General features: G+C 42.5%; 100 protein-coding genes, 3 tRNA genes and 1 pseudogene. 67 read left to right on the forward strand and 37 right to left on the reverse strand.

Translation table 11 applies throughout. The annotated features are described in order from the left end of the window. Positions 1–22 precede the first annotated feature (22 nt). On the reverse strand, positions 23–340 hold the full coding sequence (locus NKMY2_RS04095) for a hypothetical protein (RefSeq protein ID WP_042684956.1): 318 nt from the start codon (positions 338–340) through the stop codon (positions 23–25). Positions 341–350: 10 nt separating this feature from the next. Continuing rightward, positions 351–1,541: an RNA-guided endonuclease InsQ/TnpB family protein gene (locus NKMY2_RS04100; protein WP_320408952.1), complete on the reverse strand. Its 1,191-nt coding sequence runs from the start codon at positions 1,539–1,541 to the stop codon at positions 351–353. Between the two features lie 126 nt (positions 1,542–1,667). Between NKMY2_RS04100 and NKMY2_RS04105 the strand changes: the two genes are divergently transcribed. Next, positions 1,668–2,372: a YkgJ family cysteine cluster protein gene (locus NKMY2_RS04105; protein WP_042684958.1), complete on the forward strand. Its 705-nt coding sequence runs from the start codon at positions 1,668–1,670 to the stop codon at positions 2,370–2,372. On the opposite strand, the gene NKMY2_RS04110 is transcribed toward NKMY2_RS04105, so the two are convergent. Beyond that, positions 2,369–3,379, reverse strand: coding sequence for an NAD(P)/FAD-dependent oxidoreductase (locus NKMY2_RS04110; RefSeq protein ID WP_042684962.1), 1,011 nt, complete (start codon positions 3,377–3,379; stop codon positions 2,369–2,371). The two genes, NKMY2_RS04105 and NKMY2_RS04110, sit on opposite strands and share 4 nt — an antisense overlap. A 116-nt stretch (positions 3,380–3,495) precedes the next feature. Here NKMY2_RS04110 and NKMY2_RS04115 point away from each other — a divergent pair, with 116 nt between their 5' ends. The 3 genes from NKMY2_RS04115 (at position 3,496) to NKMY2_RS04125 (ending at position 4,861) form a co-directional block, all read left to right on the forward strand. Next, complete coding sequence (locus NKMY2_RS04115) at positions 3,496–3,774, forward strand: hypothetical protein (protein WP_042684965.1); 279 nt, start codon at positions 3,496–3,498, stop codon at positions 3,772–3,774. 108 nt (positions 3,775–3,882) lie between these two features. After that, positions 3,883–4,530 carry a hypothetical protein gene (locus NKMY2_RS04120; RefSeq protein WP_042684966.1) on the forward strand — a complete coding sequence of 216 codons (648 nt, stop codon included), beginning with the start codon at positions 3,883–3,885 and terminating at the stop codon, positions 4,528–4,530. A gap of 46 nt (positions 4,531–4,576) precedes the next feature. Beyond that, on the forward strand, positions 4,577–4,861 hold the full coding sequence (locus NKMY2_RS04125) for a hypothetical protein (RefSeq protein WP_042684968.1): 285 nt from the start codon (positions 4,577–4,579) through the stop codon (positions 4,859–4,861). Positions 4,862–4,883: 22 nt separating this feature from the next. On the opposite strand, the gene leuS is transcribed toward NKMY2_RS04125, so the two are convergent. Together leuS and alaS are read right to left on the reverse strand one after the other, a co-directional pair. After that, entirely contained in the window at positions 4,884–7,757 is a 2,874-nt protein-coding gene (gene leuS, locus NKMY2_RS04130) for a leucine--tRNA ligase (RefSeq protein ID WP_042684974.1), read from the reverse strand. After that, positions 7,754–10,459 carry an alanine--tRNA ligase gene (gene alaS / locus NKMY2_RS04135; RefSeq protein WP_042684976.1) on the reverse strand — a complete coding sequence of 902 codons (2,706 nt, stop codon included), beginning with the start codon at positions 10,457–10,459 and terminating at the stop codon, positions 7,754–7,756. The genes leuS and alaS overlap by 4 nt, the downstream gene beginning before the upstream one ends. A 78-nt stretch (positions 10,460–10,537) precedes the next feature. Between alaS and NKMY2_RS04140 the strand changes: the two genes are divergently transcribed. From NKMY2_RS04140 to NKMY2_RS04150, 3 genes are read left to right on the forward strand one after another with little or no spacing between them, the layout of a single operon-like run. Next, positions 10,538–11,047: a hypothetical protein gene (locus NKMY2_RS04140; RefSeq protein WP_042684978.1), complete on the forward strand. Its 510-nt coding sequence runs from the start codon at positions 10,538–10,540 to the stop codon at positions 11,045–11,047. A 43-nt stretch (positions 11,048–11,090) separates the two neighbouring features. Next, positions 11,091–11,393: a 50S ribosomal protein P1 gene (rpl12p, locus tag NKMY2_RS04145; RefSeq protein ID WP_042684980.1), complete on the forward strand. Its 303-nt coding sequence runs from the start codon at positions 11,091–11,093 to the stop codon at positions 11,391–11,393. Between the two features lie 55 nt (positions 11,394–11,448). Next, positions 11,449–12,078, forward strand: a complete 630-nt coding sequence (locus NKMY2_RS04150) for a trimeric intracellular cation channel family protein (RefSeq protein WP_042684983.1) — start codon at positions 11,449–11,451, stop codon at positions 12,076–12,078. A 4-nt stretch (positions 12,079–12,082) separates the two neighbouring features. On the opposite strand, the gene NKMY2_RS04155 is transcribed toward NKMY2_RS04150, so the two are convergent. Further along, a complete protein-coding gene (locus NKMY2_RS04155; protein WP_042684985.1) occupies positions 12,083–12,949 on the reverse strand; it encodes a 50S ribosomal protein L10 in 867 nt (288 codons plus the stop codon). A gap of 1 nt (position 12,950) precedes the next feature. After that, a complete protein-coding gene (locus NKMY2_RS04160; RefSeq protein ID WP_042685202.1) occupies positions 12,951–13,604 on the reverse strand; it encodes a 50S ribosomal protein L1 in 654 nt (217 codons plus the stop codon). A gap of 164 nt (positions 13,605–13,768) precedes the next feature. Here NKMY2_RS04160 and NKMY2_RS04165 point away from each other — a divergent pair, with 164 nt between their 5' ends. Beyond that, a complete protein-coding gene (locus tag NKMY2_RS04165) occupies positions 13,769–14,227 on the forward strand; it encodes an Lrp/AsnC family transcriptional regulator (protein WP_042684988.1) in 459 nt (152 codons plus the stop codon). 1 nt (position 14,228) lies between these two features. Here the strand turns inward: NKMY2_RS04165 and NKMY2_RS04170 are convergent, their stop codons facing one another. Genes NKMY2_RS04170 through NKMY2_RS04180 form a run of 3 tightly spaced genes read right to left on the reverse strand, consistent with a single transcriptional unit; the run spans position 14,229 to position 15,380 of the window. Next, entirely contained in the window at positions 14,229–14,711 is a 483-nt protein-coding gene (locus NKMY2_RS04170; RefSeq protein WP_042684990.1) for a 50S ribosomal protein L11, read from the reverse strand. A gap of 36 nt (positions 14,712–14,747) precedes the next feature. Further along, positions 14,748–15,203, reverse strand: coding sequence for a transcription elongation factor Spt5 (locus NKMY2_RS04175; RefSeq protein WP_042685205.1), 456 nt, complete (start codon positions 15,201–15,203; stop codon positions 14,748–14,750). A 6-nt stretch (positions 15,204–15,209) separates the two neighbouring features. Beyond that, the gene (locus NKMY2_RS04180; RefSeq protein ID WP_042684992.1) at positions 15,210–15,380 is read right to left on the reverse strand and encodes a protein translocase SEC61 complex subunit gamma; all 171 of its coding nucleotides are present in this window, start codon (positions 15,378–15,380) and stop codon (positions 15,210–15,212) included. A gap of 39 nt (positions 15,381–15,419) precedes the next feature. Here NKMY2_RS04180 and NKMY2_RS04185 point away from each other — a divergent pair, with 39 nt between their 5' ends. Together NKMY2_RS04185 and NKMY2_RS04190 are read left to right on the forward strand one after the other, a co-directional pair. Then, entirely contained in the window at positions 15,420–16,193 is a 774-nt protein-coding gene (locus NKMY2_RS04185; protein WP_042684995.1) for a D-aminoacyl-tRNA deacylase, read from the forward strand. Positions 16,194–16,198: 5 nt separating this feature from the next. Beyond that, positions 16,199–16,492, forward strand: a complete 294-nt coding sequence (locus tag NKMY2_RS04190; protein WP_102007755.1) for an MGMT family protein — start codon at positions 16,199–16,201, stop codon at positions 16,490–16,492. On the opposite strand, the gene NKMY2_RS04195 is transcribed toward NKMY2_RS04190, so the two are convergent. Continuing rightward, a complete protein-coding gene (locus NKMY2_RS04195; RefSeq protein ID WP_042684998.1) occupies positions 16,489–16,944 on the reverse strand; it encodes a 50S ribosomal protein L19e in 456 nt (151 codons plus the stop codon). The genes NKMY2_RS04190 and NKMY2_RS04195 overlap by 4 nt on opposite strands. Next, on the reverse strand, positions 16,928–17,332 hold the full coding sequence (locus NKMY2_RS04200) for a 50S ribosomal protein L32e (protein ID WP_042685207.1): 405 nt from the start codon (positions 17,330–17,332) through the stop codon (positions 16,928–16,930). The genes NKMY2_RS04195 and NKMY2_RS04200 overlap by 17 nt, the downstream gene beginning before the upstream one ends. Before the next feature lie 143 nt (positions 17,333–17,475). Here NKMY2_RS04200 and pckA point away from each other — a divergent pair, with 143 nt between their 5' ends. Continuing rightward, positions 17,476–19,077 (forward strand): phosphoenolpyruvate carboxykinase (ATP), encoded by a 1,602-nt coding sequence (pckA, locus tag NKMY2_RS04205; RefSeq protein WP_076613384.1) that lies wholly within the window; start codon positions 17,476–17,478, stop codon positions 19,075–19,077. Here the strand turns inward: pckA and NKMY2_RS04210 are convergent, their stop codons facing one another. Then, on the reverse strand, positions 19,078–21,060 hold the full coding sequence (locus NKMY2_RS04210; RefSeq protein WP_238549765.1) for a S8 family serine peptidase: 1,983 nt from the start codon (positions 21,058–21,060) through the stop codon (positions 19,078–19,080). A 154-nt stretch (positions 21,061–21,214) separates the two neighbouring features. Between NKMY2_RS04210 and NKMY2_RS04215 the strand changes: the two genes are divergently transcribed. Beyond that, complete coding sequence (locus NKMY2_RS04215) at positions 21,215–21,835, forward strand: superoxide dismutase (protein ID WP_042685003.1); 621 nt, start codon at positions 21,215–21,217, stop codon at positions 21,833–21,835. Between the two features lie 19 nt (positions 21,836–21,854). Here NKMY2_RS04215 and NKMY2_RS04220 read toward each other — a convergent pair whose 3' ends face one another. Further along, positions 21,855–22,247: a cupin domain-containing protein gene (locus NKMY2_RS04220; RefSeq protein ID WP_042685006.1), complete on the reverse strand. Its 393-nt coding sequence runs from the start codon at positions 22,245–22,247 to the stop codon at positions 21,855–21,857. Positions 22,248–22,306: 59 nt separating this feature from the next. On the opposite strand from NKMY2_RS04220, the gene pfdA reads away from it, so the two are divergent. From pfdA to NKMY2_RS04305, 17 genes are all read left to right on the forward strand, one after another. After that, positions 22,307–22,729, forward strand: coding sequence for a prefoldin subunit alpha (pfdA, locus tag NKMY2_RS04225; protein WP_042685009.1), 423 nt, complete (start codon positions 22,307–22,309; stop codon positions 22,727–22,729). 6 nt (positions 22,730–22,735) lie between these two features. Then, complete coding sequence (gene ftsY / locus NKMY2_RS04230; protein WP_042685012.1) at positions 22,736–24,097, forward strand: signal recognition particle-docking protein FtsY; 1,362 nt, start codon at positions 22,736–22,738, stop codon at positions 24,095–24,097. Beyond that, complete coding sequence (gene argF / locus NKMY2_RS04235; RefSeq protein WP_042685015.1) at positions 24,094–24,999, forward strand: ornithine carbamoyltransferase; 906 nt, start codon at positions 24,094–24,096, stop codon at positions 24,997–24,999. The genes ftsY and argF overlap by 4 nt, the downstream gene beginning before the upstream one ends. 39 nt (positions 25,000–25,038) lie before the next feature. Beyond that, positions 25,039–25,521, forward strand: coding sequence for a 50S ribosomal protein L18 (locus NKMY2_RS04240; protein WP_042685018.1), 483 nt, complete (start codon positions 25,039–25,041; stop codon positions 25,519–25,521). Between the two features lie 2 nt (positions 25,522–25,523). Next, complete coding sequence (locus NKMY2_RS04245; RefSeq protein ID WP_052347508.1) at positions 25,524–26,237, forward strand: 30S ribosomal protein S5; 714 nt, start codon at positions 25,524–25,526, stop codon at positions 26,235–26,237. 5 nt (positions 26,238–26,242) lie between these two features. Further along, positions 26,243–26,710 (forward strand): 50S ribosomal protein L30, encoded by a 468-nt coding sequence (locus NKMY2_RS04250; RefSeq protein ID WP_042685213.1) that lies wholly within the window; start codon positions 26,243–26,245, stop codon positions 26,708–26,710. After that, positions 26,711–27,133 (forward strand): uL15 family ribosomal protein, encoded by a 423-nt coding sequence (locus NKMY2_RS04255; protein WP_042685021.1) that lies wholly within the window; start codon positions 26,711–26,713, stop codon positions 27,131–27,133. Continuing rightward, positions 27,126–28,553, forward strand: a complete 1,428-nt coding sequence (secY, locus tag NKMY2_RS04260) for a preprotein translocase subunit SecY (RefSeq protein ID WP_042685023.1) — start codon at positions 27,126–27,128, stop codon at positions 28,551–28,553. The genes NKMY2_RS04255 and secY overlap by 8 nt, the downstream gene beginning before the upstream one ends. Continuing rightward, entirely contained in the window at positions 28,540–29,118 is a 579-nt protein-coding gene (locus tag NKMY2_RS04265; RefSeq protein ID WP_042685025.1) for an adenylate kinase, read from the forward strand. Before secY ends, NKMY2_RS04265 begins: the two co-directional genes overlap by 14 nt. Before the next feature lie 2 nt (positions 29,119–29,120). Then, positions 29,121–29,738, forward strand: a complete 618-nt coding sequence (locus NKMY2_RS04270) for an EMC3/TMCO1 family protein (RefSeq protein WP_042685026.1) — start codon at positions 29,121–29,123, stop codon at positions 29,736–29,738. 1 nt (position 29,739) lies between these two features. After that, a complete protein-coding gene (locus NKMY2_RS04275; protein ID WP_042685029.1) occupies positions 29,740–30,300 on the forward strand; it encodes a cytidylate kinase family protein in 561 nt (186 codons plus the stop codon). Next, positions 30,297–31,295, forward strand: a complete 999-nt coding sequence (locus NKMY2_RS04280; protein WP_042685032.1) for an RNA-guided pseudouridylation complex pseudouridine synthase subunit Cbf5 — start codon at positions 30,297–30,299, stop codon at positions 31,293–31,295. The genes NKMY2_RS04275 and NKMY2_RS04280 overlap by 4 nt, the downstream gene beginning before the upstream one ends. Before the next feature lies 1 nt (position 31,296). Then, the gene (locus NKMY2_RS04285) at positions 31,297–31,740 is read left to right on the forward strand and encodes a hypothetical protein (RefSeq protein WP_052347509.1); all 444 of its coding nucleotides are present in this window, start codon (positions 31,297–31,299) and stop codon (positions 31,738–31,740) included. Positions 31,741–31,805: 65 nt separating this feature from the next. Further along, a complete protein-coding gene (locus NKMY2_RS04290; protein WP_042685035.1) occupies positions 31,806–32,897 on the forward strand; it encodes an inositol-3-phosphate synthase in 1,092 nt (363 codons plus the stop codon). A gap of 84 nt (positions 32,898–32,981) precedes the next feature. Then, a tRNA-Ser gene (locus tag NKMY2_RS04295) sits at positions 32,982–33,081 on the forward strand. 41 nt (positions 33,082–33,122) lie between these two features. Beyond that, positions 33,123–34,427: an NAD(P)/FAD-dependent oxidoreductase gene (locus tag NKMY2_RS04300; RefSeq protein WP_238549766.1), complete on the forward strand. Its 1,305-nt coding sequence runs from the start codon at positions 33,123–33,125 to the stop codon at positions 34,425–34,427. Between the two features lie 44 nt (positions 34,428–34,471). Then, positions 34,472–34,735, forward strand: coding sequence for a hypothetical protein (locus tag NKMY2_RS04305; protein WP_042685041.1), 264 nt, complete (start codon positions 34,472–34,474; stop codon positions 34,733–34,735). On the opposite strand, the gene NKMY2_RS04310 is transcribed toward NKMY2_RS04305, so the two are convergent. Continuing rightward, positions 34,718–35,698, reverse strand: coding sequence for a 2-hydroxyacid dehydrogenase (locus NKMY2_RS04310; protein ID WP_320408953.1), 981 nt, complete (start codon positions 35,696–35,698; stop codon positions 34,718–34,720). The two genes, NKMY2_RS04305 and NKMY2_RS04310, sit on opposite strands and share 18 nt — an antisense overlap. 236 nt (positions 35,699–35,934) lie before the next feature. On the opposite strand from NKMY2_RS04310, the gene NKMY2_RS04315 reads away from it, so the two are divergent. The 4 genes and pseudogenes from NKMY2_RS04315 (at position 35,935) to NKMY2_RS04325 (ending at position 40,389) form a co-directional block, all read left to right on the forward strand. Continuing rightward, on the forward strand, positions 35,935–37,845 hold the full coding sequence (locus tag NKMY2_RS04315) for a 2-oxoacid:ferredoxin oxidoreductase subunit alpha (RefSeq protein ID WP_102007756.1): 1,911 nt from the start codon (positions 35,935–35,937) through the stop codon (positions 37,843–37,845). Beyond that, a pseudogene (locus NKMY2_RS10955) lies at positions 37,835–38,977 on the forward strand (LAGLIDADG family homing endonuclease); the annotation flags it as partial. The gene NKMY2_RS04315 and the pseudogene NKMY2_RS10955, both read left to right, overlap by 11 nt. After that, complete coding sequence (locus NKMY2_RS10960) at positions 38,978–39,895, forward strand: thiamine pyrophosphate-dependent enzyme (RefSeq protein ID WP_042685221.1); 918 nt, start codon at positions 38,978–38,980, stop codon at positions 39,893–39,895. A gap of 59 nt (positions 39,896–39,954) precedes the next feature. After that, entirely contained in the window at positions 39,955–40,389 is a 435-nt protein-coding gene (locus NKMY2_RS04325; protein ID WP_042685045.1) for a hypothetical protein, read from the forward strand. Here NKMY2_RS04325 and NKMY2_RS04330 read toward each other — a convergent pair. The 3 genes from NKMY2_RS04330 to NKMY2_RS04340 all read right to left on the reverse strand — a co-directional run bounded on the left by NKMY2_RS04330 (position 40,382) and on the right by NKMY2_RS04340 (position 42,367). Continuing rightward, positions 40,382–40,918: a hypothetical protein gene (locus NKMY2_RS04330; RefSeq protein ID WP_042685049.1), complete on the reverse strand. Its 537-nt coding sequence runs from the start codon at positions 40,916–40,918 to the stop codon at positions 40,382–40,384. The two genes, NKMY2_RS04325 and NKMY2_RS04330, sit on opposite strands and share 8 nt — an antisense overlap. Positions 40,919–40,978: 60 nt before the next feature. Continuing rightward, positions 40,979–41,536 carry a hypothetical protein gene (locus tag NKMY2_RS04335; protein ID WP_042685051.1) on the reverse strand — a complete coding sequence of 186 codons (558 nt, stop codon included), beginning with the start codon at positions 41,534–41,536 and terminating at the stop codon, positions 40,979–40,981. 63 nt (positions 41,537–41,599) lie between these two features. Continuing rightward, the gene (locus NKMY2_RS04340) at positions 41,600–42,367 is read right to left on the reverse strand and encodes a coenzyme F420-0:L-glutamate ligase (protein ID WP_042685054.1); all 768 of its coding nucleotides are present in this window, start codon (positions 42,365–42,367) and stop codon (positions 41,600–41,602) included. A gap of 76 nt (positions 42,368–42,443) precedes the next feature. Between NKMY2_RS04340 and NKMY2_RS04345 the strand changes: the two genes are divergently transcribed. Genes NKMY2_RS04345 through leuD form a run of 4 tightly spaced genes read left to right on the forward strand, consistent with a single transcriptional unit; the run spans position 42,444 to position 46,230 of the window. Then, positions 42,444–43,715, forward strand: a complete 1,272-nt coding sequence (locus NKMY2_RS04345; protein WP_042685056.1) for a 3-isopropylmalate dehydratase large subunit — start codon at positions 42,444–42,446, stop codon at positions 43,713–43,715. Next, a complete protein-coding gene (locus NKMY2_RS04350) occupies positions 43,715–44,197 on the forward strand; it encodes a LeuD/DmdB family oxidoreductase small subunit (RefSeq protein ID WP_042685059.1) in 483 nt (160 codons plus the stop codon). The genes NKMY2_RS04345 and NKMY2_RS04350 overlap by 1 nt, the downstream gene beginning before the upstream one ends. Positions 44,198–44,249: 52 nt before the next feature. After that, the gene (gene leuC, locus NKMY2_RS04355; protein ID WP_042685062.1) at positions 44,250–45,656 is read left to right on the forward strand and encodes a 3-isopropylmalate dehydratase large subunit; all 1,407 of its coding nucleotides are present in this window, start codon (positions 44,250–44,252) and stop codon (positions 45,654–45,656) included. Position 45,657: 1 nt separating this feature from the next. Beyond that, entirely contained in the window at positions 45,658–46,230 is a 573-nt protein-coding gene (leuD, locus tag NKMY2_RS04360; protein WP_042685065.1) for a 3-isopropylmalate dehydratase small subunit, read from the forward strand. Here leuD and NKMY2_RS04365 read toward each other — a convergent pair. The 5 genes from NKMY2_RS04365 to NKMY2_RS04385 are packed head-to-tail and all read right to left on the reverse strand — an operon-like array spanning position 46,218 to position 48,849. After that, positions 46,218–46,943, reverse strand: coding sequence for a nucleotidyltransferase family protein (locus NKMY2_RS04365; RefSeq protein ID WP_042685069.1), 726 nt, complete (start codon positions 46,941–46,943; stop codon positions 46,218–46,220). The genes leuD and NKMY2_RS04365 overlap by 13 nt on opposite strands. Next, entirely contained in the window at positions 46,944–47,390 is a 447-nt protein-coding gene (locus NKMY2_RS04370; protein WP_042685072.1) for a 30S ribosomal protein S9, read from the reverse strand. Then, a complete protein-coding gene (locus NKMY2_RS04375; RefSeq protein WP_042685075.1) occupies positions 47,387–47,833 on the reverse strand; it encodes a 50S ribosomal protein L13 in 447 nt (148 codons plus the stop codon). The genes NKMY2_RS04370 and NKMY2_RS04375 overlap by 4 nt, the downstream gene beginning before the upstream one ends. Further along, positions 47,826–48,173: a 50S ribosomal protein L18e gene (locus tag NKMY2_RS04380; RefSeq protein WP_076613386.1), complete on the reverse strand. Its 348-nt coding sequence runs from the start codon at positions 48,171–48,173 to the stop codon at positions 47,826–47,828. The genes NKMY2_RS04375 and NKMY2_RS04380 overlap by 8 nt, the downstream gene beginning before the upstream one ends. A gap of 37 nt (positions 48,174–48,210) precedes the next feature. Continuing rightward, entirely contained in the window at positions 48,211–48,849 is a 639-nt protein-coding gene (locus tag NKMY2_RS04385; protein ID WP_042685078.1) for a DNA-directed RNA polymerase subunit D, read from the reverse strand. A gap of 83 nt (positions 48,850–48,932) precedes the next feature. Between NKMY2_RS04385 and NKMY2_RS04390 the strand changes: the two genes are divergently transcribed. Genes NKMY2_RS04390 through NKMY2_RS04430 form a run of 9 tightly spaced genes read left to right on the forward strand, consistent with a single transcriptional unit; the run spans position 48,933 to position 54,186 of the window. Continuing rightward, complete coding sequence (locus NKMY2_RS04390; protein ID WP_042685081.1) at positions 48,933–49,619, forward strand: ribosome assembly factor SBDS; 687 nt, start codon at positions 48,933–48,935, stop codon at positions 49,617–49,619. Next, positions 49,619–50,299: an exosome complex RNA-binding protein Rrp4 gene (gene rrp4, locus NKMY2_RS04395; protein WP_042685083.1), complete on the forward strand. Its 681-nt coding sequence runs from the start codon at positions 49,619–49,621 to the stop codon at positions 50,297–50,299. Before NKMY2_RS04390 ends, rrp4 begins: the two co-directional genes overlap by 1 nt. 2 nt (positions 50,300–50,301) lie before the next feature. Beyond that, positions 50,302–51,036 carry an exosome complex exonuclease Rrp41 gene (gene rrp41, locus NKMY2_RS04400; protein ID WP_042685085.1) on the forward strand — a complete coding sequence of 245 codons (735 nt, stop codon included), beginning with the start codon at positions 50,302–50,304 and terminating at the stop codon, positions 51,034–51,036. After that, a complete protein-coding gene (gene rrp42, locus NKMY2_RS04405; RefSeq protein WP_042685090.1) occupies positions 51,033–51,851 on the forward strand; it encodes an exosome complex protein Rrp42 in 819 nt (272 codons plus the stop codon). The genes rrp41 and rrp42 overlap by 4 nt, the downstream gene beginning before the upstream one ends. Beyond that, on the forward strand, positions 51,845–52,057 hold the full coding sequence (locus NKMY2_RS04410; protein WP_042685092.1) for an eL43 family ribosomal protein: 213 nt from the start codon (positions 51,845–51,847) through the stop codon (positions 52,055–52,057). The genes rrp42 and NKMY2_RS04410 overlap by 7 nt, the downstream gene beginning before the upstream one ends. Next, positions 52,044–52,289 carry a KEOPS complex subunit Pcc1 gene (locus tag NKMY2_RS04415; protein ID WP_042685094.1) on the forward strand — a complete coding sequence of 82 codons (246 nt, stop codon included), beginning with the start codon at positions 52,044–52,046 and terminating at the stop codon, positions 52,287–52,289. Before NKMY2_RS04410 ends, NKMY2_RS04415 begins: the two co-directional genes overlap by 14 nt. Positions 52,290–52,311: 22 nt before the next feature. Beyond that, a complete protein-coding gene (locus tag NKMY2_RS04420) occupies positions 52,312–52,680 on the forward strand; it encodes a prefoldin subunit beta (protein WP_042685096.1) in 369 nt (122 codons plus the stop codon). A 33-nt stretch (positions 52,681–52,713) separates the two neighbouring features. Continuing rightward, on the forward strand, positions 52,714–53,394 hold the full coding sequence (locus NKMY2_RS04425) for an ERCC4 domain-containing protein (RefSeq protein ID WP_042685097.1): 681 nt from the start codon (positions 52,714–52,716) through the stop codon (positions 53,392–53,394). A 12-nt stretch (positions 53,395–53,406) separates the two neighbouring features. Then, complete coding sequence (locus NKMY2_RS04430) at positions 53,407–54,186, forward strand: sulfurtransferase (RefSeq protein ID WP_238549768.1); 780 nt, start codon at positions 53,407–53,409, stop codon at positions 54,184–54,186. Here the strand turns inward: NKMY2_RS04430 and NKMY2_RS04435 are convergent. Together NKMY2_RS04435 and NKMY2_RS04440 are read right to left on the reverse strand one after the other, a co-directional pair. Beyond that, entirely contained in the window at positions 54,163–54,651 is a 489-nt protein-coding gene (locus NKMY2_RS04435; RefSeq protein ID WP_042685099.1) for an NOB1 family endonuclease, read from the reverse strand. The genes NKMY2_RS04430 and NKMY2_RS04435 overlap by 24 nt on opposite strands. Next, a complete protein-coding gene (locus NKMY2_RS04440; protein WP_042685101.1) occupies positions 54,641–55,456 on the reverse strand; it encodes an NAD(+)/NADH kinase in 816 nt (271 codons plus the stop codon). Before NKMY2_RS04440 ends, NKMY2_RS04435 begins: the two co-directional genes overlap by 11 nt. A 91-nt stretch (positions 55,457–55,547) precedes the next feature. Between NKMY2_RS04440 and NKMY2_RS04445 the strand changes: the two genes are divergently transcribed. From NKMY2_RS04445 to NKMY2_RS04460, 4 genes are read left to right on the forward strand one after another with little or no spacing between them, the layout of a single operon-like run. Continuing rightward, positions 55,548–56,393 (forward strand): sulfurtransferase, encoded by an 846-nt coding sequence (locus NKMY2_RS04445; RefSeq protein WP_042685229.1) that lies wholly within the window; start codon positions 55,548–55,550, stop codon positions 56,391–56,393. A 1-nt stretch (position 56,394) separates the two neighbouring features. Next, positions 56,395–56,706 carry a hypothetical protein gene (locus tag NKMY2_RS04450; RefSeq protein WP_042685103.1) on the forward strand — a complete coding sequence of 104 codons (312 nt, stop codon included), beginning with the start codon at positions 56,395–56,397 and terminating at the stop codon, positions 56,704–56,706. Positions 56,707–56,742: 36 nt separating this feature from the next. Continuing rightward, positions 56,743–57,702 carry a 4Fe-4S dicluster domain-containing protein gene (locus NKMY2_RS04455; protein ID WP_042685112.1) on the forward strand — a complete coding sequence of 320 codons (960 nt, stop codon included), beginning with the start codon at positions 56,743–56,745 and terminating at the stop codon, positions 57,700–57,702. A 40-nt stretch (positions 57,703–57,742) separates the two neighbouring features. Next, the gene (locus NKMY2_RS04460) at positions 57,743–59,758 is read left to right on the forward strand and encodes a cellulose synthase family protein (RefSeq protein ID WP_042685115.1); all 2,016 of its coding nucleotides are present in this window, start codon (positions 57,743–57,745) and stop codon (positions 59,756–59,758) included. Here NKMY2_RS04460 and NKMY2_RS04465 read toward each other — a convergent pair whose 3' ends face one another. Then, positions 59,759–61,126, reverse strand: a complete 1,368-nt coding sequence (locus tag NKMY2_RS04465; RefSeq protein WP_042685120.1) for a methyl-accepting chemotaxis protein — start codon at positions 61,124–61,126, stop codon at positions 59,759–59,761. Positions 61,127–61,437: 311 nt separating this feature from the next. Here NKMY2_RS04465 and NKMY2_RS04470 point away from each other — a divergent pair, with 311 nt between their 5' ends. The 6 genes from NKMY2_RS04470 to NKMY2_RS10205 all read left to right on the forward strand — a co-directional run bounded on the left by NKMY2_RS04470 (position 61,438) and on the right by NKMY2_RS10205 (position 68,432). Next, positions 61,438–62,937: a coiled-coil domain-containing protein gene (locus NKMY2_RS04470; RefSeq protein WP_102007754.1), complete on the forward strand. Its 1,500-nt coding sequence runs from the start codon at positions 61,438–61,440 to the stop codon at positions 62,935–62,937. Between the two features lie 237 nt (positions 62,938–63,174). After that, entirely contained in the window at positions 63,175–63,711 is a 537-nt protein-coding gene (locus NKMY2_RS04475; RefSeq protein WP_042685124.1) for a hypothetical protein, read from the forward strand. Beyond that, complete coding sequence (locus tag NKMY2_RS04480; protein WP_042685127.1) at positions 63,708–65,312, forward strand: P-loop NTPase family protein; 1,605 nt, start codon at positions 63,708–63,710, stop codon at positions 65,310–65,312. The genes NKMY2_RS04475 and NKMY2_RS04480 overlap by 4 nt, the downstream gene beginning before the upstream one ends. A 42-nt stretch (positions 65,313–65,354) precedes the next feature. After that, positions 65,355–66,650: a cation:proton antiporter gene (locus tag NKMY2_RS04485; RefSeq protein WP_042685131.1), complete on the forward strand. Its 1,296-nt coding sequence runs from the start codon at positions 65,355–65,357 to the stop codon at positions 66,648–66,650. Positions 66,651–66,652: 2 nt separating this feature from the next. After that, a complete protein-coding gene (locus NKMY2_RS04490) occupies positions 66,653–67,081 on the forward strand; it encodes a hypothetical protein (protein WP_042685133.1) in 429 nt (142 codons plus the stop codon). A 232-nt stretch (positions 67,082–67,313) separates the two neighbouring features. Next, positions 67,314–68,432: a sensor histidine kinase gene (locus NKMY2_RS10205; protein ID WP_052347510.1), complete on the forward strand. Its 1,119-nt coding sequence runs from the start codon at positions 67,314–67,316 to the stop codon at positions 68,430–68,432. Positions 68,433–68,476: 44 nt separating this feature from the next. On the opposite strand, the gene NKMY2_RS04500 is transcribed toward NKMY2_RS10205, so the two are convergent. Next, positions 68,477–68,550: transfer RNA gene (locus tag NKMY2_RS04500), tRNA-Gly, on the reverse strand. A gap of 121 nt (positions 68,551–68,671) precedes the next feature. Here NKMY2_RS04500 and NKMY2_RS04505 point away from each other — a divergent pair. Then, positions 68,672–68,938: a hypothetical protein gene (locus NKMY2_RS04505; RefSeq protein ID WP_042685136.1), complete on the forward strand. Its 267-nt coding sequence runs from the start codon at positions 68,672–68,674 to the stop codon at positions 68,936–68,938. Here the strand turns inward: NKMY2_RS04505 and NKMY2_RS04510 are convergent. Continuing rightward, a complete protein-coding gene (locus NKMY2_RS04510) occupies positions 68,935–69,435 on the reverse strand; it encodes a 50S ribosomal protein L16 (protein ID WP_042685139.1) in 501 nt (166 codons plus the stop codon). The two genes, NKMY2_RS04505 and NKMY2_RS04510, sit on opposite strands and share 4 nt — an antisense overlap. Before the next feature lie 95 nt (positions 69,436–69,530). Between NKMY2_RS04510 and endA the strand changes: the two genes are divergently transcribed. After that, positions 69,531–70,106: a tRNA-intron lyase gene (endA, locus tag NKMY2_RS04515; protein ID WP_042685142.1), complete on the forward strand. Its 576-nt coding sequence runs from the start codon at positions 69,531–69,533 to the stop codon at positions 70,104–70,106. Here the strand turns inward: endA and NKMY2_RS04520 are convergent. From NKMY2_RS04520 to NKMY2_RS04535, 4 genes are all read right to left on the reverse strand, one after another. Continuing rightward, positions 70,099–70,758 carry a phospholipase D-like domain-containing protein gene (locus NKMY2_RS04520; RefSeq protein WP_042685146.1) on the reverse strand — a complete coding sequence of 220 codons (660 nt, stop codon included), beginning with the start codon at positions 70,756–70,758 and terminating at the stop codon, positions 70,099–70,101. The genes endA and NKMY2_RS04520 overlap by 8 nt on opposite strands. Before the next feature lie 69 nt (positions 70,759–70,827). Beyond that, complete coding sequence (locus tag NKMY2_RS04525) at positions 70,828–71,715, reverse strand: VOC family protein (RefSeq protein ID WP_420887346.1); 888 nt, start codon at positions 71,713–71,715, stop codon at positions 70,828–70,830. Positions 71,716–71,764: 49 nt separating this feature from the next. Further along, on the reverse strand, positions 71,765–73,171 hold the full coding sequence (locus NKMY2_RS04530) for an MFS transporter (protein ID WP_081781868.1): 1,407 nt from the start codon (positions 73,169–73,171) through the stop codon (positions 71,765–71,767). A 78-nt stretch (positions 73,172–73,249) separates the two neighbouring features. Then, positions 73,250–73,954, reverse strand: a complete 705-nt coding sequence (locus NKMY2_RS04535) for a pirin family protein (protein ID WP_042685153.1) — start codon at positions 73,952–73,954, stop codon at positions 73,250–73,252. 141 nt (positions 73,955–74,095) lie between these two features. Between NKMY2_RS04535 and NKMY2_RS04540 the strand changes: the two genes are divergently transcribed. Beyond that, the gene (locus NKMY2_RS04540; protein WP_081781869.1) at positions 74,096–75,496 is read left to right on the forward strand and encodes a serpin family protein; all 1,401 of its coding nucleotides are present in this window, start codon (positions 74,096–74,098) and stop codon (positions 75,494–75,496) included. A gap of 5 nt (positions 75,497–75,501) precedes the next feature. Here NKMY2_RS04540 and NKMY2_RS04545 read toward each other — a convergent pair. Next, a tRNA-Glu gene (locus tag NKMY2_RS04545) sits at positions 75,502–75,577 on the reverse strand. A gap of 136 nt (positions 75,578–75,713) precedes the next feature. Between NKMY2_RS04545 and NKMY2_RS04550 the strand changes: the two genes are divergently transcribed. Then, entirely contained in the window at positions 75,714–76,595 is an 882-nt protein-coding gene (locus tag NKMY2_RS04550) for a hypothetical protein (RefSeq protein ID WP_042685156.1), read from the forward strand. A 243-nt stretch (positions 76,596–76,838) separates the two neighbouring features. Here the strand turns inward: NKMY2_RS04550 and NKMY2_RS04555 are convergent, their stop codons facing one another. Then, entirely contained in the window at positions 76,839–76,991 is a 153-nt protein-coding gene (locus NKMY2_RS04555) for a hypothetical protein (RefSeq protein ID WP_177316510.1), read from the reverse strand. Positions 76,992–77,094: 103 nt separating this feature from the next. On the opposite strand from NKMY2_RS04555, the gene NKMY2_RS04560 reads away from it, so the two are divergent. Both NKMY2_RS04560 and NKMY2_RS04565 read left to right on the forward strand, forming a co-directional pair. Then, complete coding sequence (locus tag NKMY2_RS04560) at positions 77,095–78,558, forward strand: hypothetical protein (RefSeq protein WP_042685161.1); 1,464 nt, start codon at positions 77,095–77,097, stop codon at positions 78,556–78,558. A gap of 12 nt (positions 78,559–78,570) precedes the next feature. After that, positions 78,571–79,233, forward strand: coding sequence for a hypothetical protein (locus NKMY2_RS04565; protein ID WP_042685164.1), 663 nt, complete (start codon positions 78,571–78,573; stop codon positions 79,231–79,233). Here NKMY2_RS04565 and NKMY2_RS04570 read toward each other — a convergent pair. After that, positions 79,206–79,700 carry a hypothetical protein gene (locus NKMY2_RS04570; protein WP_042685165.1) on the reverse strand — a complete coding sequence of 165 codons (495 nt, stop codon included), beginning with the start codon at positions 79,698–79,700 and terminating at the stop codon, positions 79,206–79,208. The two genes, NKMY2_RS04565 and NKMY2_RS04570, sit on opposite strands and share 28 nt — an antisense overlap. 78 nt (positions 79,701–79,778) lie before the next feature. Between NKMY2_RS04570 and NKMY2_RS04575 the strand changes: the two genes are divergently transcribed. Next, entirely contained in the window at positions 79,779–80,423 is a 645-nt protein-coding gene (locus NKMY2_RS04575) for a hypothetical protein (RefSeq protein ID WP_042685237.1), read from the forward strand. Here NKMY2_RS04575 and NKMY2_RS04580 read toward each other — a convergent pair whose 3' ends face one another. Together NKMY2_RS04580 and NKMY2_RS04585 are read right to left on the reverse strand one after the other, a co-directional pair. Then, on the reverse strand, positions 80,424–80,972 hold the full coding sequence (locus NKMY2_RS04580) for a YbhB/YbcL family Raf kinase inhibitor-like protein (RefSeq protein ID WP_052347513.1): 549 nt from the start codon (positions 80,970–80,972) through the stop codon (positions 80,424–80,426). A 34-nt stretch (positions 80,973–81,006) separates the two neighbouring features. Then, positions 81,007–81,318 (reverse strand): nitroreductase/quinone reductase family protein, encoded by a 312-nt coding sequence (locus NKMY2_RS04585; RefSeq protein ID WP_042685244.1) that lies wholly within the window; start codon positions 81,316–81,318, stop codon positions 81,007–81,009. An 88-nt stretch (positions 81,319–81,406) separates the two neighbouring features. Here NKMY2_RS04585 and NKMY2_RS04590 point away from each other — a divergent pair, with 88 nt between their 5' ends. The 4 genes from NKMY2_RS04590 to NKMY2_RS04610 form a co-directional block, all read left to right on the forward strand. Further along, the gene (locus NKMY2_RS04590; RefSeq protein WP_042685166.1) at positions 81,407–81,859 is read left to right on the forward strand and encodes a PRC-barrel domain-containing protein; all 453 of its coding nucleotides are present in this window, start codon (positions 81,407–81,409) and stop codon (positions 81,857–81,859) included. A 238-nt stretch (positions 81,860–82,097) separates the two neighbouring features. Then, a complete protein-coding gene (locus NKMY2_RS04595) occupies positions 82,098–83,102 on the forward strand; it encodes a daunorubicin resistance protein DrrA family ABC transporter ATP-binding protein (RefSeq protein ID WP_042685169.1) in 1,005 nt (334 codons plus the stop codon). After that, entirely contained in the window at positions 83,099–83,875 is a 777-nt protein-coding gene (locus NKMY2_RS04600) for an ABC transporter permease (RefSeq protein WP_042685172.1), read from the forward strand. The genes NKMY2_RS04595 and NKMY2_RS04600 overlap by 4 nt, the downstream gene beginning before the upstream one ends. A 75-nt stretch (positions 83,876–83,950) precedes the next feature. After that, positions 83,951–86,979 (forward strand): HYR domain-containing protein (locus NKMY2_RS04610; protein WP_157832446.1); only part of this gene is annotated, 3,029 nt, incomplete at its 3' end.

Raw genomic sequence — 86,979 nt, forward strand, 5'->3', positions numbered from 1 at the left:
ATATGTGTTGGATATAAAATTATTATTTCGTTCGTACTTCTTTAATTGCAGTTGCATAGTCACATTCTGCCTTTAATCTCATGTATGGGATTAGTCTGTAGTGTATGGAATAAAGATCCTTTTCTTTAAACAGGAGGTTTTTTTGCAAAAGTGAGACTAATCCCCTTGACGTAACGGTGAGTGTGATTCCAAACCTTGCACAAACCTCATCGCGTTTTTTTTGATATTCTGATAAGGTAAATGCAACATTGTTTAGTTCAAGTATTAGGGGCCACACAATCTCTTTCCAGACCAGTCTCCTGTTTTCGGTTCCAGATGCGTACTTGCCCTTTTCGCTCAACCTTAGTGAACTACCGCCGGATGAATCCGATAGTGTTTTTCTGTTTCCTTGACACTCTTAGTATCTCCACAGACGTAACTTCCCGCAGTTCCTGCGGTATGTTCAAACAATTAGAATTCAAATCGGCTCCACAAATTTCTAAACCCTTTTTCAAAATATTAATACTTGCATTATGATCTCTGTCAAGCATCAAACCACAGATATTGCATTTGTGGATTCTAACTGCAAGTGATTTTGGTACTGCATTACCGCATCTTGAACAGTCCACAGTTGTATTTTTCGCCGTAACCTCAATTAACATACATTTGTAGTCAAGCATATTTGTGAATGTGCCCCAACCGGAATCGAGTATTTTTCGCACCAGAAAGTGATTTTTTACCATGTTTAGTTTTTGTAATCTTTCCACAAACACTACATCGTATTTTTTTGCATATTTTGTTGATAGTTTGTGCAAAAAGTCCTTACGTCTATTTCTAATTCTCTCGTGAATTATCTGATAGAATTTTATTGCTTTTTTTCTATTCTGTGATCCAATCTTGCGCCTCGCTATCTTTCGTTGAATTCTTGCAAGCGGTTTGAGCATTTTTTTAAGATTTAATGGGTTTGGTGTTACAAATCCATCAGAGTCATACACAAAATTTTTGATCCCGACATCAATTCCCACTGATTCTGAAAGATGAATTTCTGGTAGTACTACATCAACGTCGCAAGTAACACATGTATGCCATTTCCCTGACTTTGATTTTGAAACAATAACCTGTTTAATGTGGCCGTTAATTTCTCTATGTTTTCTGATTTCAATGTATCCTATTTTTGATAACCACAGAAGATTCACGCTTCCATGTTTTTCAAATTTGTATCCTGATTGGTTGTAAGTAAAAGTACGATATTGATCATATTTGACAAATCCTATCTTGCCTACTTTGTATCCTTTTTTATTTAATTCAATTATTGATTTTTGAGCTGCGTCCAACTTAGTGGATATCATCTGTAGCATTTTAGCATGGTAATTGTAAAGCCACGATTCCTGCTGTTTTAACTCAGTCAGCATGTAGTTTAAGTCGTTTCTTGATACAAATCCATTTTGTACATGTTCTACAAATTTGTTGTATACCCATCTACATACGTCTAAGTTATTTTGCAATCTCTTTTGTTGTTGTGGATTTGGATACAAGCGGAATTTGTAATTTCTTACACTCAATATTCTCTTGTTTGAGTATGTGATTCTACATCTAAAACCGTTATGATCGAAAATGATCTAACTTGATGTGCGATCTACTCCCATGCATCTTTAAAATAGGTGAATAATTTACTTATAATTGCATAGTTGTTTCAAAAAGAAATTGAAGAATCTCTGCAGCTTTTAGAAAAGAATTGGCAAATTGATCCTGTACTCAAGGACTTTGTGCTTGGAAAGCGCACAGATGTTTCTGATTACCCAATAAAAGTAAAGGATGTGATATTTCACATTCCGTATCTATTAAATGAAAAAAAATTCATTTTGTGGAAATGCTTTTGGCCTGACTGCCACAACTGCTGTGACCGACAGGGAAGACTGCCTCTTACATCAGATGACTTGGTTACTATTGGCAAGGGACTAAAGTACCAAAAAACATCTGACTTTATCAAAAAAGAAACACTAATCGCGACATGGCAGGAGGCGGGACCGACATCAACTAATACCATAATGACGTCGATTAACCTAAAACGAAAATCAGATGAAACCGAGGCAGACGATGGAACTCATATCTCGTGCAGGTTTCTCAATAAGGAAGGTGGATGTTCTATGCATCCTGATAGGCCTGGCGTGTGCTATTTGTATCCGTTTTCAACGTGGCTTGAAAATGACAATGGGAGGGCACGCGTGCACTCGACGTTTCAGTTTACTGGTGACTGTCCCGGGTTTTATCTTTCTGAGACACTTGATCCGATGAAAGAAGTACTGAAAGAATACTCGATAACAATTTATGATTACAACATGAAATATACCCGTACCACCCGGGAAGGATTTAGTCTGGCTAATTTCGTCTAGGCCTTTGCCACTTTCATTAAATCTCGCATGTGGATTTCCATTCCAAAACGAGCTTCGTTCTTTTTCATGTATCTGAAAATAGACAACATGTCTCCCAGTTGTTTCAGTAAACTAAAGTCCTTACTTAGCTTACTTCGTACAAAATTAAACACCTTTCCGTAAATCTTGAAATGCTCCATTACCTCTTTTTCATATTTTTCGTTGTTCCCAAGATTCCTAACAAAAATATCTGCACATTCCATGCTTGGAATTATTCCCTCGCCTAGAAGGGGGTAGACTGTTCCAATTGATTCGCCGACTCCAACTACCTTGCCCTTGTAAAACGGCTTGCATAGATTTGGGGTAGCAAGCCTGATTGGCCTTCCGACTGTCTTGATGACTTTGCCCCCGTATTCTTTAAGGAATTTGTCGGTTTCTTCAATGTGTTTTTTCATGTAGTCTCCTGCACCAATGTGGGCAAGCTTGTCGCCAAGCGGGAAATACCAAAAGTAGCCAGTCATATTGGCAAACGGTTTTATGAAAAAGTCGTCATATGGGACTTTGCCCTCATATTCAACTTTGTATTCGTACGTTGGTAAGAAAAAGTCCTTTTCAAGTTTTGGTAGATACACCCTGTGAAATCCGGTGCAATCAACTATTATATCAAATTCAGCTTCCAAGTCCTCAAGCTTCGGACTTACGCCGTAATTGACCTTGCAGCCTTTGGTGAAATCCTTGATCAGTCTAATTTTGTCATAAGTGCAAAGGCCGTGCAAACCAATGTTGAATTTTTCTTTATTGTTCATCTCGACGTACATGTTTTTTCCGTCATGAATAACATACTTGTTAAAATCTACTCCTGATTTTGCGCACAGCTCTTCCATTCTCGGTCTACATGTGCCCCAAGCGCAAATGGAATCGTGCCTTTCCTCCGGCATTCTCTCAAATCCGACTACCTCGTGATCATGCTTTAGCCTTGAAAGTAGGTAGCTCCCGGCAACACCAATCCCGCATACTGCGATTTTCAATTCAGCTGATGTCGATTCTGACCTAATAAATACAATATCCGTCTTTCTTATCCGGTGCCTAGACGTTTCATTATAATTCCCATACCTTAAAACGCGCAAAATTATCAAAAAAACCATTGACCAGTCAAAAACCAATCAGCCTTAACCAGCAAATGATTCTGGCTGTCATGCCGTCAATCATTTCTCAAATTATCGCGTTCTATAGAATAAAAAAACTCGTAATGGGAATAATAATAGAGACTGGGGTCATTGGGCTAATTGTTGGAATGAGCAACGTGCTACCATATCCCCACTGGCTCATACTTGCATTGGCTGTCGAATGCCTAGTTCCATTGATGTATGTAAGAAAGTGGACCATCCAGTATAATCAAGCCGTTAAATCAAAACGCGAATAACTTCATAACCATACAGAAAATTGGCTAATCGAAATCAATGATAGTAAATTAGATCGTAGGTCAAATTTATCACTCAATTGGAAAGTTATTGAAAAAATCACAAACACATTGTTGATCAAAGCAGTAAACATTCTAAAGTCAAGCAAACGTGAGGGGCGACACGAATCAGTAATAATAAAAAAACTAGTTGTATTTTTTGAGAATTTGGGATATCAGGCAGTCCCTCATGCTAGATTCAATATTGCTTGGGGAAACATTCTTTCCGACGTTGATTTACTGCTTTTAAAAGATGATGAAATAATCGCTGTCGAGGTAAAGTCGTCAAAGGATAATCTCAAGCGTGCAAGAAAGCAAATTGAAAACATAAAAGATTATGTCGATTACGCGTATGTGGCAACTGATTACATCCCAAGAAAGTTCTCACTACGTAATGCTGGTCTGATATATGTAAACGGAAACGTGGTGATTCTAAAAAGATCCAAACTGCTAAGTGACGACCCAAGACTTTACAGTCTTGACTCGTTGCCAAAAAAATGCCTGTGCAGGTGGGCAAAAACGCAAAATCAAAGATATTCTCAGAAATCAAAATTGGATCTTGCAAGCCAAATCATAAATGACTCTGACAAAGTAAAATCCAAAGTAAAGGAAATCGTCACCTGCGGACTGAACTGTGATCATGGATGTCCAATCTGGGGTTTTGAAAAAAAATACACATGCTGTGTTACACAGCAAGTATTGTGGCCTCAAAAAAGATAACATAGCTAAACAATCCTTAAGAGCGATGATGCTGTAATTTATCGGAATGGATTTTTTTCATAGAAAGAAAAAATGCGAGCAGTGTGATGAGAAATTTACAACAGATGGTGATCTGATGCATCATGCAAGACATATTCATCATCAAACAATTGTGAATTGCACTGAATGTGGAAAAGAGTTCGTTCATGAAAAAGACCGACTGCACCATGCAAGAAAGGAACACGACGAAAAGATGAAGAAAAGATCAAACAAAGAGTCGTTTCCTGATAAAAATGACTCGCTCCAAGATAGGGTAGACGAGCAAACCAAACACTTTAGCGACAAGCTTTGAATGTTTAGATCTGTTTTTGATCCTATTCTATTAGGATGGCCGGCTTGAATGGCCTTGCAGTCTTAGATTTGTTTTTTGGGTCGTACTTTGCAGGATCTGATTCAGAAAACACCTGCATTTCTACGTTAAAGTCGGCCCTGATCAATCCTGACAGTTCACTTGCAATCAATTTCTTTTCATCAAAATCCAAAATCTCTAGTTTTATTTTTCTCAGATCAGTCGATTCTGATAAAATATCTTTTATTGTCCTCTGCACAAAGTCTGGGTTTTTCTTTATCTCTTCTGTTTCTTTGTTTGCGATCAAATCCTTCATTATTATGCCCATGTTGGTCTGACCACTCATGATTTTATCCAAGACGAAATGATACGCCTTTGCCTTGAGCGAATCTGCCGTATAGATGGTGATCTTTTGTGGCGCAATTTTTGTTACCTTGAGAATATTTGCAATATCTCCTATGATTGATTTTAGCAGTTCCTCTGACTGTATTGCGTAGCCGTCGATTTTTTCTGATACCTGAGGCCAGCTTGACGTTGAAACCATTCCTGAGTGGCCAAGTCTTTCCCACATCTCTTCTGCAATATGCGGTGCAAACGGGGATAGCAATGCCACTCTGATGGAATTTATCTCGTGTAAAATTCCGGAAATGTTTGTTCTTTGTTTTGCATTTACCCTTTTCATGTACCACTGCAGGTCTGATTCAAACGAGAACAATATGTTGTGAAGTGCTTCTCGCAGCCGCATCTTTTCAATTGACGATGTGAGATCCGATACTGCGCTATGCAGCTTGCTTTTTATCCACTTGTCTTCTGGCTCTAATTCGTTCTGCTTTCCTGGTTTCAGCTTTGTACATTCTTCTAGCAACGACTCTAGTTTGTGCTTTATTCCTGACACTGACTCTAAATTAAAGTCCGCATCCTGGAGAAGTTCTGCTGATATTATTATTGCCAGCCTGATTGGGTCTGCGCCATAATCTCGAATCGCCTTTCGCAACGGGATGATGTTTCCCATGGACTTTGACATCTTCTTTCCGTCCATTAGGACCGAGCCGTTTACCACAATTTCCTTCGGCCAGTTTTCTTCTGGGAAAATGGCCACATGGTTCAGTATGAAAAATGTCAAATGATTCGGCACCAAATCGCGCCCTGAATGTCTCGAGTCTACTGGATAAAAATAAGAAAACTCTTTTCTGATCTGCTCGACTTTTTCTTTTGGGATTTTTGTCTTTTCTGATGCTATGTCTGAGCTGCCCTGTCCCAAAAACACGTAATCGAAAAACTCCTGCCCTAGGCTTTCTGGTCTTATCTCGTTGTTATTGACAAATTTTACAATGACATAGTATGCCATGTAGATGACAGAATCTGAAAGGCTCTCTACTATCCAGTCCTTGTCCCACGGGAGTTTTGTTCCAAGGCCGTGCTGTCTTGCACAAGCCCTTTCCCGCAGCCACCCGATCACATAATTGAACTCAGGCCTTATTTCCTGGGGAAGGACGCTCATTTCATCAAGGCATTTTGTTGCCTTTTCCTTCCAGGCCTTATCTGAGTAATTCAAAAACCACTGGTTGTTTAGAATTTTCACAACGCACTCTGCACCGCACCTGCATCTGACAGGGGCGTTTGTCAGTTCCAGTAAAATGTCTGCAAACTTTTCCTTGATCAGCCATTCCTTCACGACATCCTTTGCGTCTGCTACCTTTTTTCCTGCAAACTGGCCTGTGTTTTGCTTTAGCCTTCCACCATAGAATTCCTTTCCATAGATTTCCTTTGTTGCCTCTTCTAACCTGGAATCTGTTTGGTCTTTTATCCCAAGCCTGTCAATTGCTTCCTTTGCTGGAATGTTTCCATATCCGTCCGTCTCTATGATTGAAATTGCCTCGATTTTTTGAATTTCTTCTGCAAGGGATGCGTCTTTATTGGAATTTTTCAAGTCCTGCAAGGCCTGATAGTCAAATGGTGCATGGGCTGGAACCGACATCACTATGCCGGTGCCGGTGTGGGATTCAACAAAACTAGCTGGTAGCATCACTGCAGAATCATTTCTGTGGGGAATCTGGACCTTCTTTCCGCAAAGCTCGGAGCCTTTTATCTCTCCCTCATATGTCACCTTCTTGTCCAAATATTCTAATTTGTGTGCGCACTCTGCACTAACTATCCAGTTCTCTCCATCTACTTTGATCTTTTTGTAAACTATGTCTGGATTCACCCAGAGGTTTGTTACGCCAAAGAGCGTTTCCGGTCTGAGCGTTGCAGTTGGTATGATGTAATCATCCTGGCGGAATTTTATCAAAATGTATTCTGTAAAGTCTGGCTCCACGTCTCCAAGTGTGTCGTGTTGTGATACTGGATTTTGATCCTTTGGACACCATCCGACAGGGTGAGATCCCTGGATGATTAGGTTCTTTTTTCTAAGTGTGTTGATTTGCCATTCGATAAATTTCTGATATGCCGGATCAATTGTGGTAAATTCCCGTCTCCAGTCAATAGAGTATCCCATCTCGATCATTCCAGATTTTATCTCCTCGTGGAAATAGTCGGCAATTTTTACCGGCTCTACAAATTCTTTTATCTTGTCTTCGGGTACATGATACAATTCCCTAAAGTTTTGTATCAGTTCCTTGTCCCCGTCTTGAACTCTTTTTGCCATTCCTAAGATGGGCGTTCCAGTATAATGGAATCCCATTGGGAAAAGTACGTTGTAGCCCTTCATGCGCAAAAACCTCGCATGAACATCTGCAAGCGTATACGTTCTTCCATGACCTATGTGCTGGGGTGAATTTGGATATGGGTATGCCACTGTGATGAACTTTTTTTCTTTGGAGTTTGGATCGGTCTCAAAGTCTTTTGACTCTTGCCACTTTTTCCTCCACTTTTCCTCTATTCCATTCCAGTCTATCATAAGCCCACTGTCTTTTTTATCAATAATTCTGCGTATCCGAGTGCGTCAGCAAGCCTTGATGTGTCCTTTCCTCCGCCCTGCCCAAATCTCGCATCTCCTCCACCGGAACCGCCGAGTTTTGCAGAAATCTCCTTTACCAAATCTCCTGCCTTGAACGTCTTTGATGCGTCTGCTCCAGCAAAAACAATAATTCTGATTCCACCTCCTTTTATGATCAAAGCGCAGTAAATTGCAGACGGGTTTTGCGTTATCATGTCTTCGCCTACTGCGATGTGGAACTCTTCGTCCAACTCTTCATCGATCACCGAATAGAATTTCAAGGCGCCAAAGGTCTTGGAATTATCAGCTGCCTGTTTTGCCACCGTGCCGCTGGTCCTCTTGATTAGCTGCTTTAGCTTCTTTTTTGCAGACTCTGAATCACTCATTGCGTGCTCAAATGACTTGACTAGTTTTTCTTTGTTTGAGCCAAGTGATTTTATTATTATGGATAGGTCGCTTTCCTGTTTTTGCACGTATCTTATTGCTGCCTCGCCTGAAACAAATTCTAGTCTTACCACGCCGTCCTGGATTCTTTCTGACTTTGTAATCTTGATCAGCCCAAGGTCTCCAGTTCTTTTTACATGCGTGCCACCACACGCCTCAACATCAAAGTCCTCGATTCTTACTATTCTTACTGATTTTACGGGAACCACTCCCCCTTGGTATATCCTAAAGCCAAACGTCTGCTCTGCCTGACCTCTGTCATATTCTTTGATTGTGACTGGAAGGTTTTTTTGAACTATGGAGTTTGCGACGTTTTCAATTTTCTTGATCTCCTCCTCGTTTAGACTGGAGTGGTGTGTAATGTCCAGCCTGCCGTAATCCTTTTCTTTGAATGCAGAGTGCTGCCATACCCAAGAGCCCAAAACGTTTCTTGCAGATGAATTGAGTACATGGGTGCTTGTGTGGTGTTTTGTTATGTTTACTCTTCTTGAGATGTCAATTTCGCAGTTGACCATTACGCCCTCATTTGGAACTGTCTTCATTTCATGCAGTACGATGCGGCCGTGTTTTGTAACGTCTAATACGTCTGCGCCGTTTATCTTTCCGTGATCAGGCTCCTGTCCGCCTCCCCTTGCGTAAAACGAGGTCCTGTCCAATATGACAAACTTGTTTTTTATTACCTTGAGTACCTTGGCGTCAAATTTCATCGGATCGTCTTTGTAGAACAGTAATTCCGTATCTGGGATTCCTTTTAGATCAAATTCCTCGCCCGTTTTCTTTTTTTCCGATTGGTGGAGATCCGATAGTTTGGTGTAAAAACTGTCTGGAATTTCGGCAATTATCTTGTGTTCCTTTAGATAGTCAGGTGTAACCCCGTCTGACTCGTATAGCCTGATCATGTCGTCTACGTCTAGGCTCTTGTTTTTGAGGCTCTCGGCAATCTTTACCATTCTTGACTTGGAGTCATGGTATCTTTCCACCTCGATTCCGATTATTGTCTTAACCTCGTCTCGGTACTCCTCAAGCTCAGGATATGTTGCCTTGAGGTAGTCGATGTGGCTGTCGATTAGATCATTCAAGTCCAAACTTAGGCCGAGTCTGTCAATTGTGGCCATGATTCTCCTTAGGATTATTCTCAGATTGTATCCTCCTCCAACATTGCTTGGAAGGGCGCCATCAGATATTGCAAAAATCAAAGTCCTTAGGTGGTCTGCTATCGTGTAAATCCCCTCAAGCGGGGTAATGATTCTGTTTAGATTATCGTCTGTAAGGTTTGTTGCCTTTATCGCCGCCTTTCTTACCTGTGACAGGTCTGGATATTTTTCAAGACTTTTTGCTATTTCGGTAAAGTATTTTGTTAGAATGTTTGCGTCTGCATCAATTCCTACTTTTTGAATTAGCTTTTGCGTTATTGGCCCAAAACAACAATCATAGGCAGTCGGCGTTCCCATTGTAATCCATGCAAACCTCTCAAGGCCTGCACCCATGTCTATGATTCTCTGATCAAGTGTTGTGTGATGTCCTAGATCTCCTTGGAATTCCGTAAATACAGCATTTCCTAATTCTAGTCCTCTTACGTAGAACTCTAGTGATGAGCCAAAGGATCCTCCTCCTGCCCAAACGTCCTCGACAAAAACAATCTCTTCTTTGTTTATTCCAAAAGATTCTGTCAGCAGTCTAAAGTCCAAATCAACGCATTCGTCCTTCCAGTAACCATTTCCGTTTGGAATGCTGTGCTGTCCTATCATGCAGAAACTAGAAAAGTGTCTTCCTGTGACTCCTACATTTTCCAAGTCTTTGAACCGAAGACATGTCTGTGGAACGACTAGCGGATTTGCAGGGAACTCAAAGACAACCTTTGAGCCCATCACTCTTTGAAAATCAACAATCGATGCAATAGTAAAGTAAAGATCATCACGCCACCTGCACACTACTGGATATCTTGATACTGAGGTGTGTCCGTTTTTTACAAAAAAGGATTCTACCTGCTTCCATGCCTCTGTGTAGTCAAATCTCTTTTTCGTGGGGGGATTGCCAATGAACGAATAGGTGTCATCCGAATGATCCGGGCAAGTCTTTCTCTGCGACTCTAAAGTCCAAAAAAATCTCTTGCAAACTGAGCACGATTTGCGCTCAAATCCCTGCTCGGCAAATAATTTTACCTTGTAGTATCTATCCGGCTCGCTTGAAAACTTTGCAAGGATCTCTTCCTTGTCCATCTTCTGAGATTCAAACTGACCAATATTAAGGACTGTCGATTACGATAAATTAAATACGCTACCTGGAGACATTGAATCATGTTTGGTCGCAAAAGAGGAATCAAGGAAGGCGATTATGCTTTTTCATCAAAACAAGATGGCGACTACAAGAACATAATTTTTGGAATAGTGACGGGAGTTGATGGCTCTAAAATTGGCATCAGCGGATTAATCGTAAATCCAATTGGCCTAAAAAACAAAGTATCGCAGGGAAAGGCAGGACCGCGTTCTGAAGAGATTCTAAAATCCCCTACTCCTGAGAACTGTATCTTTGCATTCATCTACAGAACCGAGCATGAAAACTTTAACGACGTAATCGATCTGGATTCTGGCAGAATAACTCCGATCTCTGAAAAGGCATATTCTGTTTTGGATGGGTGGATAAGAGAGTCACTGCCTGAGTTGATCAACAATGTTCTGTCGTTGCCAGACGGCGCAGAAAAAGATGAGGCAAAGCGCACCCTCAAACGAAGAATGGAAACTCTGTACGACAAGAACCTAAAGCAGAACCTTTACTCTGTTTGCCGAAGTCTTAAGATCCTGGTATAATCCTACATAGTTTTATATTATCCCCAAAGAAAATCACGATACAATGGAATACGTCTACGCTGCATTAATTCTGCACAAACTGAAAAAGGAAATTAATGAAGCTAACATTACTAGTATAATCAAAGCCACTGGCGAATCAGCAAATGATGCCCAGGTAAAAGCACTAGTGTCTGCACTCGCCGATGTTAACATCGAAGAGGCAATCAAGGCAGCACCAGTAGCAGTTGCAGCAGCACCAGCCGCAGCAGCAGCACCAGCAGGTGGCGGAGATGCAAAGAAAGATGAGGCAGCAGCAGGAAAGTCTGAAGAACAAGCAATGGAAGGCCTCGCTTCACTGTTCGGCTAAATCTTCAAAATTTTCATTTTTACCTTTAATTATGATTGGGTATAACCAATTCTAGTTGCCAGACATATCGTTTGCCTTTCTGATTTACGTTTTTGATCTCTTTGGGACTATGGCATTTGCAGTGACAGGTGCATTCAAGGCAATAGAGCACAAGTCCGACATTGTCGGAATAATAATTCTCTCCGTCATCACCGGCGTTGCGGGAGGAACCATCCGTGATATCATAATTGGCAAGTTTCCTCCAAACTCCATTTCAGATCCGTCATACGTGATTGTGTCTGTCGCATCTGCCGTTGCCCTGTTTTTCCTTTATCCGCATTTGAAAAAGCACTGGAACGTATTTTTGAAATTTGACGCAATAGGACTGGGTGTTTTTTCCATAACTGGTGCGACCTTTGCGTACAGTATTTTTGGGCTGAACTTTCTTGCGATGGCATTTGCAGGCATTCTTAGTGCAGTTGGAGGGGGTATACTCAGAGACGTTTTTGTGAACGAGGTTCCAATTATTTTTGTAAAGGAGCTATATGCCGCTGCAAGCTTTGTAGGGGTTGTGGTCTTTTTCTTGCTTCTAGTTGGTGGCACACCACTGTATATTGCGTCTATAACTGGAATCGTAATTATCACGTCTCTACGACTTGTCGCAATGAAATACAACTGGAATTTGCCGCGGGCTAGGGAGAAATAATTTTTTATGCTGGAGTGTAGCCTTTTGCCTTTGAGGCAACTGACTGTGCTTGGGCATTTGCCTTTTGCAAGACTGCGTCTTTTGTATCGTCTGTAATGTAGCCTGCCTCGATTGCGACAGAGCGGGCGCCTTGGCCTAGCTTTGCCAAAATGAGCTTTATGTTGTCTTGCGTGATGTATGCTGCCTCGATTGATAGCGATAATGCTTCTTGGTGTGCTCTTGCAAACATCTCTCTGTATTTGTCAAGGTCAATTACCAATTCTGATCGTTTGTATGCCTGTCCCTCCTCAAGTGCTGCCTCTAGGGCGATTCCTGCCTCGATTGTCTTTATGTCTAGTTTTTGTAGTAGCGTAGCTAGCTTGTCTGGTACTGCTCCGCCCTTTTTGACCGGAGTGACATCCTTTGTAATCCAAATTGTTCCCTGGTCAATCTTTGTTGGAACTCCCGCCTCTTTGAACTCTGTCAGCATTGGGCCTGGTGCGATTCCGGTGTTCTTTGCTGGAACTGTAACGTCGATGCTTGCAATGTCTCCGCCACGTGCAAACATCATTACTTTGTTCTTGCCGAGAAGAACATTTAGCTTAAACGGTGACATGTTTGTAAACATCAAAACGCATTGACCTGTAAGCGATTCTATCATTTTTGCAATTCCTGGAACGTCAAGTGTGGCCAGCGCTTTTCTTGCAACTTGGTCCTTTATGCTGACTATCTTTACATCACTGAGGAATTTTTTTCTTAATGGTAAAAGCTGAGACGATCTTACTTTTTCCATTCTGACTAGTGCCGTGACTCTGTATTTTTTTGGGAGTTCTTGCAGCTCTTGGTACATCTGCATTTTCTTTTTAGGATATTGTGTTCTGTTTTCTCTCATGTTATTTCATCTGCTGTGCTTGTTTGATTGGTTTTCCCATTGATGTTTTGATTACTATTTTTCTAATGTTTCTCTCCCCGTTTGGTAATTTCTTTTCAATTGCACTTAGTATTGCGTGTGCGTTTGCAGCCAAATCTGCATCGTCCATTGATTCATCTCCAATCTTACATGATAATGATAGGGAGTTTTTCACCTTGACTCTGATTGATGATCTAAATCTGTCCAGGAATGATTCGATTGGAGCGTTAAATGGAACTGGAACTGGCATCTTTCCTCTTGGACCTAAGAGCTGACCCAAAACTTTACCGACTGTTGTCATAAGCTGGGTGTCTGCCAGAAAGAAGTCATAATTGTTGATAAATTTACGAGCCTCACGTTTGTTTGCAGCAAGTGCGTTAATTTCGTCGCCGCTGATAACCCTGTCTGCATTTGCACTCTTTGCCTTTAATCCCATGTCTCCGCCTGCCATTATGCAGACTGTAGTTGGACTGCTGAGTTTTTTTGGCAACTGGATTGTCTCATTCATTGCAAATCCTTTCTTAACATCAATATCCTTTAGAATCACATACATTTCGACAGACTGTCTGAACTTACGTTCTTTGTCTACTGTCTTTGCTTCCTTTATCATCTTGGCTAGTTCAGACTCGTTGATCAACATGGTTTTCCGCGAAAGCCTATTTAAAATCGTTTGTCGCTTGCAAGCCAAAACTTGAGAAAAATTGTAAAATTTTCGAAATTGACCATACTGCTTTGTATTATATGCAAATTCTAATAATAAAAATTACATTTATTAACATCGAATCGACAATTTTGTAAACATTGCATAAACTAGATGATTTGGATATGAAGCTCCTCTACGAATTGACCAAGGATGGAAGTATTTCAGTTCCAAACCTTTCAAAAAAGATGGGAATCAATGCATCTGTCTTGTATAGCAGAATCAAAAGACTAACCAAAAAGAAGATCATCAAAAGATTCACTGTCCTAGTTGATGAAGCGCAACTTGGCATTGCCGTGAAGGCGACAATAGGAATCAACAGGGATCCGAAACTAAAGGACGCAATTCACAAGCAATTGTTCCAAACTGCAGAAATCGTCTCGATCTCAGAAGTGACTGGAAGGTTTGACATCATGGTTGGAGTTCACGCAGAAAGCCTTGAACAACTACACACAATTGTCATTGAAAAAATTGGTAAAATAGAGGGAATTCAAAGCACGGAAACTTTCGTTGAACTGCAAAAGACTGACAAAGAGCCTTCCTACCTGATTTCTAAATGACTTAGCCTAATTGGCTGTCCCATTTTCCTGCATTTATCTCTGCAGTGAATTCTTTTGGAGTCTTGCCCTCGATTTTAATTCCTAGTGGGAGACAGGTTCCGACAACTTCTTTTGCGACTGATTTTAGGGAGCTTGCGTATGATTTTTCAAGTTTTGCCTTTGCCACCTTGACGATGGACTCTACTTTGATATCTCCAACCCAAGTCGAGCCAGAAGTCCCTGAGCCTTTTTGAATTCCTGCCTCCTTTAGCAGTAATGCCGCAGCAGACGGAATTCCGACAATTACTTCCCATTTCTTTGTCTTGGTGTTGACGTTAACTGTTACTGGAACCTTCATTCCCTCAAAATCTTTAGTTTTATCGTTTATTGCCTGGATGATCTCCATGATGTTTACTCCAAGTGGGCCTAGTGCTGGACCTAATGGCGGGCCTGCAGAAGCTTGTCCGCCAGTTACTAGTGCAGAAACAGATTGAGTATCAGACATATTTTCATCTTTTTTTGAGTGAAGATTTAATCCTTCCTAAGCCGTGGATATCTTGAGATAGTTGCTATCGACTGTGACTGGCAATTGGTATGGTGCATCTAATAGAATGACTGTTGCTTCCTGCTTTTCATTGTCTACCCTTGTTACTGTTGCCTTCATTCCCTTGAATGGCCCTCCAATAATTTCGACAACGTTGTCTATTGCTAGCTGTGCCGCACTTGTCCTAGTTACCAAATAACCTTCGATATCTTTGAATTCTAACTCCCCCCTGAGCTGGCCGCGGATGTGCCTGATTCCCTGTAGGGCATCAAAAGCAGCGTTTGCGTCTTTTGCCTCAATTACGACATAGCCCTTTAGATTATCAACTAGTAAAACTGAAAGAACGTTAATCTTGTTTGTCTTTATCTTGTTCTGTAGCAAGTTCATTACTACTTTTTCCTGACCTCCTGTGGTTCTGACTGCAAAAAGATGCGATTTAATTTCTTGTGACAATTCCATCTATCCGAATCTAAACACAGCAAAAACAAACTGAATTATAAATCCAATCGTCCCAATGGCAGCTATTCCTAAAAGAACCAGTCTCAAATGTTGCATATAGTCCTCTTTGTCTGACTTTTTGGCAAGTTTCATCGTGTTTGCCATGTTCTTGAAGGTACTTACTAGATCCATCGCTGGAAGTTAATAAAGTGGCCTTATATCTTTTAGGTCGTGGAACTGCTAGTTGCGTACGAACAAGACCCGGCTGGCCATAACATGGCAAAATTCATCTCAAAACGGATGAAAAAAGATGGTGACATTTACCGGGGAAAAAATTTTGATCTAGTAATTATTCCAACCCCTGCTATTTCTGCAGACTGGCTTGAGGAAAAATATCATTATGATGGATTCGTATTTCTGTCAAAACATGCAGCGCAGTCTGGAGAACTTGCCCTGACGTGCCACAGCACCGGAAACTTTGACGCGGCACAGTTTGGCGGAAATAACAGGCAAGTCGCAGTTCCGCACCCACACCTGCAAAAATCCTACCTGCAAACGTTATGGAAAAATAAAGATGCTTTTTCTGAATTTCAAATCACAATAGAGGCCACCCATCATGGGCCTACCGCTTTGAACAAGCCTGCGATATTTATCGAGATTGGAACCACCGAAAAACAGTGGACAGATGAGTCCCTTTGCAACTCTGTCGCAAACCTGGTGCTGCAAACCCTGTCTGGGCCAATTGCGACTAATCCTGTGGCAATATGTTTTGGCGGCACCCACTACCCTGAAAAATTCACAAAAGAGCTCATCGAAGGAAAGCATGCCCTGGGGACCGTGATTCCAAAGCACGCACTTGAATTTCTAGACGAGTCTCTCTTTTCTCATATTTTAGATCGAAACAGAGCAAAAACCGCACTGCTAGATTGGGGAGGGTTAGGATCACACAAACAAAAGGTAATCGATTTAATCCGGGATGCCGATATGGAAATGATAAAACTTTGAATGATCTGGAACGTAGGGTTTATCGAAAGTTGCTCATGGTGCCAAAAGGGAAAGTTACTACGTATGGTGATCTTGCAAAGGCAATCCATCTGCCAAATGGTCAGCGAGTAATCGGCAGAATTATGAACAAAAACCCATTTCCAGTAATCATTCCATGTCACCGTGTTGTCAAGTCTGATGGAAAAATTGGCGGCTATTTCTACGGCGAAGATGTAAAGACCAACATGCTCTCAAAAGAAGGAATCTCAGTTAAGAGTGGAAAAATTCAAAATTGGGAAAAAACTGTTTTCCGATTCTAATCTTTGCGTCTTGCCTTTATTTCCTCAATTAGGCCTCTTAGGTGAGCAGTATCTTTTACTGTGTTTCCGCCTACCTTTCTGTAGAGTTCCCAGAATTCCGGATTTGTGATATCTTTTCTGTCTTTTGCTACCTTGAGTCTATATCGTAATGCGCGTGTTCTTTTTACATAGACTTCTTTCTTTCCGACACGAGCTCCCTTCCTTCCTTTCTTTGAACCAGTGGTAGCTCCCCTTTTGGACTTTTGTGATTTCTTGAACTTTGATCTTCCACGAGATGTTCCCTTTGCTGGTTTGATTGTAATTGTGCCTGCAGTTATGAGACTTCTAATGTTCTCACGAGTGATGGCATCTGCAATATCGTCTGATCTCTCAGTATCAAATTTAATTCTGTCAAGGCCTACTCCAACGACTCGAGATACGAGGCGCTTTTTAGCTCTAAGATTTACTACCACTAGTCCTCACCCTCGCATTGAAAACCTTGAATTTCTTTTCCATTGCTTTTTTAACTATTTCCAATCTCTTCTTTGTTCCAACACCGTGGCCAATTCTTACGCCGTCTGTCTTTGGGTTTAGTTTCTCTAAATCAGCAACATTGTGAACTAAATTATCTGTAAATCCTGATGGGTGCAAACCCTTTGCTATTTTTGGACCGCCATATCCTACCTTGACTAATCCTGGTCGACCTCTGAACTTTTGTTTTCTCTGGTGGTTGTCTATTCCCTTTGGTTTTCTCCAAGCTAGTCCGACTCTTACATATCTCCAACTTTCTTGTCTCACAAAGTCTGGCCTGTGCTCTGCAATTGTTTTTCTTAATGCCAGTTCTTCTTTATTGATGGTCAACATACGGACTCTTAGATTTTACAATAAATAGGTTACTTGTGCAAATTTTCGCATAAAAAGTAAGAGATAATAATGAATCTGCAACCGGATCGAATATTTGACGTTCATGCCTGCGTTTCTTGAAATTGGGTTGATAAACAAACATGACTGATCCTAAATCGACCATTACTACCAAATTTGTCTCTCAGATAGACGCATTTGGTATAAAACCGTCAAAAATTCACCGAAACCTCTCGCCTGAAAATCTAGTCGAAATGGCCGTGCAAAAAAACGAAGGCATACTTACCACCACTGGCTCGCTTGCAGTAAAGACTGGCAAATACACGGGAAGGTCACCTGACGACCGCTATATTGTAGATGACGACGAAACCCACGACACTATTGACTGGGGGAAAGTTAACCATCCAATACCGCTTGATAGATTTGATAAGATTTTCAACAAGATGAAAAAGTTTGTCGAGGGAAAGGAGCTCTTTGTATTTGATGGATTTGTAGGCGCGGACACTGAAAATCGCCTTGCCATTCGCGTAATCAATGATCACTCTTGGCAGAGTCTTTTTGCAAGGCAATTGTTTGTAAGGCCGTCTGCGGCGGAGCTTGAAAACCACGAACCTGAATTTACAGTTCTATGCATAAATGACTTTGAGGCTATACCCGAAGTGGACGGAACTGGATCAAATGTTTTCATACTGATCAATCTGACAAAAAAACTTGTTTTGATTGGCTCTACAAGCTATGCCGGTGAGATGAAAAAATCCATGTTCTCTGTCATGAATTACCTTCTCCCAAAACGAGGGATTTTTCCAATGCACTGTTCTGCAAACATTGGCAAAAGCGGAGACACTGCACTGTTCTTTGGTCTTTCTGGGACTGGCAAGACCTCGCTTTCTGCAGATCCAAACCGAATGCTAATTGGCGATGATGAGCACGGTTGGTCAGATAATGGTGTTTTTAATTTTGAAGGCGGTTGTTATGCAAAATGCATCAACCTAAACCAAGAAGCAGAACCGCAAATCTGGAACGCGATAAGATCCGGCGCCGTATTAGAAAACGTGGTAATTGACAAACAAACACTCAAGCCGAACTTTGATGATGGCTCACTTACAGAAAACACCAGGGCCGCATATCCGCTTGAGTATATTCCGACGGCAGTCTTTCCAAGTGTTGGCGGACATCCAAAGGTAATCGTGTTTTTGACAGCGGACGCGCTTGGGGTGTTGCCTCCGCTCTCAAAGCTAACAAAGGAAGGCGCCATGTATCATTTTATGTCTGGTTATACAAGCAAGTTGGCAGGAACAGAAAGGGGGATAAAAGAACCAAAAGCTACATTCTCAGAGTGCTTTGGCGCTCCATTCATGCCTAGGCCTGCAGAAGTTTATGCCAAACTATTGGGAGAAAAGATAAGCAATCACAAGACTGTGGTCTATCTGATTAACACCGGGTGGTCAGGCGGACCATACGGAGTTGGCAAGAGAATCAGCATCAAGTACAGTAGGGCGATGGTCACGGCAGCTCTTACTGGGGCACTTGATATCGTAAAATACAGACACGATCCTCTCTTTAATGTGGATGTTCCTACCGAATGTCCCGGCGTTCCGTCCGAAGTCTTGGATCCAAAAACCACGTGGCAAGACAAAGACGCATACGAACTTTCTGCAAAAAAACTGGCTCAGATGTTTGCAGACAACTTTAACAAGTTCAAAAATGTGGCCCCAGAAATAATAAACGCAGGGACAAAACCGTAATTACTTCTTTTTAATTATTATTCCGACTGCTGCAATTATTGCCATGATCCCAAATATGATTAGTATCTGTCTTTGGGGTATTCCGATTGCACTAAAGTCGATCTGATCTTTTGCAGACGACTCTACAAGTATGGTGTTGTACACGTTGACCGTATTGTTTCCGTCTTTGACGTTTGCCTCAATCCAATATTGCCCTATTTCGTGGATTAAAACAGGATCGCTTTTTGTTGGCGTTATGGATGCAGTGCTTACTAGATTAGAATCATCGTTATACACTGAGATTTTTGCATAAGACCAAGTGTCATTTGAATAAACTCTAAAGTTTAATTTTCCGTTATCGTTAACTGCATCAACTGAACTTGTCGATACTCTTACCAACACTGGAATGTGATGTTTTGTCGTTCCGTCATCTAGCGTGATCATTCCTTGATACTCACTTGGAATCTCCCTTACAAGATTGGAGGTGATGTAAAGATGGTTGCCGTCAAGGAAATGTTCAAAATTCACCGCATCTCCGTTCAATTTGAAATCCACGTTTACTTTTGGGGATTCATGGTTGATTGTTTTTAGCTGCAACGTGGCAGTCTGTGTTTTGATGTGTGGCGACAAATCAAAGATGACCTGGTATGGCGTTATGATTAGATTTGCATTAAACGCCTTTGTTATATTCAGTCTGCCGACTCCGCTTATTTCAAGTGGAAACGGCGTTTCATAGGTATCTGATATTGGATCTGCCGTAGTTGAAATTATGGAGTTGATCTCATGCGGGGTCAATTCTGGGTTTTTTTGCAATAAAATGGCAACCGCGCCTGAAACGTGGGGGGCTGCAAAACTCGTCCCGCTTGTCAGATTATAATTGCCGTTAATCGAGGTCGCATTCACAAAAACCCCTGGCGCTACCAAGTTTGGCTTTATGTAAAAGGGAGAAACAGGACCACGCGAGCTAAAAAATGAAACAAAGTCTGGATGATAAAATGCGTTGAGCGTACCTATTGTCTTGTTCTGTATTCTGTTTTTCAAAGACAACCCATCTTCTCTTGACATGGATACTGCAGGAATTGTTGACTCGTAATCTGGGCCTGTAAGCTTGTGGTTTAATTCCCCGAGAAATATTCCCTGCTCGTTGTTGTATACTATTATGGCTTTTGCACCCGCACTTGAGGCGTTTTTTTCCTTGTCTGAAAAATAGACAAGCTCATCTTTTTTATCGCTGCCTCTTTCAACTAGCAGGATCTTTCCCCTTGCATCAACCCCGATGAGGTCTTCGGCTCTTCCGTATTTGCCAAAGACGATTTCAGCTACAACTGGTTCACTTGTCGGTTTAATCCCGGCCATTGGCAAAACCTGTAAACGTTCGCCGTTGATTTGGAGTGTTGCGACAAGACTGGATGTGATGTTGTTGTATGTGGCGCCGACCGTAATTGTGTTGGGATCCTTCCCCGGGCTGCCTATGGTGCTTGGGTCAGGCCCATTGTTTCCAGCTGCTGTCACTATCACGATTCCTTTTTTTACTGCATAATTGATCGCCTCGTCAATTCTTTCATTTGTTCTGTTGACTCCAAGACTGATGTTGATCACGTTTGCACCGTCTGCTACTGCCCGATGTATTGCCTTTATGATGAGATCTGATGACACTCCCTCACCAGTATCTGAAACCCGATAAGCCAGAATCTTTGCAGACGGTGCGATTCCTTTTAGACTTCCATTTGCGGCAATTATGCCGGCAACCTCAGTTCCGTGCCCGTTTGTGTCGTTTGGGGAATCGTCGTTTTCGATAAAGTCGTATCCGCCTACTACCTTGCCAGACGGACCAAACCCAAAAAGATCAGGATGACTGTAATCCACACCCGTGTCGATTACTGCGACCTTTATCCCATTTCCATTGAAACCAAGATCGTGGGGATAGTCTGCACCGACGTATTTGCCGCTCTTGTCGAGAAGAATTTCTAATGTTATGTCTGACTGTATTTTTTGGGAGCTCAAAATAACGCCAAACAAAATGACAAATGCGAAAAAAATTATCTTTTGACGTTTCACGGTTTATCCTTTTCCTCAGAGAATAAAATTCATGCTTGGATTTTATTTCTGATGGTAGGCAAGACAAATCATTAAATTATGAACACCTGGTTAATACGTCATGGGAAAATTCACACTTCCTGAAGTACCATATGCCTATGATGCGTTAGAACCACACATCGATGCAAAAACAATGGAAATCCATCACACAAAACATCATCAAGCTTACACCAATGGCCTAAACGATGCCTGGGACAAGCTTGGTTCTGATTTGCAACAAAAGGATCTCCTAGACGTTCTTGCAAACATAAACCAAGTGCCAGAAGCAGTACGTGGCGCAATCAACTTCCACGGTGGAGGATATGACAATCATAAGCTGTTTTGGAATAACATGAAACCAAATGGCGGCGGCAAACCTGGCGGATCAGTTGCAGATGCAATCAACAAAACATTTGCCAGTTTTGATTCCTTCAAGGAACAATTTTCGACAAAAACCACGGGAGTTCAAGGAAGCGGTTGGGGCTGGCTCGTATTCAATCCAAAATCAAACAGTGTTGAATACAAATCAATGCCAAACCAAACGAGTCCGAGAACCGAAGGACTGGTTCCATTGCTTGGTCTTGATGTTTGGGAACACGCATACTATCTCAAATATCAAAACAAAAGAGCAGACTATGTTACAGCATGGTGGAACGTCGTAAATTGGGATGAAGTAGAAAAGCGTTATTCCAAAGCTAAATAATTCTATCTTCTTTTTTTGTTCATTCTTCCATCCAGATGTTGTCGATCTTTTTCCTAGTTCCTATTGCGAATGCTATGCCCTCCCAAGGATTTGAGAATTTGTTGTAAAATCGGTGTGGGACTTTGGGCGGGATGAAAATCATTGTGTTTGGGAGAATCGTTTTTGTTTTTTGTCCAACTGTTACAACACATTTTCCGCTAAGAGAATAAACTAGTACGTACTCGTTTTTGTGAATGTGCATCTGATGCACGTCCCCCGATTCGATTCGTGCCTCAAGTCCAACTATTCGGCTCCCCCTGATTTTCTCATTTAGAATTAACTTGATCTTCAGTCTGTCTGTAGGATGATCCTTGTATGGGTGAACCCATTTTGTTTTTGACTTGACAAATAATCCATTTTTCTTTGAAATCATTTGTATCGGAGTTCATCCAATAAATGCATTTATAGGCATCTGAACTGATTTTTTTGTAAATGAGCGAAGAACAAGCCCAGCAGCTTCTTTACCAAATGCAAATGCTTGAGTCCTATACTGCGAGCATGGATCAAAAAGAAGAAGCAATTATGACTTTTCTGCGTGAAGCCGTATCCTCAGTTGAATCCGTTAGGGGAATTAACCAAAAGCAAGAGTTCGAATCACTAATTCCTGTGGGACTTGGCACATATGTCAAGGCCAACGTTTCTGGAACATCAAAGGTATTGATAGATGTTGGTGCGGGGATAATGGTGGAAAAGGAACACGATTCTGCCATAAACTATCTTGAATCAAGAATAAAGGAGCTCCAGGTGGCACTAAACGAGACTGCGTCACAAAAACATCAGGTCTTGATGAGACTAGAGCAACTAAAACAGGAAATGAATCGATTAATACAATCTGCAAATCCCCCCAAACAGTGAGACTTCATGTTTGATAAATTACGTAGTGCCTTTTCATCTGTCACTAAAAGCCTTGGTGAAAAGGAACTAAAAGAAAATGATATCGATGATCTCTTATTCCAATTAGAAATCGCGCTAATGGAATCCGACGTTGCAACCGAAGTAATAGATGCAATCAAATCTGATCTTAAAAAAAAGTTAATCGGAACATCTGTTGATAGAAAAGAAATTGAATCCTTTGTCAAAAACAGTCTAATTCAGAGCATTTCTGATCTTTTCGACGCGGCAGGCACTGTTGATATAATGTCTAGGATCAACACAAAGAAAAATTCTGGCGAGCCATGCGTTATTCTGTTTGTTGGAATTAATGGGACTGGAAAAACAACCACTCTTGCAAAACTAGGACATCTTTTAAAGGAAAATAAATTTTCAATAGTTATTGCAGCTGCAGATACGTTTCGAGCAGGTGCAATAGAACAACTGACAGAACATGCAAACCGGTTGAACCTTAAGATAATTGCGCAAAATTATGGCTCTGATCCTGCGGCAGTTGCACGAGACGCAGTACTGTATGCCAAATCGCACAAAATTGACTGTGTTTTGATTGACACTGCAGGAAGAATGCAGACAAGCAAAAACCTCATGGATCAAATTGAAAAAATTACCAAGGTGGTAAAACCAGATCTGAAAATCTTTGTAGGTGACTCGTTGGCTGGAAACGACACTGTCAACCAGGCAAGGGAGTTTTATCAGCACGTGCAGTTTGATGGTGCGATACTGACAAAAAGCGATGCCGATGCTCGTGGAGGGGCGGCGTTATCTGTAGTTAAAATCACATCAAAGCCAATCTTGTATGTGGGCGTAGGTCAGGAATATTCGGACCTAAAACCCTTTGATAAGCAGGTATTCCTTGAGGCAGTCTTTGGCAGTGGAGATGACTACAAACCAGAACCAAAACCAGAACCAAAACCAGAACCAAAACCAGAACCAAAACCAGAACCAAAACCAGAACCAAAACCAGAACCAAAACCAGAACCAAAACCAGAACCAAAACCAGAACCAAAACCAGAACCAAAACCAGAACCAAAACCAGAACCAAAACCAGAACCAAAAAAAGTCTCAGATCCATTCGAAGGAATCAAGGATCAAGACATCTCCACGTATGCTGACTTGTATGATGTCCCGCCACCAGAAAATGACGAAGATGCGTTTACCATGGCCAAAAACATTAGAAACTGGATAGCCAACGGTCGTCCAAAGCCAGGCCAGCCGCCAAAGAAAGAGTCGGAATCAAAATTATCAGAAGTTGAAGAGCCCAAAGAAAAACAAAAAGAAGATAAAAAAGAAGAGGAACCAAAAAAGAAGCGGCGTTTTGGTTGGTTCAAATGATAAAATCTAAAGATGTGTTGACACTGGATGAGGTTGATAAGAAAGAGCTAGTGCAGATACTGGACCTTGCGATAAAACTAAAAAAAGATCTCAAAAAAGGAATTTCAAAACCGCTATTAAAAAATAAAACACTTGCAATGATATTTCAAAAACCGTCAACTCGAACACGCATAAGTTTTGAGGCAGGGATGTTCCAGCTTGGAGGCCATGCTCTAAATCTTTCCTCACAGGAATTACAGCTATCTCGTGGAGAGACAGTCGAGGACACTGCAAAAACAATCTCTAGGTATGCAGATGTAATCATGGCACGCGTCTACGAACATTCTACAGTTGAGGCACTGGCAAAAAATTCCAAAGTTCCGGTAATCAACGGTCTATCCAACTCATTTCACCCATGCCAAATTCTGGCAGATCTGATGACTATCAAAGAAAAGAAAGGAAAACTCAAGGGACTAAAACTTGCTTGGATTGGCGATGGCAACAATGTGTGTAACTCAATGATTTATGGCTGCGCCAAGGCGGAAATTTCCATATCTATTGCAACCCCAAAAGGATTTGAACCAAGTCCCAAAGTAATCCAAAACTGCAAAAAATTAATCGATATCGAACTAACTCAGGATCCGCAAAAGGCAGTATTGAACTCTGACGTTGTGGTTACAGACACGTTTGTATCAATTCATGACGATCCGAAACGACTCAAAAAATTCTACCCAAAGTATCAGGTCAACTCTTCGCTTATGGCAAAAGCTAACGAAAGCGCCATTTTCATGCACTGTCTTCCAGCAAAAAGGGGTCAAGAGGTAACTGCCTCTGTAATAGATGGATCACAATCAGTTGTCTGGGATGAGGCAGAAAACAGGCTCCATTCCCAAAAAGCATTACTTGCATCTCTTTCTATCTAACGTTTATAAGAGTAGTTCAAAAATTTCATCAATATCGCAATGGCTTATTCCACCATACTACGACGATTACGTGATGAGAAGACCAACTATAAGAAGCGTAAGCTAATGCTTATGGGCAGGCGTGATTTTGTCACAATTCAGATTTCTAACGAAAATACTCTAGTTCAAATTCATAAACCAGAAATGAAAGGAGATCTGGTAATCGCATCTGCTCACTCTAGATTCTTAATACAAAAAGGCTGGAAGGGATCAAGAAAAAACGTCCCAGCAGCATATCTTACAGGTTATCTTGCAGGCAAAAAGGCACTCTCAAAGGGAGCCAAAGACGCAATCATGTATAGCGGAACAAGAAAGTATACCCAAAGAATGTCCGCTGCTCTAAAAGGAGTCATTGATGCTGGTTTGACAATACCTGCCGGCGAAGAATCCCTCCCAAGTGCCGACAGAATAAATGGAGAGCACCTTAAAGTAAAAAACGATGTTGCAAAAATCAAATCCACAATTGATAGTGAGGTCAAGTAGACATGAGTGAAACACAAACTCCAAAATCAGACGCACCTTCTAGTGCGCCAAGATCAGATTCTCGCGGATACGGACAAAGGGGAGACAGACCAAGAGGAGACAGACGTGGTGGATTCAAAAAAGAAGAAGAGGTTTGGGTGCCTCGCACAGAGCTTGGCAAAAAAGTTGCCACTGGCCTCATTACAACAATGGATGAAATTTATGCTAACGGACTTAGAATACAAGAAGCAGGAATAATCAAAAAACTACTGCCTGACCTGAAAACCGAAGTCATCGACGTCGGCATGGTACAAAAAATGACACCAAACGGCCAAGCAACAAAATTCAAGGCACTTGTTGCGGCAGGAAACGAAAACGGCTATCTTGGAATTGGCCAAGGAAAATCAAAACAAATGAGAATTGCAATTGAAAAAGCAACAACTAACGCTTACCTCAACGTCAGTCCTGTAAAACTTGGCTGTGGAAGCTGGGAATGCAGATGCGACAAACCTCACTCCGTCCCATTCAAAGTACGTGGAAAGGGTGGCAGCGTTGTTGTCGAAATTGTACCTGCGCCAAGAGGATTAGGTTTGGTTGCAGGTGGAAAAATTAGAAATCTTCTCAAACTTGCAGGCCTTAAAGATGCATGGACCACAGCAAAGGGCTCAACTGCCACAATGGGTTCTACATCAAAAGCAATACTGGAATGTCTACGACAGACATTTAGTCAGGGTTGATAAAAATGGCAAAAGCATACCTCGTAGTCAGAATGAGCGGACAAATTAACGTCCCACACTGGGCAAAAACAACACTGCAACTCTTAAAACTAGACAAGAAATTTAGAGCGACAATAATTCCAGCCAAGGACAACACGCTTGGAATGCTAGACAAAGTCAAACACTATGTATCGTACCAAGAAGCAAATCTTGACATCACGAAAGAACTTCTAAATAAAAAGGGCAGAAAGGAAGGATACAAAAAAATCACAAACGCAGACTTGGAAAAATCTGGATTTAAAACAATAGATGATCTTGCAGCCTCACTAAACGAAGGTAAAATCTCATTAAACAAAGTAAAACCACTCAAACCCTGGTTTGCACTTGCTCCACCAAGAAGCGGCTTTAAACGAAGCACACGAAAAACATATGGTGAAGGCGGCATACTTGGAAAAAACAAAGACCTCATCGAGCTTGTCAAGAGAATGATTTAGATGGCAACAAGACTACGAAAGACAAGAAAGTTCAGAGGCTCCAGAACTCATGGCTGGGGACAAATAGGACAGCACAGAGCAAGTGGTCACAAAGGTGGACTTGGCAAATCAGGACTGCACAAGCACCTGTACAGCACTTTACTGAAATTTGATCCTGATCACTTTGGTCACGATTCCACTCATCCACCTCACCCAAACATAATAAAAAAATGGGCTAGTGTAAGAGACCTAGACGATATATTTGCAAAACATGGAAAGCTGGAAGGCAACAGAAAGCTAATAGATCTTACCAGTCTGGGATACGACAAACTTCTTGGTGGAGGACAGGTAAAGAATGCCTACTTAGTCAAGGTAGAACAATACACCGCCTCTGCGGAAGACAAGATCAAAAAAGTCGGGGGAGAGGTGTTAGTCGTTGAGTGAAGGAACAATCACTGCACTAGTCAAGAAAATAGTGCTAAAATCTGAACCCTATCTAGTACAAGTACCAAAACCAAAAAAGAAACTTTCGCTACAGACTAGACTGATTTGGACAGGAATCGCTTTACTAATTTACCAGGTAATGGGCCAAACTCCACTTTTTGGTGCGACTACCCCGCAATTTGACTTTCTGGCATTTGCCAGAGTAATTTTTGCATCTCAGCAAGGAACCCTGATTGAGCTTGGAATAGGACCGATAGTCACCGCAGGACTCTTGATGCAGTTGCTAAAAGGATCAGAAATTCTGAAATTTGACTTTAAGAATCCTGAAGAGAGGGGAGCCTTCCAGACAGCGACAAAGATAGTCACTTACATCGTAATCATAGTTGAATCAGTAGTATATGCCATGGCAGTTTATGGCCCAGGAGTCACGCCAGACGTACTTTATGTGATAACAGGGCAACTAATTGCCGCATCTATACTGATAATGTTCCTTGACGAGCTTGTCCAAAAAGGATGGGGTCTTGGCAGCGGAATCAGTGTTTTCATCATGGCAGGAGTTGCACAACAAATAGTGTGGAGTCTCTTTAGCCCAATCCCAGCAGGAGACGGAAGCATGGTTGGGCTCATACCGTACATTGGGCAGTCCATCACCAGTGCCAATCTGTCAGATATAATGTTCAGAAGCAATAATCTGCCAAGCCTGCTTAGCATGTCAATGACTGCCGGCATATTGCTGATCCTAGTTTACACTCAGGGAATGAAAGTGGAAATACCTATTGTCTCTACAAAATACCGAGGATTCTCCGCTACATATCCGATCAAACTCATGTATGTTTCAAACATTCCAGTTATTCTTGCATCTGCACTAACTGCAAACGCGGTGTTTATGGGCCAGATGTTGTGGGCTAACTTTAATCCACGAAACAATAATGCACTTTTTAACATACTTGGACAATTTGATCCTACCAGTCCCTCTACACCGATAGGCGGAATCATCTACTATATCACGCCTCCAAGAGGATTCACGATTGCAGCCCTTGACCCTATACGAGCTCTAGTTTACGTTTTGTTTATGATTGGAATTGTAATCGTGTTTGGAAGACTGTGGGTAGAGCTTGGTGGATTATCTCCAAAGAGCGCAGCAAAGAACCTGCTTGACGCCGATGTCCAAGTTCCAGGATTTAGAAGATCAAATCAACCAGTTGAGGCACTTCTTAACAAATACATCCCATCTGTAACCATAATCGGTTCGGCAATACTTGGCGCGCTAGCTGGCGTATCTGATGTTCTTGGAGTGATTGGTGGTGGAGTAGGCATATTGCTGATGGTTGATATCTTGATTAACTATTACCAACAATTGATTCGAGAACAAGTCGAAGTTGTCATGCCTCGTCTGGGTGCGTTACTTGGGCGAAAGTAAAAAAGTCATAATGGTTGGAATTGCAGGTGTTGGAAAAACAACACTCGTGGCAAAAATTGTTGAACTCTTAAACAGCCGCAAGAAAAGTGTCAGCGTTCACAGCTTTGGAACCGTCATGTTTGAAGAAGCGAAAAAAATGGGAATTAATGACAGGGACGAGCTAAGAAAATTATCTGTATCAAAGCAAAGAGAACTTCAAACAAAGGCAGCTCAAATAATTGCGGAATTTAACGATAATGTGGTAATTATTGATACCCACGCATTCATCTCAACTAAAGAGGGATTTTACCCTGGCCTGCCGTACCACGTCCTTGAGGAGCTAGAACCTGCAAACTTTATCTCAGTTTCCGCAAGGCCTGAGGAAATCTATAATCGAAGAATGAAAGATACCACAAGAAACAGGGACATTGTCTCAATAGATAGCATAAAAAAGGAGCTGGCAGTCCAAGATGCAATGCTTTCAAGCTGCGCAGTGTTGACTGGCTCCCCAATGAAATCAATCCTAAATACGGAAGGTAACATCGAGGAGGCAGCCGAAGAGGTAATAAACGCAATAGGATTTTGAACATGGAACCAATCATAATATTACATTTTTTACAGTCAATACTCCTTCAAGGCGATTTGCTTGGTATACAAAGCGGACCGCTTGGCAGCGCAGACCCAATAGTAAAGGGAATGATTCCAGCAATGTTTGGAATCACTGGAATTGCAATTCTTCTAAATTTGTTTAATGCCGTAGTGAGAAAAAAACTCGTTGATCAGCAAAAGCTGCAACGAATCATGAGGGAAACAAAGGCATGGCAAAAAGAGCGCATGGCCGCATTTAGATCAAAGGATGTGGAAAAACAGGCAGAGCTAAACAAGAAATCCTCCTACATGAGCAAGCTCAACCAAGAAATGATGCAAATGAACATGAGGCCAATGATGATTACGTTTGTACCGCTGATTCTGGTTTTCTATTTCGTACTTCCTCCCCTGTTTTCATATACTGTGGCAGTGTCGCCAATTTCGCTAAATGTGATTCCTTATCACTTTTTTGAGCTTACGTGTACTGCTGACAAAATTGATGGAAAAATATGCAACAACGTAAACGATGTTTATTTCTGGGCTTGGTACTTTTTGGCATCAATTACATTTAGCGGTATAGTAATGAAACTGACCAAAACTTCAATGGATTTATCGTAACTTGATAAAATCAATCGTCATTTCTGGGCCTCCAGCTATTGGCAAAACCACAGTTTCAAAAGGACTCGCAAAAGAATTTGGCCTGCAAAGCCTAAGTGGCGGCGACGTTCTAAAGGACTTTGCACAAGAACAAGGGTTTCAAACAGGCGGTGACGACTGGTGGGATACAAAAGACGGAATGAAATTCCTAAACCAAAGAAAGGACAATTATGAATTTGACCGAAAGGTGGACGAAAAATTAAAGGATATTTTTCTCAAAGGAAACGTGGTAATAACGAGCTATACGCTGCCATGGCTTGTCAAAGACGGAGTAAAAATCTGGCTTGCAGGCTCTCAGGAAAACAGTGCAAAACGCATGCAAATTAGGGATAATATGCCGCTTTTAGAAGCGTTGGGCATTGTCAAAAAAAGATATGAAGAAAATAAGAATTTGTACAAAAAATTATACGGCTTTGACTTTGGAGATGATTTATCCGTATTTGACATCATAATTGATACTGACGGGCTTGATGCAAGCAAGGTTCTGACAACTGCGATAGAAAAGGTGCACAAAATATTTTGAAACTACCTCAACTGCAAAATCTAGTCGTGCTTGACGATGATATAACAAATGATCAATACGGCGTATACTTTAACAAAAGAACAATCAACGACCTTCTAAACTACGGTCTTATTCTGCTTGACAAGCCACCGGGACCGACAAGCCATGAGACTGTGGCATGGGCAAAAAGAATCCTAAAACTTCCAAAGATTGGTCACAGTGGGACGTTGGATCCTCAGGTTTCAGGCATCCTGCCGCTTGGTCTTGGAGAAGCAACAAAGGCATTGGGCGTCTTGTTGCTTGGACCAAAAGAATACTATGGGCTGGGGAGATTGCACTCTCTTCCAAGCAAAGAAAAACTAGACGCCGTACTAAATCAATTTCACGGGGAAATTTTCCAAAAGCCACCTCAACGTTCTGCTGTCTTGCGCAAAACTCGAACAAGAACTATCTATGAACTTGAACTGGTGGAACAAAAAGAGCGACTCTTGCTGCTGCGAGTACTGTGTGAGGCTGGAACTTACATTCGTAAGCTATTCTATGATATTGGTGAAATCCTGGGACCTGGCGCAACCATGGTTGAGCTTCGCCGTTCCCGTGTACACCAGTTCAACGAATCTAACAAGCTAGTTACCCTACATGAGCTTGCAGATGCATATGCGCAATGGGAAGAAAAAAAGGACGACTCCAAATTATACAAGATGATTCTCCCCATAGAACTCGCGTTGACTGAAATAAAGTCAGTCGTAATACGTGACTCCGCAGTTGACGCACTGTGTCATGGAGCGCAACTTGCAATACCTGGAATTCTCCAGATATCCCCAAATCTTTCAAAAGGTGACCTTGTAGCTGTATATACGCAAAAAGGAGAAGTTGTAGCGCTTGCAGAATCTCTCTTGTCTGAAACCGAAATCAAGGATGCTACAAAGGGATATGCGTTTACCACAAACAGAATAATCATGGCCCCAAACACCTATCCAAAAAACTGGCGCACAAAGGCCGTTCGACCAAAGTAGCATGTTTCCAAAAGGACTAGTAATTGCAGTCTGCACTGGGGTGGTATCTGCAGCAATGCTTGGCATATATCTGGATCAAATAAGCTCCAAAAAACAAGGCTTGGAATTTGTTGAAGGCCCCTCACTGTCAGTTATTACGGACAAGCAAAATTATCTTGCCGGAGAAAGCGTACAAATTAGAATCATCAATTCCGGGACATACCCCCTGATGTTTTCTGACAATACTACAAAATTGCAAATCAGGGCCCTTGACGGCACTACGATTTTTTCATCAAATATTCAAAATTCAAAACTAGATCCAAAACAAGAGTCCGTATTTGTCTGGAACCAAACAAAAAATGACGGTACTGCGGTAATCGGCGGCAGATATGTCGTGGAATCCGGCACATTTACAGAAAATGAGCAAAAGATTACGGATTCTGTCACCATCAACGTGCTCAAGTAACCGTAACTTCCGGGTTTGGCTAGGCAGGAAAATTTAAAACAAGTCTATCGACACCCAAAATAGACTTGGGGAAAAAAATCAAAGTAGGGCTAGTCGGAATAGGCAATTGTTTTTCTGGACTAATTCAAGGAATCGAGTATTACAGGAGAAATCCGAAACAGCAAGTAATTGGGCTAATGCATGAAAAAATAGGCGATTATTCAATTTATGATCTAGAGTTTGTAGCCGGCTTTGATGTTGGCATAAACAAGATTGGCAAGACAATCAACGAGGCAATCTATGAATCCCCGAACATGGTCAACTGGGTTCCAAAACAAAAGATGCCAAAATCAAGCGGGCGCGTTTATGAGAGTCCGCTTCTTGACGGCGTCGGAATCTGGGTAGAAAACAAAGTAAAACCAGTAAAAAGCAAAAAAACCCAAGAACAAATTACAAAGGAAATTAAAAGAAAGCTGGACGAAACCGGCGTTGAAATAATTGTCTCCTATCTGCCTGTCGGCTCTGACAAAGTAACGCAATACTGGGCTCAGACATGTCTTGACACTAACACTGCATTTGTAAACTGCATTCCATCATTTATCGCATCGGAAGGAAAGTGGGGCAGGAAATTTGCAGAAAAGAAAATTCCGGTAATCGGTGATGACATAAAAGGCCAGGTTGGGGCAACAATTGTCCACAGGACACTTGCCAAGCTCTGTGACGATCGCGGAACTAAAATTGAAAAAACTTACCAAATCAACGTTGGAGGCAATACTGACTTTTTGAACATGAAAGAACAAGAAAGATTGGTAAGCAAAAGAATCTCCAAGACCGAAAGTGTTCAAAGCCAGCTAAAGCAAAGACTTGCTGACGATCAAATCTATGTGGGACCGTCTGACTTTATTCCATTTTTAGGAAATACAAAGCTGATGTTTATGAGAATTGAAGGGAGACAGTGGGCAAACATCCCATACAACATGGAAGTAAGACTCGAAGTCGACGACAAGGCAAACTCTGCCGGAATTGTAATTGACGCAGTGCGTTTGGCAAGACTGGCCTTGGATAGAAAGATGGGCGGACCTATAATTCCGGCATGTGCCTACCTGATGAAGCATCCTCCAAAACAGATGAGCGATCCCGAAGCAAAGAACGAACTAGAGAAATTCATCAAAGGATAAACAGTCTGATCCTCAACTAAACCGAGCCGCAAAAATCACGTATTAATAATCAGTCTTGAGATAGTTTTTTGTCGTAAAGACGTTGCCGAGGTCGCCTAGCCTGGTAGGGCGCGCGCCTGGAAATTGAAAAAACCATACAGCGCGTACTCGTAAGGGTACGGGAGTTCAAATCTCCCTCTCGGCGCTTTTTTCATAATCCATTAATCGTTGCATTTTGGTATTCTGGTGTTGAACAAGTACGATGTGGGTATAATTGGAGGCGGCATACTGGGCACTAGCATTTCGTACTGGCTCTCTACTGTTTCAAATCTCAAGACATGCGTGATCGAAAAGGAGAGCGGTGTTGCGCAGCACGCAAGTGGAAGGAACACCGGCGTAATACATTCTCCATTCTACCTTGATCCACAAAAAAAGAAGACAATTGCAAGGGCGGCCATGGTGTCTCGTGACCTCTGGAAGGAGTTTTCAATTCCGAGAAACATTCCATGGAATGAATGCGGCACACTTGAAGTTGCACTAGATGAGTCGCAACACAAAACATTGGAAAAATATCTAAAGTGGGGGGCACAAAACGGGATTCCAGAAGACGCCCTTGAGCTAATGGATTCAAGCGAAGTTTCAAAAAAAGAGCCAAACGTTCAATGTAACTCTGGAATTTACTGCAGCCGCGACGTCTCAACTGACTATGGTGTTATGACTGGGGAGCTTTACCGTTATTCCAAAAACCACGATGTAACATTTTTGTTTGAGCATAAGATGACTAGAATCGAAAATATGGATGAGTGTGTGAAATTGCATTTTTCAAATAATTCTAGCATTGAGTGCAAGTTCGTGATAAATTGCGCCGGCGGACATTCGCTTGAAATAGCAAAAATGTTCGGTCTTGCAAACGAATACTCGTCGCTCCACTTTAGGGGAGAATATTGGATTGCGGAGAAAAAACATGAAAACCTGGTAAACACCAACGTTTATTCTGTAGCCAAGTTTACGAACTTTCCATTTTTAGATCCGCACTGGATCAAAAGAGCAGACGGCACAACAGAAATCGGGCCAAACGCAGTTCCCGTTGCAACTCCAGAAACATATTCTGGCTATGTTGGAAATATTTCCGACGTGGTATCAAAGCTTGGTGAGATTCTCAGCGGAAGCTCAAAAAAACTATTGGTAAACCCAGAATTTCTATCTTTGATTTCAAAGGAATGGAAAAGCTCGCTGTCAAAAAATACCATGATAGATAGGGTAAAACAATTCATACCGAAAATAAATCCTGACTTTTTCGCAAAGCGGGGAACCTCCGGGATCCGAACCCCACTAATCTCAAAAAAAGGAGAATTTGTACCTGAAATCTTGGATCTTGAGGGGGACAATTCGTTTCATATTCTCAATTACAACTCTCCTGGGGCGACAGGTGCCCCTGCATATTCTGCCCTGGTTGTCAAAAAACTGCAGGAAAGAGGATTTCTAAATCTCCAGAAAGCAAGGGAGTCTTTTTGGAACTTTGATAAAATAATTGAACAAATCAATCTCTGAGAAGTTCATGAACCTTTACATAGTTATTTCACAAAGATGCTTTGTTGCTTCCAGATCGTTGCTCAATTAAAGAAAAAGGAAGAGGCTGCGTCAATCCGCCAGAGTTCATAATCTCCATCGCGTCTGAGAATGACGAATACATGGTGGGTGTAACATGTGACAGGCACAAAAAAATTTTTAGCGCAAAACTGGAGGCTTTACAAAAGGAAGACAAGATGCCCAAAGGCGCAATCAATTTTTCCGCATTAAAACCAGTCGGAACTGACTGCATAAAGGCACACCCAGACGACCTAGTCCAGATTGACTGAGTAAATCATCTTCTTTTGCTCAAGGCCATAAATTAAATTCTTGATTGTAATTTCCGCCATCTTTTTTCTTGTTTCGGTAGTAGAACTTCCAATGTGGGGCGCAAGTACCGCATTTCTCATTTTCGCAAGTCCGTGATTTTTTCCTATTGGCTCTTTTTCAAATACGTCAAGGGCAGCTCCTGCAATCATGCCTGATCTTAGTGCTTTTATCAGATCTTTTTCGTTTATTATTTTTCCACGTGACGTGTTGATCAAATGTGAAGTCTTTTTCATTTTTTTCAAAAGACGCATGTCTACAATTCCACGTGTTTCTTTTGTGTATGGAACGTGAACTGTTATGGCGTCGCTTTTCTCAAATAGTTCATCAAGCGAAACAAATTTTGCACCTAATTTTTTTTCTTGGTTTTTTGGCAATCTGTGTCTGCTGTGATATGTGATTTTCATTCCAAATGGGGTGATTCTTTTTGCTACCGCACTACCTATTCTTCCCATCCCAAAAATTCCGATTGTTTTTCCTTCTATGTCAGTACCGACATAATCATGTGGACCAAATATGACCTTCCAATTTCCACCTCTGATCATTCTGTCACCCTCGGTGATCCTTCTCATAGAATCAAGCATGAGAGCTACTGTAAGGTCGGCAGTTGCGTTTGTTAGAACATCTGGAGTGTAACCAATTTTGATTTTGCGTGCTTTTGCCTTTTGCAAATCAATGTGGTCATACCCAACACTATACGTGCTGATTACCTTGAGTTTTTTTGCATTTTCAATTATCTCCTCATCTATCACATCGTAGGGGAAGCAAACAAGGCCGTCAACCTGACTTATTTTTGATAGCAGTTTGCCTTTTGGCATTGGTATTTCCCCACTGTGAACGTAAATGTCATATCGCTTCTTCAGCTCTGTCATAGCAAATTCGTGCAGTTTTCGAGTGAGAAGAATTTTCATTCTAGATTTTGCCAACTGTCTGCGGAAATCTCATCAATCCTTATAAGATTTGTTATCACAACCATGGTGACCAAAAATTGGAGGAAGAAGAGTTTGCATTATGCATAGAATGCGGTAACGCGATAGAAAAATGCGTTTGTGTTTGTCCTTATTGCGGGGAGCGAGACAAATGTGAATGCGCTCTCTTTGAAGCAGCAACTGGTGGATAAATTTTACATATTCTTAATAACAAACAAAACTTAGGTGACATGTTGGAACAAACAGACATCAGCTGGCTAATTGGTGGGCCACAGGGAAGCGGGGTAGAATCTGGAGCTAACATATTTTCCCGAGCATGTGCTGCAATGGGCTATGAGATCTTTGGGAAAAGAGAATTTTATTCTAACATAAAGGGCGAGCACAGCTATTTTGTTGTCCGGGTGTCAAACAATGCGATTCACTCAAACATCAACGACGTAACACTGATGGCCGCATTTGACGCAGAGACAATTTTTCGGCATGCAGACGAAGTAATCAAAAACGGCGCGATAATCTACGACTCTGATCTTGTTGCCACCAAAGTTGACGAGGTCCATAACATGGATCTCAACTACAAGCAAAGATTGCTAAAGTATTTGGACTCTAAAAACAAACCGTACACAATTCAGGGAATTTTAGATATTGCGCAAGAGCGCGGCGTTAATCTGTATCCTGTATCTTTTAGAAATGTTTTGTCTACAATGGCAGACGAGGTAAACAATCCCCGACTCAAAGGAATGGTGAGGATGTTCAATGTGCTTGGAGTCTCGTTCTCACTTGGCGTGCTTGGAATGCCTCCTGAGACACTGCTTAGCTCAATTGATGCGATTTTTGCAAAAAAGCAAGCCATTGCGGATCTTAACAAAAAAACAGCAAATTATGCGTATAATTTTGCCACTGCAAAGTTTCCGAATTTTACGTATCGTCTAAAGCAAGTTGAGAAAAAACCTGGCACCATCCTGGTTCAGGGATACCAGGGAACTGCGCTTGGCAAAATGGTCTGTGGCTGCAGATTTCAGCCGTACTATCCGATCACCCCCGCCTCTGATGAGAGCGTCTATTTGGAATCAAACGAAATTTTAGATGTCAAGGAAAACAGGCCTGGCTCAACTGTTGTGGTACAAACAGAAGATGAGATATCTGCAATGGGGATGACGATTGGGGGTGCACTAACAGGTACCCGTTCAGCAACCTGCACGTCTGGTCCAGGGTTTTCACTTATGGCAGAAATGCTGGGATGGGCAGGAATCAACGAGGTTCCAGTTGTAATTACTCTGTATCAGCGAAGTGGACCGTCCACCGGGTTACCTACACGACACGGTCAGGATGATCTAATGTTTGCAATCTATGCAGGACACGGCGAATTTCCGAAAATGGTTTATGCGTCAGGCGACATCGAGGAAAGCTTCTATGATACTGGAAGATGTTTTAACTATGCTGACATCTATCAAGTCCCAGTCATCCACATGATGGACAAGTTTCTGGCAAGCTCTGTAGTTACATGCAAGAGGTTTGATTCTGATAAAATAACAATTAACCGAGGAAAACTCTTGGATAAAATTGAGGGAGACTACAAGAGGTTTGCTTTTGTCCCAGATGGGATCTCTCCAAGGTCAAAACTTGGGCTTGAAAATGGCATATTTTGGAATACTGGCGACGAAAGTGATGAGTTTGGCCACATATCCGAAGATCCTGAAATTAGAATAAAGAAAATGGACAAGCGATACTCCAAACTGGACTACATGCTAAAAACAATGCCTCAAGAGGAGCAGGCAGTATCGTATGGAGTATCTGACTACTGTGTTGTGAGCTGGGGCTCCACAAAGGGCCCGATTCTTGATGCAATTGACATGCTAAAAAAAGAAAATATCAACATAGGATTCATCCAAATGAAACTACTTCATCCATTCCCAACTGACTATATCAAATCGTTACTGAAAAATGCCAAAACAATAATTGACATTGAGGCAAACCAGACAGGTCAGCTCGGACTGCTTTTAAAGCAAAACTTGGAACACAGTCCTGATTACTATATTCTAAAATACACTGGAAGGGCAATGACTTCAACAGAATTGTACGATTCACTAAAAAACATAATAGCAAACAAGGCCGAAAAAAGGCAGGTACTAACTCATGGCGCTTAAGATAGGTGACTACAAAACCGAGGTACACAACGACTGGTGTCCTGGATGCGTACTGCCTGACACTTTACTTCACTGCAATCCCTCGGTGAAACAAATACAACAAGTCAGCGTTGGAGAGCGAGTTCTTGGAAGAGATGGCCTTTACCATAGGGTGAGCGAAGTTATGGCACACATTCATAGGGGAAAAGTTTTCAAGATTATGACAAAATGTTTTGGAGCAACATATCTTACGGATGAACACCCTGTCCTAATAGTAAGACGTGAACATCAAAAACGACACAACAAAAAATTTGATGCCGTTTGGACAAGAGCAGACGAAATCAAAACAAAAGATTATCTTGTATATCCTGTTCAAAAAGAACAAATTGACAGAGAGTTTATTGATGTCGATTATCAATTAAAGAAAAAAGACACCGTAAGCAAAGATCTGCCAAACAAAATTCCGCTCAACGAGGATACTCTGAGACTAATGGGATACTATATTGCGGAAGGACATGTGCATGAACGAGAGATTTGTTTTACATTTAACTCAAAAGAAGTCGAATTCATAAATGATGTTGAAAATATCATGCTGCAAACGTTTGGTCTAACTGGAACGGAAACTACCAAAAGAAATGTAACGACCATTTCATTTTATTCGGCACCACTTGCAAGGATATTTTTAGATTGGTTTGGACACAAATCATACAACAAAAAAATACCGCATTTTGCAATGCTTCTTCCTGCCATGAAGCAAAAAGAACTGATCAAAGGATTGTGGCGCGGGGATGGCTGGTTAAGCACTGAACAAATACGTGGCAATTTCAAGACTGTTTCAAAGACCCTGTCTGAACAGCTAAAATCCTTGTTGCTAAGACAGGGAATTGTACCAATAATTTCTGTTGCCAATGCAAAAGGCATTCACAGAGAATCGTATTCGATTCAGATTGTAAACGATCGTGATTTTGCAATACTGTGTAAAATACTAGATGAGAAGATGGAACCAAAAAACCATGTTGGAAAACCCCCATCATCCGTACTCACACCTGACTATGTAATGATCCCAATCAAAAAAATTGAAAGTTTTGACTATGATGGCCCAGTATACAACCTAGAAGTTGACGATGTTAACTCTTACGTAAGCGAAAACGCAATCTTGCATAACTGTGGTGATTTTGGTATTGTCAATGCAATACAGATGGCGCTATCCGAAATGCAGATACCTCGACACCAAGCCGCAATATTTTCTGGAATAGGGTGCTCTGGCAAGACATCTCACTTCATCAACGTGTACGGTGTCCATACTCTGCATGGGCGAGTTCTGACATTTGCACAGGGCGCAAAGCTTGCAAATCCGGATATGAAAATCATTGCAGCGGGTGGTGACGGAGACGGGCTTGGAATAGGGGTGGGTCATTTTATCGCAGCCGGTAGGCGAAACTTGGATCTAACATACATCATATTTAACAACGGAGTTTACGGACTTACAAAGGGGCAGGCATCTCCAACACTGCGGCTGGGAGAAAAAACAAAATCACTGCCAACCCCAAACACAAACTACAACGTCAATCCAATCGGCCTTGCGATTACAAGCGGGTTTACCTTTGTCGCGCGTGGATATGCGTATGACGTGAGGCATCTAAAGGATCTCATTATAGCAGCGGTGAACCACAAAGGTCTTGCATTTCTTGACGTTTTACAGCCATGTCCTACATACAACGACATCAATACCCGTGACTGGTATTCTGGGATGGATAATCTGGACGAATCAAAAAAACAGCACTCACGAATCTACAAGCTTGAAGATACAGGATATGATCCAGTGGTTCATTATGACTCTGAAACGGAATTTAACGAAAAATTAACACAGGCACTAATCAAATCTCTAGAATGGGACACTAAAATCCCAACTGGCATATTTTATAAAAATGAAATAATCAGCCAATATGAAAAGAGAATCATGGATAAAATTCCAAACTATATGGAAAACCCGCCATCCTCGCAGGTCGTCTCATCAAATGGCAAGCCAACTACTGACATATCAAAAATTTTAGATTCCATGTCTGTTTGAAATGTTATGGGTTATAATATAATGAATATTAGCAAGTTACACGGAAGGTTGTACTATAATTGAATCTGACTGAAGCAAACAAGATATTTAGAAAATCCATAATTAAAGGATATTTTGAGCCAAGCTTGCTTAATCTTGACTTTAGCAAATCCAACATAAAGCACCCGATAATGCCTGAAGACGGACTCATGCAATCAAACCTGTTGCACATCTTTTTTGATGTTGAGACTGGCTCTGATTATCCTGATGGTGATGAATGGCTTATAGCAGAATTTCTATTCCCCTACAACATAAAAATTCCAGACAGCGTCAAGGGTCCTGACTATTTTACATCGCTTTCGTTAAGTGATGGCAAAAATTACTGGCATCATAGAGAACTAATCAGATTCAAGTACGGGAAATCAAAAAAACTTGCCGAATCATTAGAATTCTTGGATTCCAAGTACAAAGAACTTCATTCGATGCTAGAGCCGCTAGAAAAAGACATCAAATAGATATTTTCCAGACGTCGTTTTTTAGGATGAATTTTTTCTTGTTTGCAAACAGGGTGTTCAGCTTCCACTTTCTAGTCTCGACATCGAAGTTGTAAATCACATTTGATATTTCCTGGGGCATGTTGGAAGAGTCCAGGTGAAATGGCAACAATTCAATCACAAAATCCATCTTTTCTAGTGCGTTATCAAACCAACTGCGGTCCTCTACGTCCAATACAAATCCTATCTGTGGGCTGCCGGAAAAATTGATCTCGATTTTCAGCGCATTGCTTGATCCTCTGCGCCTTTTCATCTCCTTGAAAATCTGTTTGACCTTGTCCCATCTGCGATACTCAAACCATTTGAAAAATTCCTCATTGAATTCAAGCGGAATTGACAGTGTGACAAGACTCACAAAGTTTGGATCCATTTCCTGCGTTTCAAATTGCGTTACGCGAAATCTCTCGTTAAATATTCCATAAATTACCTCGATTTCCCACGGTGAGATTCCATAATATCTCAAATCTGCAGTGAGAAAGCCGTCAGACATGATTTTCTTTTCTAAAAAATTGTAATTAAAGTTTCGAGGAGCGGCTCCGGAAAACTAGTCTTACCATATGGTGTTTATGTATTTCCAGAGATAAAATATGCTAATCGTGCCGATGAAAAAGAGCATTGGCTTCCATGCAAAGACAGGAATGCTTGGAGTTGCTAATCTTATCTTGTAATTGTCAAATACTGTGTGGACATAGTTCTTTACTTTGTCATTCCATATTTTGTAGTCGATTTGGTGTTTTTTCAGCATACCTTCAATCTCATAAATCACAGGAGTTCTCTGGCAGAACAAGTGCTGCAAATAATCCCTTGAGACCTCGACTTCTGCATGTATTGCAACTAGTCCCTTTTTCATATCGACCAGTCTGACGTGCATCTCCCATGGCTTTTTCAGCTTTAGCGACAGGCCGTGGCCAATTTGGGACTCTTGTTTGTGTTCAAATTTTACGTGAGTAAAGCCCTCGTTTTTGAATAATTTTAGTAGATCCTCTACATTTTTTTTAACAATAACTGTAAGCTGTTCTACTCCCTTAGCATCAATGGATATGGTTCGCTTGATTCCGTCTTGGAGCGATATTGTCTTTGGGTATTTTGTGAGGTATTCTTGCGCCATTTCTCTATTCTGTCCTCAAAACCAGTTTTATTTAAAGGAATAAACCTGTCTTGACAATATGCTCTAATTTTTGCTCTGAAAGCCACGAACATACACGCACTGATCGTAGGATATTGCCATCTCATCTGTCCTGATTTTTCTGTCAGTTAGTTTTACTCCTGATTTTTTTATTACTGCAACCGGCGTTGACTCTGATCCCTCCCCCATCTTGTGATTTGCGATTGTGGCAAGATTGTCAGCAGTTGCCTTTAGGGTAACTTTGAGGGGATTGCCGTCAAGGTCTTTCTGTCCTCGCATGTCGTGCACCGGCTCTAATCCCGCACACGCGATTGCGACGCCAGTAGTCCCAATTCTTGCTGGCATCAACCTGCTGTCCACAATTATTACCCCTACGTGAATTCCAAGATTAAGGAAGATCTTTCTGCGCAGCTGCTCTGCCATCAAATACGGCAAGTCTGGATACAAAATTACGCTGCCCTTTCTCACATTTGATTTGTCTATTCCTGCGTTTGGAGCAAGAATGTTATCTGATGACGTGAGTACAAAGCCTGCAACTCCTCCGAAAATTTTATCCGACTCGCGCAAAACTATCTCAGCTGTCTTTGCGTCAAGCTGAAACCTTTCCGATATGGCTTGAGACTTTTCAGACGATTTGACTTTCTCGATATCTACTATGCGGTTCTGCGAGTTTGCCGTATACTTGCTTGATATTGCCAAAACGTCTCCGTCTTCTAATCTGACCGCGCCGTCTAGTGAATTCATTATGTCTTGGTACAGATCAAAACCGCCTTGTCGTTTTTCTATTCTGACTGGAATGACTTCTAGCGACACAACCTGTTATGCGAATTTCGTATCTTTTAGTCTTCTTCTACAAAGCTTTTAATCCAAAATACTGCGTATTTTTCATGTGAATATCACAGAAAAACTCCTAGCAAAGGCTGGCGGCAAGTCAAGCGTAGCGCCAGGCGACATTGTTTTTGCAAACGTGGACAAGGTGATGATTCACGATGTTTCAGGACCTGGCGTCATCAAGGTATTTGACAAGCTGAAAAAAGAGGGAACGATCAGCGTGGAAAAGCTTTGGGATCCGTCAAAGGTGTGGGTTGCAGAGGACCATTTTGTCCCGTCCGCTGAAAAAATTTCCGCAGAAAACATCATGAAACTAACAAAGTTTACAAAGCAATATGGGATTGAAAAACACTTCAAGTACGGGATGGGCCAGTATGGAATATGCCATACCCTGTCACATGAAGAGGCCCTGGTCTTGCCTGGCGAGATATATGTTGGCGGCGACTCGCACACAAATACCACCGGGGCACTGGGCGCATTTGCCTGTGGCCTAGGGCATACTGATGTTGCATATGTCCTACTGAATGGAAAGATCTGGTTCAAGGTTCCAGAGACGTTATACTTTAAGCTAAATGGAAAACTACCAGAGAACGTAATGGCGAAAGACTTTATCTTAAAAATAATTGGCGATATTGGAAATGATGGCGCCGCATACGCTGCGATGCAATTTGGCGGAAGCGGAGTATCTGATATGTCAGTAGAATCTCGGCTTACACTGTGCAACATGACTACCGAAGCTGGCGCAAAAAACGGAATCGTAGAGCCAGACCAAAAGCTCTTTGATTATCTTGCCGCTCGCGGAGCTACCAATTATTCTCCGGTGTATGGTGATTCCGATGCGCAATATCAAAAGGTCTACGAATACGAGGCATCAGAACTGGAACCGTTAGTCGCAAAACCCTTCTCCCCAGAAAACATCGCAGTTGTAAGGGATGTTTCAGGAATTGAGCTTGACAAATCATACATTGGTTCCTGCACTGGTGCAAAATACGAGGACTTGGAAGCTGCAGCAAAAATTCTAAAGGGAAGAAAAGTCAAAATTAGAACCGAGATCTTACCTGCAGCAATATCCATTTACAAAAGGGCGATGGAAAACGGCCTGCTCAAAATATTTCTTGACGCCGGTGCGACTGTGGGGCCTCCGACATGCGGCGCATGCTGTGGAGCACACATGGGGGTCTTGGCTAAGGACGAAATCTGCATTAGCACTACTAACAGAAACTTTCCTGGACGAATGGGCCATGTGGAATCTCAGACGTATCTGTCATCTCCTCTTGTTGCTGCAGCGTCTGCAGTCACTGGTAAAATCACCGACCCGAGGGATCTGTAATGGGCAAGGTAATAAAATACGAGCGCGACAACATCGACACTGATGTAATTTTACCTGGTACTTATCTGAAACTACATGATTATGATGAAATAGCAAAGCACGCAATGGAGGGAATCGATCCTAATTTTCATGCAAGGGTGAAAAAAGGCGACTTTATTGTGGCAGGAAAAAACTTTGGTTGTGGCTCCTCGCGTGAACACGCCCCTATTGCATTGAGCCACTGTGGAATCAAAGCAGTTCTGGCACTGTCGTTTGCAAGGATTTTTTACAGAAACGCAGTCGATGGGGCGTTCTTACTTCCAATAGAAATCGACGAAGCTGCCTACAAGAAAATATCGGAAAACGATGAGCTGGAGATCAACACTGACAAAAACGAAATCAAAAATCTTACAAAAAATGAGACCTACCCGATGAAGCCCTTCTCAGACATCATATCGAAGATAATCGCGGCGGGCGGCCTCTTCAAATACAAACCAGACTGAGCGTTATCTGTTTTACAATTTTATATTGAATCTTACAACCATCTAGTGTAAAATGCCGCAAACGTTGTTTGAAAAAGTCTGGAACTCCCACAAGGTTACCGAAATTGACGGTAGGACCCTCATCTACATCGATAGACATTTGGTGCATGAGGTAACGTCGCCACAGGCCTTTGACGGATTACGGATAAACAAAAGAAGGGTTCGAAGACCTGACTTGACGTTTGCCACCATGGATCACAACGTCCCGACAAACAACCGCTCCCTTCCAATCATCGACCAAATTTCTGCAATCCAAATCAAAACGCTGGAGACAAACTGCAAAGAGTTTGGCATAGAGCTATTTGACTTGCACAGCCCGTATCAGGGAATAGTGCACGTGATAGGACCGGAGCTTGGGATAACGCTACCTGGAACTACGATTGTATGTGGAGACAGTCACACCTCAACGCATGGTGCCTTTGGTGCATTTGCCTTGGGCATTGGAACAAGCGATGTGGAACACGTCTTGGCAACACAATGTCTTGTGATGGACAAGCCAAAAACATTTGAAATTAGAGTGGACGGGAAAAGAAAGCACCGACACGCAATTACTGCAAAAGACATCATTCTTTCTATCATAAAAAAAATTGGGACGGCGGGCGGAACTGGTACTGTAATTGAGTATCGTGGGGAGGCAATCTCTGATCTCTCCATGGATGAAAGAATGACCGTGTGCAACATGTCAATTGAGGCAGGCGCAAGGGCAGGCTTGATTGCACCTGACAACAAGACATTTGATTATTTGAAAGGAAGAAAATACGCTCCTAAAAATTATGATGACCTAGTTAATTCTTGGAAGGCTGATTTGGTGACAGATAATGGGGCCAAGTTTGATAAGACATTTGCAATAAGTGCAAGCGACATCGTACCCCAAGTAAGCTGGGGAACAAATCCAGCAATGACTAGCGATGTTACAGATGCTGTGCCATACCCAGACGAATACGCAAAAGGAAACAAAAGCCAGGAAGACGCAGCAAAAAAAGCGCTAGAATACATGGATCTAAAACCTGGAACGCAGATCACCGACATCAAAATAGACCGAGTGTTCATAGGATCTTGCACAAACGCCAGGCTCCAAGACTTGGTAGAGGCAGCAGATGTCATTCATGGAAGAAAAGCATCGCCAAATGTTCGCGTGATGGTTGTCCCAGGATCCCAGCAGGTAAAAAAACAAGCAGAAGAAATGGGGCTAGATAAAATATTTCAGGACGCAAATTTTGAGTGGCGAGAATCCGGATGCAGCATGTGTCTTGGAATGAATCCTGATATTTTGTCAAGGGGTGAAAGATGTGCCAGTACGTCAAACCGAAATTTTGAAGGAAGGCAAGGGTCTGGCGGTAGAACCCATCTTGTAAGCCCTGTCATGGCTGCAGCTGCTGCAATTGCGGGGCATTTTGTTGACGTACGGGAGTGGTTTTAATTTGGAAAAATTCAGCAAAGTATCAAGCACTGCCATCCCACTAGATAGGGCAAATGTCGACACTGACCAAATCGTCCCAAAACAGTTTCTCAAGCTAGTCCAAAGGACCGGCTTTGGCAAATTCTTATTCTATGACTGGAGGTTTGACCAAGACGGAAAGCAAAAGCCAGACTTTGTGCTAAATGATCCGACGTATTCTGATTCGCACATACTCTTGGCCGGTGAGAACTTTGGGTCCGGCTCGTCGCGCGAACATGCTGCATGGGCACTAAAGGACTATGGACTAGACGTGATTATAGCACCTTCCTTTGCCGACATTTTCTACAATAACTGTTTTAAAAACGGCATTCTGCCAATTTCCCTTCCAGGAAATCTGGTGGATGATCTGATGCAGACAAAATCTGCAATCGAAGTTGATCTGGAATCTCAAACCATCCGGTATGATTCTAGGACAATCCCATTTGCGATAGACGAGGGCAGAAAAAAAACGCTGCTTGAAGGGCTAGATGACATTGCAGTTACACTGCAGTATGAAGACAGGATTACCTCATACGAAAAAAGTCACGCCTTGTGACCCATCTGCTTTAGTATTTTTTTAACTACTGTATCATTGCGTTCTAGTATTGCGGGGGATTCAACATCGAGCCACGGCGTATCTTTGATATCAAATGCGCTAACCAGTCCCTTTTTTGATAGCCCCTGCAAAATGTCAAATGACAAGTTAACGTTCTTTTTTGTCCTAAATTTGGCCTTTATCAAATCAATTATTTTTCCATGGATTACATAGATTCCGGTGCATTCGAAATTCGGCATTTTGACTAGGGGCTTTTCAATGAACTCTGTGACGACACCGTTGCTTACTTTTGCAAACCCCGTCTCCTCCTTTCTGTACTGCCTTGTTGCAACGCACGCCATGCTCTTTTTTTCAACAAAATGCTCGTACATTTTTTCCAAGTTGACTGCCCCCATGTTGTCTACAAACCACAAGAAAAACGGCTCCTTTCCAAGCGTTTTGCCTAGGTGTAACAAGTCTCCCGCAGTACCGCTTCCTGAATCTTGGACAAATTTTATTTTGGGATCGTTTTCGAAATAGTTCTTTATCTGGCCTCCGAGGCCCGCGATGTCTGCAACTATGATTATCTCTGAGACTAGCTTGAATGATGACAGGTATCGTACGACGTGGTCTATCAGGGGACTTCCTAAAACTGGGATCATCGCCTTTGGGAAATAATCCGTAAACGGCCTCGCACGAGTTCCTTTGCCGCCTGCTAAAATTACCGCTTTCAATTACCTGTATGATTTCTGCTTTCTTCTTCTAGCTCCAGGCCCACCAAATTTCTTTGGCTCTTTTTGTCTGGCGTCTCCGCTTAGAAGGTGTTTATCAAACTCGTTGATTTTCTTGCGCAACTCGCTTCTGACCGGCTTTGCAAAGGGGTGCTCTTTTGGATCCTTTTTCGATTTTGTCCAGCCTGTAAGCGCCCTTGAAATTGCAGTTGCTGCAGCATATGCTTGACCCATAAATCCGCCGCCCTTGACGCGAACTGAAATGTCTACTTTGTTTCTTAATTCGCCTGCAAGCTCAAGTGGACTCAGGATTACCTCTCTTGCAGTCTCTTGCTGAATCATTTCTGCAGGAGTGTTGTTTATTCTAACTCTGCCAGTGCCTTTTGTGATGTATACGTGTGCCCTTGACGTCTTTCTTGTTGCAAAGTAGATCTCTGTCTTTGGGATCATGCTGGTGTCCACCCTACTGTCTTTGACAAGTCATACATTGTGGTATAGTTGGCAGAAGGTCTTGTGATTTTTGCATTTTCCAAGACTATCTTTTTTGATGATTTCAACTGTTTTGGCACTCCCATGTATGTTCGAAGGCGTTTTAGTGCTGCATCCCCTGACGGCTTTTTCCTTGGAAGCATTCCACGCACCATTCTTGCAATTATTGTGTCTGGTCTTCTTGGGTGGTATGGGCCGTGTTCTGGATGCAATATGCTTGCAATCTCTAAAAAGTCCCTGTACTCGTTTATGATGTTGCTCCTGTTTCCGCTAAGCATTATTTTTTCACAATTTACAACTGTAACGCGGTTTCCCTGAAGTAGCATCTTTGCCACGTTTGAGCTCAGTCTGCCTGCAATCTGGTCAGTTCCGTCAATTACTATGTTTTGAGCCTGTTTATCCAATTATTCTCACTCCCTTCCCTGAAGGAAACTTGGATATCATTTCAGAATGACTGATAATTTTTCCGCCTGCCTCTAGAATCTTTTTTGCGGCTGAAGTGGAAATGGAAAACGAACAAACTGTTATTTTGTGAGAAATCTTTCCGGTTCCAAGCAGTTTGCCTGGCACCATGATGACGTCGCTGTCTTTGGTAACGTTGTCTATCTTAGTCAAGTTTACTATTCTTTTTGCAGAAGTCGGCTTTAGCGCCATCTCTGCAACCTTTGACCAAATGGGGGCCTCGTTCTTAATTGAAGCTTGTTTTAGCTCTTTTACCATCTTTACCATAACTTGATTGGTCATAGAATGGCCTTTTGTAGCCCAAATATAATATGTATGATCACGCTTTGAGTTCGGATATTGTCTGTTTGAACTCTTGGAGTCTGCTTTCAAGCTCATCGACTCCTGCCACGAGAATCTGTTCTGGACTTAGTGCGCCCGTGGTTTCCAGTGTAAGGACATACTCATCCGGCTTATCTGTGTGGGTTAGAACTGATACGTTTGCAGAATTCCATTTGGCGTGGTCTGATCCGCGCCCAAGTCTTGCATATGCCTCGACTTTGAGCTTTTGCCCTGGTGCTAATTGTACAATTGGGATCTTGTCTGATACTGCCTTTACTGTATCGTCTTCTGAGCTGAGTTCTGAAGAATAGATGGTTCTTGTTGTGTCTGTTTCGCCAGAGTCTATTACCAGCATTACGCGGCAGTTTGAGCAGCCTGACTTACTTTGGCATGAGCACTTGGATGGTTCTGCAAATCGCTTTAGGTCAGTTTTTAGTGGAATGAGGCCTAGTCTGTGGGCAACACCCTCATCTGACATTACAGAGGAATTGTCAATGACGTCTACGGTGTCTATTGCAAAAACAGGAACTCCGTTAAGACAAATTCGTCTTAGAGCATTTGCGTACTGTAGGGGCGCGCCCTTGATCTTAACTGACATACGTTGCTTATCTTGCGAAATAATCTCTAAAGAAGTCAAATCTTAAAAAAAAACTCGCTGGTCCACATAAAAATCTAGCGTGTTTTTGACAGAGATAAATACTGATATTTGGTTACTAAAGCATGACTGAGGTAACGGTAATTAGACATTCCGTAGCCGGGGAAAAATTCGAGATTTTAGTAAAGCCTGATCCTGCCCTTGATTACAAGTTGGGCAAAATAAAGGACGTCTCAGCAATTCTGGTATCTGACGAAGTATACACTGACTCTGGCAAGGGAACCAGGGCATCTACAGAAAAATTACTAAAGGCCTTTGGAACCGAGGACACAAATGCAGTAATAGAGCAAATCATCAAAAAAGGAGAACTTAATCTAACCACTGATCAGAGGCGAAAAATGATTGCCGAAAAAAGAAAACAAATCATCAACTTTATCGCAAAAACATACGTTGATCCAAGATCTCATCTGCCTCATCCTCCGATGAGAATAGAGCAGGCATTGGAACAAACGCGAGTCTCCATCGACCCGTTCAAAAACTCAGAGGAGCAGGCAAAGGAAGTGGTTGAAAAACTCCGTACTATAATTCCGCTAAAGTCCGAAAACATGCTGCTAGAAATCACGGTTCCAGCCCAATATGCGTCCCAATCTTATTCCGTACTAAAGTCAAATGGAACATTAAAAAAAGAAGAATGGCAAAATAATGGATCTCTTAAAGCAATACTAGAAATACCTGCGGGAGCAAGGGCAAACGTGATAGACAGGCTTGGCTCCATAACCAAGGGTTCGGCAACTGTGGAGATGGTAAAGTAATGGACGATATTAAAAGAAAATATGTAATTCCTGGCGATGTAATAACAACTGGTCCGTACAGGGCAGAAGAAAATGTTAATCTTGTAGGTGACAAAATCATTGCGACCACCGTCGGCATTTCTGAAATTTATGATAGTGGCGTTAGGGTCATTCCGTTGACTGGAATGTATGTTCCAAGAATCGATGATTTCATAATTGGTATAGTAAAGTCTCACACCTCGCTTTCGTGGGAGCTTGACATGCGTTCATGTTATCCGGGTATTCTGCCTGCCCAGGATGTTTTTGGAAGGGATTTTAACCCAAAAGTTGACGAGCTGACATCGCGTCTCAAGAAAGGAGACCTGGTTGCGGCAAGAATTGCAAACTTTGACAGATCACGCGACCCACTAATCACGATAGGCGATAGAGACCTTGGGAAAATCGAGGAAGGCGAGCTAGTCAAGATTTCGCCAAGCAAAGTTCCAAGACTTATTGGAAAACGCGGCTCTATGATTCAAACAATAGAAAACGCCACGAAGGCGCTGATTACAATTGGACAAAACGGCTACATCGTAGTTTCGTGCGAGGAGCCAGAGGGATTATTAAAGGCACTTGATGCCATAAGAATGATTGACGAACAGGCACATGTTCCAAATCTGACTGAAAAAATACAAGAAATGTTAGGATCAAATAGTGAATAATAATGGGTGTAAAAAAAACAGATATAGTATTACTAGATGACAAAGGGATTCGCTGCGACGGACGAAAAATCGACGAGCCTCGCAATATTATGATTAAAGCTGGCGTCCTCAAAAACGCAAACGGCTCTGCATATATCGAATTTGGAGAAAACAAAATACTCGCAGGCGTCTTTGGCCCGCGCGACGTCCATCCAAAGCACTTGGCAAACACGGACCGCGGAATCCTAAGATGCAGATATCACATGGAGCCATTTTCAGTAAGCGAGAGAAAAAACCCGGCACCATCAAGAAGGGAAATTGAGATTTCCAAAGTAATCAAAGAGGCACTGGAACCTGCAGTAATGCTTGAGAACTTTCCAAGAACCGTAGTGGACGTATACATCGAAGTTCTTCAGGCAGATGGCGGCTCAAGATGTGCAGCGCTTGACGCGGCAGCGGTTGCCCTAGCAGACGCCGGCATTCCGATGAGAGACATGGTTTCGGCATGTGCCGCAGGAAAAGTGGCGGATACTATTGTTTTGGATATTAACAACGAGGAAGACCAGGAAGGTCAGGCAGACATGCCGGTTGCATACATGCCAAACCTCGAAAAAGTCACCCTTCTCCAGCTAGATGGAGTCCTGACTCCAGCTGAATACAAAAAATGCATCGAGACTGCAATAAACGGATGCAAGATAGTGTATGAGATTCAAAAGAAGGCACTAAAAGACAAATTCTTTGGAGACATGTCACCATGAACGTTTCAATTATAGATGATCTAAGGAAGAAAAAAATTCTTGCTTTGCTAAAGGATGGTCAAAGAGTTGACGGAAGAGCGTTAGACGAACCAAGGCCATTAGTTATTGATACTGGAGTGATTCCAAAGGCAGAAGGCTCGGCGCGAGTGAGATTGGGAGACACCGAAGTCGTATGTGGAGTAAAGATCCAACCCGACAAACCGTTTCCAGATCTTGGCGATAGGGGAATTTTCATATGCACCGCAGAAGTCCTGCCGCTTGCAGATCCTAACGTAGAAACCGGTCCTCCAAATGAGGAAGTAATTGAACTTGCAAGAGTGGTGGACAGGGGAATAAGAGAAAGCCACATGATTGATCTCACTAAATTGGTTTTGACAAAGGACAAATCCGTAATCGGAATATTTGTTGACAATACTGTTACTGATTATGATGGAAATCTATTTGACGCATGCTCATATGCCTCGGTAGCAAGCATACTTTCATGTAAGGTGCCAAAATGGGAAATCAAAAATGATGCCCCGTCATTAGTACCAGATTCAGCATCTGCCCCGCCAATCACGACAATCCCAGTTTCAGTAACCATGGGAAGAATTGCCGATACCATAATCGTTGATCCAAATGCTGACGAGTGGAAATGCATGGATGCTAGAATGACTATAACGACAAACAGCGAGGGTAACATTTGCGCCGTACAAAAAGGCGGCGACGACGGTTTTACTTTTGAACAACTAGTAAAGTGCTCAGAACTCTCGATTGCAACCGGAGCAAAAATAAGGGAGATTCTCAAACAAGTACCAGGTGGAAATGCATGTTAAAACCCGGTGGATCACTAAAAGGCCTTGGACAAAAGTATGGTCTTAAGCACAGGAAAAAGTTCACACAAGTTCATAGCCTTCTCAAGGCAAAAAGAAAGTGCCCAGAATGCGGCTCTCTGAAATTCGGAAGAGAGGCAGTCGGAATATGGGCCTGCAAAAAGTGCGGATACAAAGTAGCTGGCACTGCTTACGATGTCGCACTTTAGTGCCGTCATACAAGTTTCTGCAAAGGACAAGACAAAAGCAATTTTTGACTCCATTAGTATAGACAACAAATTTTATCCTGAAAACCCCACAAAGACTACCGTCTCTCTGAAAAAAAATACCCTTCACATATCACTTCAAACTGACGAGTTGCCGCACCTGAGGGCAAATCTGAACTCAACGCTCAGACTAATACAGGCAAGCTACGATTCTGTCGAATCCATAGAGATATAAGAAATTCAAACAACAAATCATCATGTCTTCTGGCCAGCAAATGCCTCCTTGGTTGCAAGAGCAAATCATGAAACTACAACAAGCTCAGCAAAACCTGCAATCTATAATGGCACAAAAACAGCAGCTGGAAATGGAGCAAATAGAATCTGACAGGGCACTTGAGGAACTAAAGAAAGTTGCAGACTCTGATCCTGTGTACAAGCACGCAGGCTCGCTTTTGATAAAATCTACAAAGGCTGTACTAATTGCAGAGCTGGAAGAGAAAAAAGAACTTGCAAACACCCGAGTCACAGTTCTTGCAAAACAAGAGGCAAGAATCAAGGAAAGCATCAAAGAGCAGGAAATAAAAATTAACGAAATGATGCACAGCGGACAAAAGCCGCCATCCTAAGAAGATATTAACCATTTTACAACAACTGTCTTGATGAAGATTGAAAGTCTTCGAATTGTAGTTGACGAAAGGGAAAGAAAAAGTGGCATTCCTGATTTACTAAAGGCAATTGGAATCAACCTTGAGGTAAAGACGCTTCCAATAGGCGACTATATCGTGGCCCCTGAGACCGTGGTGGAGAGAAAAAGCGTCTCTGATTTGATATCGTCTATCTTTGATGGCCGCCTGTTTGACCAGTGTGACAGGCTAAAAGAAAACTTTGCGCATCCAATAATCCTAATGGAGGGAAACGTCGACGAAATCGACAGTTTGGTTGAGAACCCGTTTGTGTTTTATGGGGCGCTTTCCACAATAGCGATCGACTTTAAGATACCAATAGTTCCGACTGCAAGTGCATCACACACCGCAAAACTCCTAGTATCCATGTGCTCCCGGAAGGACGTGACAAAGGGGCCGTTCCTAAAGAAGATAAGAAAATCAGACGACGTGCAAAAACAGCAGCTATCCGTCCTTTGCAGCCTTCCTGGGATTGGAGAAAAACTGGCAGTAAGGATGCTACAAAAGTTTGGCTCGCCTACACGCACGCTAAATGCGTCCCTTTCTGAGCTATCCAAAATAGATGGGCTTGGGGAGGCGCGAGCTAAAAAAATAAAACAAATGCTGGAAAAGGAAAGCAAATTCAGAAAGGAAGAAAACCAGAAAACGCTTGACTAGACATAGAATAAAATGTCTTTTTACAATAAAAAAATCGTGCTAGCTTCTCATCTGTGGCTCAAAGAACATCTTGATGATCCTAATTTAGTAATTTTAGACACTAGGCCAAAAGTTGCATACATGTATGGCCACATACAAAATTCCATCTCGCTTACCGTTGAACAGGTAATAAAAATAAACCAGCATGGAGCACACCTGGTGCCAGATCCGGAGTTTTGCGCAGAACTGTTTGGCTCAATTGGAATAGACGAAACAAAGACCGTAGTGGTTGCAGGCGAGTCGATGGATCCGTCCGTTGCAAGAATCGCATGGACGCTTGATTACTTGGGGCATCCCGACATCAAAATACTTGATATTGGAATCGCTACCTGGCAAAACCTCGGGTTCCAAATGGCACGGGCACAAAAAAAACTACCTGCAACAGAGTTTGTGCCAAAGCCAAGGCCGGAAATAAGAATAGAATCCGATGATCTGAAAGACAGCCTTGGCAAAATCACCATACTTGATGCGCGCTCACCGCAGGAATTTTTTGGAGGGCACATACCGGGTGCGATTCTTTCCCCGTTCACAGACGGCCTTGGGCAGAATGGCTTTGTTTTTGATACCAAGGAATCCCTAGAAAGCCTGTATGCTGAAAAAATTCCAAAAGACAAAGAAATCGTATGCTACTGCATGCACGGTCATAGGGCATCAAGTCTCTTTTACCAGCTGAAAATATCTGGCTATGAGAATGTCCGACTCTATGACGGCTCGTTCATTGACTGGTACTCAAAAAGACTTCCCCTTGAGTAACTTTCTATTTAGCCTGCTTCCGCAAATGGGGCATTCTGTAATCTTTGAGAACTCTTTTGCACATGCAGGACAGTAATAGATCCAGCTTCCAACATCCCTTATGCCCTTTGTCATTATGGGCTGAACATGGAGATTCAAGTTTTTTGCGACATTTGAGACTGAAAAATCATCCGTAACTAGATTGCCTCCAAGCTGGTAGCACAAGGCAACTGCAGAAATGTCCGGCGCAGATAGTTTCTGAAAGTCACCTGTCTTTTTTGAAGCCTCTGTCACGATGTTGATATTTTGCTGTTCTGGATCCAAAATTCTGATCCGATTTGTCTCAATCAGCGTATCTAGTGCGCCGTGGTTTTTTTTGATGTGTTTTATTTCATCAAAGACTAGTGACGTGGTGTATCCTTCATCGGGCACCGCAAAGGGAACCCCTGCATAAAATGCACTTGCATCATAAACGCTAAAAGCCAAGCTTGCTCATCTGTCTGAGACCCTGCCTTTTGAGTCTAACAAAGACTGCCTGGATTTTGTGTTTTTTGATAACTATCGGCTCCTCAAAATCGCAGGCCTTGATCACCTGTGCATCCATTACAATATTGCAGTCATGGGAGCAGATCACCTGTATTTTCTCATCCGGTACGACAATTGATGGCAGTCTTCGCACCGGCGCAACAGGCGTTATTATCAATACATCTAGGCTTTCGTGCAAAATTGGGCCGCCAAGAGAAAAAGAATGCCCAGTCGAACCGCTCGGAGTTGATATCATCACTCCATCCATTTTTTGTTTTACTACGTCGTTTTGAAATTTGATCTCAAATTCTGCGGTCTTGGTCAGGTTTTGCCTATTGATGTATATCTCATTTAACGCGGGGGGAAATTCTTGGCCTCCGACTGATGCCACGACCCGAGTCCTCTTGTCCAGCCAGACCTTGTTTGAGCGGATGTCGTTTATGGCAGCATCAATTTTATCCAGCGTTATTTCTGAAAGTATGCCCCTGTTGCCGCCGACATTGATTGTCAAAAGCGGAACTTCGCTAGTCAAACTTCTAAACGTGCGCAGAGTCGTCCCGTCACCACCAAGCGTCACAACCAAGTCCAGTTTTTTATCGCTGATTTCATCAACGGTGTCTATCTTCTTTGCGCCCTCGACAAAAACTGGCGCAATTGTAAATACCTCTGCCTTGTTTGCAAGAAACTTTTTCGCTACTTTTTTTGCGACGTTTTCTGACTCTTCAGAACCAAACTTGCTTACTATTGCAACGCGATTTAACTTCAAGCAATTATCAATATGGCAATTTATTTAAAAATCATGGTTTTTCGGTTTATGCAGAAAACAATTAAGTATAGAGGGAACATTGCAAATTGCAATGAATTACGCTTATCCTGAAGTGTTAGTAGACACAGAATTTGTAGCAAAGCATCCGCCAAATGACAGTTTGAAGCTAGTTGAGGTCGATTATGATCCTGAGAATGGATACAGAAAAGGTCACGTAAGCGGAGCTACTCTGATTTGGTGGAAGCGCGACATTAATGATCCTGTAACTCGAGACATCATAGACAAAAAACAATTTGAGGCACTGATGTCAAGAAACGGAATCAAGTCTGACACCGAGGTGATTCTTTATGGTGACTTTAACAATTGGTTTGCAGCGTTTGTGTTTTGGGTCTTCAAGTATTACGGCCACAAAAATGTCAAAATAATGAATGGTGGAAGAAAAAAATGGGAGATAGAAAAAAAACCATACACTACTGACGAGCCACAAGTATCTTCAACCACATATGTCGCACAGCCTCCAGATGAGGGACTGAGGGCGTATCTGTTTGATGTCAGACGCGCACTGGACAAAAATGACACCGTGCTGGTAGATGTGAGATCGCCAAAAGAATTCACTGGTGAAATAACTGCACCACCGGAATATCCTATGGAGCATGCACAGCGGGGCGGACACATACCTGGCGCAAATAACATTCCTTGGGCTACTGCAGTAAACGATGCAGATGGCACATTCAAGACAGTTGACGAACTAAAGCAAAACTATGTTCCAAAGGGCGTCACGCCAGACAAGGACGTAATCTGTTATTGCAGAATTGGCGAGAGATCGTCTCATTCCTGGTTTGTACTCAAGTACCTGCTTGGATATCCGCAGGTTAGAAACTATGACGGCTCTTGGACAGAATGGGGCAACATGATTGGAAACCCAGTAGAAAAATAAGTTGAGTCAAGATCCTCCAATTCTAAAAAAAGGCACATTTTATATCATCAAGGAAACACCTGACGCATTCATCATGGAAGACAGAACAAAAAGGGGCCTTACCGTGAGGGAGCAGTCGCTAGATGAGGCCCTCCAAGTTTCTGCCGATAAGGGGATGATCCATGACATGGACGGAATTGGTCACTGGGTCCCAATACGGTGGTATTTCCCAAAAAAGGAATACGATCTGCAAAAAGTGCTCGTGCCTGCAGAAAAAATGGAAAAGAAATACACCGAAATGCGCGAACTGACATGTCCTGACGACTCGGAATAGATAAGATTTTTAAACGAATTTGAATCAGTAGTATCGATGTCGCTTTTACTAAAAGATCGAATTTACACAATGGAGTCACCGACCGCAAAGAGGGGCGTATATCCGTTACACGGTTACAAGCTTGGACTGTATCGTTTACCGATCAAACTAGAAGATCCTGCCGAAATGAAATCGATCATGGATGGTCTCAAAAAGACATTTGCCATGGATACATTTGCAGACAGAGTATTTGTCACATACAACTGGACTGAAGAAAACATGCCAGATCCGGATGCAAAGGGATACCAAAAAGTCAACCTCAACGTTACGGTGGAAATCGTTACTGGCGAAGTAGTTGACATGATATACCAAATATTTCCAATTGAAAAATTCGGCGACCCGCAATGGGTAAAAGATTATCGCAAAAAGGCAGACTATTATGCAAAGATGATAATTGATACTATTCTAAGAAATACTATCCTTGCAGACAAGATGGTGGAATATTTTGTCAAATCTGACAAACTAGACCCAGATGCAGCACTGCAAAGACTAGAAGAGATCACACCACTTGCAAAGATTGTACCTGATGCAAAACCAAAGCCAAAGGCGGAGGAGCCACAAGAAGCAGTAGTGGGCCAAGTGTCTGTGGGCGAGGCATTTGATGGCGCAAAACCTGGGCCAATCGACGTGGAATACAAATCCCACATGCCGCCAACCATTCCATATACGGTTCCGTCAAACAAGAACGTGATCAAGACGTGGGGAAGAAAAGGTACGGAAACTAGCAGAATGGGGGTGTGGGGAGAATTTGTGGCAGTTGATTTTGATATTTGCGTTGCCGACGGTGCATGCATCGATGCATGCCCTGTCCAAGTATACGAGTGGTTTGACACTCCTGGCCATCCGGCATCTGAAAAGAAGCCACTCATGGCACGGGAGCCTGACTGTATCTTTTGTTTGGCGTGTGAAGGTGTATGTCCTCCTCAAGCGATCAAAATCTTCCAAAGAAAATCCTAATAACACAATACAGAAATTCCCCATCGTTCAATCCTGAATAATGGCAGTCAATTCGTTTACTGTATTTGTTTTTGACATTTTCATATTTTCGGCCATTCTGCTTACCGCATATTCAATCAATTTCTATTATCTGGCGTTCTTGTCATCTAGGCGCAAAGACAAAAACCCCGTGGTGCAAGTTGGGACGCCGTCCATTACAATCCAACTTCCAATATACAACGAAAAGTACGTGGCGGCAAGACTTGTGGACGCTGTCTGTGCGTTGGACTATCCAAAAGACAAAATGAAGATAATGGTGCTTGATGACTCTGACGACGACACGACAGATCTCTTGGGCGATTTGGTTGCCAAGTATGAGAAAAAAGGATACGACATCTTGCATGTTCGGCGAGGAACGCGAAAGGGGTACAAGGCTGGCGCCCTCAAATATGCAATGAAAATGACTGACACGGAATACGTTGCAATATTTGACGCGGACTTTATTCCGCCTGTCTGGTTTTTGCAGCGAGCCATACCATACTTTGCAAAACACAACATCGGCCTTGTCCAGTGCAGATGGGGACACGTAAACGAAAACTATTCTGCAATGACGCAAGCTCAGGCACTAAGCCTCGACTTTCATTTTTTGATAGAACAAAAGGCAAAGAGCAACTCGCACCTCTTCATGAACTTTAACGGAACTGCCGGAATCTGGAGGCGCGAATGCATCGAGGATGCGGGGGGATGGCACACCTCCACACTGGTAGAGGATCTTGACTTGAGCTATAGGGCCCAGATGAAAGGATGGAAATGTGTTTTCATTTCTGACATAGTAGTTGACGCAGAACTCCCAGTCCAGATGAATGCTGCAAAAAGGCAGCAGTTTAGGTGGGCAAAAGGCGCAATCCAATGCGCAATCAAACTGCTTGGTGACATTTTGATAAAAAGAAAGATACCAATTGAAACAAAGCTTCAGGCGTTTGTGCAGCTGACTAGACACATCGCGTACCCGCTTCTACTAATACAGTTTCTTGCCTTACCAGTTCTTTTGGCATCTGAAATGAATCTTCACATAGTTCGACTTGTTCCTGGAATCACGCTTGCAACATATCTTGCAATGGGGCCTGGGGCGTATCTTTTTGTAATATACAACGTCTGGGGGAAAAATTGGAAACACAAGGCAAAGATTCTCCCGTTTTTACTGATTTATTCTTCTGGAATGGCAGTAAACAACACCGTTGCAGTGTTTGACGGGATATTTGGAAAAAAGAACGAATTTCTCAGAACTCCAAAATATGGAATCGTAAACAACACTGACGACTGGCGTGGCAAGGCGTACAATCTTCCATTTACAAAGACTACGCTTCTTGAGTTGTTCTTTGGAGTTTACGGTCTCATGGGGATGCTTATTGCGATTTTTTCAAAAAATCCGATTTTTGCACCAATGATAGCGATTCCAACCATTGGATTCTTCTATATTGCATACGTGAGCCTGTCCCACTCGAAATTTCAAAGAAATAAATCCAGTGTGCAAAAATCAAAGACGGAGAAGATGGCAGACAGATATTATCAGGCAGCAATCATTGGAATGTTTGCAATTATTGCGTTTGGAGGATATATGGCCTACTCTGGATATCAAAATGATGTGTATCCACTTGATCAGTCACGTGGACTACTCGACAGAATCGCGGCAAGCAAAGACCCACAATCAATACTTGCGGATCTTCGCGAAATAAAGCAGCACCTGCCAGTCAAAGGAAACCCAGTTTGGATATTCCCAACTGATACTACTGATTTTGGCAGAATACAAGAAGATATTGACTCCATGATTGCAAACGTTGAAGATCTTACCGGTGAGCCAAGCAACAAGGCTGATTTTAACACTGCCATGCTGCACCTTCAGGTAGGCGCAATTCAAATTCGACAGAACTTGATGGATGCAACGCCGTACATGTACGCGAGCTTTTCAAATATTGTATTTAGCTCAATTTGGATCGCGGCAATATTGGGAATCTTTGCAATGATGAAACGAAAGAAGGAACAACTAAAGGCATACGACAAGTCTGACGACGTCTAGTCAGTTAGCTACTTTAACCAAGTTTTCAGGTGCTTTATCCGAGTCTACGCCTGATCCTATCTTGAATCTGGAGATGATCTGTTGAAGCTGCGTTGCAAGCTCCGACATCTGATTTGCAGAAGTTGCAATCTCTTGTGTCTGCGCTGTTTGTTGTTCCACTGCGGCTGATGCCTCTTCTGTGGCAGACGCGTTCTGCTCTGCCACTGCAGAAATTTCTGATGCGCTTTCTGATACCAGTTTTACTTTGGACATTTCTGCCTGAGCAGAGTCTGATAGCTTACTTACATTTTTAGATACATTTCTGATGCGAGATGCGATTTCGTCAAGCACCTTTAATGAAGAATCAATTACCATTTTTCCCTGGCTTACCTCGTTTGAACTAGTTTCGATGTCCTCGACTACTATCTGTGCGTTTTCCTGAATTTGTTTTAGTTTGGTATCAATATCCTCTGATGACTTTGCAGAACTTTCTGCAAGGCGCCTGACTTCGTCTGCAACCACTGCAAATCCTCGGCCAGCCTCTCCTGCACGCGCTGCCTCTATTGCGGCATTTAGCGCCAAGAGATTTGTCTGGTCTGCAATCTGTCTAATTACATCCAAAACCGCGGTAATCTCATTTGTCTTGTCTGCCAACTCTCTGACTTTCTGCGCCGAATTATTTGTGACCCTGATTATGTTGTTCATTCTTTCTCCTGCCTCTTTAGCTGATTCTGAACCGCTCTCTGATAACTTGCCTACCTCGTTAGTTACCTCGACAGATTCTATCGCGTTTGTCGCAAGTTGGCTAATCTCGTCTGTAAGCTGGTCTACAATTTGTTTTGATTTATTGAGATCTTGTGCCTGTGTCTGGGAACCTCTTGAAATTTGATCAACCGTTGTCGCAATTTGCTGCACTGATGAATTTAGTTCGTTGCCCGATGCGGCAATGTGTTGGGCGCTAGATGACACCGACTCTGCTGCCATCTGTACCTCTGACACTGTATCTTTCAAATTGAAAAGCATCTGCTTTTCCGCCTTTAGCAGTTTACCGATTTCATCTTTTGATTTTGTTTCCTCTACCTTGATGGAAAGGTCTCCCTCACTAATCTTGATTGCGATTTCAGTTGCTCTTGCGATTGGTTTTGATATGGAGCGTGAAATAAAGAAAGCAAATACCCCAACTGCCGCATTTACAATTACACCTAAGATAATGGCCTGAGTTCCTATTTCTGCAAGATGTTCCCTTGCCTGCACACTGTCGAGTTTTTCAACCAGCTCGTTTGTCGCAATATAATTGCCAACTGAGATGACTAGTACTGAAATTATGGCAATTGCGTTAAACAATATCTGCAACTTCCAGTTCAGGGAGTGGCTGAGGGGATTTATCATAACTGTGATTCGTTATTACTGTATGATTATAGGAATGCGTGTGTTTGTGTTAAACAGAATATTTTTTGCATTTTGTTCGTGACCCTTGGTGATTGTATCATTACCTTGGTATTAATAGTACGGTACCATACCGTACTTTATGATAACATGCGAATATTGCACAAAACAGTTCGTTGAATCCCTCACCGGACTGACCGAAAAGACCTTCCACGAGATACTCCACGACCCAAAAATGGTCAACGAGTAGCTACATTATTTTTTATCTTGTTTTAGCCGAACCTTTTATTATTTAACAGTCTGTCACTACTTTGATGTCAAAGGCACCAAAGAAGGCAGTAAAGCCTGCTGAAAAGGAAAGACCCAATGCCTCTCTGACAAAAAAGGACTCTAGCACACTAGTTAAGAAAATCGCAGCAGTGTCTGATTCCACAAACACATTATCCAAAGAAATCAAGGGCATGGCAAAGATATTTTCTGAAAACCAAAAGGTGCTCATATCGATGAGGGACATGATTGACACACTTGCATCTGCAATTGAGCAAATCCAAAAACAATCCAAGCAGATCAACATCATGGAAGAAGACAGCCAAAGGCTCTTTGCAGGGCTAAATCAGGTGCGCTCGCAAGCATCGCTTGTCACAAAGCTGCACGACCAAACAAGCAGGCTCCAGGATCAGGTAAGCAAGATAAGTCAGGCCCAAAAGGAATCTCCTAGCTCAGAGAGCATAATGAAATCCGTGTCTGACAACATGGCGTCCACTCAAAACAACACACACATGATAATAAAAATCGCTCAAAGAATAGACAGCATAAAGGAAAATCTTGATGACATCTCGTCAAAGACGGAAAAAATTTCATCGGTTGGCACTGAAATTGAGGATCTCAAAAGAAAAATCCAGTCCGTCTATGACAAGTCAGAAAAAACCAATCTTGAATCTGAAATACTGTCGCTAAAGCAAAATCTCAATGATATCGCAGAAAAAACGGAATCTGCATCGGGAATCATGGCAGAACTTGAATCAATCAAGGGCCAAATTATGCAGGTGTCTGACAAGGCTGCACAAATGGACTCGTTTGGGGACAAAATGCAAGGCCTCCAGCAAGAATTGCTTTCAAACATGGCAAGAACTGAGACCATAAAACACCTCTCAGGTGAAGTTCAAAAAATAGAATCCGAAATTAACTCTCTGGTAAAAAGGGCCGACGCTACCGCGTTTGTCGGAGAGGGATTAAAGTCAGTACAGGAAGACCTGGCTGGATTCAAAGACGCGGTGTTTAACAAAACAAACACAATAGACCAAAAAGTATCTGCGATATCTGAATTATTCAAAAGATCTGACGCGTCTGCATCAGAATTCCACAAAAAAGCTGATCAGCTGTTCCAAAACATGCAGGAAATAAGAACCGTAACAAACAAGTCGTCATCAAACGTATCAAGGGAAGTAATCGGACTGCTGAAGCTGTCCGAGTTTCAGTCTAACTTGAGAATTCTCTCAGAGTCCAAGTACGGTGAGCTAAAAGACATCGAAAGAATGGCAGAGCAAACTGCGTCCATAGTTAACCTGTTTGATAGGATCTCAATTGAGTCTGACGAAAAGCTCTCACTCCCGCAAGAGGTGAGACAGTGGGCGCTATCCAAGATGCTAGATTCTGCAGACAAGTGGGAAATAAGATTCACTGACCTGTTTGCCGTACTGATAGACAAGCTTGGAAAAGAACTGGTCAAAGAAAACATCCGAATCCAGCAAGTGCGGGACATCTTTGGGATACGGGGCGTTGACGAAATAAGAAAAGAACTTGATTTGGTATAGTCTTGGAATTATGCTAAAACGCAGTCAGATACCCCAGGTCTAATTCTTCACCATGTCCGATGACCTAATCATCACTCTGCACATCGGCTTGTGTGGCATTCCTAATAATTCTGACTCTGCAAAACCTATGGCTGGTTGACTTGGCACAGCAGTTTGGTCTGATGGGCAAGAATTTTTCACCAAATTGTAATACAACGCGACCTTGCCCATTAAAAAAAAATTTAGGGATTTTATGGCATGAATTCCCAGATTCTTGACAAAGTAGTAGAATCAGGAGTCTGCGGAATAAAAAAGGCCGAATTAAAGAAGATCTTTGGCAACGAATGCGAACCATCGCTTGCGGAGCTAACAAACGATGAAAAAGTCATAATCGACAACAAGGGCATAGCGCACTATGTCTGGACCAAGGAGAATTACCTTTCCCATATATCACAAAATGATCCTAAATTCAAAATACTATCAAATCTAGTCAAAAATCTGGAAAATTCTGTAAACCAGATGCGAAGCCAAACTCTGCCTAACGCAAATTCCGATTCGTCATTTCAGGCTCTCTTTGACGACTCTATTTCAAAACTGTCGTCTTCGATTGGATGGGTCCAGATTTCAATCATACGGGAACAGGTCTGCGAATCACTTGGAATATCGCAGGAGAAATTTTACGCCCTGGCATCATCGCTAATTGAATCAAATCAGGCAAAATATGAGATCTCAACTGGAGGCCAAGAGGGTATCACCGTGCGGGGCATGTTGCACGGATACGTAAGAAAGCTATGACCTACCCATACGGGCTAAAGACAAACCCGTATCCAAGCAGTCCTACCCCTACTGAACAAGATGCAAAAATTCTTGGGGGGACAAGGCACATTGAGGCAAAAGAAACCATAACTGAATGCATATCTGATCTTTACAAAAAAATCACGAGGAAAAATTCCACTGACAATGATTTCCGAGTAATAACTCTAGTCCAGGACGTGGGATCTGGCAAGACTCATCTTGCACTGCACGTAAAAACCCTAAAGACAAGACAGGACATCGTAACAACGTATGTTGATCTATCTACAATATCTCCAAAGACAAACGAAAGCATCTACAACGCACTGATCCACGGATTTAGCAAGGAATTGTTCTCTGATCTAAAACAAAAATTCCTAATGCAAATGTGCGACAAGGCACAAAGAGGAGATCCTTTGGCCAAAAGAGCCCTAGGGTACGGGATCATTGACAAGCTAAAGGGAGTCACACTAAAGCAAAAAACTGAGGACATCATATATGACAAGCAGCTTGCACCAAAGGAATCCCTTGAAAGATATCTTGGCGCAAACTATGACTCGCACGAAGCAGTGCTGGTCAAAAACATAATTTTCAACTCGTTTGACAAAATATCAAATCTTGACGATTTGCTTGGAAGAATAACGGCAGTATCCAAATTTTCCCACAATTTGCTTGGCAAGGTGATCCTCTTTGAGCTTGACGAGGTCGACTCCCAGGAAGGAACGATGGAATTCATCAAGTCTCTGATAAATGCACACATTCCTGCATCTGTACTCTTGCTGATTACAACCCCGTCTGCATATCTTGACATACAGAAGGCAAACGCATCCGTATTTGACCGACTCGAGAAGGCAAACTACAAAATCGATCTCGCCGGGGCAAACTCTGTTGATGAGCTAATTGAAATTGCAATCGAGTACATAAAAGACGCAGACAAGACGGAAAAGTTCAACAAAAAAGAACAACAGGACCTTGCCGCAAAAATACGCGTCCTGTGTGACGAGTTCCCAGAATTTAGAAACGTCCGCTCCATAATCAACATACTAAACCACGCAGTAGAGGTAGCGCACTCACTATCTGCTCCGGAAATCACAGAAAATGTCATAGATGAGACTGTCAAGCATACTTATCCTGGACTGAAGATCCGGGGAAGCATAATGGAAGTGCCCATATCAGAGTTTATCAAAATTAAGAGGAGTTCGGGCGCAACCGAGCATCAGATAAAGCAGGCGCTATCAAACCTGGTGAACTATGCCCATGAAATTGGAAACATTTCAAAGGCAAGCAAGGCAAACCCTTCATTTGACGTTGTGTTCAGCGATCCCTTTGGCACAAAAATAGGAATCACGGTGGTGATGGATGATAATCACGCAAAGAACTTTGAGACAATATCAAACGTGCTCAAATCGTCTGCGTTTGTCGACAAGCTTGTGATTCTGACAAACACAAGCGTACCCCAGTCAAACCAGGCAACAATCGTGACAATGGACAAGTCAAAACTCGTTGATTTGCTGTACTTTAGCAGCAAATACACTGAGCGCAAGCTCGATGAGCCAGAAACTGAAAAAGTCAAGATGCTTGCAAAGACAATCTGCGTAATCTAGCAGACCCAAAATAATTTTAATGAACAATTCTGTGAGTTACTAGTGCAAAATTATCTTTTACAAATTCTCGACAGCTCTGGCCCGGTTAACAGCCTAATTGACAAGATCACTCCTGAAATCCCACACTCTTCGTTTATCACGGACTTGGCAATAATCATGATTTTAGCGTCAATAGTCACACTTGCGTTTTTCAAGATGAAGCAGCCGCTAATAATCGGGTACCTGTTTGCAGGAATGCTGCTTGGGCCTCTGTCCCCGCTTTGGGCCTCTCTCATACCTGAAGGAAGCGAGTTCATGGGCCTTGAAAAATCAGGCATACTTTCTGATGTTTCGGTGCTCAACATCTTTGCAGAGCTTGGTGTAATCCTGCTTTTGTTTGTGATTGGAATCGAGTTCCCATATTCAAAGATAAAATCAATTGGTAAGGTAGCAATAGGTGCAGGAACAATAGGGTTGTTCTTGACACTCGGCGTCGTGTTTTATGTCTCAAGTCTATTTGGCCTTGGATTTATGGACTCGCTGTTCTTGGGCGCGGCACTATCAATCAGCAGTACTGCGATTATAGTAAAAATTCTAGAAGACACTGGGAAAATAAAAAAGGAATCATCAATTCTTGTCTTGGGTATGCTGATTGTGGAAGACATTATTGCAGTAATACTGATTGCAACTTTGGAGTCAGTTACGTTTGCGGGAAGCATTTCCTACACCAGTATAGTGACAATTGTTATTGTCGCAGCAGGCCTAATTGGCGGAACGTTGACCGTTGGCACAAAAATAATTCCGAAATTAATTGACAAGGTTGCTGCAACGGAGCACAAAGAAATCCTACTGCTGTCAGTACTTGGACTGTGTTTTGGATATGCGCTGTTTGCAAACGTTGTAGGTCTGTCTGTTGCGATTGGCGCATTCTTAGCTGGGGTACTGGTAGCTGAATCAAAATCGGCAGAGGTCTCAAAAATACTGTCTAGCCCAATCAAGGACATGTTTGTTGCAATATTTTTTGTCTCAGTTGGCGCCCTGATGAACGTTGCAGAGCTTGGAAACTATATTGTTCTGGCAATCGGGCTTATCGTAGTATCCGTACTGGTAAAGTTTGGCAGCGTGCTGTTTGGCACTTGGCTGTTTAGACAAGAAAGGACAAAATCGCTACGCTCTGCATTCGCTTTGGCAGGCCCAAGGGGGGAGTTCTCAATAGTAATAGTGAAGACAGGCGTGGATATTGGGGCAGTTAGCAGCTTTGTATTTCCGCTGATTGGCATAATATCCATAATCAGCGCGTTTATTTCACCGCTTTTGGTTAGGGCAAGTGATAGGGTTATCCCGAAATTGGAGGATTAGAAATGTCAGACGATGAAATGAAAAAATTAATGGACAGGGTGCACATGGGTATTACATCATTTAATTACAGTGGGACTCAGGTGCCATGTGTCATTCTTGCTGAAAAAAGATTCGACGAAATAATGGCAAAAGTCGCAGGAAAGCCAGTGTCTGTCGATACAAATCTCAACATACAGCAGGATGGCCTTGGGCACGTCTTTGTTGAAGTCGTCCTGACCTTTTCGCAGGGTGACATTGAGGAAAAACTGCTCTTATACGCCAACGAATCGCTTGCTTTTTTTGAATCATTGGAAAACACCGCAATGCTTGCACTGTCGTCTCCGCGTTCCCAGGTTGGAAAAGAAAACGTCTTCATGATTCAGCTCCCAAGGCCGGAAAAAATTACAAACGCCTTGGAGATAATAAAAAAGGGATTTGAGCCGCAAAAATAAACTGCTAGCCATAAAAACGGGCAAATTGTTCTAAATCGCACATGTCCTGATCAGCTTGTTCTGCCAATACGCACAGCTGCTCTTTATTTGACTGTTGAAAATTTCGTTGATGATCTGGGAGATGCTGCTCTAATGACTGATTTTGCAAAATTTGCATTACATTGTGCGTCTGCATCTGGACCTGAGTGGCAAATAATCAAAAAGGGATTTGGACATACATAGGCAGCAAACAATGAAACTTGGATTATATCACATTCAGCTGATGCGGTACTATGAAGAAGTACTGGCACAGGCTGTGAGAAACTATGCCTTTACTGGCGATAAAAAATGGGAAATGCGGTACAGGGCAGTAGAACCAATGTCTGATGGTTTGCTCAAAGATGCAATTGCCAACACGGACGAGAAAATTAAGCCGTTCTTCATTGTGATGGATAAGGCAAACATGCGACTTGTCAAAATGGAGTACGGATCAATTGATCTTGTAAACGAAGGAAAAAAAGAGCAAGCAATCGATCTCCTGGAAAGCAAAGAGTATGCAGATCAGAGAAAAGTGCTGGCAGGTGGCCTGGAGGACTTTATCACAAAAATTGAAAGCAAGACTTTTAGCTCAGACGACCTTTCTGACATAATGATTCCGTCAGTTCAACAAATAATCGAACTGGAAAGAAAGCTGGCAGTGATGGAGGACAATTTAAAAAAGGAAAAACTGTTCGCAATAGGCGAACTCTCAGCCAGACTGGCACATGACATACGCAATCCGCTTTCGGTAATCAAGACATCAATTAACATTCTTGTATCAAAAGGAGACGTCGATGCCAAAACAATGGAAATGTATGAAAGGATGGAGCGGGCGGTGGAACGAATCACATACCAAATAGACGACGTACTGAATTTTGTAAAGCCAAGGGTGTCATCTCTGAAAAATACGTCGCTCGATGAGATACTGGCATCTGTTCTGGCGAGAATAGAAATCCCCAAGACTGTCGTCATGACGACACCTACTAAGAACATAGAGTTTGTTGGAGACATAATAAGTCTGGAAATTGTCTTTGTGAATCTGATCACTAATGCGCTTCAGGCAATTAACAATTCCGGAGAAATCACAATCAGTGCAGACGTACAAAACGAAAAAATCATAATCAAAATTCACGATAACGGTCCTGGCATGCCAAGTGACGTCGTTCCAAAAATATTTGATCCGCTGTTTACCACAAAGCAGACTGGGACTGGGCTTGGCCTTACAAGCTGCAAAACCATAATTGAGCAGCACGGCGGCCACATTGAGGTTGAAAGTGCAGTTGGCAAGGGAACCACATTTGTCGTTACACTTCCCTATCGCAGAATAATATAGACACATTTTTGGGCATTTGAAATTACGCTGAAAAATTAAGTCAATGCGGCTGCCGGGATTTGAACCCGGGTCACAGAATTGGCAATCCCGCGTACTGGCCAGGCTATACTACAGCCGCATGATCGTTTAGACGAAATTTAGTCTAATTAAATTAATTGTTGCCTTGTAGGAATGCTTGATATGCAAAAAAATCCGAAATACTCCTATTGTTTTTAATCTAAGATTCTCGTACCAATATCATGGACAAAAGACTGGAAGAAAAGATCAATGAAAAAATCGGAGAAGCACTTGCAAACATGTCTGAGATTAACCAAATCGCAAAATCCCTAGACAAATTGGCCGCAGGCTCAAACCAATTCAAATATGGGATCGTGCTGGGAAGGCTTTACAATTCATTTCACTATCAATCTAGGCGAATACTAAAGCGGGATCCGACGCAAGAAGAATTCGCCGAATTTGTGCAAATCTTGTCAAAAAGGCAAGACGAAATTCTAAATAATCTCTAGTTTTTCTTTAATGGGATTACCTTGATCTGCGGAGTTATCGGCAGTTTCACACATGCATCATGCAGTGCTTTTTTTGCCTTCTCTACGTGTTCTTTTTTGACATGCATTTCCATGATGCACTGGCCTTGCTTTACTCGTGCTCCCAAGCTTACTGCCTTTCCAAACGCACGTCTCATTCCCTCCTGAAGTCTGTCTGCTCCTGCAGTTGCAATCATTTTGTTTTCTCGAAGCAAAATGTGCGGATAAATCCTCAAAAGTGAATAATAACCTGTCTCGCCGGTTGTCTGCTCCAATGTCTTGTTTGCAGAAAGTCTTGCTGATTCTATTGCCATGTGTCTTATCTGCATCTTTTCATTTGAGCATAGCTGGACACAGAAATCATACTCGCCTCTTTTTCCACCTTGGAACTTGGCAATTTTTATTTGCGGCTTTCCCTTGATGAAATCTTTTCTTGCATAAGGCTGTCCGTTTCCTATTCTGTAACATCCACCGTGCATAATATCCCCGATTAATCCCTGACTAAAATACCTATTTTTTAATGGTTAGCCGTCCGGCACTCACGCTTATATGGAAAATAGCATAATTTTCGCCATTGAGTTCCGAATCTGAGCCAAACGTAGAAGGAATACTAGTTGACGATCACACGCTGATCTCAAAGAAGGAAATGCAAAACACACTTGAACAAAGAGGATACGGCGAGATGCGACAAGACAAGTTTTTCCTAAAGCCGTTTGAATCACTGTATTTTTTGTTCTACAAAAAACTCTCGCTTTCCAAGGGAAAAAAGAAAGTTACCTTTGATGACATGGTACAAATCTGTAATGACTTTGACCGGGATGCGCTGACCAAGTTTTTGATATATCGCGACTTGCGCGTGAGGGGCTATACCGTAAAGGACGGCTTTGGGTTTGGCTCTGACTTTCGCGTATATGAGCGGGGGCAGTTTGGGGAAAAAGGCGCAAAATATCTTGTGTTTGGCCTAACTGAGGGAAAACAGGAAAAAATCGGCCAACTGCAAAAAAACATTGAGGAGATAACAAAGATGGGCAAAGAGCCCATACTTGCAGTGGTGGAAAGGCGCGGAGAGGTGATATACTACAAGCTGTCTCTGGTCAGGTTTGTGGAAAACACAAAAAACATCGACGCTGCAAGCTTTGTTTCTAGCTAATTGTTTCTATTGCCCAATGGGAATCATATTTTAGTAGGTTGTTTTCATTTGCGTATGCAAAATCATACACCTGCACATACTTGGTCTTGTTGTTCCAGAGACTCTCAAAGTCGCTAATCTTTGTGTCTACTCGCGACCTGTCGTCCCAAGACGTGAATACGTCTACTGACTCAAAATTCCTGTTTTCGGTATTGAATGTCTCATTTGATGTTCCGGTGTATGCGACCATGTCGTTTTTTTCGTCTCTGAACACTCCTATCTTCTCTGAGAACGAACCATCTACCTGCTCTGAGTTTGGGATTGCTATTTTGATTTGTATTTTGCTTTTCTGAATCATGTCTTGCAGGACACCAAGCTTGGTGTGTTTTATCCCGTTTCCGTTTAGAGTCTTGCTTTTTTTGCTAAAGATTTTACTCAGGACATTCAAGTCTGCCGACCTGTACCTGTGTCCAGTGATGAGTCTGATCTTTCCGTCGTTTTGTGAAAAGTTCTGCAGCCCAAGTGACAAAGTTGAGATGCTCTTTAGGGTGACATATTCGACTGCCCTGTCGTATTCGATGGAATTGCTAAGGCATGGGACAAAAAAGTCTGCGACCAAGTCATCCCTGTCAGTTCTATACTGCTGTTTTATTGCAATATCTTTTAGTCCCAATGATGTATGGAAAATTTTATCTTATTTAAAGGAAATATTTTTTTCAACAGACTTCGCTCTGACGTGGTTCTAAAAGACGGAGGGCTGTTTTGAATAAACCTGAATCTGGATTTGATCTGGGTCTTGCACAAATCTTCCAACAGCGCTTTCTCTTGTTGCTATTTTGTTATCTGAGAGATTCGTTATCGTGTTTTGCAGCGAGGTTCTATCTGGCAATTCTATTGTGAAATAATCAAGGCCTGGAATGTCTTTGGATACTGGCAGCGCGTTTTCTCCAAGCCACGTATTTGCAGCTATGTGGTGATGGTATCCTCCTGCGCCAAAGAATGCGGCTCCAGGAAAAGCGGCAGTTTGTGAGAACCCGAGTATTTCGGAATAGAACTTTTCTGCCTTTGGAATGCTGGACACGTGAAGGTGAATGTGGCCTATCGTAGTCCTGTCTGGCATACGGTTCCACCGTCCCGTTGATTCTTTGAGCAGGTCCTCAAGCTGCAGTGGATTAGTTGCCATGTGTACTTTATTTTCATTCCAAACCCACTCTGATCTAGGCCTATCGCGATAAATCTCAATTCCATTGTAGTCAGGATCGCGAACATAGATTGCCTCTGATACTGCGTGATCTGCAAATCCGTCTATCCTTGCCTCGTTTTTTTGTTCCTGCAGGTGGACAAAAAAGTCTGCCAAGTATTTTCTTTCTGGGAGCAATATTGCAAAATGATACAACCCGAGTCTTTTTCTTTGTGCAAGATCTAGTTCTTTTTTTGATTTTGTCAGTGCAATCAAATATGGGATCTTTCCGTTTGGCGAAAGCAGTGTCTTCTCTGGTGATTCTGTGATCTGCTTTAGGCCTAGAACTGATTCATAAAACTGGACAGATTTCTGCATGTCTGACACCCTCAGACGAACCTGCCCTATTCTGGCCTCTGGACTAATCATAAATTGTTTCAAATTGATCATGCTGGCACAAAAATCAATTTAAGGTTGATCTAAAACGCACACGGAAAAATCACACCGTGATTTTTCTTCGGTTTAGTGCCAGGGCAAGAACAACAGCTGTCAGAGATATCAGGGTGGCGCTAAGAAATATCAAATCATACGCCTCTGTTGTGGGAAACCTGCCTGGCATGCCTTGTACTGCCCCTTGATGCATCTGCTGGTACATTGCTGCAAGTGATGGACCTATTGACTGGCCTACCAAATTTAGAAGCAGTGTCATCCCTAGTGCTATCCCTGTTGACTCGACTGGTGCTGACAGCAGCACAATGTTAAATCCGCCAACAAACGCAAGAGAAAGTCCCGCCGCAATTATTGCAAGCGTTGCACCTATCATGAATTCTGTGGAATGAAACAGCAAAAGGCTGACAAACCCAATCGTACTAACTATGGTCCCGATTGCTGTAAGCCTTGTGTTGCCTAATCTGTTTAGGACAAAACCTGACATCACGGTGCCGACTAGCAAAATTATCATAAATGGAAGCTGTACATCTGCGACAACTAGCGCATCTCCACCAAAGCCCAGTGGCGGCGGACTGCGTATCAAAATCGGTATCGTCTGGTATACCATAAATGTGCACATGCCTACAATCAAAAGAATCAGGGTAGCTGGAAGTAGTCTCCGATGCGTCATTAGGCGCAAGTCTACAAGCGGAAACCTGGTTCTTTTTTCTATCGCAATGAATAATCCAAGTGATGTGGCTGTTATGCCAAACAGTCCTGCAAACTCAAAGCTTGAATCCGTTCCCTGCTCCAAATATGACATGCCAACAAGAAACGAAACTACTGTGGCCGCTAGGGCAAGTGCACCCATTAGATCTATTTGCGGCTTGGTTTCGGTTTTTTGCTCTTTGACATGAATTAATCGCAATATCACAAATGCCAAAATTACTGCCACTGGAAGTATTGAGAAAAACGTTGCATGCCATCCGTAGTTCTGAATTATGTTTGCACCAACCAGTAATCCGATTACAGCTCCACCTGAAAACGTCGAGCTAAACAGGGTCTGCCCAATTGCCAGCTTTCTCTCAGGCAAAACCTCCCTTATTATGCCAAATGCAATTGGGAACATCGATATCCCAATTCCTTGTGCTATTCTTGCCATGATCATGATTGGGAAACTATTGGCAAGTCCTCCTGCCAAAACTCCAGACGAGTACACTGCCATTACTATTAGGAGCATTCTCTTTTTGCCGTACACATCTGATAGCTTGCCGACTATGGGAGTTGCAACTGCTCCTGCAATCAAGTATGATGAAAGTATCCAAGATGATGTGATGTATGTTATGTCAAAATCCTTAATGAAATCTGGAATGGCGGGAAGAATCATCGTCTCTGTGTACATTGCGATTAACCCCAAGCAGCTCAAAATTGCAAGTGTCATCCATGCCGAGCGACTGATCTTATCACTCTCTGCCATTGAATGCTATCTCCAATGTCTGTATATTGGAGTTTTGAATCTACGACGTGGAACGGTTATGTGAAGATCGTACTGATTTTATGTCGCTGGCAGGTCGATTAGAATTATTTCAGAATTTTCATTTGCAGTAATTGCGATTTCTTTTTCTTTTTGTATTTCCGCCGAGTTTTGACTTCCTAGAGTTTTTTCATTTACCGTTATGTTCCCGTCAATTACGAACAGGTAGGCCTGTCTGTCTTGTGTGTGGTGTGATATCTTGGCGCCTTTTGCCAGACTGGAGACATAGAACCACACGTCCTGGTGTATTGATGTGGAGTCGTCCTGTGTGCTTTCGGGATGAACTATTGCAAGAAGCTTGTTATGCTTTTGCTCTTTTGTGAATTTTCGCTGCTCCCATGACGGCTTTAGACCGTTTTTGTCTGGACGCACCCACATCTGGAGCAGTCTGAGCGGTTTTTCCTTGGAGTGGTTGTACTCTGAATGGAAAACGCCAGTGCCAGCAGTCATCCTCTGGACCTCTCCTGGCTCTACAACTCCAACATTCCCCATGCTGTCTTTGTGTTCTAGTATGCCGTCAATTACTAGGGTCACGATTTCCATGTTGGAATGGGAATGAAAGTCAAAGCCACTTCCGGCCTTGATGACATCGTCGTTGAATACCCGCAGTGGCCCAAATTCTATTTTCTGGGGGTCATAATGCTCACCAAATGAAAAATGATGATAGCTAGTCAGCCAGTCCAGCTTTGTTTCAAAGTTCTGGCTGTTTGGAATTACTTTGATCATTCATTATATGTGTCATACATGAATAAAAATACTAGATGGAATTTTGTACTTTATTCTAAAAAAAATGAGCAGTATGATTTTACACATGCATTAAATTGAAATTTAATCAAACCTTATCTCCTATGAACCGTTCATCAATCTATGGCAAGATCATTTGCAATTTCTTTGGCATTTTTTGTTTTTATTATCATGTTTTCAGCTAATTTTGCGGTAGCCCAGGAAAACCCCAGTCCACTAAAACAACTAAAAGCGGGAGTGGCGTCCTTGGATGTAAAATGTTATGATGGTTTACAGTTAATTCTCAGACCCTCAAATAATCCTGCCTGTGTAAAACCTAGCACAGCTGAGATTCTAGGTCAGAGAGGTTGGATTGTGGTAAATACTGTGCCGGGGATATCAGATACGCCGCCAACCGAGCCTACGGAGATTAAAGAATCTACACAAAACATTGTGGATGCAAGCAACAGATTCATGTTTGACTATTATTCCATATCTGGAACGTCTGATGATAACGTCTTTTTTTCGCCGTGGAGCATACTGAGTGCATTCTCTGTTCTACATGAGGGGGCCAGAGGTGAAACCGCAGACGAAATATCTTCTGCATTTTACTTGCCAGAGGATGATTCTGCAAGAAGAATGTCGTTTGAATCAATGCAGTCTGATCTAAACATAAATGGCTCAGGATATGATCTGCGAAACGCAAACGCTTTGTGGATACAAGCGGGATTTGGAGTAAAAGAAGATTTCATCAACACTGCAAGACAATACTATGACAGCGAGGTATCTGAGGTCAACTTTCCAGCGGATGAATCAATCATTGATTCCTGGGTTGAAGATAAAACAAATGACAAAATAAAAGATCTTGTAAAGGGCAAAACCAATGATCTGACAATGCTTGTAATAACAAATGCTGTGTACTTTAAGGGAACGTGGAAGACCCAGTTTGAGCCAAGTCAAACTAGTGAGGGTGAATTTAGAGTAAATGTCGATAAGACAGTACAGGTGCCAATGATGTATTTGAAATCAGAGTTTGCGTATGCGGAAACTGATGATTTACAAATACTTTCCATGCCTTATGATGGCGAAAGAATCTCGATGCTTGTCTTGCTCCCAAAAAATGGAATTGAACCCCTTGAACAATCCCTCACTGTAGAACAGCTGGATGATTGGAAGAAAAACCTAGCGGAACGCGAAGTCATGACGTTTGTACCAAAATTCAAGCTTGAAACTGAGTATGAATTGCCAAAAATAATGCAGGAACTTGGAATAAAACTGGCCTTTGATGAGGGTAACGCCGATTTGTCTGGAATAGCAAACATGCCGCCTAGACTGTTTGTCACAGCTGCCGTTCACAAGGCGTTTGTTGATGTAAACGAAGAAGGAACCGAGGCCGCTGCTGCAACCGGCATCGGAGTCGGAACAACATCTGTAGGCCCAGAACTGCCAATTTTCAGAGCGGATCATCCATTTGTCTTTCTAATTCAAGATAACGAAACTGGACTTGTTTTGTTTATGGGAAAGATATCTGATCCTATTAAATAAAAAAATGCTCCCGCCGGGATTTGAACCCGGGATCACTGCCTTGAGAGGGCAGTATGCTTAACCGGACTACACCACAGGAGCTTGAACAACCCAAGAATTCTAGCAATTTAAGGATTAGCAACCTGAATCTAGCAAAAGGCCTGCATCCCAATATTGTATTGATTAGTTAAAAAATAATCAGCTGAACGCTTAAGAAAATTAAAAAACAAAATCACCCGTGGACATAAAAAAAACACTGGATCTACTGTCTTTATCAAATAATGTGGTGGGACTTGGCGGATGCAAAAGCCATGGGACCACACTGGAATGCTGCGAATACAACCTGACGGTGTTTGATGAGAAAAATTCCAAAGATGAAATTCATGTGATTGGTGATGACATCGTCAAAATTCATCATGGAAAACTGGATGAATCAAACTCTGATGTTTTAATCCTGTATGATAACATGTCAGCACTATCTGACCCCGAGTGGAACCTCAAAATCTTTTTATCAAAAATCAAAGAAAAAAGCGACAAGATTAGAAACTCTTGCATCAAAAATCACCTAATCGATTCTGCATTTTATGCGACAAAGGCAAAGCAAGGGCTGTCTGATCCATTTGCCCCCTGCTGGCTAAAATGTGCAGCCTACTCCATTGCCGATGCTCTGGTGTTGTATAATGGCAAATCCTACAGTCCTACGCATGCGCTAGAATCCATCAGAAAATTCAAAAAGAACAAGGCGAACGAATCCTTATCGGTAATTGCAGACGTGATTGGGCTGGAGCGTGCAACCCCGTCCCTGCTGTCTAGAATGCTAAAGTCGACAGTTGGATTTTCCGACATGGTGGAGGCAAACGAGAACTCTAGGATAATTCAAAGAAAGTATGAGTATTTTGTGAATGATTCGCTTCTCTCTGACTGTTACTTTTACCTGGGGTACATGAACCGGAACATCTTGGTCTCAATTAGGGACACAATTCACAAAAAGCCGGAACTGATCCATGTCCTAAAAACTGCACTTGACATAGAACACGATATTACAAAGACAGAACAGTTTGCATCAAATATTCACAAACTCTCACACGACCTGACAAATCTGTTATCCGGACACGCCTAGCTTTTTTTAATAATGTTTGATAAGCTTTAAAACCATGTGGCATGATCCCTATTTTATGGTAGATCAAGCTTGCGGTTGCGAAGCTGACAGTGGAGATCCTGAATATGCATGTGACTGTGCAATGCAGGGACACTGTATTTGTAGCCACGATTGTAAATGTTCCACTTCCGTTTGTAAGGAAGCAGTAGCAGAGTTAAGATAAGTAAAAGCTTAACTTCATCTTTTGTTTTTTCTTGTTTTTTATTAGACTGGAGAATCGTCTTCAGGATCCAGTCCCCAAGACTTGGCTAGCTCTTTTTGAAATTTGTCAAGCTGAGTTTCATTCAGCGCGTTGCCGCAGTTTTTGTGTGTAGGAACAACTGACATTCCGGCAAGCTTGTATTCGATTTCATACATGTGAACTTTAGCACAGTCGCACATTTCCAAGTGAAAATTTGAGGCTCCTCTATATTTGCCTATATGAATAACGTTTAACTAGCGATCCGAACAAATACTACACATGAAGGCAAGCCTTTTAGTTGCCATATTTGCAATTTCGTTAATAACCGTCGGATTTTCAAGCGCCTATGCGCAGTTCCAAGCTGGCGGAATCGACATGCCGGGAAGTTGGTATGTAGGTGAGGGCCTAAAGAAAGGAGACCGATTTAGCTATTCCATGTGTCATATTGACTACAAGGACTGCGCACCATTCCAAATGGACTTTTGGTTCAAAGGCGACCACCAATTGGGCAGCGAAATCCAATGGGAAGTAGTAACAGTAGTACGCGATGGCAACAAAATAATCAAAGGAACAATGTACCTTGGTAAGGTTGGAGCAGAACCAACAAGCAGTACTGATGCAATTGCTCCGTTTTCTCGTGCATTCAAATCCTCTCTTGTCTGGCTGTCTGCATACGCGACCGGAGAGACTGCCTCTGGTGGCAAGGGGCCAAAACAATTCAATGCACCATCTTGGGGAAGAATTGGAAACATTGGAGGGGAGCAAATCATTCCGACATCAAAAGAAACAATCGCAGTCCCAGAGGGAACATTTGATACTGCACTAATCACATGGAAGACTGGCGGAAAGTACAGCCGAGTGTGGGTTCTAGACGACTTTCCATTCCCAATTAAGGCAGACACATACGCGCATGTTTCATCAGGAATTCCTCCACAAGAATATCAATTTCAATTATTAGACTATCAGGCAAATGTCTCAAAGGATCCGTTTGCAAACATCAAGGCGACTCCAGACGCGCAAGCAGGACTGGACTGTCCAAAGAACTATGATCTCGTGGCGTCAAACCAGAACACCAACACAAACACTATGATAATTAACGCAAACTACGGTCCACCCCATCCAAAGGCTGGATGTGACCTTGAATGGATAATCAACTTCAAAAGATCAGTAAATCAAGAAGAGTTTGAAAACGAAATACATTACGATATTGCAGTAGTTGATCCGTCAAAGCCCGGACTTGAAATAATACGTTCAGTGGCACAGGACGAAGGGCGTGACTTTTTGTTCACAACATCGGGCCAAGTACGACGCACAACTCCCGTTAATGAATATGGGCCATCCACATACGCTATCATAGTGTATGGAACCGGTCCTGAAACAACCGACCCTGATCCTGCAAAACTTGGCTGGGTGCTCATCAACATTGACATACAAAAGGGAACCGCACCAACCCCGACTCCACCAACTACAATTACAATCCCTACTTGGATCAAAAACAACGCCAAGTGGTGGGCAGACGGCACGATAGGCGACTCTGACTTTGTATCTGGAATCCAGTATCTGATAAACCAAAAGATAATCAAAATCCCGTCAACTACTCCTGGCTCTGGAACAGGCTCTAATGTGATTCCGTCCTGGATCAAAAACAACGCCAAGTGGTGGGCAGACGGCACGATAGGCGACTCTGACTTTGTATCTGGAATCCAGTATCTGATTCAGCAGGGCATAATCAAGCTAAAATAATTTTGTGAAATCTTGGTCAAAAAAATACTGTTTATTCCATTAGGTGTGATGCTTGGCGCAGCAGCACTCGGCCTTGCATTTCCACTGCTGACCGGACTTCCGGGATCTGAGCAAAACATAATCCCGCGATTTGCAAACAAATGGCACTTGGGTGATGGTTCTGAAAACAATCCTACTTTACAGTATGTGGTAAAATATCACGACATGGAGTTTTTGGCAGAGATTCGGTTCCTAGACAAGACTCTGCATACGCAGGACATTGTAGTCGTAATTGACGATAAAAAAACAGGACAACACGTGGAGGACGAGATGCAAATAGGCGACGCATTTGTCTTCACCGACATTTCTGACGAGATCAAGCCGTACGTTCACGCGCTTGACGCAACGGTGTTCTCCGTTAGGGATACGATAGTTGAGGAAAGGTATCTCGTTGTCGGCGCAGAATGGGGTACCGTATTTGTTGGCAAGTTTACTCCAAAGCTAAAGCTGATCGGATACCAGGACATGGAATTTGAATTTGGAACTCTGAAAACCTTTACCATATCATACGGGATAAACGACATTGAGAACAAGTTCTGGATTGCAGATAACGTCCCGCTCCCGGTAAAGGCAGAGTATTATTCGCTTGATGGAACTATCGACTATACCTACGAGCTGGTAAAACTAGAATCCTGACCCATCTGGTACACGTTAATCAAAAGCCAGTTGCAGTATGACGTAACCTTTTCATCAAACTTGCACCAGATGTGAATCGAGTGTGGCAGTATGTCTATTCTGCCGCCATCTGGAAACACCTTGACTCCTTCCTTTCCCTCGTACATGTATGCGTCGTCTATCTGGACGTTGCCAAAAATTTCTCTTGCCTTGTCTTTTATGATGCTGCGCTGGATTGGGAAGTTTTTTTTCTGCCTGTCTATTATGATGGAGAGATCCTGCATCCCGTACGAGTCAAAATCCTCGATTTTTCCCCTCTGTGGGAAATTCACAATTAGCTGAATCTTGTATTTCCTGCCGACTGCAAATCCTATTTCGGTTATTTTCGTGTATGCCATTGCTGGGTTTTTCTTGAGCAGGATTCTGATCTGGGGAAGATTTGATTTTAGCTGAGCTTGAAGATCACTTGTTATTTCTGAGAATATCATGAAAACCGTTCCTGCCTTGCCATATTATTGATTTTTGCTTGGGATTGCTTTTTACATATGGCGTATGATATGGGATTAATGGCAATGCCGATGGACTATGACGGGATGCGCTCAGACGACAGCTCCGAGCGTGCAAACAGCGTAGACGACTACAAGGTAACCTGCATTAGATTCATCGAAGACATATCGCATGACTATCTTGCATGGGTTGACTACTACAAGCTGCCTCCCGAAGAGGACAAAAAAAGAAGGGACAGAATAGCCGCAGTAATAGAAAAAACAAATGAGTGGATTGCCAAGGTTGCACAAACAATCAAGGGAGTCGATGTTGCGATGAATGACGGCATCCAAAAGATGGCAGAATCCACCGCGGGCCAACCATTCCAGATTGGCGTGTTTGTAAACAAGCAGTCAGGATACACTCAGTCAAAGCCTGGAATAATTGATATCAATGTAAAGGCGGCGGGGAGAGACGGAAAGAAAACAAGGATAATTGAGCACTACAAGGGACAAAATTTTAGAATCGAGTCAACCGCAAAGGTCTTCATCGATGAGACAAACATTCCAGTAGGAGACTTTGATCTGATGGACATACATCTAAAGCTTGACGCAACGCAAGCGCAGCAGCGTGACTTGATTTCGTTTACTGTTACGGTTGCAGAGATAGCAGACGGCTATGAGTCGGACAAACGCGGTGTCAGTACTATAATCCACATCATCTGATCATCTTGAATACTTGCCAGTTAGCACAGCCGTCTGTATTATGTGATTTTGAATTGTTGACAAGAGTTCTTGCTTTGTTGATTTGGTGGAAATATCAACTGGAAAATCAAGCGCATATATCTTGAAAACATATCTGTGCACCCCGGAAGGCGGACACGGCCCAAAATAGCCCGGCTTGCCTATTCCTGACACGCCTTCAATGAATCCTTTTTTCTCACCCTCTCCAATCTGAGTCTTTTTTGGAGACATGCCCCAGACTACCCAATGAGTAAACGTTCCACCCGGTGCGTCAGGATCATCCAGTATCAATGCCAAGCTTTTTGCATTTTTTGGAACGTTTGAAATTTTCAGAGGCGGAGACACATTTGTACCACTGCATGTGTATTTTTTTGGAATCTTACCATTGTTTTCAAACACACTTGATATTTTCATTGTTTTTGTAGAGACACTTGACTTTGCAGGATGTTTGTCGTCTTGTGCAAAAGCAGGGTTTTGTGTGCCAATGTAAAACAATATGGAAAACGCAACAAGAAAAACAAGTATTTTCATAATGATTATTCCATGAAATAACTAAAGAAGTTTTTTATTCCAGCATTACCTGCAAGACGATTCTGACTTCCTGGGACCTTTGCTCTCCTGGATACTTTAACTCTGAAATTTTTTTTGCAAGTGACTCGTCATTCACAAGCGAGGCTGTTCCATCTCGTATGATGCCATCAAAGCCCACCTTTACCTTGGGATTTGCCAAGGCGTTCTTTAGCCAGTCTGATTCAGAGTTTCTGCGAGAAAAGTACATCATTCCATTGTATGACACTGCCCGAAGCTGCACTGTGTGCTCCGCGCCTGTTTTCCTGCCGTACGTGGTAAGAGTTGCTCTTGATGCCTGATTTTTCACAGGAACGTATCCAAAGTCAAATAATTTAATCTCATTGATTGAAAATTGTAATTTTTGATGCCGATAAACCGATCCTGGCAAGATAGTCATGGCAACAATCCTAGAAGGAATGACTGAGAACATCTGCACCGCAGACGAGTTCACAGGAAAAAAAGTAGTTGACAGAGAAGGAATCGAGTACGGCAAAGTAAAGCACATTCACATTAACCAAGAAACACTCGCAGTATCGGGAGTCACAATACACCAGGGGTTTAACAAGGACTATTACCTGACAAATGACTACATTGACAAGTTTACCGCAGAAACATTGCTGCTCAGCAGGCCGCCAATTAGAACAGGCGTTCATGTGGTTGATATCGACGGCCATAAAATTGGCAAGGTAAAGCGACTGGTCAAAAACAATGATACAAACGAACTCCAGTCAATCGAGGTCTCAGACGGAATGCTTCACACAAAAATAATCTCAAAGGCCGAAGTCTGGGGAGTCGGAGAAAAAATAATACTAAAACTCACAAAACAACAGTTCAAAGAACTACACTAACTCTTTTAATTTTTAAATAAAATAATGGCTCTCCGTTATTTTGTCTTTGAAATACATGCATTACATGTTGGGATGCCTTCCCTTAGAACAAGTTCTACATTTGATGTGTGGCAAACGTGACAAAGACCCCTCATTACTCCAAATGAGTTTTTTTCCATTTTAAATTTTTTTTGCAAAAATTTTTTGAGCAAATTATTGAAGACTTAGCATTTTATACTCTGCCTGACTGGATGATTCATTGTATTCTATAGAAACCAAATCCCTTACCAAGGTGTATGGTTCGGGACTGACCGCTGTTGATAATATCTCGTTTCAGGTAGACGAGGGTGAGATCTTTGGGTTTCTTGGGCCAAACGGGGCTGGAAAAAGCACCACTATTATGATTCTGACAACCCTTCTCAAGCCGAGCTCCGGAAACGCATACGTTGCAGGATATGATGTGGTGTCACAGGCAAAAAAGGTGCGAGAAAGCATCGGTTATGTCCAGCAGGATATCACTGTGGACGAATATCTGACTGGGCGAGAAAACATGATGCTTCAGGCAAGACTGAACCACATTCCGAAAAACCTAATCGAAAACAGGATAACCGAACTGCTTGAGCTAATCGAGCTAAAAGACAGGCAAGACGAGGCAGTAATCACCTATTCTGGTGGGATGAGAAAGCGACTTGAAATAGCAGGAGGGCTGCTGCATCGACCAAAGGTCTTGTTCTTAGATGAACCGACCGTAGGGCTGGACATTCAAACTCGGCAAAAGATCTGGGAGTACATCAAAAAAATCCATAATGAGTTTCACATGTCGATATTTCTCACAACGCATTACATGGAAGAGGCAGACCGACTCTGTGACAGAATAGGGATCATGGACTATGGAAAGATTCAGGCAATAGACAAGCCGCAAACAATGAAAAATGCGCTTGGTAACGAGGTAATTGTATTTTCAATCGACGACCAATCCAAAAAAGACGTGATAATTGACATGCTAAAACAGACCGAGTTTGTAAAAGAGGTGACATCAAAGGATGATAGGATTACCGTATTCTCATCAAAAGGGGCGGAGGTTGCAACCCTTCTGTTTAACCTGTCTTCAACACTTCATATCCCGATAAAGTCGATCTCAATTACTCATCCAAGCTTGGACGATGTGTTTTTGTCGTATACGGGGCGCGAATTGCGAGATGAATCTACAAAAAACTACAATCGAAGAAAAGAATATGCAAAAATGAAGAGGCTAAGGCAATGATCCTATACGATACCTATACAATATTCTGGCGTGAGCTAAAGAGGTATAGAAAATCCCGGAGCGGCGTCCTGATAAGACTGATTCAGCCTGCCATCTGGATCATAGTTATAGGAAACACGTTTTCAGGAACACAGCCGCTCATCAAATCTGTCGGGTTTGACGGAACGTACATCGAGTTCATGGCACCTGGCGTGATAATTCTTACCGCCATTTTTACTTCTATATTTGGAGGAGTCAACACATTGTGGGACAGACGATACGGGTTCATGAACAAGGCTCTGACTTCGCCAATATCTAGATCATCTATAGCATTAGGAAAGATGCTTGCAATATCACTAATTGCTGCACTTCAGGCAAGCCTCATAATTGGAATCGCGCTTGCAATCGGGGTCACATTTCCTAATTTCTGGATAATTGCGCCAATAATGGGGATAGTAATTTTGTTTTCGCTTGGGTTTTCAGGAATATCTGTAATCGTTGCAGCCACTGCAAAATCCCAGGAGACATTCTGGGGCGTGATTAATTTTCTTGGCATGCCGCTTTTCATGCTTAGCCCTGCACTTTTTCCACTTGAGCTTTTGCCCGACTGGCTTGCTACTATAGCAAGACTAAATCCAGTTACGTACACGGTCCTGCTTGTGAGGGAGATGATGACTGGCGTCACCGAGGGCGTATCCGCCGCGCTTAGCCTTGGAGTGATTGGAATCTTTGTCCTGTCGATGATTGGCTTGGCAAGCTATGTCTTTACGCGCGAGGTCAACAAGCCGTTTTAATTGCCAAAAATTTGACTAAAACTGCAAGAATTTCTTACTTGGGAGATCTTTTGCAAAAGCCGCAAAACAGCCTTGATGCATCACAAAGTAGCCATTCTAGCGGCGTTTTTTGTTATTTTTGCAGGTTTGATTTATCAGCCTGTCTTGGCGGCGGGAAATTACCCGTTTGTAAGCACCTGGGGCAAGCAAGGCCTGACAACTAGCGGCGCCTTTACGTTTCCACAGTATGCGGCAGTGGATGAGACAGGAAACGTCTACGTGACTGATCTTGGAAACTCACGCGTCCAGAAATTTGACAATAATGGCTCGTACCTCCATTCTTGGGGCTCAATGGGGTCAGGATCAAAAGAATTTCATTCCATTGCTGGAATTGCAGTGAAAAACAATTATGTCTATGTGGTGGATCATGATCTAAATTCTGTTAAAAAATTTGACATTTCTGGAAACTTTATCAAATCTTGGAATTCTGGAGGAACCGATGCTACAAAGCTTAAACTTCCAAACGATATCGCAGTATCAAAGGATAACTCTGTGTATGTTGTGGATACTGGAAACTCACGAGTATTAAAATTTGACTCTGATGGCAAGTTCTTGCTAACCATAGGATCAAGTGGCACGGGTGACGGAAAGTTCCTTACCCCGCTTGGAATAGCAATCGATGGATCAGGAAACGTCTACGTGTCTGACTCTGGAAACAACAAGATAGATAAATTCACATCAGATGGCGCATTTGTCAAAAAATTCACTGCCTCTTCTGGCGGAATTAAAATATCTCCTGATGGGCTGGCAATAGACGCTTCTGGAAATATCATAGTTGCCGATACTCCAAACAATAGAGTAGTCGTGCTGGATTCTGACGGGAAGACTGTGACTACCTTTGGAAAAACCGGCACCGGAAACTCTCAATTTAAAATGGTAAAAGATGTCACACTGGATTCTGATGGCGACTTGTTTGTGGTGGACTCTAGCAACCACCGAATACAAAAGTTTGGTTCTGCAGATCCTATTGTGAATGACACTGTTCAGACCACACAAACACAAACCACACAGACCACACAAACACAAGCCGTAAAACAAATCGTAGGCGATACCAAAAAGCCCACTATCAATCCACCAAAGGACATCTTTGTGGAGGCAACAGGGGGACTGACTCCCGTATCGCTAGGAAAGGCCGCGGCAAATGACGAAAGCGGAATTAAATCGCTCACAAACAACGCTCCGTTAGAATTCCCGCTTGGTATTACTACAGTAATTTGGACTGCGATTGATGGTTCTGGAAACATGGGGATGGCTACTCAGACTGTCACCGTTGGTGATTCTACACCTCCTGTGATTAATGCCCTACCTGATATAGTATCTGAAGCGCAAGGTGCGCAAAACCCAGTAGATCTTGGCAATCCTACGGTAACTGATTCCGTAGGAGTGATGAGCATAACAAACGACGCCCCCGAATCGTTTCCGCTAGGTGAGACGATAGTTACGTGGACTGCGATAGACGTTGCAAAAAACGAGGCAACTGCAACCCAGTTGGTTACGATAACTGATACCAAGGCGCCAAAAATCAAAGCGCCAGCTGCAATAACTGCAGAAGCATCAAGCTTTGATCAAACCCAGGTAAATCTGGGAGAGCCTGCAGTCACTGACAATAGCGAAATTTCATCAATCACAAACGACGCCCCTGAATTTTTCCATCTAGGTGAGACAATAGTTACGTGGACTGCAGCAGACATTGCAGGAAACGTGGCGACTTCTACTCAAAAGGTTACCATAATTGACACCTCTGCGCCAATAATTGCTCCACTAAGTGACATCACTGTAGAGGCAGTATCAGCATTAACCCCTGTCGACCTTGTTCTACCAAATGCGACTGACGTACAACCGATCACATTTACAAACGATGCACCGGAGTCATTCCCAATAGGTCAAACAAAAATAACTTGGACTGCAATTGACTCATCTGGAAATAATTCGACTGCAACTCAAACCGTTTCTGTAGTTGACACCACTGCACCTGTCCTGACTGTTCCAGAAAATATCATACAAGAGGCGACTGGATCTACTGGAAATATCGTTGTACTAGGCCAGCCTGTGACGCAAGACATTTCCGAAGTATCATCTGTCACAAACAATGCGCCATCCGATTATCCGTTTGGCAGTACAATAATCACATGGACTGCGACAGACAAATATGGAAATTCTGCATCTGGAAACCAAAATGTTACAATAATTGATACTACAAAGCCAAGTCTGTCTGCTCCGGCAGATGTCACAGTTGAAGCAACAAGCATAACACAAAATGTTGTTACTTTGGGTGAGCCACAGGTCTCTGACCTCGTAGGTGTGGAATCAGTCACAAGCGATTCTCCTGAGTCATTTCCTCTCGGACAGACAACCATCACTTGGACTGCGAGGGACACGTCAGGGAATGTAGAAACTGCAACCCAAATAATATCCGTAGTTGACACCGTTGCACCCCAAATCGTTCTGCCTCAAGACATAACACAGGAGGCAACCGGGCCTACTGGCACCGAAATATCTGTTGGAGAGGCAACTGTAAGCGATGTCATCGGTGTGGACTCTCTTACAAATGACTCGCCAAACGTTTTCAGTTTAGGATTGACTCAAGTCACATGGACTGCAAAAGACAGTTCAGGAAACATATCTACTGCAGTTCAAAATGTCACCATAACTGACACCACTGCGCCAACAATCGTTGCCCCGTCTGATATCGCGGCAGAGGCCACATCCGCAACTGATAATACTGTATCATTATTGGCGCCAGAAGTACAGGACATAGTAAGTCAAGTAACTGTGACAAACGACGCACCGGAGACATTCCCGCTAGGCGAGACCACAGTCACATGGACTGCGATTGACGAGTCTGGAAACATGGCGACCGCTCCTCAAAAAATTACCATTGTAGATACCACTGCGCCAACCATAACAACCCCGTCTGATATCACACTCGAAGCCACATCAAAATCAGACAATATCGTATTGCTAGAAACACCTGTTGCAACTGATAATGTCGGAGTGTCATCTGTGACAAACGACGCACCGGAGAGATTCCCGCTAGGCGAGACCACAGTCACATGGACTGCAAC

The sequence above is a fragment of the Candidatus Nitrosotenuis chungbukensis genome, assembly GCF_000685395.1.
Lineage (GTDB): Archaea > Thermoproteota > Nitrososphaeria > Nitrososphaerales > Nitrosopumilaceae > Nitrosotenuis > Nitrosotenuis chungbukensis.

Coding starts and splice junctions, on each gene's coding strand:
- NKMY2_RS04490 (WP_042685133.1), top strand. CDS start 66,653: ATGTCAGACGATGAAATGAAAAAATTAATGGACAGGGTGCACATGGGT.
- NKMY2_RS04430 (WP_238549768.1), top strand. CDS start 53,407: ATGTCTTTTTACAATAAAAAAATCGTGCTAGCTTCTCATCTGTGGCTC.
- NKMY2_RS04335 (WP_042685051.1), bottom strand. CDS start 41,536: ATGGCGCAAGAATACCTCACAAAATACCCAAAGACAATATCGCTCCAA.
- pckA (WP_076613384.1), top strand. CDS start 17,476: ATGACTGATCCTAAATCGACCATTACTACCAAATTTGTCTCTCAGATA.
- NKMY2_RS04125 (WP_042684968.1), top strand. CDS start 4,577: ATGGATTTTTTTCATAGAAAGAAAAAATGCGAGCAGTGTGATGAGAAA.
- NKMY2_RS04180 (WP_042684992.1), bottom strand. CDS start 15,380: ATGGATCTAGTAAGTACCTTCAAGAACATGGCAAACACGATGAAACTT.
- NKMY2_RS04140 (WP_042684978.1), top strand. CDS start 10,538: ATGTTTGGTCGCAAAAGAGGAATCAAGGAAGGCGATTATGCTTTTTCA.
- pfdA (WP_042685009.1), top strand. CDS start 22,307: ATGAGCGAAGAACAAGCCCAGCAGCTTCTTTACCAAATGCAAATGCTT.
- NKMY2_RS04600 (WP_042685172.1), top strand. CDS start 83,099: ATGATCCTATACGATACCTATACAATATTCTGGCGTGAGCTAAAGAGG.
- NKMY2_RS04170 (WP_042684990.1), bottom strand. CDS start 14,711: ATGTCTGATACTCAATCTGTTTCTGCACTAGTAACTGGCGGACAAGCT.
- NKMY2_RS04220 (WP_042685006.1), bottom strand. CDS start 22,247: ATGATTTCAAAGAAAAATGGATTATTTGTCAAGTCAAAAACAAAATGG.
- NKMY2_RS04215 (WP_042685003.1), top strand. CDS start 21,215: ATGGGAAAATTCACACTTCCTGAAGTACCATATGCCTATGATGCGTTA.
- NKMY2_RS04255 (WP_042685021.1), top strand. CDS start 26,711: ATGGCAACAAGACTACGAAAGACAAGAAAGTTCAGAGGCTCCAGAACT.
- NKMY2_RS04390 (WP_042685081.1), top strand. CDS start 48,933: ATGACTGAGGTAACGGTAATTAGACATTCCGTAGCCGGGGAAAAATTC.
- NKMY2_RS04350 (WP_042685059.1), top strand. CDS start 43,715: ATGGGCAAGGTAATAAAATACGAGCGCGACAACATCGACACTGATGTA.
- NKMY2_RS04470 (WP_102007754.1), top strand. CDS start 61,438: ATGTCAAAGGCACCAAAGAAGGCAGTAAAGCCTGCTGAAAAGGAAAGA.
- NKMY2_RS04330 (WP_042685049.1), bottom strand. CDS start 40,918: ATGTCTGACGGCTTTCTCACTGCAGATTTGAGATATTATGGAATCTCA.
- NKMY2_RS04530 (WP_081781868.1), bottom strand. CDS start 73,171: ATGGCAGAGAGTGATAAGATCAGTCGCTCGGCATGGATGACACTTGCA.
- NKMY2_RS04240 (WP_042685018.1), top strand. CDS start 25,039: ATGGCTTATTCCACCATACTACGACGATTACGTGATGAGAAGACCAAC.
- NKMY2_RS04505 (WP_042685136.1), top strand. CDS start 68,672: ATGGACAAAAGACTGGAAGAAAAGATCAATGAAAAAATCGGAGAAGCA.
- NKMY2_RS04425 (WP_042685097.1), top strand. CDS start 52,714: ATGAAGATTGAAAGTCTTCGAATTGTAGTTGACGAAAGGGAAAGAAAA.
- NKMY2_RS04480 (WP_042685127.1), top strand. CDS start 63,708: ATGACCTACCCATACGGGCTAAAGACAAACCCGTATCCAAGCAGTCCT.
- NKMY2_RS04580 (WP_052347513.1), bottom strand. CDS start 80,972: ATGAAAATACTTGTTTTTCTTGTTGCGTTTTCCATATTGTTTTACATT.
- leuC (WP_042685062.1), top strand. CDS start 44,250: ATGCCGCAAACGTTGTTTGAAAAAGTCTGGAACTCCCACAAGGTTACC.
- NKMY2_RS04445 (WP_042685229.1), top strand. CDS start 55,548: ATGAATTACGCTTATCCTGAAGTGTTAGTAGACACAGAATTTGTAGCA.
- NKMY2_RS04250 (WP_042685213.1), top strand. CDS start 26,243: ATGGCAAAAGCATACCTCGTAGTCAGAATGAGCGGACAAATTAACGTC.
- NKMY2_RS04245 (WP_052347508.1), top strand. CDS start 25,524: ATGAGTGAAACACAAACTCCAAAATCAGACGCACCTTCTAGTGCGCCA.
- NKMY2_RS04475 (WP_042685124.1), top strand. CDS start 63,175: ATGAATTCCCAGATTCTTGACAAAGTAGTAGAATCAGGAGTCTGCGGA.
- NKMY2_RS04415 (WP_042685094.1), top strand. CDS start 52,044: ATGTCGCACTTTAGTGCCGTCATACAAGTTTCTGCAAAGGACAAGACA.
- rrp42 (WP_042685090.1), top strand. CDS start 51,033: ATGAACGTTTCAATTATAGATGATCTAAGGAAGAAAAAAATTCTTGCT.
- leuS (WP_042684974.1), bottom strand. CDS start 7,757: ATGATAGACTGGAATGGAATAGAGGAAAAGTGGAGGAAAAAGTGGCAA.
- NKMY2_RS04285 (WP_052347509.1), top strand. CDS start 31,297: ATGTTTCCAAAAGGACTAGTAATTGCAGTCTGCACTGGGGTGGTATCT.
- ftsY (WP_042685012.1), top strand. CDS start 22,736: ATGTTTGATAAATTACGTAGTGCCTTTTCATCTGTCACTAAAAGCCTT.
- NKMY2_RS04540 (WP_081781869.1), top strand. CDS start 74,096: ATGGCAAGATCATTTGCAATTTCTTTGGCATTTTTTGTTTTTATTATC.
- rpl12p (WP_042684980.1), top strand. CDS start 11,091: ATGGAATACGTCTACGCTGCATTAATTCTGCACAAACTGAAAAAGGAA.
- NKMY2_RS04510 (WP_042685139.1), bottom strand. CDS start 69,435: ATGCACGGTGGATGTTACAGAATAGGAAACGGACAGCCTTATGCAAGA.
- NKMY2_RS04535 (WP_042685153.1), bottom strand. CDS start 73,954: ATGATCAAAGTAATTCCAAACAGCCAGAACTTTGAAACAAAGCTGGAC.
- NKMY2_RS04590 (WP_042685166.1), top strand. CDS start 81,407: ATGGCAACAATCCTAGAAGGAATGACTGAGAACATCTGCACCGCAGAC.
- NKMY2_RS04575 (WP_042685237.1), top strand. CDS start 79,779: ATGGCAATGCCGATGGACTATGACGGGATGCGCTCAGACGACAGCTCC.
- NKMY2_RS04570 (WP_042685165.1), bottom strand. CDS start 79,700: ATGATATTCTCAGAAATAACAAGTGATCTTCAAGCTCAGCTAAAATCA.
- argF (WP_042685015.1), top strand. CDS start 24,094: ATGATAAAATCTAAAGATGTGTTGACACTGGATGAGGTTGATAAGAAA.
- NKMY2_RS04555 (WP_177316510.1), bottom strand. CDS start 76,991: ATGTATGAAATCGAATACAAGCTTGCCGGAATGTCAGTTGTTCCTACA.
- NKMY2_RS04270 (WP_042685026.1), top strand. CDS start 29,121: ATGGAACCAATCATAATATTACATTTTTTACAGTCAATACTCCTTCAA.
- NKMY2_RS04455 (WP_042685112.1), top strand. CDS start 56,743: ATGTCGCTTTTACTAAAAGATCGAATTTACACAATGGAGTCACCGACC.
- NKMY2_RS04420 (WP_042685096.1), top strand. CDS start 52,312: ATGTCTTCTGGCCAGCAAATGCCTCCTTGGTTGCAAGAGCAAATCATG.
- NKMY2_RS04460 (WP_042685115.1), top strand. CDS start 57,743: ATGGCAGTCAATTCGTTTACTGTATTTGTTTTTGACATTTTCATATTT.
- rrp4 (WP_042685083.1), top strand. CDS start 49,619: ATGGACGATATTAAAAGAAAATATGTAATTCCTGGCGATGTAATAACA.
- rrp41 (WP_042685085.1), top strand. CDS start 50,302: ATGGGTGTAAAAAAAACAGATATAGTATTACTAGATGACAAAGGGATT.
- NKMY2_RS04155 (WP_042684985.1), bottom strand. CDS start 12,949: ATGAGAGAAAACAGAACACAATATCCTAAAAAGAAAATGCAGATGTAC.
- NKMY2_RS04560 (WP_042685161.1), top strand. CDS start 77,095: ATGAAGGCAAGCCTTTTAGTTGCCATATTTGCAATTTCGTTAATAACC.
- NKMY2_RS04410 (WP_042685092.1), top strand. CDS start 51,845: ATGTTAAAACCCGGTGGATCACTAAAAGGCCTTGGACAAAAGTATGGT.
- NKMY2_RS04370 (WP_042685072.1), bottom strand. CDS start 47,390: ATGATCCCAAAGACAGAGATCTACTTTGCAACAAGAAAGACGTCAAGG.
- alaS (WP_042684976.1), bottom strand. CDS start 10,459: ATGGACAAGGAAGAGATCCTTGCAAAGTTTTCAAGCGAGCCGGATAGA.
- NKMY2_RS04465 (WP_042685120.1), bottom strand. CDS start 61,126: ATGATAAATCCCCTCAGCCACTCCCTGAACTGGAAGTTGCAGATATTG.
- NKMY2_RS04380 (WP_076613386.1), bottom strand. CDS start 48,173: ATGACCAATCAAGTTATGGTAAAGATGGTAAAAGAGCTAAAACAAGCT.
- NKMY2_RS04525 (WP_420887346.1), bottom strand. CDS start 71,715: ATGATCAATTTGAAACAATTTATGATTAGTCCAGAGGCCAGAATAGGG.
- NKMY2_RS10205 (WP_052347510.1), top strand. CDS start 67,314: ATGAAACTTGGATTATATCACATTCAGCTGATGCGGTACTATGAAGAA.